Origin of the sequence: Enterobacter cloacae complex sp. 2024EL-00227 (assembly GCF_043945315.1) — a bacterium.
Lineage (GTDB): Bacteria > Pseudomonadota > Gammaproteobacteria > Enterobacterales > Enterobacteriaceae > Enterobacter > Enterobacter roggenkampii.
This window is the reverse complement of record NZ_JBIMQP010000002.1, coordinates 224393-339735: the sequence shown is the minus strand read 5'-3', so window position 1 is coordinate 339735 and position 115343 is coordinate 224393. Positions and strand designations below refer to the sequence as shown.

103 protein-coding genes, 1 pseudogene and 3 CRISPR repeat arrays (1 of these 107 cut by a window edge) are annotated in these 115343 nt (G+C 56.3%); of the genes and pseudogenes, 61 read left to right on the top strand and 43 right to left on the bottom strand.

Annotation, left to right across the window (positions count from 1 at the left end; all coding sequences use genetic code 11):
* On the top strand, positions 1-835 hold the 3' portion of the coding sequence (gene gsiD, locus ACHH0Z_RS04590; RefSeq protein ID WP_021240948.1) for a glutathione ABC transporter permease GsiD. Its footprint begins 77 nt before the window's first position; only the last 835 of its 912 coding nucleotides appear in the window; its start codon lies beyond the left edge, outside the window; its stop codon occupies positions 833-835.
* A gap of 64 nt (positions 836-899) precedes the next feature.
* Here gsiD and rimO read toward each other — a convergent pair whose 3' ends face one another.
* Positions 900-2225, bottom strand: a complete 1326-nt coding sequence (gene rimO / locus ACHH0Z_RS04585; RefSeq protein WP_008501203.1) for a 30S ribosomal protein S12 methylthiotransferase RimO — start codon at positions 2223-2225, stop codon at positions 900-902.
* A 216-nt stretch (positions 2226-2441) separates the two neighbouring features.
* On the opposite strand from rimO, the gene bssR reads away from it, so the two are divergent.
* Together bssR and ACHH0Z_RS04575 are read left to right on the top strand one after the other, a co-directional pair.
* Positions 2442-2825, top strand: a complete 384-nt coding sequence (gene bssR, locus ACHH0Z_RS04580; protein ID WP_021240947.1) for a biofilm formation regulator BssR — start codon at positions 2442-2444, stop codon at positions 2823-2825.
* Between the two features lie 106 nt (positions 2826-2931).
* Positions 2932-4050 carry a PQQ-dependent sugar dehydrogenase gene (locus ACHH0Z_RS04575; protein WP_045405965.1) on the top strand — a complete coding sequence of 373 codons (1119 nt, stop codon included), beginning with the start codon at positions 2932-2934 and terminating at the stop codon, positions 4048-4050.
* On the opposite strand, the gene ACHH0Z_RS04570 is transcribed toward ACHH0Z_RS04575, so the two are convergent.
* Positions 4051-4677 carry a glutathione S-transferase family protein gene (locus tag ACHH0Z_RS04570; protein ID WP_023326978.1) on the bottom strand — a complete coding sequence of 209 codons (627 nt, stop codon included), beginning with the start codon at positions 4675-4677 and terminating at the stop codon, positions 4051-4053.
* Between the two features lie 241 nt (positions 4678-4918).
* On the opposite strand from ACHH0Z_RS04570, the gene dacC reads away from it, so the two are divergent.
* A complete protein-coding gene (gene dacC, locus ACHH0Z_RS04565) occupies positions 4919-6124 on the top strand; it encodes a serine-type D-Ala-D-Ala carboxypeptidase (RefSeq protein WP_008501207.1) in 1206 nt (401 codons plus the stop codon).
* Between the two features lie 86 nt (positions 6125-6210).
* On the opposite strand, the gene deoR is transcribed toward dacC, so the two are convergent.
* The 3 genes from deoR to ACHH0Z_RS04550 form a co-directional block, all read right to left on the bottom strand.
* Positions 6211-6969 (bottom strand): DNA-binding transcriptional repressor DeoR, encoded by a 759-nt coding sequence (deoR, locus tag ACHH0Z_RS04560; RefSeq protein ID WP_023292922.1) that lies wholly within the window; start codon positions 6967-6969, stop codon positions 6211-6213.
* A gap of 67 nt (positions 6970-7036) precedes the next feature.
* Positions 7037-7645 (bottom strand): undecaprenyl-diphosphate phosphatase, encoded by a 609-nt coding sequence (ybjG, locus tag ACHH0Z_RS04555; RefSeq protein WP_021240944.1) that lies wholly within the window; start codon positions 7643-7645, stop codon positions 7037-7039.
* A gap of 7 nt (positions 7646-7652) precedes the next feature.
* On the bottom strand, positions 7653-8381 hold the full coding sequence (locus ACHH0Z_RS04550) for a phosphatase PAP2 family protein (RefSeq protein ID WP_023326979.1): 729 nt from the start codon (positions 8379-8381) through the stop codon (positions 7653-7655).
* Positions 8382-8549: 168 nt separating this feature from the next.
* Here ACHH0Z_RS04550 and ACHH0Z_RS04545 point away from each other — a divergent pair, with 168 nt between their 5' ends.
* Positions 8550-9782, top strand: coding sequence for an MFS transporter (locus ACHH0Z_RS04545; protein WP_021240942.1), 1233 nt, complete (start codon positions 8550-8552; stop codon positions 9780-9782).
* Between the two features lie 58 nt (positions 9783-9840).
* Here the strand turns inward: ACHH0Z_RS04545 and ACHH0Z_RS04540 are convergent, their stop codons facing one another.
* Positions 9841-10653 carry a Cof-type HAD-IIB family hydrolase gene (locus ACHH0Z_RS04540; RefSeq protein ID WP_021240941.1) on the bottom strand — a complete coding sequence of 271 codons (813 nt, stop codon included), beginning with the start codon at positions 10651-10653 and terminating at the stop codon, positions 9841-9843.
* Entirely contained in the window at positions 10643-11857 is a 1215-nt protein-coding gene (locus tag ACHH0Z_RS04535; protein ID WP_023292921.1) for an MFS transporter, read from the bottom strand. Before ACHH0Z_RS04535 ends, ACHH0Z_RS04540 begins: the two co-directional genes overlap by 11 nt.
* A gap of 81 nt (positions 11858-11938) precedes the next feature.
* Between ACHH0Z_RS04535 and ACHH0Z_RS04530 the strand changes: the two genes are divergently transcribed.
* Together ACHH0Z_RS04530 and ACHH0Z_RS04525 are read left to right on the top strand one after the other, a co-directional pair.
* Positions 11939-12502 (top strand): TetR/AcrR family transcriptional regulator, encoded by a 564-nt coding sequence (locus ACHH0Z_RS04530; protein ID WP_021240939.1) that lies wholly within the window; start codon positions 11939-11941, stop codon positions 12500-12502.
* A gap of 107 nt (positions 12503-12609) precedes the next feature.
* A complete protein-coding gene (locus tag ACHH0Z_RS04525; RefSeq protein WP_021240938.1) occupies positions 12610-14124 on the top strand; it encodes a GGDEF domain-containing protein in 1515 nt (504 codons plus the stop codon).
* Positions 14125-14193: 69 nt separating this feature from the next.
* Here the strand turns inward: ACHH0Z_RS04525 and arsC are convergent, their stop codons facing one another.
* The 6 genes from arsC to ACHH0Z_RS04495 all read right to left on the bottom strand — a co-directional run bounded on the left by arsC (position 14194) and on the right by ACHH0Z_RS04495 (position 20211).
* A complete protein-coding gene (gene arsC, locus ACHH0Z_RS04520; RefSeq protein ID WP_021240937.1) occupies positions 14194-14625 on the bottom strand; it encodes a glutaredoxin-dependent arsenate reductase in 432 nt (143 codons plus the stop codon).
* A gap of 12 nt (positions 14626-14637) precedes the next feature.
* A complete protein-coding gene (locus tag ACHH0Z_RS04515) occupies positions 14638-15927 on the bottom strand; it encodes an arsenic transporter (RefSeq protein ID WP_045405967.1) in 1290 nt (429 codons plus the stop codon).
* Positions 15928-15967: 40 nt separating this feature from the next.
* Positions 15968-16288, bottom strand: coding sequence for a metalloregulator ArsR/SmtB family transcription factor (locus tag ACHH0Z_RS04510; protein ID WP_025912898.1), 321 nt, complete (start codon positions 16286-16288; stop codon positions 15968-15970).
* Positions 16289-16512: 224 nt separating this feature from the next.
* Entirely contained in the window at positions 16513-16992 is a 480-nt protein-coding gene (locus ACHH0Z_RS04505) for an Hcp family type VI secretion system effector (protein WP_395149497.1), read from the bottom strand.
* Between the two features lie 221 nt (positions 16993-17213).
* Positions 17214-17921, bottom strand: a complete 708-nt coding sequence (locus ACHH0Z_RS04500) for a hypothetical protein (RefSeq protein ID WP_021240933.1) — start codon at positions 17919-17921, stop codon at positions 17214-17216.
* A gap of 604 nt (positions 17922-18525) precedes the next feature.
* Positions 18526-20211: an aspartate:alanine antiporter gene (locus ACHH0Z_RS04495; protein WP_008503440.1), complete on the bottom strand. Its 1686-nt coding sequence runs from the start codon at positions 20209-20211 to the stop codon at positions 18526-18528.
* A 279-nt stretch (positions 20212-20490) separates the two neighbouring features.
* Here ACHH0Z_RS04495 and ACHH0Z_RS04490 point away from each other — a divergent pair, with 279 nt between their 5' ends.
* Complete coding sequence (locus ACHH0Z_RS04490; protein ID WP_023326986.1) at positions 20491-20859, top strand: inner membrane protein YbjM; 369 nt, start codon at positions 20491-20493, stop codon at positions 20857-20859.
* Between the two features lie 35 nt (positions 20860-20894).
* On the opposite strand, the gene ACHH0Z_RS04485 is transcribed toward ACHH0Z_RS04490, so the two are convergent.
* The gene (locus tag ACHH0Z_RS04485; protein WP_006809455.1) at positions 20895-21164 is read right to left on the bottom strand and encodes a GrxA family glutaredoxin; all 270 of its coding nucleotides are present in this window, start codon (positions 21162-21164) and stop codon (positions 20895-20897) included.
* Positions 21165-21349: 185 nt separating this feature from the next.
* Between ACHH0Z_RS04485 and nfsA the strand changes: the two genes are divergently transcribed.
* From nfsA to ACHH0Z_RS04430, 11 genes are all read left to right on the top strand, one after another.
* Positions 21350-22072 (top strand): nitroreductase NfsA, encoded by a 723-nt coding sequence (gene nfsA / locus ACHH0Z_RS04480; protein ID WP_008503442.1) that lies wholly within the window; start codon positions 21350-21352, stop codon positions 22070-22072.
* 69 nt (positions 22073-22141) lie between these two features.
* Positions 22142-23044 carry a 30S ribosomal protein S6--L-glutamate ligase gene (rimK, locus tag ACHH0Z_RS04475; protein ID WP_021240931.1) on the top strand — a complete coding sequence of 301 codons (903 nt, stop codon included), beginning with the start codon at positions 22142-22144 and terminating at the stop codon, positions 23042-23044.
* A gap of 63 nt (positions 23045-23107) precedes the next feature.
* Positions 23108-23584, top strand: coding sequence for a YbjN domain-containing protein (locus ACHH0Z_RS04470; RefSeq protein ID WP_003858385.1), 477 nt, complete (start codon positions 23108-23110; stop codon positions 23582-23584).
* Between the two features lie 351 nt (positions 23585-23935).
* Positions 23936-25048 (top strand): spermidine/putrescine ABC transporter substrate-binding protein PotF, encoded by a 1113-nt coding sequence (gene potF, locus ACHH0Z_RS04465; RefSeq protein WP_008503444.1) that lies wholly within the window; start codon positions 23936-23938, stop codon positions 25046-25048.
* 98 nt (positions 25049-25146) lie between these two features.
* Positions 25147-26280 (top strand): putrescine ABC transporter ATP-binding subunit PotG, encoded by a 1134-nt coding sequence (potG, locus tag ACHH0Z_RS04460; RefSeq protein WP_021240929.1) that lies wholly within the window; start codon positions 25147-25149, stop codon positions 26278-26280.
* Between the two features lie 10 nt (positions 26281-26290).
* The gene (gene potH, locus ACHH0Z_RS04455) at positions 26291-27244 is read left to right on the top strand and encodes a putrescine ABC transporter permease PotH (protein WP_021240928.1); all 954 of its coding nucleotides are present in this window, start codon (positions 26291-26293) and stop codon (positions 27242-27244) included.
* Positions 27241-28086, top strand: a complete 846-nt coding sequence (gene potI, locus ACHH0Z_RS04450) for a putrescine ABC transporter permease PotI (RefSeq protein WP_008503447.1) — start codon at positions 27241-27243, stop codon at positions 28084-28086. The genes potH and potI overlap by 4 nt, the downstream gene beginning before the upstream one ends.
* Positions 28087-28151: 65 nt before the next feature.
* Positions 28152-28625 (top strand): YbjO family protein, encoded by a 474-nt coding sequence (locus tag ACHH0Z_RS04445; protein ID WP_021240927.1) that lies wholly within the window; start codon positions 28152-28154, stop codon positions 28623-28625.
* 40 nt (positions 28626-28665) lie between these two features.
* Positions 28666-29805, top strand: coding sequence for a 23S rRNA (uracil(747)-C(5))-methyltransferase RlmC (rlmC, locus tag ACHH0Z_RS04440; protein ID WP_023343656.1), 1140 nt, complete (start codon positions 28666-28668; stop codon positions 29803-29805).
* Positions 29806-29910: 105 nt separating this feature from the next.
* Entirely contained in the window at positions 29911-30618 is a 708-nt protein-coding gene (locus tag ACHH0Z_RS04435; protein WP_025912904.1) for a response regulator transcription factor, read from the top strand.
* Positions 30602-32071, top strand: coding sequence for an ATP-binding protein (locus tag ACHH0Z_RS04430; RefSeq protein WP_045405969.1), 1470 nt, complete (start codon positions 30602-30604; stop codon positions 32069-32071). Before ACHH0Z_RS04435 ends, ACHH0Z_RS04430 begins: the two co-directional genes overlap by 17 nt.
* Positions 32072-32150: 79 nt before the next feature.
* On the opposite strand, the gene artJ is transcribed toward ACHH0Z_RS04430, so the two are convergent.
* The 6 genes from artJ to ACHH0Z_RS04400 form a co-directional block, all read right to left on the bottom strand.
* Entirely contained in the window at positions 32151-32882 is a 732-nt protein-coding gene (gene artJ / locus ACHH0Z_RS04425) for an arginine ABC transporter substrate-binding protein ArtJ (RefSeq protein ID WP_021240923.1), read from the bottom strand.
* A 174-nt stretch (positions 32883-33056) separates the two neighbouring features.
* Complete coding sequence (gene artM, locus ACHH0Z_RS04420; protein WP_008500034.1) at positions 33057-33725, bottom strand: arginine ABC transporter permease ArtM; 669 nt, start codon at positions 33723-33725, stop codon at positions 33057-33059.
* On the bottom strand, positions 33725-34441 hold the full coding sequence (gene artQ, locus ACHH0Z_RS04415) for an arginine ABC transporter permease ArtQ (RefSeq protein WP_025912907.1): 717 nt from the start codon (positions 34439-34441) through the stop codon (positions 33725-33727). Before artQ ends, artM begins: the two co-directional genes overlap by 1 nt.
* A 6-nt stretch (positions 34442-34447) precedes the next feature.
* Complete coding sequence (gene artI, locus ACHH0Z_RS04410; protein WP_008500032.1) at positions 34448-35179, bottom strand: arginine ABC transporter substrate-binding protein ArtI; 732 nt, start codon at positions 35177-35179, stop codon at positions 34448-34450.
* 19 nt (positions 35180-35198) lie between these two features.
* Entirely contained in the window at positions 35199-35927 is a 729-nt protein-coding gene (artP, locus tag ACHH0Z_RS04405; protein WP_008500030.1) for an arginine ABC transporter ATP-binding protein ArtP, read from the bottom strand.
* Positions 35928-36153: 226 nt separating this feature from the next.
* Entirely contained in the window at positions 36154-36672 is a 519-nt protein-coding gene (locus ACHH0Z_RS04400; RefSeq protein ID WP_045405973.1) for a lipoprotein, read from the bottom strand.
* A gap of 97 nt (positions 36673-36769) precedes the next feature.
* On the opposite strand from ACHH0Z_RS04400, the gene ACHH0Z_RS04395 reads away from it, so the two are divergent.
* From ACHH0Z_RS04395 to ACHH0Z_RS04385, 3 genes are all read left to right on the top strand, one after another.
* A complete protein-coding gene (locus ACHH0Z_RS04395; protein WP_008500028.1) occupies positions 36770-37093 on the top strand; it encodes a heavy metal-binding domain-containing protein in 324 nt (107 codons plus the stop codon).
* Positions 37090-37920: an N-acetylmuramoyl-L-alanine amidase gene (locus ACHH0Z_RS04390; RefSeq protein WP_044596920.1), complete on the top strand. Its 831-nt coding sequence runs from the start codon at positions 37090-37092 to the stop codon at positions 37918-37920. Before ACHH0Z_RS04395 ends, ACHH0Z_RS04390 begins: the two co-directional genes overlap by 4 nt.
* 275 nt (positions 37921-38195) lie before the next feature.
* Positions 38196-38819, top strand: coding sequence for a helix-turn-helix domain-containing protein (locus tag ACHH0Z_RS04385; protein ID WP_023292914.1), 624 nt, complete (start codon positions 38196-38198; stop codon positions 38817-38819).
* On the opposite strand, the gene ACHH0Z_RS04380 is transcribed toward ACHH0Z_RS04385, so the two are convergent.
* Together ACHH0Z_RS04380 and ACHH0Z_RS04375 are read right to left on the bottom strand one after the other, a co-directional pair.
* Positions 38820-39452 (bottom strand): hypothetical protein, encoded by a 633-nt coding sequence (locus tag ACHH0Z_RS04380; RefSeq protein ID WP_045405975.1) that lies wholly within the window; start codon positions 39450-39452, stop codon positions 38820-38822.
* Positions 39452-41017: an ExeA family protein gene (locus tag ACHH0Z_RS04375; RefSeq protein WP_045405977.1), complete on the bottom strand. Its 1566-nt coding sequence runs from the start codon at positions 41015-41017 to the stop codon at positions 39452-39454. Before ACHH0Z_RS04375 ends, ACHH0Z_RS04380 begins: the two co-directional genes overlap by 1 nt.
* Here ACHH0Z_RS04375 and ACHH0Z_RS04370 point away from each other — a divergent pair.
* From ACHH0Z_RS04370 to ACHH0Z_RS04295, 16 genes are all read left to right on the top strand, one after another.
* Positions 41003-41368 (top strand): hypothetical protein, encoded by a 366-nt coding sequence (locus ACHH0Z_RS04370; RefSeq protein WP_126287221.1) that lies wholly within the window; start codon positions 41003-41005, stop codon positions 41366-41368. The two genes, ACHH0Z_RS04375 and ACHH0Z_RS04370, sit on opposite strands and share 15 nt — an antisense overlap.
* Complete coding sequence (gene gspC, locus ACHH0Z_RS04365) at positions 41319-42050, top strand: type II secretion system protein GspC (RefSeq protein ID WP_025912911.1); 732 nt, start codon at positions 41319-41321, stop codon at positions 42048-42050. Before ACHH0Z_RS04370 ends, gspC begins: the two co-directional genes overlap by 50 nt.
* Positions 42051-42063: 13 nt before the next feature.
* Positions 42064-43986 (top strand): type II secretion system secretin GspD, encoded by a 1923-nt coding sequence (gene gspD, locus ACHH0Z_RS04360; RefSeq protein ID WP_023343662.1) that lies wholly within the window; start codon positions 42064-42066, stop codon positions 43984-43986.
* A 14-nt stretch (positions 43987-44000) separates the two neighbouring features.
* Positions 44001-45479 carry a type II secretion system ATPase GspE gene (gene gspE / locus ACHH0Z_RS04355; RefSeq protein WP_045405979.1) on the top strand — a complete coding sequence of 493 codons (1479 nt, stop codon included), beginning with the start codon at positions 44001-44003 and terminating at the stop codon, positions 45477-45479.
* Complete coding sequence (gene gspF / locus ACHH0Z_RS04350) at positions 45479-46687, top strand: type II secretion system inner membrane protein GspF (RefSeq protein ID WP_023343664.1); 1209 nt, start codon at positions 45479-45481, stop codon at positions 46685-46687. Before gspE ends, gspF begins: the two co-directional genes overlap by 1 nt.
* Positions 46688-46690: 3 nt before the next feature.
* Positions 46691-47140, top strand: coding sequence for a type II secretion system major pseudopilin GspG (gspG, locus tag ACHH0Z_RS04345; RefSeq protein WP_008500018.1), 450 nt, complete (start codon positions 46691-46693; stop codon positions 47138-47140).
* A complete protein-coding gene (gspH, locus tag ACHH0Z_RS04340) occupies positions 47140-47625 on the top strand; it encodes a type II secretion system minor pseudopilin GspH (protein WP_008500017.1) in 486 nt (161 codons plus the stop codon). The genes gspG and gspH overlap by 1 nt, the downstream gene beginning before the upstream one ends.
* Positions 47618-48001, top strand: a complete 384-nt coding sequence (gspI, locus tag ACHH0Z_RS04335; RefSeq protein ID WP_023292909.1) for a type II secretion system minor pseudopilin GspI — start codon at positions 47618-47620, stop codon at positions 47999-48001. Before gspH ends, gspI begins: the two co-directional genes overlap by 8 nt.
* Entirely contained in the window at positions 47998-48627 is a 630-nt protein-coding gene (gene gspJ, locus ACHH0Z_RS04330; protein WP_045405980.1) for a type II secretion system minor pseudopilin GspJ, read from the top strand. The genes gspI and gspJ overlap by 4 nt, the downstream gene beginning before the upstream one ends.
* A complete protein-coding gene (gene gspK, locus ACHH0Z_RS04325; RefSeq protein WP_045405982.1) occupies positions 48624-49634 on the top strand; it encodes a type II secretion system minor pseudopilin GspK in 1011 nt (336 codons plus the stop codon). Before gspJ ends, gspK begins: the two co-directional genes overlap by 4 nt.
* A 15-nt stretch (positions 49635-49649) precedes the next feature.
* A complete protein-coding gene (gene gspL, locus ACHH0Z_RS04320) occupies positions 49650-50792 on the top strand; it encodes a type II secretion system protein GspL (protein WP_045405984.1) in 1143 nt (380 codons plus the stop codon).
* On the top strand, positions 50789-51274 hold the full coding sequence (gspM, locus tag ACHH0Z_RS04315) for a type II secretion system protein GspM (protein WP_021240906.1): 486 nt from the start codon (positions 50789-50791) through the stop codon (positions 51272-51274). The genes gspL and gspM overlap by 4 nt, the downstream gene beginning before the upstream one ends.
* Positions 51271-52068, top strand: a complete 798-nt coding sequence (locus ACHH0Z_RS04310; protein WP_044596909.1) for an A24 family peptidase — start codon at positions 51271-51273, stop codon at positions 52066-52068. The genes gspM and ACHH0Z_RS04310 overlap by 4 nt, the downstream gene beginning before the upstream one ends.
* A 257-nt stretch (positions 52069-52325) precedes the next feature.
* Entirely contained in the window at positions 52326-55058 is a 2733-nt protein-coding gene (locus tag ACHH0Z_RS04305) for a glycosyl hydrolase family 18 protein (RefSeq protein WP_008500009.1), read from the top strand.
* 136 nt (positions 55059-55194) lie between these two features.
* Positions 55195-55629: a type III secretion system invasion protein IagB gene (gene iagB / locus ACHH0Z_RS04300; RefSeq protein WP_008500008.1), complete on the top strand. Its 435-nt coding sequence runs from the start codon at positions 55195-55197 to the stop codon at positions 55627-55629.
* 150 nt (positions 55630-55779) lie between these two features.
* On the top strand, positions 55780-57591 hold the full coding sequence (locus ACHH0Z_RS04295; protein WP_045405986.1) for a chitinase: 1812 nt from the start codon (positions 55780-55782) through the stop codon (positions 57589-57591).
* A 160-nt stretch (positions 57592-57751) separates the two neighbouring features.
* On the opposite strand, the gene ACHH0Z_RS04290 is transcribed toward ACHH0Z_RS04295, so the two are convergent.
* From ACHH0Z_RS04290 to poxB, 4 genes are all read right to left on the bottom strand, one after another.
* A complete protein-coding gene (locus ACHH0Z_RS04290; RefSeq protein ID WP_045405988.1) occupies positions 57752-58765 on the bottom strand; it encodes an NAD(P)-dependent oxidoreductase in 1014 nt (337 codons plus the stop codon).
* A 92-nt stretch (positions 58766-58857) separates the two neighbouring features.
* Positions 58858-60294 (bottom strand): SDR family oxidoreductase, encoded by a 1437-nt coding sequence (locus tag ACHH0Z_RS04285; protein ID WP_045405990.1) that lies wholly within the window; start codon positions 60292-60294, stop codon positions 58858-58860.
* Between the two features lie 10 nt (positions 60295-60304).
* Entirely contained in the window at positions 60305-61306 is a 1002-nt protein-coding gene (gene ltaE, locus ACHH0Z_RS04280) for a low-specificity L-threonine aldolase (RefSeq protein WP_045405992.1), read from the bottom strand.
* A 38-nt stretch (positions 61307-61344) separates the two neighbouring features.
* Positions 61345-63063 (bottom strand): ubiquinone-dependent pyruvate dehydrogenase, encoded by a 1719-nt coding sequence (gene poxB, locus ACHH0Z_RS04275; RefSeq protein WP_023343670.1) that lies wholly within the window; start codon positions 63061-63063, stop codon positions 61345-61347.
* A 151-nt stretch (positions 63064-63214) separates the two neighbouring features.
* Between poxB and ACHH0Z_RS04270 the strand changes: the two genes are divergently transcribed.
* A complete protein-coding gene (locus ACHH0Z_RS04270; protein WP_039266063.1) occupies positions 63215-63649 on the top strand; it encodes a DoxX family protein in 435 nt (144 codons plus the stop codon).
* 165 nt (positions 63650-63814) lie between these two features.
* Positions 63815-64743: direct repeats of the CRISPR family, unit length 28 nt; unit sequence GTTCACTGCCGTACAGGCAGCTTAGAAA.
* A gap of 146 nt (positions 64744-64889) precedes the next feature.
* On the opposite strand, the gene hcr is transcribed toward ACHH0Z_RS04270, so the two are convergent.
* The 4 genes from hcr to aqpZ all read right to left on the bottom strand — a co-directional run bounded on the left by hcr (position 64890) and on the right by aqpZ (position 69431).
* Entirely contained in the window at positions 64890-65858 is a 969-nt protein-coding gene (gene hcr / locus ACHH0Z_RS04265) for an NADH oxidoreductase (RefSeq protein ID WP_045405994.1), read from the bottom strand.
* Between the two features lie 10 nt (positions 65859-65868).
* A complete protein-coding gene (gene hcp, locus ACHH0Z_RS04260) occupies positions 65869-67521 on the bottom strand; it encodes a hydroxylamine reductase (RefSeq protein ID WP_395149496.1) in 1653 nt (550 codons plus the stop codon).
* 144 nt (positions 67522-67665) lie between these two features.
* The gene (locus ACHH0Z_RS04255; RefSeq protein WP_045405999.1) at positions 67666-68565 is read right to left on the bottom strand and encodes a lysine exporter LysO family protein; all 900 of its coding nucleotides are present in this window, start codon (positions 68563-68565) and stop codon (positions 67666-67668) included.
* 170 nt (positions 68566-68735) lie between these two features.
* Positions 68736-69431: an aquaporin Z gene (gene aqpZ / locus ACHH0Z_RS04250; protein WP_008499998.1), complete on the bottom strand. Its 696-nt coding sequence runs from the start codon at positions 69429-69431 to the stop codon at positions 68736-68738.
* A gap of 290 nt (positions 69432-69721) precedes the next feature.
* Here aqpZ and ACHH0Z_RS04245 point away from each other — a divergent pair, with 290 nt between their 5' ends.
* A complete protein-coding gene (locus tag ACHH0Z_RS04245) occupies positions 69722-71380 on the top strand; it encodes an ATP-dependent endonuclease (RefSeq protein WP_008499997.1) in 1659 nt (552 codons plus the stop codon).
* Here ACHH0Z_RS04245 and ACHH0Z_RS04240 read toward each other — a convergent pair.
* Entirely contained in the window at positions 71377-72333 is a 957-nt protein-coding gene (locus tag ACHH0Z_RS04240) for a VirK/YbjX family protein (RefSeq protein ID WP_023292896.1), read from the bottom strand. The two genes, ACHH0Z_RS04245 and ACHH0Z_RS04240, sit on opposite strands and share 4 nt — an antisense overlap.
* 159 nt (positions 72334-72492) lie before the next feature.
* Between ACHH0Z_RS04240 and macA the strand changes: the two genes are divergently transcribed.
* Together macA and macB are read left to right on the top strand one after the other, a co-directional pair.
* Positions 72493-73608 (top strand): macrolide transporter subunit MacA, encoded by a 1116-nt coding sequence (gene macA, locus ACHH0Z_RS04235; RefSeq protein ID WP_045406001.1) that lies wholly within the window; start codon positions 72493-72495, stop codon positions 73606-73608.
* Positions 73605-75545 (top strand): macrolide ABC transporter ATP-binding protein/permease MacB, encoded by a 1941-nt coding sequence (macB, locus tag ACHH0Z_RS04230; RefSeq protein ID WP_045406003.1) that lies wholly within the window; start codon positions 73605-73607, stop codon positions 75543-75545. Before macA ends, macB begins: the two co-directional genes overlap by 4 nt.
* A gap of 70 nt (positions 75546-75615) precedes the next feature.
* On the opposite strand, the gene cspD is transcribed toward macB, so the two are convergent.
* A complete protein-coding gene (cspD, locus tag ACHH0Z_RS04225; RefSeq protein ID WP_008499993.1) occupies positions 75616-75837 on the bottom strand; it encodes a cold shock-like protein CspD in 222 nt (73 codons plus the stop codon).
* A 267-nt stretch (positions 75838-76104) separates the two neighbouring features.
* On the opposite strand from cspD, the gene clpS reads away from it, so the two are divergent.
* From clpS to cas6f, 9 genes are all read left to right on the top strand, one after another.
* Positions 76105-76425, top strand: coding sequence for an ATP-dependent Clp protease adapter ClpS (gene clpS, locus ACHH0Z_RS04220; RefSeq protein WP_006174393.1), 321 nt, complete (start codon positions 76105-76107; stop codon positions 76423-76425).
* A gap of 27 nt (positions 76426-76452) precedes the next feature.
* The gene (gene clpA, locus ACHH0Z_RS04215) at positions 76453-78732 is read left to right on the top strand and encodes an ATP-dependent Clp protease ATP-binding subunit ClpA (RefSeq protein WP_014831269.1); all 2280 of its coding nucleotides are present in this window, start codon (positions 76453-76455) and stop codon (positions 78730-78732) included.
* Between the two features lie 260 nt (positions 78733-78992).
* Positions 78993-79433, top strand: a complete 441-nt coding sequence (locus ACHH0Z_RS04210; protein ID WP_045406796.1) for a hypothetical protein — start codon at positions 78993-78995, stop codon at positions 79431-79433.
* A gap of 176 nt (positions 79434-79609) precedes the next feature.
* Positions 79610-80300: direct repeats of the CRISPR family, unit length 28 nt; unit sequence GTTCACTGCCGTACAGGCAGCTTAGAAA.
* 273 nt (positions 80301-80573) lie between these two features.
* Positions 80574-81557: a type I-F CRISPR-associated endonuclease Cas1f gene (cas1f, locus tag ACHH0Z_RS04205; RefSeq protein ID WP_045406794.1), complete on the top strand. Its 984-nt coding sequence runs from the start codon at positions 80574-80576 to the stop codon at positions 81555-81557.
* The gene (cas3f, locus tag ACHH0Z_RS04200) at positions 81554-84787 is read left to right on the top strand and encodes a type I-F CRISPR-associated helicase Cas3f (protein ID WP_045406792.1); all 3234 of its coding nucleotides are present in this window, start codon (positions 81554-81556) and stop codon (positions 84785-84787) included. Before cas1f ends, cas3f begins: the two co-directional genes overlap by 4 nt.
* A gap of 16 nt (positions 84788-84803) precedes the next feature.
* Positions 84804-86114: a type I-F CRISPR-associated protein Csy1 gene (gene csy1 / locus ACHH0Z_RS04195; protein WP_045406789.1), complete on the top strand. Its 1311-nt coding sequence runs from the start codon at positions 84804-84806 to the stop codon at positions 86112-86114.
* Positions 86111-87046 carry a type I-F CRISPR-associated protein Csy2 gene (csy2, locus tag ACHH0Z_RS04190; protein ID WP_045406787.1) on the top strand — a complete coding sequence of 312 codons (936 nt, stop codon included), beginning with the start codon at positions 86111-86113 and terminating at the stop codon, positions 87044-87046. Before csy1 ends, csy2 begins: the two co-directional genes overlap by 4 nt.
* A gap of 13 nt (positions 87047-87059) precedes the next feature.
* Positions 87060-88058 (top strand): type I-F CRISPR-associated protein Csy3, encoded by a 999-nt coding sequence (gene csy3, locus ACHH0Z_RS04185; RefSeq protein ID WP_023327014.1) that lies wholly within the window; start codon positions 87060-87062, stop codon positions 88056-88058.
* Between the two features lie 9 nt (positions 88059-88067).
* Positions 88068-88622 carry a type I-F CRISPR-associated endoribonuclease Cas6/Csy4 gene (gene cas6f / locus ACHH0Z_RS04180; protein WP_023327015.1) on the top strand — a complete coding sequence of 185 codons (555 nt, stop codon included), beginning with the start codon at positions 88068-88070 and terminating at the stop codon, positions 88620-88622.
* 21 nt (positions 88623-88643) lie between these two features.
* Here cas6f and ACHH0Z_RS04175 read toward each other — a convergent pair whose 3' ends face one another.
* From ACHH0Z_RS04175 to trxB, 8 genes and pseudogenes are all read right to left on the bottom strand, one after another.
* On the bottom strand, positions 88644-89117 hold the full coding sequence (locus ACHH0Z_RS04175; RefSeq protein WP_045334129.1) for an RES family NAD+ phosphorylase: 474 nt from the start codon (positions 89115-89117) through the stop codon (positions 88644-88646).
* Complete coding sequence (locus tag ACHH0Z_RS04170) at positions 89114-89557, bottom strand: antitoxin Xre/MbcA/ParS toxin-binding domain-containing protein (RefSeq protein WP_023327017.1); 444 nt, start codon at positions 89555-89557, stop codon at positions 89114-89116. The genes ACHH0Z_RS04175 and ACHH0Z_RS04170 overlap by 4 nt, the downstream gene beginning before the upstream one ends.
* Positions 89558-89795: 238 nt before the next feature.
* Positions 89796-90365: direct repeats of the CRISPR family, unit length 28 nt; unit sequence GTGCTCTGCCGTACAGGCAGCTTAGAAA.
* Between the two features lie 171 nt (positions 90366-90536).
* The gene (infA, locus tag ACHH0Z_RS04165; RefSeq protein ID WP_002211347.1) at positions 90537-90755 is read right to left on the bottom strand and encodes a translation initiation factor IF-1; all 219 of its coding nucleotides are present in this window, start codon (positions 90753-90755) and stop codon (positions 90537-90539) included.
* Positions 90683-90856 (bottom strand): annotated as a pseudogene (locus ACHH0Z_RS04160) (hypothetical protein); the annotation flags it as partial. The pseudogene ACHH0Z_RS04160 and the gene infA, both read right to left, overlap by 73 nt.
* 183 nt (positions 90857-91039) lie before the next feature.
* Positions 91040-91744 carry a leucyl/phenylalanyl-tRNA--protein transferase gene (aat, locus tag ACHH0Z_RS04155; protein WP_008499991.1) on the bottom strand — a complete coding sequence of 235 codons (705 nt, stop codon included), beginning with the start codon at positions 91742-91744 and terminating at the stop codon, positions 91040-91042.
* A 45-nt stretch (positions 91745-91789) separates the two neighbouring features.
* A complete protein-coding gene (gene cydC, locus ACHH0Z_RS04150) occupies positions 91790-93511 on the bottom strand; it encodes a cysteine/glutathione ABC transporter ATP-binding protein/permease CydC (RefSeq protein ID WP_045406785.1) in 1722 nt (573 codons plus the stop codon).
* Positions 93511-95277 (bottom strand): cysteine/glutathione ABC transporter permease/ATP-binding protein CydD, encoded by a 1767-nt coding sequence (gene cydD, locus ACHH0Z_RS04145; protein WP_045406782.1) that lies wholly within the window; start codon positions 95275-95277, stop codon positions 93511-93513. Before cydD ends, cydC begins: the two co-directional genes overlap by 1 nt.
* A 114-nt stretch (positions 95278-95391) precedes the next feature.
* Positions 95392-96360: a thioredoxin-disulfide reductase gene (gene trxB / locus ACHH0Z_RS04140; RefSeq protein WP_021240886.1), complete on the bottom strand. Its 969-nt coding sequence runs from the start codon at positions 96358-96360 to the stop codon at positions 95392-95394.
* Positions 96361-96904: 544 nt separating this feature from the next.
* Between trxB and lrp the strand changes: the two genes are divergently transcribed.
* From lrp to ACHH0Z_RS04090, 10 genes are all read left to right on the top strand, one after another.
* The gene (gene lrp / locus ACHH0Z_RS04135) at positions 96905-97399 is read left to right on the top strand and encodes a leucine-responsive transcriptional regulator Lrp (RefSeq protein WP_000228469.1); all 495 of its coding nucleotides are present in this window, start codon (positions 96905-96907) and stop codon (positions 97397-97399) included.
* A 135-nt stretch (positions 97400-97534) separates the two neighbouring features.
* Positions 97535-101209: a DNA translocase FtsK 4TM domain-containing protein gene (locus ACHH0Z_RS04130; RefSeq protein ID WP_045406779.1), complete on the top strand. Its 3675-nt coding sequence runs from the start codon at positions 97535-97537 to the stop codon at positions 101207-101209.
* A 128-nt stretch (positions 101210-101337) separates the two neighbouring features.
* A complete protein-coding gene (lolA, locus tag ACHH0Z_RS04125) occupies positions 101338-101952 on the top strand; it encodes an outer membrane lipoprotein chaperone LolA (RefSeq protein WP_021240884.1) in 615 nt (204 codons plus the stop codon).
* A 9-nt stretch (positions 101953-101961) separates the two neighbouring features.
* On the top strand, positions 101962-103305 hold the full coding sequence (rarA, locus tag ACHH0Z_RS04120; protein WP_008499984.1) for a replication-associated recombination protein RarA: 1344 nt from the start codon (positions 101962-101964) through the stop codon (positions 103303-103305).
* Between the two features lie 92 nt (positions 103306-103397).
* Complete coding sequence (gene serS, locus ACHH0Z_RS04115) at positions 103398-104690, top strand: serine--tRNA ligase (protein ID WP_008499983.1); 1293 nt, start codon at positions 103398-103400, stop codon at positions 104688-104690.
* A gap of 211 nt (positions 104691-104901) precedes the next feature.
* Positions 104902-107346, top strand: a complete 2445-nt coding sequence (gene dmsA, locus ACHH0Z_RS04110; protein ID WP_025912931.1) for a dimethylsulfoxide reductase subunit A — start codon at positions 104902-104904, stop codon at positions 107344-107346.
* A gap of 10 nt (positions 107347-107356) precedes the next feature.
* Positions 107357-107974, top strand: coding sequence for a DMSO/selenate family reductase complex B subunit (locus tag ACHH0Z_RS04105; RefSeq protein ID WP_021240882.1), 618 nt, complete (start codon positions 107357-107359; stop codon positions 107972-107974).
* A gap of 1 nt (position 107975) precedes the next feature.
* Positions 107976-108839: a dimethyl sulfoxide reductase anchor subunit family protein gene (locus tag ACHH0Z_RS04100; protein WP_021240881.1), complete on the top strand. Its 864-nt coding sequence runs from the start codon at positions 107976-107978 to the stop codon at positions 108837-108839.
* 275 nt (positions 108840-109114) lie between these two features.
* Entirely contained in the window at positions 109115-110263 is a 1149-nt protein-coding gene (locus ACHH0Z_RS04095) for an MFS transporter (protein ID WP_045406776.1), read from the top strand.
* 123 nt (positions 110264-110386) lie between these two features.
* Positions 110387-110917: an anti-virulence regulator CigR family protein gene (locus ACHH0Z_RS04090; protein ID WP_023292887.1), complete on the top strand. Its 531-nt coding sequence runs from the start codon at positions 110387-110389 to the stop codon at positions 110915-110917.
* 35 nt (positions 110918-110952) lie between these two features.
* On the opposite strand, the gene pflA is transcribed toward ACHH0Z_RS04090, so the two are convergent.
* The 3 genes from pflA to focA form a co-directional block, all read right to left on the bottom strand.
* On the bottom strand, positions 110953-111693 hold the full coding sequence (gene pflA, locus ACHH0Z_RS04085; protein ID WP_008499976.1) for a pyruvate formate lyase 1-activating protein: 741 nt from the start codon (positions 111691-111693) through the stop codon (positions 110953-110955).
* A 203-nt stretch (positions 111694-111896) separates the two neighbouring features.
* Positions 111897-114179 carry a formate C-acetyltransferase gene (pflB, locus tag ACHH0Z_RS04080; RefSeq protein ID WP_008499975.1) on the bottom strand — a complete coding sequence of 761 codons (2283 nt, stop codon included), beginning with the start codon at positions 114177-114179 and terminating at the stop codon, positions 111897-111899.
* 51 nt (positions 114180-114230) lie between these two features.
* Complete coding sequence (gene focA, locus ACHH0Z_RS04075) at positions 114231-115088, bottom strand: formate transporter FocA (RefSeq protein ID WP_008499974.1); 858 nt, start codon at positions 115086-115088, stop codon at positions 114231-114233.
* Positions 115089-115343: the final 255 nt, after the last annotated feature.

Genomic DNA, 115343 nt, shown 5'->3' with positions numbered 1-115343 from the left:
GTGGTCTGAATTCTGGCGGCGTTTCCGCCGCCAGCCGGTCGCGATGACGGCGGGGCTGTTCGTGCTGCTGCTGATCGTGGTGGCGATCGTGGCGCCGTGGGTGGCGCCGTTTGATGCGGAAAACTATTTTGACTACGACCGCCTGAACGACGGGCCCTCAATGCTCCACTGGTTCGGCGTGGACTCTCTCGGGCGGGATATCTTTAGCCGGGTGCTGGTGGGGGCGCAGATCTCGCTCGCCGCCGGGGTGTTTGCGGTACTGATCGGCGCGGCTATCGGGATCGTGCTGGGGCTGGTCGCCGGCTATTACGAAGGCTGGTGGGACCGCATCATCATGCGCATCTGCGACGTGCTGTTTGCCTTCCCCGGCATTCTGCTGGCGATTGCCGTGGTGGCGATCATGGGCAGCGGCATGGCCAACGTCATCATTGCGGTCGCGGTCTTTTCGATTCCGGCCTTTGCCCGCCTGGTGCGCGGCAACACGCTGGTGCTGAAACAGCAGACCTTCATCGAGTCGGCCCGCAGTATGGGGGCCAGCGATGCGACCATCCTCTTCAGCCATATTCTGCCGGGGACGGTGTCGTCCATCGTGGTCTACTTCACCATGCGTATCGGCGTGTCGATAATCTCGGCGGCCAGCCTGTCGTTTCTGGGGCTAGGGGCACAGCCTCCGACGCCGGAGTGGGGCGCGATGCTGAACGAGGCGAGGGCCGATATGGTGATTGCGCCACACGTGGCGATCTTCCCGAGTCTGGCGATTTTCCTGACCGTGCTGGCGTTTAACCTGCTGGGGGATGGGCTGCGCGACGCGCTGGATCCGAGGATAAAGGGGTAGTGCAGTGAAATGTGCCGGGTGGCGGCTACGCCTTACCCGGCCTACAAAAGCGGAGTGGGGGGAATTAAACCCGGCTACCCCACAGGTCATACTCATCCGCGTTTTCAACCTTCACGCGAATAATATCACCCGGCTTAACGTTGGTTTCGCCATTCAGGTACACCGCACCGTCGATTTCAGGGGCGTCCGCCATGCTGCGGCCAATCGCGCCTTCTTCGTCCACTTCGTCGATGATAACCATGATCTCGCGGCCCACTTTCTCCTGCAGACGTTCGGCAGAAATCTGCTGCTGAAGCTGCATGAAGCGGTTCCAGCGCTCCTCTTTCACCTCTTCCGGCACCTGGTCCGCCAGCTCGTTGGCGGTTGCGCCTTCTACCGGGCTGTACTTGAAGCAGCCGACGCGGTCCAGGCGCGCTTCCTTCAGGAAGTCGAGCAGCATCTGGAAGTCTTCTTCGGTTTCACCCGGGAAGCCGACGATGAAGGTCGAGCGCAGGGTAAGGTCCGGGCAGATCTCACGCCACTGTTTGATGCGCGCCAGCTGACGGTCAACGGAGCCAGGACGTTTCATCAGCTTCAGGATACGCGGGCTCGCGTGCTGCAGCGGGATGTCCAGGTACGGCAGAATCTTGCCTTCCGCCATCAGTGGGATGACGTCGTCAACGTGCGGGTAAGGGTAAACGTAGTGCAGACGCGTCCAGATACCGAGTTTGGACAGCTGCTCGCACAGGCCGACCATGCTGGTTTTCACCGGCTCGCCGTTGTGGAAACCGGAGCGGTGCTTAACGTCCACGCCGTAAGCTGAGGTGTCCTGGGAGATGACCAGCAGTTCCTTCACGCCCGCATCGGCCAGACGTTTGGCTTCAGCCAGCACTTCGCCAATGGGACGGCTCACCAGATCGCCACGCATGGACGGGATGATGCAGAAGGTGCAGCGATGGTTACAGCCTTCGGAAATCTTCAGGTACGCGTAGTGGCGCGGCGTCAGCTTCACGCCCTGTTCCGGCACCAGGCTCAGGAACGGGTTGTGCTTGGGTTTTGGCACGTAGTGATGAACATGTTGCAGCACCTGCTCGTAGCTGTGCGGGCCGGTAATCTCCAGCACCTTCGGGTGCACTTCGCGGATCTGGTCTTCTTTCGCGCCCAGACAGCCGGTCACGATCACTTTGCCGTTTTCGGTCAGCGCTTCACCGATGGCTTCCAGTGACTCCTGGACCGCGCTGTCGATAAACCCGCAGGTGTTAACGATCACCATATCGGCGTTGTCGTAGCTTGGCACCACGTCATAGCCCTCGGTGCGCAGTTCGGTCAGGATGCGTTCTGAATCCACCAGGTTTTTCGGGCAGCCCAGGGAGACGAAGCCGATTTTCGGCTGGTGCGTAACATTGCTCATAGGTTAAAAATTCATCAATTATGGAGTTATCAGGGCGGGATTTTACAGCGTATCGCGGGGGATTTATACACTCTTTGCAAGGCGGATGCGCCGGGCAGAGGTTGTAACATTGTAAATAATGTTAATCAGTTAATAAAAATTGATCCCAGGCATTAAACTGTACAAAAAATGTACTTATCCTGACTATGCACCATGGCTGACAGAGGAGGAAAGAGCATGACCGTTGACAGACTAAAACGCGATCTGCTGAACAAGCTGATCAACGCCCGAATCGACCTGGCCGCGTACCTGCAGTTGAGGAAGGCAAAAGGGTATATGTCAGTCAGCGAAAGCGAACATCTGCGTGATAACCTGTTTGAACTTTGCAATTTCATGCGTGAAAAAGCACCGGCCCTGCAGGCGAACTACGGCGAAAGTGAAGAAGTCGCGCTGCGCCGTGCCGCCGAGGTGCTCTCCATTGCAGGGGTGTGTCTGATGAACGGACGCCACGACTGCCCGAATTTTATCGCCGTAAACGCGGAGAAGCTTGAAAACTGCCTGACAACGCTCTCTCTATGCATCATGTGCCTGAACGAGCACAAACAGCTTGAACAGCACTGATCCCGGGGGAGGCAACTCCCCCTTCTGCTTAAGCTTTTGTAAAAGTGGTAACGCGCCCGGACGCAGTGGCTAATCTTTAAGCCATATGCCGATAAAGGAGCGCGTTATGCCTCGATCCTCGCTGATTTCCCTGCCTGCGTTATTTATTCCGTTTTCACTTCTAGCTGCGCCAGAGGCGGTGAAGGTCGAGGTGCTGCAAAATAGACTCGATCACCCCTGGTCCCTGGCGTTCCTGCCGGATAATAACGGGCTGCTGGTGACCCTGAAGGGCGGCCAGCTTAAACACTGGCAGGCCGGGAAAGGGCTTTCCGATCCGATCGTCGGTGTACCAAAGGTTTGGGCAAACGGGCAGGGCGGATTGCTGGATGTGGTGCTGGCGCCGGATTTTGAAACGTCGCGCCGCGTCTGGCTGAGCTACGCCGAGGCCGGGCATGACGGCAAAGCCGGAACGGCGGTGGGCTTTGGCCGCCTGAGCGACGACTATTCCCGCATCGAGGGATTCCAGGTGGCGTTCCGCCAGATGCCGAAACTCTCAACCGGTAACCATTTCGGCGGACGGCTGGTGTTCGACGGCAAAGGCTCCCTCTTTATCGGACTCGGCGAGAATAACCAGCGTCCCACGGCGCAGGATCTGGATAAATTGCAGGGCAAAGTGGTGCGCCTCACCGAAGACGGAAAAGTCCCGCCGGATAACCCCTTTGTGAATACCCCCGGTGCGCGACCTGAAATCTGGTCTTACGGCATCCGCAACCCGCAGGGGATGGCGATGAACCCCTGGAGCGACACGCTGTGGCTGAACGAGCACGGCCCGCGCGGCGGGGATGAGATCAATATCCCGGAGAAGGGTAAGAACTACGGCTGGCCGCTGGCAACGCACGGCATTAACTACAGCGGTCTGAAAATCCCGGAAGCCAAAGGCGAGCACGTTGAGGGCACCGAGAAGCCGCTGTTCGTCTGGAAAGTCTCACCCGCGGTAAGCGGCATGGCGTTCTACAACAGCGACGTCTTCCCGCAGTGGAAAAACAAGCTGTTTATCGGCGCGCTGAAGGAGAAGGACGTGATCGTGCTGAGCGTGGAGGGTAACAAGGTGACAGAGGACGGGCGCATTCTGGGCGACCGGGATCAGCGTATTCGCGATGTGCGGGTGGGGCCGGATGGGTATCTGTATGTCCTGACCGACGAGACGGACGGGCAGCTGTTGAAAGTCAGCCCGTCCGGCGCGTAATCAGGTAACCGGGATCATCACGACGTTACGGTACGCCGGGCGATCGCTCAGCTGTTTAAGCCAGCGCTCCAGGTGCGGGCGCGGCGTCCACTTCAGGCCCATGTTGGTCAGGTTCCAGACGAATGGCGCCACGGCGATATCGCCGGTGCCGAACGCCTCGCCGGAGAACCAGGCGTGCTTCGCCAGCTCATCATCCATCATCGCAAACAGATTTTCGCAGGCATCCTGCGCGGCGTGAATCGCGGGATAATCGCGTTCCGCTTCCGGCGTGCGGATAAGCCCCATCAGGATCACGCGGTGGGTCGGGGACAGCGTCTGGTTCGCCCAGTCCATCCACTTTTCGCCCTGGGCGCGGCGGGCCGGGTTTTCTACCCACAGGCGGCCCTGACCGTACTGCGCGGCGAGGTAACGCACAATCGTATTGGACTCCCAAAGCGTCGCGTCCGTTTCATCATCGCGCAGCAGCGGCACCAGGCCATTCGGGTTCATGGCCAGATAGTCGGCCTCCTTGTTCACGCCGAACGCCATGCCTGCCATGATTTGATTGAACGGTAAATCCAGCTCTTCCAGCGTCCAGAGCACTTTCTTAACGTTGGTCGAATTATTCCTGCCCCACAGCGTAATCATATTTACTCCCGATGAGATGTGAATCCGAATCAGCTTTTCGCCATGGTGAGATAAACCTAACAATTACGCAACAGAAGACAAAAAAATCGCCTTAATCAAAGCGTATCTGAATGTTATTGCATAAACTTTAATAACTTTACCCTCGTTGGGTTTCTTTAACGGTTTTAGTGCGCTATTACTCATCGCTTCTTGCGACACGGTGATGTGACGTAATTTTTGAATGGACACTCGGGTGGCATTTATGACGCGTAAAATGACTTCTCTGCGCAGCCTGGCGGCAGGCTCTGCGCTTCTTTTCCTGTTTGCACCAACGCTCTACGCAGCTGAACAGGCTGCGCCCGAAGCGCCGCCTGTGGATGCGCGCGCCTGGATCCTGATGGACTACGCCAGCGGTAAAGTGCTGGCGGAAGGGAATGCGGATGAGAAACTCGATCCGGCAAGCCTGACCAAAATCATGACCAGCTATGTGGTAGGCCAGGCGCTGAAAGCGGGCAAGATCAAGCTGGACGATATGGTGACCATCGGGAAAGACGCCTGGGCGACCGGCAACCCGGCCCTGCGCGGATCTTCCGTGATGTTCCTGAAGCCAGGGGATCAGGTCTCCGTTTCCGATCTGAATAAAGGGGTGATTATTCAGTCGGGAAATGATGCGTGCATCGCGCTGGCCGACTACGTTGCCGGCAGCCAGGATTCTTTCATTGGCTTGATGAATGGTTACGCGCAGAAGCTGGGCTTAACCAACACCACGTTCAAAACGGTTCACGGCCTGGATGCGCCGGGCCAGTTCAGCACCGCGCGCGACATGGCGCTGCTGGGGAAAGCGCTGATCCACGACGTGCCGGATGAATACGCCATCCACAAAGAGAAAGAGTTTACCTTCAACAAAATTCGCCAGCCGAACCGCAACCGCCTGCTGTGGAGCAGCAACGTCAACGTGGACGGGATGAAAACCGGCACCACGGCGGGTGCAGGCTATAACCTGGTGGCCTCCGCGACCCAGGGCGACATGCGCCTGATTTCGGTAGTGCTGGGCACCAAAACCGACCGCATTCGCTTTAACGAATCAGAAAAACTGCTGACCTGGGGCTTTCGCTTTTATGAAACCGTGACGCCGATTAAACCGGATGCCACGTTCGTCAGCCAGCGCGTCTGGTTTGGTGACAAGAGCGAGGTAAACCTGGGCGCGGGTGAGGCGGGCTCGGTAACCATTCCGCGCGGCCAGCTGAAAAACCTGAAGGCCAGCTACACTCTGACCGACCCGCAGCTCACCGCCCCGCTGAAAAAAGGCCAGGTGGTTGGGACGATTGATTTCCAGCTTAACGGTAAGTCGATTGAACAGCGTCCGCTGATTGTGATGGAAGCGGTGGAAGAGGGCGGCTTCTTCAGCCGGATGTGGGATTTCGTGATGATGAAATTCCACGGGTGGTTCGGCAGCTGGTTTAGCTAAGTTTTTGCCGGGTGGCGCTGCGCTTACCCGGCCTACGTTCGAGCCGTTGTAGGCCGGGTAAGGCGAAGCCGCCACCCGGCATAACCTCAATACATCAACTTCACCTGCTGCGCTTTCGCGTGGGCCACAATCTCGTCGTCCGGGCGGCAATCGCTGACGATGGCATCGAACTGCGCCAGCTCGCCCATTCTTGCCGGACGCACCTTACCAAACTTACTGTGATCGACCACCAGCACATGGTACTGCGCGGCGCTTAACGCCCAGTGCTTGACCGGTAATTCTTCCAGGTTAAAGCAGGTTGCCCCCTGACGCACATTGACGCCTGCGGCGGAATAAAACGCGATGTCCGGGCAGAGATTGCTGAGCGTGTCCTGCAGGTTGAGCGGCTTAAAGATCGCGTTGCTGGCGTGAAACTCACCGCCACAGAGGATCACCCGGCACTCGGGTTTCTCCTGAAGCGCCAGAAAGGTGTTCAGGGAATAACAGACGGCGGTAAACGGAATGCTGCTGTCGATGGCTTCGATAATCCACGGCGTGGTGGTACCGCAGTCAAAAAACAGCGTCTGGTGCGGCTGTACCAGGGAAGCCGCAAGCCGCGCGGCTTTGCGTTTCTCTTCCACCAGGCGCGTCTTCTGGTCGCTGATCAGATAATGGCTGGCGCTACGCGGCTCAAGCACAATGTATCCGCCCAGCAGCACGACGGGCGCGCTCTCGCTGTTCAGATCCCGACGAATGGTCATCTCCGAGACGCCGAGGAGGTTGGCGGCTTCCTTAAGATGCAGCTTATCGCTGCGCTTCAGCGCCTGTAGCAGCTGAGCAATGCGGTCATCGCGACGTGTTTCCATAGTTCCTCGGCATAAAAAAATGAACCCCCGCAGGGCGGGGGTTCAAGTGTAACCTGTCAGGTCGGGGTTAGTCACGTATCCAGCCTTTGCGGATCGGGATGGCGAAAATGGCGCGATAGAGTGAAGAAAGCGCACGGTAGAGCGCTTCCCCAATGAGGCTCCACAGGATAGCCGCGCTCACGCAGCCAATCAGCCCCACCAGGAAGCCGCCAACCATATCCAGCGGCCAGTGGACGCCCAGATACACGCGAGACCAGGCGATGGCCACAGCGACCACCATCAGCACCGCACCCGACCACAGGCGATGCCAGAACAGGAAGGCCAGTGCGAAGGTGAAGATCACCGTACCGTGATCGCTCGGGAAAGAGTCATCCGGCGCATGGTGCAGGAAGGTATAGCCGACGTGATCGACAAACGGACGATCGTGCGGGAACGCATGGCCCAGAATGTAACTTGCCAGGACGCTTACGCCGAGAGCCATCGCCACTTTGATTACAAGCTTGCGCTGCGCTTTCACCTGGCTACGCGGTCCCCACAGCCAGAGGATGGCTGCCAGCGCGGGCACGATACTGATCAGATCTTTTGCCAGAAAGGTGGCGAAGTCGATCATCCACTCGGGCGAGGCCGGGGTGGCGTTGATCAGATAAAACAGCTGATAATTCAGATTCTCTAGCATAGCGTTATCACTCTTTAGCAAACCGGGTGGAAACCAGCCCGTAGACTGCCACCTGGGAAAACCAGACCCACCACCCGGCCCACAGGTTGTGAGAGAAAAAATGCGCCCCGCGCATGACCTGACCGAAGCCCATCGCCAGACCCAGCAAAATGCCGAGAACGACAAAGCTCCAGGCCAGACGCGGCCGCTCGCGCCAGAAGGCAAAAAACAGTCCCATCACCATAAAGCCGCTGGAAGAATGGCCGCCGGGGAAGCAGCGCCCCGGGCCGCTGTCCGCCGGGACGGCGCTGAACAGGGGATAGGACATCGCCTTACCGCCATATTCCACCAGGTCCCACGGGCAGCTGTGATGGCTCATGCTTTTCAGCACGCCCACGACCAGCGCGCCAAGCCCCATCAGCAGCGCCGCCGTAACCAGCCTCGCGTTACGCTTGTACGCGCCGTAAAACAGCGCCACGGCGCCTAAAGCGATGGCAATGTACTTCGCCAGACGATGGTTGAGCAGATCCAGCAGGTGGTCTTTCTGCAGCGGGAAGCTCTGCGTCGCCGCGTCATACCAGAAGCCGGTGATCCATCTGTCGAGCGCTTCATTGCGCGATAGCCACGTAAACACCACGGCAAGGACTATCAGTATGAAAAGCTGATAACCATAAAAGCGGGCCGGCAAGCGGTAAAGGCGTTTTGTCTTATTTGTCTGTAACTTAGACAATTCTGAACGGCTGGAGGTGAGTGACATAATTTGGGGTCGTTGACGAGTAATGGGGCTATCATAAATCTGTCAAATTAAGGAAACCTTAAACGAAGACGATATGTGCTTTATTTCTGTTTATCCTCGATAAATCACTATCTCGGGCTGCGGCATTTCATTACACTCGTCGCGATTTTGTCATTATAAAGAGATTGCATGTTAAACCGTTCTTCTTCAGGTTCACGTCTGGGTCGTCAGGCGTTGCTTTTCCCCCTGTGTCTGGTGCTCTACGAATTTTCTACCTATATCGGCAACGATATGATTCAGCCCGGTATGCTGGCCGTGGTGGCGCAGTACAACGCCGGAATTGAGTGGGTACCGACCTCCATGACCGCCTATCTGGCCGGCGGCATGTTTTTACAGTGGCTGTTAGGCCCGCTGTCGGATCGTATTGGCCGTCGTCCGGTGATGCTGACGGGCGTGGTGTGGTTCATCGTGACCTGTCTTGCCACGCTGCTGGCGCAAAATATTGAACAATTTACTCTGCTGCGTTTCCTGCAGGGGGTGAGCCTGTGCTTTATCGGCGCCGTGGGGTATGCCGCCATTCAGGAGTCGTTTGAAGAGGCGGTGTGTATCAAAATCACCGCGCTGATGGCGAACGTGGCGCTGATCGCTCCCTTGCTCGGGCCGCTGGTGGGCGCCGCATGGGTGCATATGGCCCCCTGGGAAGGGATGTTTGTGCTGTTTGCCGTTCTCGCCGCCATCGCGTTCTTTGGCCTGCACCGTGCGATGCCGGAAACCGCCACCCGCATCGGCGAGAAACTCTCGCTGAAAGAGCTGGGTCGGGATTACAAAGAGGTGCTGAAAAACGGCCGCTTTGTAGCGGGCGCGCTGGCGACCGGGTTTGTTAGCCTGCCGCTGCTGGCGTGGATCGCCCAGTCGCCGGTTATTATCATCAGCGGTGAAAAGCTCAGCAGCTACGAGTACGGCCTGCTGCAGGTGCCGATCTTTGGCGCGCTGATTATCGGTAACCTGGTGCTGGCGCGTCTGACGTCACGCCGCACCGTGCGCTCGCTGATTATCATGGGCGGCTGGCCGATTGCGGCAGGGCTGATTCTGGCGGCGGTGGCAACCGTCGCGTCATCTCACGCTTATTTGTGGATGACGGCGGGGCTGAGTATCTACGCCTTCGGGATTGGCGTGGCGAACGCCGGGCTGGTGCGCCTGACGCTGTTTGCCAGCGAGATGAGTAAGGGCACGGTCTCCGCGGCGATGGGGATGCTACAGATGCTGATTTTTACCGTCGGTATCGAGGTGAGCAAGCATGCCTACGCGATGGGCGGTAACGGGCTGTTCAGCCTGTTTAACCTCGCCAATGGCGTGCTGTGGGTTGGCCTGATGGTGGTATTCCTGAAAGACAAGCGCGTCGGAAACGCTCTGCAACCTTAATTCTTATGCCCTCTCCCTGTGGGAGAGGGCTAGGGTGAGGGCACCAGACCGCACGCGGTCAATTAAACGGTGCCTCCCCGTTCAACACCTTCTCAATCACATCCAGCACGCCTTCCTCGTTATTGTGCGGCGCTTCAAAGCGCGCTGCCGCTTTGATATGCGGTCTGGCATTCGCCATCGCAAAGCTGAACCCGGACTGGCGCAGCATCTCCACGTCGTTGCCGCTGTCGCCGAAGGCCACCACGTCGCTGTTCTCTATGCCCCAGCGCTGTTGCAGGATCCGCAGGCCGTTGGCCTTATGCACGCCGGGGATAATGAGGTCGATACTGCCGTGACCGGTGGTGACGGGCACCATGATGTCGCTGAGCTTTTCATGCAGCAGCGCCTGGATACGCGGAATTTCATCATCGGACACGTTGAGTCCGAACTTGAAGAAAATATCGTTCAGGTTGTCGAAATCGCTGACCATTTCCAGACGGTGATAGTACTTCGCCGCGATGGCCTTAAAGCCCTCGTCATAGCACTTGAGAGTGTAGGCGCTGCTCTTCCCGCAGGCGATAATCTCAATGCCCGGCACGTCGTTTAAGACGCTCGCGACGGTCTCGAAATGGGCTTTCGACAGTTCACCGTTAAAGACGTCTTCACCCTCACTCACGACCCAGCCGCCGTTTTCGGCGACGAATGAAATTTCATGCGCAATCTCCGGGAAAAAGGAGATGAGCTGGTAGTACTGGTTGCCGCTGGCGACCACGAAACGAATGCCTTGCGCCTTCATGCGCGCGTACTGCGCCAGAAAGCGCGGACGATTGTAGGTCTTGGCATCGCTCAGGAATGTGCCATCCATGTCGACGGCGATCAGTTTAACGCTCATATCCCTTCTCCAGTGTCGTTTGATTCGTTTCCGGCTTTGCCACCGCGCGCGCCACCAGCGCCGCGATGATGACCAACCCTAACACCACCAGCATGGCGCTGCGCAGCCCGTAGTGCTCCCCGAGGAAGCCGAGCAGCGGCGGCCCGACCAGGAAGGCGAGATAGCCCGTGGTTGCCACCACGCTGACGCGCGTCGGGGCATCCGGGCCGGTATCGCTGGCGGCAGAGATGGTCAGCGGGAAGCCGAGGGACGCGCCCAGCCCCCAGAGGATCACCGAGACGCCGGCAATCCAGTCCACATCCACAAAGATGATCATCGCGATACCCAGCCCGCCGAGCAGGGCGCTGGCGCGCACTACCGCCACGCGGCTGTAGCGGTCGATAAACCAGCCGCCGGTGAAGCGCCCGACGGTCATCCCCAGCGTAAACCCGGCGTAAATCAGCGAGCCGGAGGTCGGGCTAAAGCCGTGACCGTCCACCATCAGCAGCGGCAGCCAGTCGTTGGCGGACCCCTCCGCGAACGCCATCGCCAGCACCACCACGCCGATCAGCATCAGCTGGAAATCGCGGTAGAAGGGCAGCCCTTTTTCGGCTGAGTGCTGTTCGTCAGCGGAGTTTTTACCGGTGCCGTCCGGGATGGCCCGGATGCCGGTCAGAATGGGAATGATGCACACCAGCGCCGCCAGCAGAATATGCAGATTCGCGCTCACGCCAGTGGCCGTCAGCGCCATCCCCACGCCCGCACCGGCCAGCGTGCCGAGGCTATAGAAGCCGTGCATCATTGGCAGCACGGTTTTGTTCATCTCGCGTTCGACCGCTGCCCCTTCCACATTTATCGCCACTTCCGCCGAACCAAAGCTGCCGCCAAATACCGTCAGCCCGAGGGCAAACAGCACCGGTGAGGCAAACCACAGCGCCGCGCTCAGCACGATCATCCCGAACACCGCGAAGCACATGGTGGTGCGGATCACCGCTCGCGTACCGAAGCGCTTTACCAGCCACGCGGAGCAGAGAATGCCGCTCATGGAGCCTATCGACAGGCCGAACAGCACGATGCCCATTTCCGCGGTAGAGACGGACAAAATATCGCGAATGGCGGGGGTGCGCGTGGCCCAGGAGGCCATCAGCAGGCCGGGAATGAAGAAGAACATAAACAGCGCCCACAGGCGGAGCTGCAGGGCTTTGCGGGGAGAGGTCAGCGTCATCGGGATAGCACCAGAAGTACAACAATAGCGACAACACTAGCAAGTTTGTGTACATTTGTACACAAACCAGGTGAGGAATTGATGAGCAGACCACCCAACGATCCGCATCGCCGGGAGAAGATCCTGCAGGCGACGCTCGACACCATTGCTGAACACGGTATTCACGCCGTCACGCACCGTAAAATCGCCACCTGCGCGGGCGTGCCGCTGGGGTCGATGACCTACTATTTCGACGGCATGGAGCCGCTGCTGGAGGAGGCCTTCACGTGGTTTACCCGCCAGATGTCGCAGCAGTACCGGGATTTCTTCGCGGGCGTCACCGGGCCGGAAATGGCGTGCGAATCTATCACCACGCTGATCCACAGCTCGCAGGTGACCACGCCGCACAACATGGCGCTGATGTATCAGCTTTACGCCTTTATGCACCGCAGCGCGGCGCTGAAAACGGTGATGCAGGACTGGATGAAGATGAGCCAGACCACGCTGGAGCAGTGGTTCGACCCGGTCACCACCCGCGCGCTGGACGCGTTTATCGAAGGGATGACGCTGCACTATGTCACCGACCGGGCGCCGTTAAGCCGGGAGGAGATTCGGGCGATGGTGGGGAGGATTGCGGGCATTACACCGTTAAATAAAGAAAATTAGTTCATATTTTTCAATGTATTACGATTTTTCTCCATATTGACAATTCGGACCTAACACGTGACTATCCACCGCGGTGGTTATTTACTGTTCAGTGGTTGAGGTTGGCGTTGGGTGAAAAAGTAAGTACCTGGTTCGTGCAGGTCAGTCTGGCAAAAAAGAGAGCGTTGTTAGTACTGTTGATTTTGGTTCAGGCGAGTCTGCTGATTGGGCATCTGCTCTACCAGCGCGGCTATGTGGAGGATAACGCTGCACGTATCCTTCGCAATACGGCCATACTCCAGTCCCAGCAGTTTGAAACCAGCCTTAACGCGATGCGCTACCAGATGCGCTTTATCGGGAATGCCTTTCTGCTCAACCATACGGTCACGCCTGAAAACGCGCAGCCATTCCTGCAAGGGGAGCTCAAGCGCGCCTGGCTGGATGGCGTTGTCGTCTTTGATGAAGACGGTGATTTTCTCAGCAGCCGCGCGCTATTTCCTTTTGAGCGCGCTCTGGACGCCTCTACGCTTGCGCAGGCCAGCTTTCGGCAGCACCCTCTGTTTACTGATTTTCGCCGGGATGAAGTTACCGAAAGTTTGTTTTACTGGCAGAGCAACGGCACGGATAAAAACATGTTGGGCTTCGTGATGTTCCGTGCAGTGCGCGACGCACATGGTCGCTTTCTTGGTGGTGCGTTGGGTTTCTTCAATGGTAACACCATGAACGATATGTTTCGCAAAATGGAAGCGCAGGGCTTCGATTTAGGTCAGGGTGGGGCGATGGCGGTCCTTGATCGTGACAATGCGGTGCAGCTTGCCCGTATGGGGGCGAATGACGGTTCGCAATTGAACACCTCCGACCCGCGCCTCGCGAAGCTGCTGGAATACGCAAGCGATACCGCACAGGTCCAACGATATACCTCTCCGATTGATGGCGTTGAACGTATGGGTGTATTTCTTAACCTCAACGAACGCAAATGGGTGCTGGCCGTCGGGCTGGCCAGAAAAGACGTGCTGCACGGCTGGTATTATCAGGCTCTGTGGACGGCACTGGCGATTCTGGTTATCTCCATTACGCAGTGGTTTCTGATGCATTACATCCACGTCAACGCCCTGCAGCGGGCGCGTTTCCAGCAGGAGGCGCGGCTCGATCCGCTCACCGGGCTGGCAAACCGTCGCCAGTTTGATGAGTGGTCTTTGCGGGCCTGCAATCTTGCCCGTCGGCATCAGCAACCCCTGTGCCTGATGAGCATGGATCTGGATTTCTTCAAGCGTATTAACGACACCTGGGGCCATGACGGCGGCGATGCGGTGCTGAAGCATATTGGCAACGCGCTTCCGGCACTGGTGAGAGGCAGCGACATTGTCGCCCGCTTCGGCGGGGAAGAGTTTGTCGTGGCAATGCCGCAGACCTCTCTGGAGACGGCCGCTGAGATCGCCGAGCGCGTACGGATGAGTCTTGCCAGCCAGAACGTCGACTTCAACGGGCAGACGATCCGCTTCACCGCCAGCATGGGGCTCGTATGCATGACGCCGGATGAACTGGAGATTGAACATGGCGTGCAGTCAGCCCTGGCGCGAGCCGATCGTGAGCTTTATCGTGCAAAACGTGAGGGGCGCAACCGGGTCTGCGTGGCGAGCTAGCGGGCGGTTGTTTTCTCCTGGCGTTCAGGGCCCGCCGGGCGCTGGCCCTGTCGTCCACCTGAGGAAGGATTATTTTTTCAGGATATTCTTCCCGCTGGCGTCCACCACCGCTTCGCCATCTTCTTTCGTAAACGCCCCTTTCTGCGCGTCCGGCAGGATGTCGAGGACGACTTCAGACGGGCGGCACAGGCGGGTGCCCAGCGGCGTCACCACGATCGGACGGTTAATCAGGATCGGGTGTTGCAGCATAAAATCGATAAGCTGGTCGTCGGTGAACTTATCGTCGGCAAGGCCGAGCTGTTCATAGGGCTCCACGTTTTTACGCAGCAAATCGCGCACCGAAATGCCCATATCGGCAATCAGGGCGGTCAGCGTATCGCGCGACGGTGGAGTTTCCAGATAGAGAATAATCTCTGGCTCCGCGCCGCTGTTGCGGATCATCTCCAGCGTGTTGCGCGAGGTGCCGCAGGCGGGGTTGTGGTAAATGGTGATGTGGCTCATATCAGTGGCTCATTACAGTGTGAAGGAGAGACGTAGCGCCAGGGCGGCGAGCGTCACAAACAGGACCGGCAGCGTCATGATGATGCCCGTCCGGAAATAGCCGCCCCAGGTAATCGTCATGTTTTTCTGCGCCAGCACGTGAAGCCAGAGCAGGGTGGCGAGACTACCAATAGGCGTGATTTTTGGCCCCAGATCGCAGCCAATCACGTTGGCGTAAATCATCGCGTCCTTTATCAATCCTGTTGCCGTGCTGCCGTCAATGGAGAGCGCGCCAATCAGCACCGTGGGCATATTGTTCATTATGGATGACAGGAACGCGGTGATGAACCCGGTTCCCAGCGTGGTGGCCCACAGCCCGTGTCCGGCCAGGCTATTCAGTACGCCTGTGAGAGAGTCCGTCAGCCCGGCATTACGCAGGCCATACACCACCAGATACATCCCCAGCGAGAAGATGACGATCTGCCACGGCGCGCCGCGCAGCACTTTTCCGGTATTTATCGCATGTCCGCGTTTTGCGACAGTGAATAAAATCAGCGCGCCGACGGTCGCAATGGCGCTGACCGGAATGCCGAGAGATTCAAGTACGAAGAAACCGACGAGCAGAAGAAGGAGGACGATCCAGCCCGTTCTGAACGTCGGGAGGTCGTGAATGGCCCGCGCAGGCTCCTGGAGTTTCGCCAGGTCATATTCTGGAGGAATTTCCTTGCGAAAGAACAGGTGCAGCATCACCAGCGTTGCGGCAATCGCGGCGATATCCACCGGGATCATCACCGAAGCGTACTCGCTGAACCCCAGCGCGAAGAAGTCTGCCGAGACGATGTTGACCAGGTTGGAGACAATCAGCGGCAGGCTGGCGGTATCGGCGATAAAACCTGCCGCCATCACAAACGCCAGCGTGGCCTGTTTGCTGAACCCCAACGCCAGCAGCATGGCGATGACGATAGGCGTGAGGATCAGCGCCGCGCCGTCATTAGCAAACAGCGCTGCGACGGCTGCGCCCAGCAGGATAATCCAGGTAAACAGCAATCGCCCCCGACCTTTCCCCCAGCGAGCGACGTGCAGCGCTGCCCACTCGAAAAAGCCGGACTCATCCAGCAGCAGACTGATAATGATAACGGCGATAAACGTTGCCGTGGCGTTCCAGACGATATTCCAGACTACCGGAATATCGTTAATGTGAATCACGCCGCTGGCCAGCGCCAGCACGGCGCCGATGGTCGCGCTCCAACCGATACTCAGTCCTTTGGGCTGCCAGATGACCAGCACCAGCGTAAACAGAAAAATTGCCCCTGCCAGAAACATCGCTTACTCCGTTATATTTGTTTTTGTGAATATGTTTTGATTAGCACGAACCCGGAAGCCGGTTTTTCAGCTTCATACGCGTCTCTTCCCGCAGGCAGTTCCCGCTGGTGTCGATAACGGCTGCCGCCCATGCAGGCATGTTGGGAGAGAGACGGTAATGGACCCACTTACCCTCGCGACGGTCGATCACCAGCCCGGACTCGCGCAGCAGTGCCATATGGCGGGAGACTTTCGGCTGAGATTCGGCGGTGGCGGCGCAGAGATCGCAGACGCACAGCTCGCCCGCTTCGCGGAGCAGCATGACGATGGCGAGCCGCGTTTCGTCGGAGAGGGTTTTGAAGAGGTGGAGTGGGTGGAGCATTCGGTCATCCTGAATGTCTTTAATCATATGCATTAAATCATATGTGTTTATGGCTGGCGAGAGAAGAGGGAAAAGCAGGAAGGATAGAAAAACTCAGGGAGGGCTTGTTGAAGGTCAAAATAGTCTTTTATGGCTTGCCCGGACCAATCCTGACAGTCATGGGAAAGAAACCGTCCCCTGGAACGGTTTCATTTTATCTGCTCACTTTCAACACTCTTCTGTGCTCAGGCGCAACAGCGATCGTTCCAGGTGTCACGGTAAATGATATTCCCCTCCGTGTACTTCCATGAGATAGCTTCATAACGCAATTCGAGTGTTTCAAGATGGGTGCTGCTCATCCCGTTAGGGGTCAGGAAGGGTGCCACTGTCGTGAACTTAACGTTTTCCATCACGATATTGAAATATTCGGCCTCGATACCGGACTCCAGAATACGGTACATCTTAATAATCCCCTTCTTCATCACTCGCCCTTCGCACACGGCTCGGTAAAGAAGTGGGGTAGTCTGATCAAATTCTTTGATTATCGTAATAGGGCGATGGACGCGCGTGCCGGTGAGCTTGCCCCAACTTGGGTCAACCGGAATGGTTACGTCATGGGAGAACGATTTCAGTTCTATGGAACCATGACGGGTGGGCATCATACAGCTACCAACAATTGGCGAGCCGTTCTCGTCCTCAAGCCAGAGATGTGCGGGTGTAGACATGTCATTTCCTTATTAGCAAACGTGAAGCTTTTATGGTCCTCAATGCCATATCCAGTAAGCCAGCCCCAGTGTGACCAGGTAAAACAGGAGGATGAATCCCTGGCTAACCTCAGGGAAGTAAACGTCAAGGACATAGCCAAAAATGAACGCGAGGATGATGGGTAGATAAGTCCAGAAGAAAAACTGGGCCTGAGATTTGAGCCAGCGTCTTAGAAAGCCCATTAGTGCCTGCCCATGAGCTTCAGGATAGTGTCAGCAGCATCATAAGGGCTTTGACTGTCGGTCCATTGATGGGTTAGCACGCCCGCGCGCATAAAAGCAGGTTCCACCAGGAAATACATCATTTCCAGTTCTCGCAGGTACAACGCTTGATAGTAGGCGGGATGCATCACTTGCAAGCGATGAGCGCTGTCAGCGGCCTGTTGCACAATCCCATATATCCCCAGCCCGCCAATAGCCGCGCCCGTTAATCCTGAAACGACCTTTAACCCTGAAGGTGGAAGGGTTATATAAAGGCAAACAGTCGATGTGACCCCTGCAGAGAATGAATAAGAGGTTAGCGTGCTGGTGGATATATAAACGTTAGCGCGCATTAGAGCATGCTGTATCCCTGATAATTCTGCCGGGGAATAATCCTTAACCAGCTCCTCAACGTACGTGTTGATTAGGTCAAAGACGATGTTCCAGCGAGAAACGAGATGGAATATGCCCTTTCGGAAGCGAGCGTCCTCCAGGTTTTGTCGGGTGCATACATCGTAATATTCATCAGTAAAGCAGGAAGTGTAGTACAGCAGGCGTTGGGCACCGGCACCTATATTACTCAGCTGGCTCTTTACTTCTTCACCTACCGCGCGTACCGCCTGGTCCAGCTTCATGGCCAGTATTTTTTGGCTCTGAAGCTGGCGGATGATCTCTTCAGAATGGTACATGCTTACTGACCTCGCACTTCAGCTCACTTGAGCGATCTTTTGCTGCATTCCCTAAGACCGGAATTGCCATTACTGAGCTTGAAAACTGCATTCCTGTCCCCTCCATAGTGTTTCTATCCGCTCCAGCGTATGCCCGTAACTAATATGGAAGTTCAAAGCAGATCATGTTTATGAAAAACAGGGGATTTTTAGGAGAATGACCTGATATTTTTTAATCTAAATACGATTTATCGGGAGGTTTTAGGGCGAATAGATGAGTTCAATACTGAGTGGCGCGTTCCAAAGCCCAAATGGATTGCAGGAACAGTTAGCTGACTAATATAGACCCGCCGCTGGCTGGTTTTTTATTACCTGTTATAGCTATATAAGTTCTGCCGCGACGATGTCACTATGCAGGGGAACGTGGCGGCATAAAGCATTAATTTACAGAGTGGTAATTTTCAGGCAACAAAAAACCCATCAACCTTGAACCAAAACGGCGGGGTTGATGGGCTCCACAAATTGGGGACATCAAAGAAAAGCAGTGGCACTAGTTATGACTGCCCCCTGATAAAAAAGTTCTGCGCGTAACGAAAATATTTTCCGCCACGCGCATTCTTAGGAGTTATCCGAGCCCCGGCCAGATGATGATGATCAGCGTACCCGCCAGCGTGAGCAGTACGTTAGCGATAGCATAGGTGCCCGCATAGCCCAGCGCCGGAATGTTGCTGCGCGCGGTGTCGCTGATGATTTCCATAGCAGGCGCACAGGTACGCGCCCCCATCATTGCCCCGAAGAGCAGGGCGCGGTTCATGCGCAGCACGTAGGCGCCGAACAGGAAGCAGATCACCACCGGCACCAGGCTGACGATAAGTCCGGAAACCAACATCTGCCAGCCGACGGCGCCGAGGCTGTGACCAATCCCGCTGCCCGCGCTTAAGCCCACGCCCGCCATAAAGACCATCAGACCGAACTCTTTCACCATGTTCAGCGCGCCCTGCGGAATGTAGCCGAAGGTCGGGTGGTTCGCTCGCAGGAAGCCCAGCATGATCCCGGCGAACAGCAGCCCGGCGGCGTTACCGATGCCGAAGCTAAAGTTGCTGAACTGGAAGGTGATCATCCCGATCATCAGGCCAACGATAAAGAAGGCGCAGAAGGCCAGCAGGTCGGTGACCTGGCTGTGAATAGAGATAAAGCCGATGCGGTCGGCCACGGTTTTTACGCGTCGCGCGTCGCCGCTGACCTGCAGCACGTCACCTTTGTTGAGCACCACGTTGTCGTCGATCGGCATCTCAATCTGGCTGCGGATCACGCGGTTGAGGAAGCAGCCGTGGTCGGTCAGCTTCAGCTGCGCCAGGCGGCGGCCCACGGCGTTATGGTTTTTCACCACGATCTCTTCGGTGACGATGCGCATGTCGAGCAGGTCGCGGTCGAACACCTCTTTGCCGTTACGGAAGCTCGGGTCGAGACGGGCGTGGGCGTCCGGGTAACCCACCAGCGCGATGTCGTCGCCCATCTGCAGCACCGCGTCGCCGTCCGGGTTCGCCAGAATGCCGTTACGGCGGATACGTTCGATGTAGCAGCCCGTCTGGCGGTAAATCCCCAGTTCGCGCAGGTTTTTGCCGTCCGCCCAGGCCACCAGCTCCGGCCCGACGCGGTAGGCGCGGATCACCGGGAGATAAACTTTACGTTTGGAGTCGGTATCCAGACCGCGCTCGCGGGCGATTTGCTGGGCGCTGGTCTGCAGATCCTGATGCTGCAGTTTTGGCAGGTAGCGTGCGCCAACGATCAGGCTTACCAGACCAATCAGATAGGTCAGGGCATAGCCCAGGCTCAGGTGGTCGAGGGCGGTGGAGAGCTGTTCCCCGGCCATCCCGGAGTGGCGCAGGGTATCACCGGCACCCACCAGCACCGGGGTGGAGGTCATCGAGCCTGCCAGCATACCGGCCGTTAGCCCGATATCCCAGCCAAACAGTTTACCCAGCCCTAACGCGATCAGCAGCGCGCTGCCGACCATCACCAGCGCCAGCATCAGATAATTTTTGCCGTCGCGGAAGAAAATGGAAAAAAAGTTCGGCCCCGCTTCCACGCCAACACAAAAAATAAACAGCATAAAACCTAAGTTGAGCGCGTCCGTGTTAATGCTGAAGTGCTGCTGCCCTAATAATAAGGAGACGACTAAAACGCCAATGGAATTACCGAGTTGAACCGAACCCAGGCGCAATTTACCCAGGCAAAGGCCCAGCGCCAGTACCACAAATAATAACAGGATGTAATTCCCATTTAACAAGTCTGCGACGTTTATATTCACGGAGGCTAACTTCTTGTTTACCAGTAAGTTGTTGAATGAAAGGACTTTTTGGGCTACTGTTTTTTGGGTCAGGGAAAAGCGTTAACGCTCCCTGTTTCCTGCTTTATTCCCTAAAACATTAGCTGGCGTGTAGTTTAATCGCATTAGCTACTGACAGCTACTGATTATCGCATCACCCTGTGCGTACTTTGGCAAGGATTGCCGCATTGCTTTATCTGACTGGGCGTCTACCCGACGAAAGTGTATTTGATAGAGATAAGTCAGGAGGATAGGTTGAATATGAAACGAAACTGGGCGGGGGTGATCAGCTGCTTTTTGCTGTTCACGGTCGTATGCATGTCGCTTGCTTTTAACGTGAAAGGGGCATTCAGGGCGTCGGGTCATCCGGAGCTCGGGTTGCTCTTTTTTACCCTGCCGGGGGCAGCTGCCAGTTTTCTCTCCCGTAAAGGGGAGGTGGTGAAGCCACTGCTGGGCGCCATGCTGGCCGCGCCGCTCTGTTTGCTGATGATGCGCTTGCTGTATATCTCTACGCGGAGTTTCTGGCAGGAGCTGGCGTGGTTGATGAGCGCTGTTTTCTGGTGCGCCCTTGGCGCGCTCTGCTACTTATTTGTGCGCAGTCTGTTTCATAACCGACGACACCACAAATAAAAACGCCCTCTCGGTGAGGGCGTCCTTTCATTTTATTACTGGGCAGCAAACAGGCCCAGGTGCTCTTTGGCGTAAGCTTCAAAGTCGGTGCAGCCGCCAATGTGTTTCTGATCGAGGAAGATCTGCGGTACAGTTTCAACCGGCTTACCGACAGTTTTTTCCAGATCGGCTTTGGTGATGCCTTCCGCGTGGATGTCCACATAGCGGAAGTTGAAGTCATCGCGCTCTTCGGTCAGTTTCTCAGCCAGCTCTTTCGCGCGCACACAGTAAGGGCACCCTGGACGACCAAAAATAACTGCAAACATTTCTCTCTCCTCAAAAAAACAAGCCTGACGGCGAATGACACGTATAGTGCCCCATAACCTGTCGTCATTAAAGAAGGTTTCGCCTGTCGTTATAATACCTAAGAGCTATGTTTCGCCAATTACACCGCGCATATCATTGCCTATACTGGCTGCCATACGGTTTAAGCAAGACAAAGAGAGACAAGATGACGCCAACCATAGACCTGCTCCTTTCCCATCGTTCCATTCGTCACTTCACCGATGAGCCGATTACCGATGCGCAGCGCGAAGCGATTATTAACAGCGCAAGGGCGACCTCCAGCTCCAGCTTCCTGCAGTGCAGCTCCATTATCCGCATTACCGACCCGGCGATGCGTGAACAGCTGGTGACGCTGACCGGCGGGCAGAAGCATGTGGCTCAGGCAGCCGAGTTCTGGGTATTCTGCGCCGACTTTAACCGCCACCTGCAGATCTGCCCTGAGGCCGAGCTGGGGCTGGCCGAACAGCTGCTGCTGGGCGTGGTGGATACCGCGCTGATGGCGCAAAACGCCTTTACGGCGGCGGAGTCGCTGGGGTTAGGCGGCGTCTACATTGGCGGCCTGCGTAACAACATTCAAAGTGTGACCGACCTGCTGAAGCTGCCAAAACACGTGCTGCCGCTGTTTGGCCTGTGCCTTGGCTGGCCGGCGGATAACCCGGATCTGAAGCCGCGCATTCCTGCGGCGATGCTGGTGCATGAAAACCACTACCAGCCGGTCGATCAGGACGTCCTGAATCACTACGATGAAGAGCTGGCCAACTACTACATGACGCGCGGCAGCAATAACCGCCGCGACACCTGGACTGACCATATTCGCCGCACCATCATTAAAGAAAATCGCCCGTTTATTCTTGATTACCTGCACAAACAGGGCTGGGCGACGCGATAGTCCATTTATCCTGCGCCTGCCTGCGTATATGATACGCAGGCTTTTTCCATGTCTTCAGAGAGGTGCAGGGTGAAAATTGCCATATTGTCCCGGGATGGAACGCTCTATTCATGTAAGCGCCTGCGAGAAGCGGCGGCGAAACGCGGGCATCAGGTTGAAATCCTCGACCCGATGTCCTGCTATATGAACATCGATCCGGCCGCCTCGTCGATTCACTACAAAGGCCGCAAGCTGCCGCACTTTGATGCGGTGATCCCCCGCATCGGCTCCCAGATTACCTATTACGGCACCGCCGCGCTGCGCCAGTTCGAGATGCTGGGCAGCTACCCGCTCAACGAATCCGTCGCCATTTCCCGCGCCCGCGACAAGCTGCGCTCGCTGCAGCTTCTTGCCCGTCAGGGGATCGATCTTCCCGTCACCGGGATTGCCCATTCCCCGGACGACACCAGCGATCTGATCGACATGGTGGGCGGCGCGCCTTTGGTGATCAAGCTGGTGGAAGGCACGCAGGGCATTGGCGTGGTGCTGGCGGAGACCCGTCAGGCGGCGGAGAGCGTGATTGATGCCTTCCGGGGCCTCAATGCCCACATTCTGGTGCAGGAGTATATCGAAGAGGCGAAAGGGCGCGATATTCGCTGTTTTGTGGTGGGTAACGAGGTCGTAGCGGCTATCGAGCGGCAGGCCAAAGAGGGCGATTTCCGCTCTAATCTTCACCGCGGCGGCATTGCCAGAATCGCCGATATCAGCGATCGCGAACGGGAAATTGCCGTGAAAGCGGCGCAAACCCTGGGGCTGGACGTGGCGGGTGTAGATCTTCTGCGCGCGACGCGTGGGCCGCTGGTCATGGAGGTGAACGCCTCGCCGGGGCTGGAAGGTGTGGAAAAAACCACAGGGGTCGATATTGCGGGTAAAATGATCTTATGGATCGAGCGTCATGCGACGCCGGGCTACTGTCTGAAAACGGGTGGTTAAATGGATTACCGCGCGCTTTTTAAGTACCCTATGCGAAGTTTTTATTAAAGAGGCTGCATCGCGATGGATTTACAGGTCGTACCTACACTGGATACGTTACGTCAATGGCTTGATGATGCCGGAATTACGTTCTTCGAATGTGATTCCTGCCAGGCGCTGCATCTGCCTCATATGCAGAATTTCGACGGCATTTTCGATGCCAAAATCGATCTGATTAACGACGTGATCCTTTTCTCCGCGCTGGCCGAAGTGAAGCCCTCCGCGCTGCTGGCGCTGGCTTCCGACCTGTCGGCAATCAATGCCAGTTCTTTGACGGTGAAGGCATTTCTCGACATACAGGATGATAATCTGCCAAAACTGGTCGTTTGCCAGTCTTTATTCTCCGGGGCAGGGCTGTCGTTCAAGCAGTTCGCCTGGTTTATGCGCTTGAGCGAAGAGCAAATTTCCATGGTTATGATGGAAGCCAATGCACACCATCTGCTGTACAGCGCGGAAGATGATGCAGAGAATAATGATGCATCTCCCAATTTTCTTCACTAAGCCTGTCTGACTTTTGCGCAGTCGCTGCCATAGCGGCTGCAGAAGGCCATTTTTTCTGCTGCTTTTAACCTTTCTTTAAAGAATTATTCACCTCCCTGAAGGCCGTTTCGGCTTATCACGTAGACTTAACCTGCATAAAAAATTGATAAAAGGCGTTTTTTCGTCTGGGCTATAGCCGGGGACACGGGCTACAGTTATTCTTGCGATGCTTAAAAAAGCGAGCGGAAGCTGCCGGGTAAAGAGGTTTCTTTTTATTTTGAGCAGAGCGACAAACTATGCATGATTTTTGCATATATCCTGATTGCACAGTTTTAGTTCGTTTGTTAACGAGCTTTCAGAAGGAATAACACTATGATCGCCTTGAATAAAAAATGGTTATCGGGTCTGGTTGCGGGTGCTCTGATGGCCGTCTCTGCCGGCACGCTCGCTGCGGAACAAAAAACGCTGCACGTTTATAACTGGTCTGACTATATTGCGCCGGACACGGTGGCAAATTTTGAAAAAGAGACCGGCATTAAAGTCGTCTACGACGTGTTCGATTCCAACGAAGTGCTGGAAGGAAAGCTGATGGCGGGCAGCACCGGGTTTGACCTCGTGGTGCCTTCCGCAAGCTTCCTGGAGCGCCAGCTGACGGCAGGCGTCTTCCAGCCGCTGGATAAGAGCAAATTACCGAACTGGAAAAATCTCGATCCGGAAGTGCTGAAGCTGGTGGCTAAGCACGACCCGGACAACAAATACGCGATGCCGTATCTCTGGGCGACCACCGGTATCGGCTACAACGTGGATAAAGTCAAAGCCGCGCTGGGCCCGGACGTGAAGCTGGACAGCTGGGACGTGGTGCTGAAGCCGGAAAACCTCGAGAAGCTGAAAAGCTGCGGCGTCTCCTTCCTCGATGCGCCGGAAGAGATTTTCGCGACCGTGCTGAACTACCTGGGCAAAGATCCGAACAGCAATAAGGCCGATGATTACACCGGCCCGGCGACCGATCTGCTGCTGAAGCTGCGTCCAAACATTCGTTACTTCCACTCGTCCCAGTACATTAACGACCTGGCGAACGGCGACATCTGCGTCGCGATCGGCTGGGCAGGGGACGTATGGCAGGCGGCAAACCGCGCGAAAGAGGCGAAAAACGGCGTGAACGTCTCCTACTTCATTCCGAAAGAGGGGGCGCTGGCCTTCTTCGACGTCTTCGCGATGCCGGCTGACGCCAAAAACAAAGACGAAGCGTATCAGTTCCTCAACTACCTGATGCGTCCTGAGGTTATCGCCCACATCAGCGACCACGTTTACTACGCGAACGGTAACAAGGCCTCCGTGCCGCTGGTGAGCGAAGAAATCCGTAATAACCCGGCTATCTATCCGCCAGCGGATGTGTTCGCCAAGCTCTTCACCCTGAAAGTCCAGGATCCAAAAATTGACCGCGTGCGTACCCGCGCGTGGACTAAGGTGAAAAGCGGTAAATAACCCTTTGTCACAGGCCGGGCAAGCGAAGCGCCCCCGGCAACAGGCGCACCGTTCTGGTGCGCCTGCACCATGATTTGATCTCTACCGGAGAACACCCCGTGAATGACGCGATCCCCCGCCCGCAGGCGAAAGTCCGTAAAGCGCTGACCCCGCTGCTTGAAATTCGTAACCTCACCAAATCTTTCGATGGCCAGCATGCCGTGGACGACGTCAGCCTGACGATCTATAAAGGCGAAATTTTTGCCCTTCTGGGGGCCTCTGGCTGTGGTAAATCGACCCTGCTGCGTATGCTGGCCGGTTTTGAACAGCCCACCGCCGGGCAGATCGTGCTCGACGGCGTGGATCTCTCCAGCGTGCCGCCGTATCAGCGCCCGATCAACATGATGTTCCAGTCCTACGCGCTGTTCCCGCATATGACGGTGGAGCAGAACATCGCCTTTGGCCTGAAGCAGGATAAGCTGCCGAAGGCTGAAATTACCGCGCGCGTGGCCGAGATGCTGAGCCTGGTGCACATGCAGGAGTTCGCCAAGCGTAAGCCGCATCAGCTCTCCGGCGGCCAGCGCCAGCGCGTGGCCCTGGCCCGCAGCCTGGCAAAACGCCCGAAACTGCTGCTGCTTGATGAGCCGATGGGCGCGCTGGATAAAAAGCTGCGCGACCGTATGCAGCTTGAAGTAGTCGATATCCTCGAGCGCGTGGGCGTGACCTGCGTGATGGTCACCCACGACCAGGAAGAGGCCATGACCATGGCCGGACGTATCGCCATCATGAACCGCGGGAAGTTCGTGCAGATTGGCGAGCCGGAAGAGATTTATGAGCATCCGACCACCCGCTACAGCGCGGAGTTCATCGGCTCGGTTAACGTCTTCGAGGGGCTGCTGAAAGATCGTCAGGAAGACGGTCTGGTCATCGAATCGCCGGGGCTGCAGCATCCGCTTAAGGTCGATCCGGATAACTCGGTGGTGGATAACGTGCCGGTCTACGTCGCGCTGCGTCCGGAGAAGATCATGCTCTGTGAGGATCCGCCTGCTGATGGCTATAACTTTGCCGTGGGCGAAGTGGTGCACATTGCCTATCTGGGCGATCTCTCCATCTACCACGTGCGCCTGAAAAGCGGGCAGATGCTCAGCGCGCAGTTACAGAACGAACATCGCTACCGCAAGGGGCAGCCGACCTGGGGCGACGAAGTGCGCCTGTGTTGGGATGCAGACAGTTGCGTTGTGCTGACGGTATAAGGAGCGGCCAATGAGTACACTTGAACCTCCAGCCCGCGTCGAAAAGCCGGGCGGCTTTGCCCACTGGCTGACGCGCATGCAGATGAAGCACGGCCGCAAGCTGGTGATCGCCATGCCATATGTGTGGCTGATCCTGCTGTTCCTGCTGCCGTTCCTGATTGTTTTCAAGATAAGCCTGGCGGAAATGGCGCGGGCGATCCCGCCTTACACCAACCTGTTGGACTGGGCCGACGGGCAGCTGACGCTGACCTTAAACCTGGGTAACTTCCTGCAGCTCACCGACGATCCGCTCTATTTCGAAGCCTATCTGCAGTCGCTGCAGGTGGCGGCGATCTCGACGCTCTGCTGTCTGGTGATGGGCTATCCGCTGGCGTGGGCGGTGGCGCACAGCAAGCCGTCGACGCGAAACATCCTGCTGCTGCTGGTGATCCTGCCGTCGTGGACCTCGTTCCTGATCCGCGTTTACGCGTGGATGGGCATCCTGAAAAACAACGGCGTGCTGAACAATTTCCTGATGTGGTTAGGCGTTATCGATCAGCCACTGACGATCCTGCACACCAACCTCGCGGTCTATATTGGCATTGTGTACGCCTATCTGCCGTTTATGGTGCTGCCGATCTACACGGCGCTGACGCGTATCGACTACTCGTTGGTGGAAGCGTCGCTCGATCTCGGTGCCCGTCCGTTAAAAACCTTCTTCAGCGTCATTGTCCCGCTGACCAAAGGCGGCATTATCGCCGGGTCGATGCTGGTCTTTATCCCGGCGGTGGGGGAGTTTGTGATCCCGGAACTGCTCGGCGGGCCAGACAGCATCATGATTGGCCGCGTGCTGTGGCAGGAGTTCTTCAATAACCGCGACTGGCCGGTGGCGTCGGCGGTGGCGATTGTCATGCTGCTGCTGCTGATCGTGCCGATCATGTGGTTCCACAAGCATCAGCAGAAACAGATGGGAGATCGCGGATGAACAACTTACCGGTAGTGCGCTCCCCGTGGCGAATTGCGATCCTGGTCATCGGCTTTACCTTCCTGTATGCGCCGATGCTGATGCTGGTGATCTACTCGTTTAACAGCTCCAAACTGGTGACGGTCTGGGCAGGCTGGTCGACGCGCTGGTACAGCGAGCTGTTCCACGATGATGCGATGATGAGCGCGGTGGGGCTGAGCCTGACCATTGCGGCGCTGGCGGCGACCATGGCGTCGGTGCTGGGCACGATCGCCGCGCTGGTGATGGTGCGCTTCGGGCGTTTTCGCGGTTCGAACGGCTTCGCCTTTATGATCACCGCCCCGCTGGTTATGCCGGACGTGATCACCGGTCTCGCGCTGCTGCTGCTGTTCGTGGCCCTGGCGCACGCCATCGGCTGGCCGGCGGATCGCGGGATGCTCACCATCTGGCTGGCGCACGTCACCTTCTGTACCGCCTATGTCGCGGTGGTGATCGCCTCGCGCCTGCGCGAGCTGGATCGCTCCATTGAAGAGGCGGCGATGGATCTCGGCGCGACGCCGCTGAAGGTCTTTTTCATCATCACGCTGCCGATGATTATGCCGGCGGTGATCTCTGGCTGGCTGCTGGCGTTTACCCTGTCGCTCGACGATTTGGTGATCGCCAGCTTTGTTTCCGGCCCGGGGGCGACGACGCTGCCGATGCTGGTCTTCTCCAGCGTGCGCATGGGGGTCAACCCGGAGATCAACGCCCTGGCCTCTATCATCCTCGGCGTGGTCGGAATTGTCGGATTTATCGCCTGGTATTTGATGGCGCGCGCGGAAAAACAGCGCGTGCGCGATATCCAGCGTGCAAGACGCGGCTGAAGGATTTAAAATTTCCAGTGATGTGCCGCGCATGACGCGGCACTGTTTTTCAGGGAAGTAAAACATTGGGATTATTAAAAAAATCACGTATTACGCACGCGCGTCCTAACGTACCTGCACTGGTTCAGGTGGCGGCGCTCGCCATTATTATGATCCGCTGCCTGGACGTGCTGATGATTTTAAACACCCTGGGCGTGCGCGGCATCGGTGAATTCATTCACCGCAGCGTGCAGACGTGGAATCTGACGCTGGTCTTTTTGAGCAGCCTGGTGCTGGTGTTTATCGAGATTTACTGCGCGTTTTCGCTGGTCAAAGGGCGCAACTGGGCGCGCTGGGTCTATCTGCTAACGCAGATTACCGCGGCGAGCTATCTGTGGGCCGCCTCGCTGGGGTATGGCTACCCGGAGCTGTTCAGCATTGCCGGTGAATCCAAACGTGAGATCCTGCGCGCGCTGTTTATGCAAAAGCTGCCGGATATGCTGGTGCTCTGTCTCCTCTTCGTTCCGGCCTCCAGTCGGCGGTTCTTCCGCCTGCAATAATGTGTATAATCGCAGCCCTCGTGATTCTTAAGGTTTTGATATGCAGTGCGCACTCTATGACGCCGGACGCTGCCGCTCCTGTCAGTGGTTAGAACAGCCGGTCTCTCAACAACTCACCGCCAAAATGGCCGACCTGCAACAGCTGCTGGCAGCACACGCGGTGGGCGAGTGGTGCGCACCCGTCAGCGGCCCGGAACAGGGTTTTCGCAACAAAGCCAAAATGGTGGTCAGCGGCAGCGTAGAAAAACCGCTGCTGGGAATGCTGCACCGCGACGGCACGCCGGAAGACTTAACCGACTGCCCGCTGTATCCCGACTCCTTTGCACCGGTCTTTGCCGCGCTTAAGCCGTTTATTGCCCGGGCGGGGTTAACGCCCTATAACGTGGCCCGCAAGCGCGGCGAGCTGAAATACCTTCTGCTGACCGAAAGCCAGATCGACGGCGGCATGATGCTGCGCTTCGTGCTGCGCTCTGAAACTAAGCTTGAGCAGCTGCGCGCGGCCCTGCCGTGGCTGCAGGCGCAGCTTCCGCAGCTGAAGGTCATTACGGCGAACATTCAGCCGGTGCATATGGCGATCATGGAAGGGGAGAAAGAGATTTTCTTCACCGACCAGCACGCGCTGGCGGAGCGCTTCAACGGCGTGCCGCTGTGGATCCGCCCGCAAAGCTTCTTCCAGACCAACCCGACCGTGGCAAGCAGCCTGTACGCCACCGCCCGCGACTGGGTGCGTGCGTTGAACGTTCACCATATGTGGGATCTGTTCTGCGGCGTGGGCGGGTTTGGCCTGCACTGCGCCACGCCGGAGATGCAGCTCACCGGGATTGAGATCTCTGCCGAAGCGATTGCCTGCGCGAAGCAGTCTGCCTCTGAGCTGGGGTTAACGAATCTGCGCTTCCAGGCGCTCGACTCCACGCAGTTCGCCACCGGCCAGGGCAACGTGCCGGAACTGGTGCTGGTTAACCCGCCGCGCCGCGGCATTGGGAATGCGCTGTGCGACTACCTGAGCCAGATGGCGCCGGAATACATCATCTATTCCAGCTGCAACGCGCAGACCATGGCGAAAGACATCGCTCAACTGCCGGGCTATCGCGTTGAACGCGTTCAGCTTTTCGATATGTTCCCGCACACCGCGCATTATGAAGTGTTGACGTTGTTAACCCGTAGGCCGGGCAAGGCGTAGCCGCCACCCGGCATGACCCCCGCACAATGTTCAACAAAATGTGAACTCTTCATCCCGGCGAAATCAGGTAAGCTTACGTCATAAGACATGAATATAGGCTTACCCATGAAGCAGATCCTGCTGGTAGAAGACGACCACGATATCGCGGCGCTTCTGCGACTCAATTTAGAAGACGAAGGCTACGCCATCACCCACGAGCCCGACGGGGGCAACGCCTTACAGCGTCTTGAAGCCCAGACGTGGGATGCGGTGATCCTCGACCTGATGCTGCCCAACGTTGACGGTCTGGAGATTTGCCGCCGCATCCGTCAGATGACGCGCTACCTGCCGGTGATCATCATCAGCGCCCGCAGCAGCGAAACCGACCGCATTACCGGGCTGGAAACCGGCGCCGATGACTATCTGGCAAAACCGTTCTCCGTGCAGGAGCTGATTGCGCGGATCAAAGCGCTGTTTCGTCGCCAGCAGGCGATGGGGCAGGCGCAAACCGACGGACACATTCAGGCGCACGGGCTGACCATCGATCCGCTGGCGCGCAGCGTGCTGCTTCACGGCCAGGTGGTGGATCTCACCCCGCGCGAGTTCGAGCTGCTCTACTTCTTTGCCCGTCATCCCGGCGAGGTGTTCTCCCGTCTGGCGCTGCTGGAGCAGGTCTGGGGCTACCAGCACGAAGGCTACGAGCATACCGTCAACACCCATATCAACCGCCTGCGCATCAAGATAGAGAAGGACGCCGCCGAGCCGGAGATCATTCGCACCGTCTGGGGCAAGGGCTACAAATTTGCGGAGCCGCAGCATGATGCGTCGCTTTAGCCTGAGCCAGCGCCTGACGCTGCTCTTCATCCTGCTGATGATGCTCTGCGCCGCCGTCGCCTGCGCGGTACAGCTCTACAGCAGCATGCAGTACGGTAATGCGATGGTGCAGCGGTTATCGGGCGGGCTGGCGCAGCAGATCGTTCAGCGCGAACCGATTCTGGACGCGCAGGGCAGGGTCGACCGCAGCGCGCTGAAACCGCTGTTTGGCCGGCTGATGACCTTTAATCCGAGCGTTGAGCTCTACGTTGTCTCCCCGGACGGCGATATTCTCGCCGACGCTGCCCCGCCGGGCCATATTCAGCGGCAAAAAATCGACCTGGCGCCAGTGCAGAGCTTCCTGAGCGGCACCGCCATGCCGGTACTGGGCGACGATCCGCGCAGTCAAAATCAAAAAGTCTTTAGCGCCACGCCGCTGCGGCAGGACGGCGAGCTAAAAGGCTATCTGTACATTATTTTGCAGGGCGAGGAGTCAAACGCTCTGGCGGAAATGGCCTGGCACAAGGCGCTGTGGAGTACCGTCCTGTGGTCGCTGCTGTGGGTCGCGCTGTTTGGGCTGCTGGCAGGGCTGCTGGTCTGGTACTGGGTCACGCGCCCGGTCAAACAGCTGACGGTGGAGGTCGCCGGGCTGGAGCAGGACAGCATAAGCGCCATCAGGCTGCTGGCGGCACAGACGCCGGATGCGGCGGCGAAAGATGAAGTGGCGATCCTGCGCAACAGCTTTATCGAGCTGGCGCGCAAAATCACCCAACAGTGGGATCGGCTGGCCGACAGCGATCGTCAGCGTCGTGAGTTTATCGCCAATATTTCGCACGATCTCCGCACGCCGCTCACCTCGCTGCTGGGCTATCTCGAAACCCTGTCGCTCAAATCCGCCACCCTGACGCCGCAGGAGCATCAGCAGTATCTCGCCACCGCGCTGCGTCAGGGGCAAAAAGTCCGGCATCTTTCGCAGCAGCTGTTTGAGCTGGCGCGCCTTGAACACGGCGGTATTAAACCCCAGCGCGAACGGTTTGCGATGGCAGAGCTGATTTCCGACGTGGCGCAGAAGTTTGAGCTCACGGCCCGCACGCGAGAGGTCAATCTGCATATTGACGTGCCGGGGCCGCTGCCGATGGTAAACGCCGATGTATCGATGATTGAACGCGTGGTGACCAACCTGCTGGATAACGCGATGCGCCATACGCCTGGCGGCGGAGAAATTCGCCTGGCGGTGTGGCAGGAAAATGAACAGCTGCAGGTCGAAGTGTCCGACAGCGGAACGGGCGTGGATGCCTCGCTGCGCGACGATCTGTTCCAGCGGCCGTCGGCGCTCAACACCCAGGCGTCGAGAGAGAATCGCGGCGGGTTAGGGCTGCTGATTGTGAAACGGATGCTGGAGCTGCACGGTGGCGGGATCAGGCTGATGGAGTCGGCGAGCGGGGCGCGGTTCAGGTTCTTTGTGCCGTTGTGAGAGAGTGCCGGGTGGCGGCTTCGCCTTACCCGGCCTACAGACTACCCCCCCGTAGGCCGGGCCACCCGGCAAAAAAATCTTACTGCGGGAACCACTGCTCGCTAATTTTCTGGTACGTACCGTCCGCTTTAATCGCCTTAAGCGCGCCGTTCAGTTTTTCCAGCAGGGCTTTGTTATCCGGACGTACCGCGATGCCGAGGCCCGTGCCGAAGTACTGCGGGTCGGTCACTTTTTCCGTTGCGGTGCCCAGCTGCGGGTTGGTTTTCAGCCATTCGTTCACCACGGCGGTATCGCCGAAGACGCCGTCGATACGGCCATTTTTCAGGTCGATAATCGCGTTCTGGTAGCTGTCATAGGCCACGGTTTTCACTTCCGGATGTTTGTCCTGCAGGTACTTCTGATGGGTGGTGCCGTTTTCCATCCCGATGCGTTTGCCTTTCAGCTGATCGAAAGAGGTATAAGCGCCTTTCTTCGCAATCACCACCGCCGAGTTGGCGTAGTACGGGTCGGTGAACGCGACCTGCTTGCTGCGCTCAGGCGTGATGTCCATCCCGGAGATCACCGCGTCGTATTTTTTGAACTTCAGCGACGGGATCAGGCTGTCAAAAGCATGGTTAGTAAAGGTGCAGTCGGCCTGCATCTGTTTGCACAGCGCTTTCGCCAGATCGATATCGAAACCGACGATCTGGTTGCTGGCATCCAGCGATTCAAACGGCGGATAGGTGGCGGAGACGCCGAAATTGATTTTATCCGCAGCGGATGCGCCAGCGGCGAAGGTGGCGAGTAATGCGGCCAGAACTAACTTTTTCATTGTAATGCTCCCGTCTGTCTTATTGATGCGCCGTGTCTGCGGCCTGGATGTACAATGCCAGTTAATGAATTTGTATGCAATAAAAATGATTAAGTATTGTGTTGAGCGCGAAAAAAAAGCGGATAACCCATCAGGTTACCCGCTCCATGAATACCGTTTTATGCACTTGCGTGGTTAATTCCTGCGCTCAAACGCCAGCGCTTTACGCTCAATAAGGCGCATCATCAGCGTCAGCAGGCCGTTCACCACCAGATAGACCACGCCCGCCGCACCGAACACCATCACGTCATAGGTGCGCCCGTACAGCAGCTGTCCGTGTCCCATCACTTCCATCAGGGTGATGGTATAGGCCAGCGAGGTACTCTTGAACACCAGCACCACTTCGTTGGAGTAGGAGGAGAGCGCGCGCTTAAAGGCGTACGGCAGCAGGATCGCCAGCGTGTCCTTCTTGCTCATGCCCAGCGCCCCGCAGGACTGCCACTGGCCTTCCGGAATGGCGCGGATCGCACCAAAGAACAGCTGGGTGGTATAGGCCGCGCTGTTCAGCGAAAGGGCAATCAGGGCACACAGCCATGGCTCAGAGAGCAGATGCCAGATAACCGGATATTCCTGCAGCGACGGGAACTGGCCCGGGCCGTAGTAAATCAGGAAGATCTGCACCAGCAGCGGCGTACCGGTAAACAGGGTGATGTAGCCACGCACAATCCACACCAGCACCGGCGTTTTCAGCGTCAGGATGATGGTGAAGATAAGGGCCAGGATCAGCGCCACGATAATGGACGCCACGGTCAGCGTCAGGCTGGTGTGCAGCCCTTTCATCAGCTCGGGGAAATATTCAAGCATCAGCCTGGTCTCCGTTCAAAGCGCGTCGCACGAAGGTCAATACGCTTGAGGATGTACTGACTGAGCAACGTGATCACCAGGTAGATAGCCGCCGCCACAATGTACCAGGTAAAAGGCTCCTGGGTACGGGTGGCGATGCTTTTGGTTTGCAGCATCAGATCGTTAACGCTGATCAGGCTCACCAGCGCGGTATCTTTCAGCAGCACCAGCCACTGGTTGCCGAGGCCCGGCAGGGCATGGCGCCACATCTGCGGCATGACCAGACGGAAGAAGATGGCTGACTTCGACAGGCCTAACGCCTGACCCGACTCCCACTGTCCCTGCGGCACGGCCTTCAGCGCACCGCGCAGGGTTTGCGACGCGTACGCGGAGTAGAGCAGGGAGAGCGCAATGACGCCGCACAGGAACGGGCTGACGTCGAAGTTGTCAATCTGCATCTGCACCGGGATCTGCGCAAAGCCGAGATTAATCGTGAAGCCGTCCGACAGCGTGAGCAGCAGCTGCGAGGAACCGAAATAGATGAACAGGACCACCAGAATTTCCGGTAGCCCACGCAGCACGGTGACCAGCGCGGAGCCTGCCCAGGCGACGGGGAACCATTTCGCGGATTCCCACACCGCAAAGAACATCGCCAGCACCAGGCCGATAATCAGTGCGCAAACGGCAAGGCCGACGGTCATCCCGGCGGCGCTTGCTAAAGGAAAAATTTCATTCATCAGGAATTACTTCTGGAACCATTTTTTATAGATGGTTTCGTAGGTGCCGTCTTTCTTCACTTTTTCCAGCGCAGCGTTGAATTTCTGCTGCAGCTCAGTGTTGCCCTGACGAACGGCAATCCCCAGACCGGTACCGAAGTAATCCTTATCGGTCACTTTGTCGCCCACTGGCGCCAGCTTGTCGTTGGCTTTCAGCCACTCGGTCACGACAGCGGTATCGCCAAATACGCCGTCGATACGGCCATTCTGCAGATCCAGCTTCGCGTTCTGGTAGCTGTCATATGGCACGGTGGTGATTTCCGGATGCTTATCCATGATGAATTTCTGGTGCGTGGTACCGTTCTGCACGCCCACTTTTTTGCCTTTCAGCTGATCGACAGAGGTGAATTTGCCTTTCTGACCAATGAACAGGGCAGAGTTATCGTAGTAAGGGGTGGTGAACAGCACCTGCTTTTCACGCTCCGGGGTGATGTCCATACCGGCCATTACGGCGTCGATACGGCGGAACTTCAGGCTTGGGATCAGGCTGTCGAACGCCTGGTTGCTGAAGGTGCAGGTTGCATCGATCTCTTTACACAGGGCGTTTGCCAGGTCCACGTCAAAGCCAACAATTTTGTTGTTCGCATCGATGGATTCAAACGGAGGGTAGGAGGCTTCCGTGGCGAAACGAATGGTCTGAGCTGCGGTAGCGGAAAGGGTAACGCCAGCAAGCAGCACGGCAAGTAATACTTTTTTCATTATATTTCCCCTGACACAATCAATGAGATAAATAGTTTTTGAAGGCATCGGTTTGCGGGTTAGCGAAGCAGCTCGCATCACCTTGCTCAACGATATACCCGTTTTCCATGTACACCACACGGCTGGCGGTTTTACGCGCCACTTCCACTTCGTGGGTAACGATAACCTGCGTAATGTTGGTTTCCGCCAGCTCGCGAATAATGCTGACGATCTGAGCGGTGATTTCCGGGTCCAGCGCGGCGGTGGGTTCATCAAACAGCAGTACCGCAGGCTCCATCATCAGCGCACGGGCAATGGCCACGCGCTGCTGCTGACCACCGGACAGGTGCAGCGGGTAGCGGTCGCTGTAGGGCTTGAGGCGCAGACGCTCCAGCAGCTTTTCGGCACGCGCGATGGCCTGATCTTTGCTTAACCCCAGCACGCGGCACGGGGCTTCAATCAGGTTTTGCAGCACCGTCAGGTGCGGCCAGAGATTGTATTGCTGGAAGACCATGCCGACGTTTTGACGCAGCTCGCGAATCGCTTTATCAGACGGCGTCTTTGCGAAATCAAAATGGTTACCGGCAATTGCCAGCGTACCTGAACGAGGCATTTCAAGCAGATTAAGGACGCGCAGAAGGGAACTTTTGCCTGCACCGCTTGGGCCAAGCAAAACCAGCGTTTCGCCTTCCGGGCAGTTCAGCGTGATGTCAAACAGCGCCTGGTGTGCGCCGTAGAAGCAGTTAATGCCGTTTAGTTTAATACTCATCGGGGCAGTCTTTACTCATCCAGGCAATCTATAGCAATTGAGGCCGCAGATAGTACCGTTGACAGAATAGTTATGCAATATTTCTGCGTTAAAAGTTAAATATAACCCGTATTTCCTCTTAAACATAGCACAAAATAGCGAAGGGCAAAGGCGGCGAGTATAAATGTCGGCATTCCGCGAGAAATGCCGGACATTTTACGGGGGTAACATTTTTATCACTGATGAATCAGCGGTTCTCAATCGACTGGCGCAGCGTGCCGGCCGGGGCATGCACGCTGCCGCCCACGTAGCGTACGTCGTCCACCGCCCAGCATTGGCCTTCACGGATCATCAGCACTTCGTCCTGCCAGGTTTGGCTGCCCTGCGTCAGCTTCACGCGCAGCGGAATATTGCGGGCATCCGTGTTCGGGATGGTGGACGCGCTGGTCACTTCTGCGCTGTCCGGCAGCGTGGTGCGGCTGGAGAACGGGTCGGATTTCAGCAGCGCGTTGTGCTGCGGATCGCGGGTGGCATCGTTAAGCAGTTTTGCCAGACCATCGCTCAGATACGGGCGCAGGCCGGTGAGGTCGTTGCTGCGGTGCTGAATGCGGTAATCATAGAACTGCTGCGCCACGGTGTCCGGGCCGCCCTCAATGCAGGGGCCGCTGCGGGTACCGATATCCTTAAAGGCTGGCGTGACCGTGGTGGTACAGGCGCTGAGCACCAGCGCGCAGGGCACTAAAAGTGTTAAAGCTGAATAGCGCATGTTGATTTCCTTATTTATTAACTATCCTTTCAATCATAGCGTAACGAACCGATAATGCTGTGCCTAAGGCATTGAACGCTAAAGAAGGAGAGAAACCATGCAGTTTTCAACAACGCCAACCCTGGAAGGACAGACAATAACCGAGTACTGCGGCGTGGTCACCGGCGAAGCGATTCTCGGCGCCAATATCTTCCGTGACTTTTTTGCCGGTATCCGCGATATCGTGGGTGGCCGCTCTGGCGCATACGAAAAAGAGCTGCGCAAAGCACGCGAAATCGCCTTTAAAGAGCTCGGCGAGCAGGCGGAAGCCCTCGGCGCGGATGCGGTCGTGGGAATCGATATTGACTACGAAACGGTCGGGAAAGACGGCAGCATGCTGATGGTGAGCGTAAGCGGTACGGCGGTGAAAACCCTGCGATGAGGCGTGCGTTTGCCACGCTCCTGCTGGCGCTGCTGCTGGCAGGGTGCGTTACGGAAAAGGGGATTATCGATAAAGGTGCCTACGAGCTGGATACACGTCATCAGGCGCAGGCGGCTTACCCGCGCATCAAGGTGCTGGTGATCCACTACACCGCGGATGATTTTGACAGCTCGCTGGCCACGCTGACGGATAAAAACGTTAGCTCTCACTATTTGATCCCTGCCAACCCCCCGGCGCCGGACGGCAAGCCGCGCATCTGGCAACTGGTTCCCGAGAGCGAGCTGGCCTGGCATGCGGGCATTAGCTTCTGGCGCGGCACCAACCGGATTAATGATACGTCCGTGGGGATTGAGCTCGAGAACCGCGGCTGGCAAACGCGTGACGGCGTGAAAACCTTTACCCCGTTTGCGCCTGCGCAGATTGCAGCGCTGATCCCGCTTGCCAGGGACATTATTGCCCGCTATGACATTCAGCCGCAGAACGTGGTTGCCCATGCCGACATTGCCCCGCAGCGTAAAGACGATCCCGGCCCGCTGTTTCCGTGGCAGCAGCTGGCGCAGCAGGGGATAGGTGCCTGGCCCGATCCCGCGCGCGTGGCGTTCTATCTTAACGGGCGGCCGCGCTATCAGGAGGTCGAGCGCGGTGCGCTGCTTGATGTGCTGAAACGCTATGGCTACGAGGTGCCGGACAACGCCACGGAACAGCAGCAGAAGAGGGTGATCAGCGCGTTTCAGATGCACTTCCGCCCCGCGCTGTGGAACGGCGTGGCTGACGTAGAAACCCTGGCCATCGCCGAGGCGCTTTTAGAGAAGTACGGGCAAGGGTAGTCCTCAGGGCTGCCCCTGACCAGGCCGTATTACCTTAGTTTTCTTGAGATTAATCTTAAGTACATTCTCAATTCATTTTTAGTTAATTGACTTAAAAGTACCCTCATTTAAGATAGACGTATAGCTTGCTAAGTATTTATAAAAAATAACACCTGCATAGTGATTTTTATTATCACTTCTCCTTGAAGTTTTTTATCAGGTTTATACGAATAGTTTCGGTGGTTCCACCGTGGCCATTTTTTATCTAAAATTTACATCTTAATTCGGGTATAACAATGTTAAGCATTTACGGCAGAAAATTACGTCCTCATCATGAAATAGAAAAAATCATTTCCGCAACGGAAGGATTTGAAGAAAAATCGTTAAAGAAATGGCAAAAAATTTCCACCGTCGATAATGAATTTATTCATATTATCGTCAGCGGTGAAGTGGAATTCCGCCGCGAATCCGACGAGCTCTGCTTGTTCACCCTGCAGGGGCAGTGCATTTTTGGACTCTCTTCCATTTTTTATCATTCGTCCCATATGTATGGCCTGGTCCGCTCGAATACCGTTGTGCGCTCGATTCCGAAAAGCGTTTTCTCTCAACTGATGACCGAGAAAGGCTTGTGGCCTGAACTCACCAAGGTGCTGGCCTGGTATATCTGTCTCCTGAGCAAGCGCGATGACGTGCTGGTTGCCCGCAGCGCCTATTCTGTCGTGCGCGAATTTTTGCTGGAAATTAATGAACTGATTGTACATCATCAACGCGATATTAATGTTTATGATTATATTCAGGAATACACCAGCCTGGCGCGCAGTACGATTATAAAAATCCTCTCCGATCTGAAAAAAGGTCAATACATTGTGGTGGAAAAGGGTCGGCTCCTTAATATCACCAACCTGCCTGAAAAATATTAACTATTCCAGCCGGTCTCCCTTTTTACTTAATGGAGACCGGGAACTTTCTTTATGTAATGTGCCCGCCTGAGTATTATCCTGCGTTTCGTCAATCGGCGGTGCGGGTATTTTCCCTTGCGAATAATCCTTCTCTTGTTCATTTAACGCCTGCTTAAACAGTTCGGTTAATGATGCGTCGTCACCCTCCGTGCGGGGGGAGACGGCATCGTCGTGCGCTTCCGTTCCGGGGAGGGTATCCCGCGAGGTATCGTGCGGCACCGTGCCGTCAGGCATCTGCTGCCAGTCGGCGTCGTCGCTGTTAATCGGCAGATCCTGCATGGCAGGAACGTCGGCCTGCACCGGGACGGGTTTCGGGTGCGGATGCGGGAACGGCTTGCTCACGTACACGTAGTGCATATCGGAAAGCTGCGTCTCGGGCTTCGCCACGTTCACTTTTTTTACCGGCTCCGGCGCAGGGTGGCGCAGTTGCCAGTATACGTGGGCGTACAGCCCCGCCATCAGCATGACGCAGAGGCTTACTATTCCTAAAAAGGCGTTAGAAGCGATTTTTCTCAGACGGGGAATGCGGTACGAAAACCAGACCGCCTCCCCGGAAACGTAGCTGCGCTGAGCCGCAAGACAGATGGTAGACATTAGGAATGCTTCTCCTGCGTTTTCGCGTCCGGTGCGGCATGGGGGGTCTGAAGCAGCACGCTCGGCGTGGTGTTAGTGTCGCGCATCAACTGCATCAGCGTCTCTTCACCCGGGATACCGTCGACGCGCAGATGCATTTTTTGCTGGAACTCGCGGGTACGTTTCATCATCTCCGTCGTCCAGGTTTGAGCGTGGGTTTCCGGCTCGGCAAGGGCCTGGCTCAGCTGCTGATCCAGCCACCCCATGTCCTTCGCATCGCTGGCGGCGCTGATGGCGTCTTTGCCTTCCGGCGTCAGGCGGTGGAGCTGGGTATAATTGCCGGTGGCATGCTGGTTAAACCAGTGACGGCTTACCTGCCAGGTGCGGTTATTCATCAGCAGGTCGAGTGAGTTATCCCCGACGCGGGCGACCACGGCATAGTTAAGGTGGTTGCCGGTTTTCAGTTCACTCACCCACGGATATCCTTCCTGTGCCAGCGCGTCCGGTGAGGCATTTCCCTGCTTACACATCAGGTTCACCTTCGCGGCGTTCTGGCACAGGGCATCGTCCGCCGAGGCGTCATACCCCCACATCAGATAGAGCTGATGCATCGCATCCGGCTGATTAACCACCTCGTTGTCGATAGCCGGCACCACCGGCGCCTGCTCGATGGGCGTCTGCTGTTTCCAGCTCGCGGGCACCGGCAGTTGAATCGGAAGTCTTGCTCCGATCGAGGAGGTCAAATACCAGCCGCAGGCAGCGAACAGCACGGAGGCGAACAGCCCCACGGTAGCCAGGCGCATACCGTGTTTTTTCGCAGGCAGGATCTCACCGGCCGCCAGGCGCAGATGACGCGGGCTAACCTGTTCTGCACGTTCGGTCCAGGCGGCGAGCATCGACAGGTGCGCCAGCTCGTTCAGCTTGCTGATTTTCCCTTTGGTCAGCGCATGCATTTTACGCACGCGCGCCGGGGTCAACGGCGAGTGCTCACACCCGTGCGCTTCACACTGCGCCTGAACGTAGCTGAGAAACTCCCGGCAGGTAAGGGGGCGCAGGGTGTGGCAGGTATGCGCATATTCACGCAGTTCAGACTGCTGCATCAGAACGGCTTCCCGATCCGCTGCACCCATCAGTACGACGGACAGACGAAACTCCAGCTCTTGCGCGCGCGTCAGCAGCAGAGCCAGCACCTCCCGACAGGTCTCTTTCATGGCATCGGTATGGCTAATCACCAGCACTTTCGTCCTGCTTTTTCCCCCCTGCCACTGGTGCAGGATGGCATCCACCGCCTGAAGCCGGTTTTTGCTCTCTTTCGTTCCCGGGTTGAGTTTATACAGCAGGCTACTGGCACTCAGTTTTGGAAACGCGTTGATGGCAATAACGTCAGGGGTTGCGGATTTCAGGGCGTCGCTGAACTGGCCCAGCAGCGGGGCATCATCAGCAAAGAGCCCAATAATCCCCGCCTGTTGGGTTTTCTCTTTCAGCAGGTTGAAAATATCCTGGTGATACGGCACGAAGAAATCGCCCGAGGCGCGGGTGATTTTTCGAAAAGGCGGGTGATTAAATTTAAAATGACTCTGATACATAACGACTTACCGTCTCTGGGCATGAATAGCAATGGCCCAGAAAAGTACGGCAAGGGTGCGTCATGGTCAATTTACGGGCAGGGTAAAAATAACCTGTCGGCTACCTCTAACACTGGTTTTTTTGACGGTCAATCTTTTTCTTTATCAAAGTTAACGGCGAAGCAGGTGGTCGATTGTCAGGCCGCTAATTACTATTTATGTCACATATTGGCGCAGCATGACGCTGCTTATTTCCGCTTTGCTAAAGGCCAGATGAATAATGAGGCTCTCACTTTTTTCACGGTGGATAACGCCCTGTATTATGTTTGTATTGCTGATTTTTTGCGGTCAGCAAGGCTACGTCATTTTTAAAGATTATAAAAAAGTGACGAATAAACTCGCGAACGCAGCGGCGAAACCGCAAAAAAAACGTCAGGAAGAAAAGACATTTTCACTTTTCACCGCCGCCGTGCGTCAGGACAACCTGCCAGCGGCCGGAAAAGCCCCGCTCGCTGCCGAAATTGAGGGGATCGTCCGCAGCGACGATGCCTGGTTGTCCTTCGCCGTGATCAAAACGCCGGGTGGTCAAAAGAGCTATCGCGAAGGCGAAGCGCTGACCGGTTTTAACGATGCCTTTATTCAGGAAATAAACAAAGACAATGTGGTGGTTAATTACGAAGGTGCTACGCAGGTACTGGCGTTAAATAAACCTGACTATTTTAAGGGCGGCGTTGACAGCGGCCCGGTAACCCAATCGACGAAAGATGCTGGTGCTGAAAGCGTGCATCTGGATGATTATCTGGTGTTAAAGCCACTTATCGAAAAGGGCCAACTGGAAGGCTACAACATTAATCCAAGGAATGCCTCTGACTTCTACAGTCATGCCGGTCTGGAAAAAGGTGATGTGGCGGTAAAAGTCAATTCTGTCGATATGACCGATGCAAAAAAGGCAAAAGATATTATTGCCAACTGGTCGAAAATGAAAGAAGCGGAGGTCGTCGTCAGACGTCACGCTCACCTTGAAAATATTCGGGTCAATGTTCTAAACAATTAACAAGTGTACAGACATGAAGAAATTTCCTTGGGCGTGCGTGGCGCTGACCGCATTGTCGTTATATTCCAGTTCGCTGCTCGCAGCTAACTTTAGCGCCAGCTTTAAAAACACCGATATCCGCGAATTTATTGATACGGTAGGCCGCAATCTGAACAAAACCATTCTGGTCGACCCGTCCGTGCAGGGCACGGTGTCGGTCAGAACCTATAACGTGTTGACGGAAGACGAATATTACCAGTTTTTCCTGAGCGTGCTGGACCTGTACGGCCTGTCGGTGATCCCGATGGATAACGGCATGGTTAAAGTGGTGCGCTCGAGCATTGCCCGCACCGCCGGTGCGCCGCTGGCCGACGGTAAAAATCCGGGCAAAGGCGACGAGATCATCACCCGCGTCGTGCGCATGGAAAACGTGCCTGTTCGCGAGCTGGCGCCGCTGCTGCGTCAGCTCAACGATGCCACCGGCATCGGTAACGTGGTCCACTTTGAGCCGTCCAACGTCCTGCTGCTAACCGGTAAAGCCTCGGTGGTGAACCGCCTGGTGGATCTGGTTCAGCGCGTGGACAAAGACGGTATTCAGCGTCGTGAAATCGTGCCGCTGCGCTTTGCGTCCGCCAAAGAGCTCTCGGAGATGTTGAATAACCTCAACAACGAAGAGCAGAAAGGGCAGAACGCGCCGCAGCTGGCGACCAAAGTGGTGGCCGATGACGAAACCAACAGCCTGGTGATCAGCGGTTCGGAAGATGCGCGCGCGCGGACCCGCTCCCTGATCCATCAGCTGGATCGCGAGCAGAACAACGAGGGGAATACCCGCGTCTTCTATCTCAAGTATGCCAGCGCCACCAAGGTGGTGCCGGTACTCACCGGCATCGGCGAGCAGCTGAAGGACAAGGCCGGCGCGCCGAAGTCGAAAACCGCGCCAGCGTCCAGCGATCTGAACATTACCGCCGACGAAGCAACCAACTCGCTGGTGATTACCGCCCAGCCTAACGTGATGAACTCCCTTGAGAAGGTGATCGACAAGCTCGACATCCGTCGTCCGCAGGTGCTGGTGGAAGCCATCATCGCGGAAGTGCAGGACGGGAACGGCCTGGATCTCGGCGTGCAGTGGACCAGCAAGCACGGCGGCGTGCAGTTCGGCTCCACCGGCCTGCCAATCAGCCAGATTAAAAATGGCACCATGAAAGGGGCGAGCTTCACTGGCCTGGCGACCGGCTTCTTTAACGGTGATTTTGGTGCGCTGGTGACTGCGCTTTCCACCGACGGCAAAAATGACATCCTCTCCACGCCAAGCGTGGTCACGCTGGATAACAAAGAAGCGTCGTTCAACGTGGGCCAGGATGTGCCGGTACTTTCCGGTTCGCAAACCACCAGCGGCGATAACGTCTTTAACTCCGTTGAGCGTAAGACGGTCGGTACCAAGCTGAAAATTGTGCCGCAGATTAACGATGGCGACATGATCCATCTGAAGATTGAGCAGGAAGTCTCCAGCGTCGACAACAGCGCGACGGAAGACTCCAGCCTCGGCCCGACCTTCAATACGCGCACGATCAATAACGAAGTGATGGTCCACAGTGGCCAGACGGTGGTGCTTGGCGGTCTGATGGAAAATGTGACCAAACAGTCCGTGTCCAAAGTGCCGCTGCTCGGCGATATCCCGCTGGTCGGTCAGCTGTTCCGCTACACCTCCCAGGATACCTCCAAGCGCAACCTGATGGTGTTCATTCATACCACCGTCCTGCGTGACGACGACAACTACAGCGCGGCCTCGAAAGAGAAATATGACCAGATCCGGGTGCGCCAGATGCAGCGCGTGGAAGAGAAAAAGCTCGGTATTGTTGAGCCGAGCGACAATGCCGTCCTGCCCGCGTTTCCTTCAGCAAGCCCTCACGCCGCACCGGTGAAAACCCGCGCGACACGCAATCCGTTTAAAGAGTAAGGCGGAGGGGCAACGTGGACGAACTGAGTAAAACACTGTGTAGCAGCAGCTACGCAAAAGATAACGGCGTTCTGCTTTACAACAATGACGTCTATATCCGTGAGGACACCCCGGCGTTAGCACTGCTGGAAGTGCGCCGGGTGTTGGGCCGCGCGTTCGTCCCGGTTACTGTGACGCCGGAAGCGTTTGACGAGATGCTGGCCAAAATCTGGCAGCAGAGCAGCGGCGTTTCACAGCAGCTGGTGGACGACATGGATGCGGATATCGACCTGATGGCGTTAACCGAGGAGATCCCGGATAACGAAGATCTGCTTGATAACGACGAAAACTCGCCGGTGATCCGCCTGATCAACGCCATTCTCGGCGAGGCGGTTAAGGACGGCGCGTCGGATATCCATATCGAAACCTTCGAGCGCACGCTGAGCATTCGCTTCCGCGTTGACGGCGTGCTGCGCCCGGTGCTGCAGCCGGCACGTAAGCTCGCCCCGCTGCTGGTGTCGCGTATCAAGGTGATGTCGAAACTCGACATTGCCGAAAAACGTCTGCCGCAGGATGGCCGTATCTCACTGCGCATTGGCCGCAAGGCGATCGACGTGCGCGTCTCGACCATTCCGTCCCAGTACGGCGAGCGCGTGGTCATGCGCCTGCTCGATAAAAGCAATCTCAAGCCCGACATCAACAAGCTGGGCCTGATCGATGAAGAGCTGGAGAAGTTAAAAGGGCTGATTGAGCGCCCGCACGGCATTATCCTGGTCACCGGGCCGACAGGCTCCGGTAAAAGTACCACCCTGTACGCCATTCTTTCGGCGCTGAACGGTCACGAACGCAACATCCTGACCGTGGAAGACCCGATCGAATATGAGCTGGAAGGGGTGGGGCAGACGCAGGTTAACCCGCGCGTGGACATGACCTTTGCCCGCGGGCTGCGCGCTATTCTGCGTCAGGACCCGGACGTGGTGATGATCGGGGAAATTCGTGACGGTGAAACCGCGCAAATTGCGGTACAGGCGTCGCTCACCGGTCACCTGGTCATGTCTACGCTGCACACCAACAGCGCCGCCGGGGCGATTACGCGTCTGCGGGACATGGGGCTGGAGTCCTTTTTAATCGGTTCATCGTTGCTCGGTGTCATTGCCCAGCGTCTGGTGCGTCGGCTGTGTACGCACTGCCGGACCACCAGTCCGCTGGATGCCAATGAAAAAGCGCTGTTCAGCTTTATGGAGGCGCCGCCAAAAGCCATTTATCGCGCGGTGGGCTGTGAACACTGCCGCCAGAGCGGCTATCAGGGCCGTGCCGGTATTCACGAGTTCCTGGTGGTGGACAGCGCCATGCGCCGCGCCATTCATGAAGATAAAGACGAAATGTCCATTGAGACGCAGCTCTTTAAGCAGGCTTACAGCCTGCGCGAAAACGGGCTGCTGAAGGTGATTAGCGGCGTCACCTCGCTGGAAGAGGTGATGCGTGTGACCGCCGAGCGCGGGGGGGATGCGTAATGGCCTTCTACGCCTGGACGGCGACGGATGTCGCAGGCAAAACCCAGCGCGGCACGCTGCAGGCCGAGGGGCAAAAGCAGGTTCGCCAGATGTTGCGCGAGCAAAAGCTGATGCCCGTCAGCATCAGCGAAACCCGTGAAGCGGCGTCTGCCGGAAAAGCAAAAACCGGAGCCAGGCTCTCCACGCCGGTGCTGTCGATGTTTACCCGTCAGCTCTCCACGCTGGTCAACGCCGCACTGCCGCTCGAGAGCGCGCTGAAGGCGATCTCGAAGCAAACGGAAGACAAAAAGCTGGCGGCAATGGTGGTGGAGATCCGCGAGAAGGTGGTGGAAGGTCACACCCTGTTCGACGCCTTCAGCCAGTTCCCGCGCACCTTTGACAAGCTCTACTGCACGCTGGTGATGGCCGGTGAAAAAACCGGCCACCTGGGCGACGTGCTGGAGAAGCTGGCGGAGTACAACGAGCAGCGCCAGAAGATGAAGAGCAAGCTGACGCAGGCGATGGTCTACCCGATTACCCTCACCGTGGTCGCCATCGCGGTCATCAGCATTCTGCTGGTGGCGGTGGTGCCGCAGGTGATCGAGCAGTTCACCCACATGAAGCAGCAGCTGCCGATCACCACCCGCACGCTGATTGCGGTGAGCGATTTCCTGCAGGCGTACGGGATCTACATCGTGGGGATCCTCGGCGGCGGGTTTGTTGGTTTTAAGACCTGGCTCAGAAACGCCAAAAACCGTTTTCGCTGGCACAGCTGGCTGGTGAACGGCTCGCCGATTAAAAAGCTGGTGTGCGCGATCAACAGCGCTCGCTATATCCGCACGCTCAGCATCCTGCAGGCGAGCAGCGTGCCGCTGCTTGAAGGGATGTATATCGCGATGGACGGTATCGAAAACCTCTACGCCCGGCAGGTGCTGGAGCAGGCGGCGGATACCGTGCGTCAGGGGGCCTCGCTCTATGCCGCGCTGGAGCAGGCGAAATTATTCCCGCCCACCATGCTGTACATGATTGCCTCCGGCGAAGAGAGCGGCGAGTTAGGCAACTTAATGGACCGCGCGGCGGAAAACCAGGAGTCGGCGCTACAGCATCGTATTACGTTAACGCTCTCGGTATTTGAACCGGCGCTGGTGGTCTCCATGGCGACGATTGTTTTATTCATCGTGCTGTCAATATTACAGCCGCTTCTGCAACTTAATAATATGGTAGGTTAAATCATGGCTATAAAAACAAAACGTCTGGCTCGCCAGGCGGGGTTCACCTTGCTCGAATTAATGGTGGTGATCGTTATTCTCGGCGTTTTAGCGAGTATGGTGGTGCCCAATTTAATGGGTAATAAAGAAAAAGCGGACGCGCAAAAGGCGACCAGCGATATTGTTGCGCTCGAAGGCTCGCTGGATATGTATAAGCTCGATAACCACCGCTACCCAACGACCGAGCAGGGGCTGCAGGCGCTGGTGACCAAGCCTGAGATCGCGCCTATTCCCAACGGCTACCGCGCCGACGGCTATATTCGCCGCCTGCCGCAGGATCCGTGGGGCAACGATTATCTGCTCGTCAGCCCGGGTGAACACGGCGCCGTAGACGTCTTCTCTGCCGGTCCTGATGGCGAAGCCAACACCGCAGACGATATTACGAACTGGTCTCTGGATAAGAAAGAGAAATAATGAAGAATCAACGCGGCTTTACGTTGCTGGAAATTATTCTGGCGCTGGTGATATTTGCCAGTTGCGCCATGATGGTTGTCTCAACAATACCCTCACGCAGCGGTGCGGATATATTTGGTCAGCAATTAAAAGCCCTCGTTGATTATGGTTCAGACCGCGCGGTCATGGACGGAAATATTGTCGGGCTGGTGATCGCTACCGATAAATATCAGCTGGTCACGCTCGACGATAAAAACGGCGAACGTCACTGGGTGCCGTTATCCGCCGGCCGTATTACCACGAAGGGCGATTTCCCGGAAGAGATGCACGTGTCGCTCTCGCCTCAGCGTCTGGCGGCTAACGTCGAGGCCGACCCCCAGATCCTCTTTCTGCCGGACGGTGAGATTGGCCGTTTTACGCTGACGCTGCAAAGTTACGACAAACAGCATCACTTCCGCGTGGTGTCGCAGGGCGCGGCCCCGGTTTCGGTAGAGAACGATGACTAAAGGCAAGGTTAAGCAGAACGGGATGACGCTCCTGGAGGTGATGGTGGCGCTGGTCATTTTCTCCACCGCCGCGCTGGCGCTGATGAATTCTGTCTCCCTGAACGTGCGCTTCACCCACGGGCTGGCCGAAACGCTGCAGGCCAGCTGGGTTGCAGAAAATCAGCTGGCTGAAGCCCAGCTTAGCAAAACCGATTTTCCCGATGCCGAGGAGCAGGGAACGGAAATCATGGGGGGGCGCAGCTGGTACTGGCATAAGCAGCGGGTGAAAACCGCCAATAGCGGTTGGGCCAATGCCATCCGCGTTTACGCCGAAGGCGATAAAAGCCAGCCGGTCATTTCGCTTCAGATCATTGGGCCGGGAGAAGAGAGCAAGTGAAGACGAGCCGACGCCAGCGCGGTTTTACCCTGCTGGAGATCATGATTGCGCTGACCATTTTTGCGGTCATCAGCACCCTGGCCTGGCAAATTCTCGACGGCGCGATGCGCACCAGTTCGGCAACCGATACCCGCGCGGCGAAGCTTAATCAGCTTCAGCGTGCCTGGAGCCTGATGGAGCGCGATTTTTTCCAGCTGCAGGCGCGGGCGCCGCGCAACGCGCCGGATCTGTTTTTACAGGATGGCGATGCCGTGGAATTTACCACGCTGAACGGCGTGAGTGGCACGGTCCAGCTGGAGCGCGTGCGCTGGCGGCTGGAAGAAGGGCGTCTGTATCGCGACGTCTGGTCGGTGATTGACAGCCCGGCGGACGTCAAACCCGATGAAGTGCCTATCGTCAGCGAGGTGAAAGCGATGCAATGGCGGTTTTATCACCAGGGCTGGCAAAAAAGCTGGGGTGACTCTGCCCATCTGCCAGACGGCGTGGAGCTTACGCTGACCATGGAAAATGGCGACACCTGGCGCTGGGTGTTTACCACGCCGGGAGAGATACCAGAAGCGGTGGCACCGGCGGCAGAAAACGCGCCTGCCCCGCAAAATGCGCCTGCGCCGGACGTGAAGCCATGAGCCGGGTCCATCAGCAACGCGGTGTTGCCCTGCTGGTTGTGCTGATCCTGCTGGTCATGATGTCGGCCCTGGCGGCCAAAATCAGCCAGCAGTTCTGCCGTAATTTGCAGAAAACCCACTATCAGGTGAGCCAGCAGCAGCTGCGCTGGGCAATGCAGGCGCAGGAAAAAGTGGTGAAAGACCGGTTGCAGAACGACGCCAGCGGCGAGAGCAAACCGCTCGACCCGGAGGGCGACTGGCACCTGCCGCTGGAGACGCAGGGTGAAGACTATACGGTGGTCAGCCAGGTCGACGACGCGCAGGACTGCTTCAACGTCAATAACCTGCTGGCCGCAGACAAAGTGGCTCAGGATCAAAATGCGTCAACCGTGCCGGAAAAACCGCGAAAAGAGAAGATTGTCGAGCAGATCCTGACGGACGGCGGCATCAGCCAGACGGCGGCGGAAGAAATTTATCAGCAGCTGGTGGATTATCTCGACGGCGACGCCACGACGGTGAAAGAGGGCGCGGAGATGGACGCCTGGTCTGGCGTAGTGCCGGCGCGTCAGCCTGCGAATCAGATGATGCGCACCCTTGCCGAGATCAAGCTGCTGCCGGCGTTTCCTGCTGCAGCGTACCCGAAAGTGAGCAAGCTCTTATGCGCGCTGCCGGACTCGGCCAGCAAGGTGGATGTCAATACTCTGACGCCGGAGCAGGCGCCCTTACTGGCAGCCCTGTTCCCGGGAAAACTCACCGCGGACGATGCCGTACGCCTGATTGAGTCGCGGCCGGAAACCGGCTGGGAAAGTATGGACGTCTTCAGCAAAGCGCTGGAACAGGCCTTCCCGCAGTTGAAGGAAGAGTTGCCGCAGGTGGCCGGGCTGCTCTCCATCAACAGCCGGTATTTTCGCGTCAACTACACCGGCAATACCGATGAGTTAACGCTTCGCGTGGTGAGCCAGCTTCAGGTGAATAACGAAGCCGGTGAAATTGTGACGTGGCAACGTCGTTACCGAATGATTGAATAAGAAAAGTAGAACGCTATGAAACAGGTCCTTTTTGTTCGTCCCGACAGCCGTGAGGACGGGAAAATCATGTGGTGTGAGTCGGGAAGCGAACAGGTTACAACCCTGGACACTCCGCAGGCGCTGCATACCCTTGCCGACCATCCTCTTGCTGCGCGCGTGTGTCTGCTGCTGCCCGCCAGTGAGATGATCTTCCGCCACTTTACGCTGCCGAAGAAAATGGCGTCGCAGGCGACCGCCTTCTCGTGGATGGCGGAGGAGACTCTGATTGGTGAGGTGGACGATCTCCACTGGACGGTGCTGAACAAAAAAGGCGCCGAGGTGGACGCCGTGGCGATAGATTCCGCCCGCCTGCAGCAGTGGCTGACCCGCTTTCACGAGGCGGGCCTGAAGGTCATTCAGGTTCTGCCTGACGCCTGGCTGCTGCCGGTCACGGCGGGTGGAAGCACGCTGGTTGCGCGGGAAGAGAACTACTGGTTGCGCTTGTCGCCGCATATCGCCTGTAACGTTGAGGTTGGCCTGTTGCCGCTGCTGATGCAAAAAGCCGGAGAGGGCGAGGTCCGCTGCTACGGGGACATCCCGCCGGGCATTGAGGTTGACGAACAGCTGGCGGCAGAACATCCGCTGGTGCTGATCCAGCCGCAGTGGCGGGCGTGCCGCGTCAACGTGCTGCACGGTGCGTTCAGCGCGAAAGCGACCAGCGCGAGGGCGGCGAAAGGGATGAAGGCCGCCATCGCGGTGATGGGGCTTCTCTCTCTGGGCCTGCTGCTCGGCCCCCGCATCACCCTGGCGTGGATGCTGGCAGATCGGGAAAATCAGGTGCAGCAGGAGATGGTCGAGCTTTATCAACACCATTTTCCGAGTATGCGCCACCAGACCAACCTTAAGTACCATTTTGGACAGAACATCAAGAAGCAGCCTAAAGGCATTTTTTTGCAGATGGACGAACTGGAAAAGATCCGTCAGTCCGTTCCGTCGATGGAAATTACGCTGTTTGAATATGACGACTCGCAGGGAGCCCTGACATTAAGCGTGAGTGCGCAAAACGAGCAGGCATTACAGGAATTCATTCATCAGGCCAGCACGAATTTTGATTTTACGTTACAGCCTATTTCAAAGGACGCGCCGTATACGGCCATGATTACAGGGAAATATAAATGAAAGCGCGAATTGCACAGTTTACATCTCGTTATCAACAATACAGCACCAGAGAAAAATTCATTTTAAAAATAGCGGCGGGAGCTTTATGCAGCGCCGTCATCTATTACGCAGGGATAATTCCCCTGGATAACATGATAAAAAATAGCCAGGCGACGCTGGCGCGACAAATTGAAACGGTAAACTGGATGAAAACAGAAATTGATAAAAATCATCTGCCGGTGCTACAGGTGAAAACCGATAATCCACGCAGCGTGGTGGAGAATAGCGCGCATGAAATCAACCTGACGCTGACCGATATTCGTCAGGATGGTCAGACTCTGGCCTTTGTCGTGAACCGGGTCAACGTGTATGAATTAAAAAACTGGCTGCGGGAGATGAACCTCGCGTCAGGCGTCAGGCTGGAGAAAATGAACCTCACGCCCGTGGATCACCTGAGCGACGTGAAGGCCGAAATCCAGCTGACCTGGAAAAAAGTGGCATGAACGGGCTGATACTCGTCCGGGAGAGTTATCCCGTCGGGTTTGCCGCGATGAGCGGCGTGTTCGGCGCGATCCTGGGGAGCTTTCTCGGCGTTGTGGTGGATCGCGTGCCGGGGATGGTGCTAGAGGAGGAGAGCCGCAGCAACCTGCTTTTCCCGGCGTCCCACTGTCCCGTCTGCCAGCATGCTCTGCGCGCATGGGAGAACATCCCGCTGCTGAGCTGGCTGGCGCTGCGGGGACGCTGTCGTTGCTGCAAGTCGCCGATTCCGCTGCGGTTATTTTTACTCGAGCTGTTGACGGCGGTGTTCTTTGGCCTCACCGCCCGGTGGATACCGGACTTAGCATCCCTTTTCTCGCTGTGGGTGCTGGCGGCCTTTCTGCTGCCGCTGGCGATGATTGACGGACAGCACCAGCTGCTGCCCGACTGCCTGACGCAGCCGCTGCTCTGGGCCGGGCTGCTGTTCCACGCCTTCAGCCACGGGCTGCTCCTGCGTGATGCGCTGCTCGGCGCGGTGGCAGGCTATCTTTCGCTCTGGCTGGTGTACTGGGCGTTTCGTCTGCTTACCCGTCGGGAAGGGCTGGGCTACGGCGATTTCAAGCTGCTGGCGGCGCTGGGCGCCTGGTGCGGCTGGCAGTCACTGCCTGCGATTGAATTAATTGCCGCATTAAGTGGCATAGTGGGCTATTTGCTATTAAATAAATCGAATAAAAATAACCAAACCATCGCTTTCGGACCTTATCTGGCTTTTGCTGGAATAGCGCTCTATACCTGCCAGCTATTTGTGAATACCTATTAAATAACCGGGTCAAGTTTTTTTATCAATATTTTCGACGAGGAAAGAGAAGGACGACCTTTTATCCTCAGTGTATCGTAAAAGGCATAAGCTACACGGATTTTTAGCTTGTATCTTTTAATGGAGGAATACAACGCGTCTTTAAGGTTTGGATAACGGCTGTCTGCGTATTTAAAAACGCACTATGTGAATATCATTCCATGTTCTAAAGGAAGACATGGATCAATTTCGTTTACGAATAAATTTATCAGGAAAGAAAAATGAAATTTATTAAGCCTAAATATCTGGCGCTCTTTATTGCAGCGGCAACCGGTTCTGCATTCGCTGCTGCGCCAGGTGCACCGACCATCGGCTCCGGCAATGACAAATTTGCGCTGGTCGAGGTGGATCAGGCCGCGCAGGATTACAACAGCCTCGTCAAGGTACATAACGACGGCGTGGATGTGAAAGTCGAGTGGAACGTGTGGAGCGGCGACGCGCCAACGTCTGCAAAAGTGCTGCTGGATGGTAAAACCGTGTGGACCGGCGCAGCTGGTGCAAGCGGCTCAGCCACCTTTAAAGTGAAAAAGGGCGGACGTTATCAGGAGCAGGTGGAAGTCTGTAATGCCAGCGGCTGCACCAAAAGCGCCAGCAAGCTGATCATCGTGGCGGACACCGACGGCAGCCATCTGCTGCCGCTGAACGCGCCGCTGCAGGAGAACAACAAAACGTTCGCCAAACATACTGATAAAGTGGTTGCGGCGTATTTCCCTGAATGGGGCGTTTACGATCGTAACTTCCCGGTTGATAAAATCCCGGCAGCGAACCTTAACCACATCCTCTATGGCTTCATTCCAATCTGTGGCGGCGACGGCATCAACGATGGCCTGAAAACCGTTGAAGGCGGTAACAGCTTCTCCGTACTGCAGCGCGACTGCGCGGGTCGTCCGGACTATACCGTCGCCATTCACGATCCGTGGGCTGCGCTGCAAAAACCGCAGTCTGGCGTCTCCAACTGGGACGACCCGTACAAAGGTAACTTTGGCCAGCTGATGGCGCTGAAAAAAGCGCATCCGGACCTGAAAGTGCTGCCATCCATCGGTGGCTGGACGCTGTCCGATCCGTTCTTCCACATGGGCGACCCGGCAATCCGTGCCCGCTTCGTCTCCTCTGTGAAAGATTTCCTGCAGACCTGGAAGTTCTTTGACGGTGTGGATATCGACTGGGAATTCCCTGGCGGCGGCGGCGTGAGCGAACACCTGGGTAACCCGCAGCAGGATAAAGCGACGTATACCGCCCTGATGCATGACCTGCGCACCATGCTGAACGAGCTGTCTGCACAGACTGGCCGTACCTATGAACTGACCAGCGCCATCGGTGCGGGCCGCGATAAGATCGAAGACGTGGATTACACCGCTGCTCAGCAGTACCTCGACCACATCTTCCTGATGAGCTATGACTTCTACGGCGGCTGGAGCAACACCGAGCTGGGCCACCAGGCCGCACTGCGCGCGCCGTCATGGCGTCCGGACACAAACTACACCACCGAGAACGGCGTGGACGCGCTGCTTGCTCAGGGCGTACAGCCAGGCAAGATCGTGGTGGGTGCGGGCATGTATGGCCGCGGCTGGACTGGCGTGCATGGCTACACCGGTGACAATCCATTCACGGGTACCGCAACCGGTATGGTGAAAGGTACCTGGGAACCTGGCGTGGTCGACTACCGTCAGATCGTTAACGAGTACAAAGGCAAGCCTGGCTGGGAATATGGTTACGACGCGAATGCTGAAGCGCCATATGTCTTCAATAAGTCTACCGGCGACCTGATCACCTATGAAGATGCACGCTCTACCGCCGCTAAAGGCAAGTATGTGCTGTCGAAAAACCTGGGTGGACTCTTTGCCTGGTCTATTGACTCTGATACCGGCGACATCCTGAACGCGATGAACGAAAGTCTGCTGGGCGGTTCTACCCCGGTCGATCCGGTCGTCACCAACCATGCGCCAATCGCGTCTTCTGCGGATCAGAACGTCTCTGGCCCGGCAACCGTCACGCTTGATGGTTCTGCTTCCAGCGATCCAGACGGCGATGCGATTACCTACAAATGGACCCAGGTTTCTGGCCCATCTGTAACTCTCTCCAACAGCACCAAAGCGAAAGCCACCTTCAACGTTGCGGCAGCGACCAGCGACCAGACCATGGTGTTCCGCCTGACGGTTACGGATGCTAAAGGCCTGAGCAACGCCATTGATGTGCAGGTTGTGAACAAAGCGCCAAAAGCTAACCAGGCGCCAGTCGTGAACGCAATGGAGGCAGTGACGCTGCAGGCAGGAGAAACCTATGCTCTGCACGCGCAGGCTGTGGATCCAGACGGTGATGCGATGACCTTCTCCTGGAGCGTGCCAGCGGATATGCATGCAACCGGTACCGATACCGCGAACGTGACGATTACTGCACCAGACGTTGCCACCACGTCTACCTATACGCTGAGCGTAGTTGTAGGCGACGGCAAAACCAGCGTGCAGTCTAACGTGCAGGTAACCGTGAATCCGAAACCGGCTGACGTTACACCACCGTCTGATGAGGTTACACCTCCGTCTGATGACGTAACGCCACCCTCTGATGAAGTTACGCCTCCGTCTGATGACGTGACCCCGCCATCTGACGAAGGGTCTGCAACCGGTAGCTGCGATGCGCCTGTCGATGCTAACGCCAGCAAATATGCCGCGTGGGATGCCAGCAAAATCTACAACAGTGGCGATACCGTGAGCTTCGACCATCTGGTGTGGAAAGCGAAGTACTGGACGCAAGGCAACCAGCCTGGCTTCGGTGTGGATGCCTGGGAGCTGGTCAGCAACGTGAAGATGAACTGGCGTTCTGACCTGGTTTATAACGGCGGCGAAACCACAACCTACCAGGGCAACGTTTACCGTGCCAAATGGTGGACCCGCGGTGACAACCCGGCTAACAGCGATGTATGGGTGAAAGAAGGTCCTTCAACAGACTGCAAATAACCTTCTGAACCGTGGATTGCGGGAATGATATCAACCCGCAATAGTTGGTCACACCCCACTTCGGGTGTGACCAACACTTCAGCATTATCGCTAATGATGAGCGGAAAGAGGTTCAGTATTTAAAAAGCAGGTGCTCATGAAACGCGTGATTATATTTTTACTGCTGTTTAGTCAAAGCGTATTCGCGAACTGTTGGGATAACGCCGGACATTATTATCATGTCGATCCGTGGTTATTGTATGCAATTGCCAAAGTCGAATCCGGAATGAATCCCCACGCGGTAGGCTGGAACCACGACGGCACGCGTGACGTCGGGTTGATGCAGATTAACAGCTCACACTTCAGTGAGTTAGAACGTCAGGGTATTGATGAAAATCAGCTTATTAATGAGCCCTGTACCTCCATTATGGTCGGCGCCTCCATCCTGTCCGGGATGATAAACGTGTATGGCTATAACTGGGAAGCGGTGGGAGCGTATAACGCCGGATTGAAAAAAGAAAATTATCCGCAGCGCATGCGTTATGCCCATAAAGTGTGGGCGAAGTATCAGCAAATAAAATCGGGTAAATAACCGTAGCATTATTTTTATTTTTTGAAGAATTCCTTTCGGTGTTCTTCAGAAAATGAAAAAGAACCACACTCTCGGGCTTATTTATTAAGGGAGTAATACATAAGCCGGGAATGTACTCACCCTAGTTGCTTAAATACAGGATTATTTGAAATGACGAAAAGGACATTACTGAGCGTTCTCGTGGCGGGGGCATGTATTGCACCCTTTATGGCCCAGGCTGCATCACTGCAGGCGGCCAGCAGTGAGCCGTACACCATGAAAGCCAACGATCTGGCGAAAAAGGAAAAAGAGCTGACCAATTTCCCGCTGATGGTTTCGGTGAAGGATACCATTGCGACCCTGGACAATAGCCTCGTTGAGCAGATTGAGCCAGGTCGTGCCTCGAACCCTGACAACGTCAAGCGCGTTGAAGGGATCGTGAAGGCCAGCGACTGGGAATATCTCTTCCCGCTGCGCGCTCAGTCTTATACCTACAGTAACTTCCTGAAGGCTGTTGGTAAATTCCCGGCACTGTGTAAGACCTATAACGATGGTCGCGACAGTGACGCCATCTGCCGCAAAGAGCTGGCGACCATGTTCGCCCACTTTGCGCAGGAAACCGGCGGCCATGAGAGCTGGCGTCCGGAAGCCGAGTGGCGTCAGGCCCTGGTTCACGTTCGTGAAATGGGGTGGACCGAAGGCCAGAAAGGCGGCTATAACGGCGAATGTAACCCAGACATCTGGCAGGGGCAGACCTGGCCATGCGGTAAAGACAAAGACGGTGACTTCGTAAGCTACTTTGGCCGCGGCGCGAAGCAGCTGTCTTACAACTACAACTACGGTCCGTTCTCTGAAGCGATGTTTGGCACCGTCCGCACCCTGCTCGACAAGCCTGAGCTGGTGGCGGATACCTGGCTGAACCTGGCGAGTGCGATCTTCTTCTTCGCCTATCCGCAGCCGCCAAAACCAAGCATGCTGCAGGTTATCGACGGCACCTGGCAGCCAAACGATCACGATAAAGCCAACGGTCTGGTTCCGGGCTTCGGCGTGACCACCCAGATCATCAACGGTGGCGTAGAGTGCGGCGGCCCAACCGAGATTGCCCAGTCTGAAAACCGCATCAAGTACTACAAAGAGTTCGCGAACTACCTGAAAGTGCCTGTTCCGGCGAATGAAGTGCTGGGCTGCGCCAACATGAAGCAGTTCGATGAAGGCGGCGCCGGCGCGCTGAAGATCTACTGGGAGCAGGACTGGGGGTGGAGCCCGGATACGCCGGACGGTAAGACCTACTCCTGCCAGCTGGTGGGGTACCAGACGCCGTTCAGCGCGTTCAAAGAGGGTGACTACACCAACTGCGTTAAGAAGTTCTATAACGTGAACATCATTAACGACGACGGCTCAGCTGTGACCCCAGGAGAAGACAAAACCCCGGCAGACACCACGCCGCCAGCGGATACGACGCCAGCGGAAGATACCACCCCTGTTGAACCGGCTACCGTGAATCACGCCCCTGTGGCGCAGATTGCGGGCCCAATCGGGGCAGTTGAAGCGGGTGCGCAGGTTTCCCTGAGCGCGGAAGGCTCCACAGACGCCGACGGTAACAAGCTGACCTACACCTGGCGTTCCCAGGATGGCCAGACCGTGACCGGTCAGGACAAAGCGGTGGTGACCTTCAAGGCACCAGAGTCTGCAACGGCTCAGCAGTACGAAATCGGCCTTACCGTCAGCGATGGCGAACTGACCAGCACCACGTCCTACCTGCTGAATGTGAAAGCGAAAGCCGAGTCTAAGGACGAAGGCACTTCCGGCTCTTACGCCGCGTGGAGCGCGAACAGCAAGTACAACGCAGGTGATATCGTGAACAACCACGGTAAACTGTTCCAGTGCAAACCGTTCCCGTACAGCGGCTGGTGTAACAATGCCCCGGCATACTACGAACCCGGCGCTGGCCTGGCGTGGGCTGATGCCTGGACGGCTCTGTAAAAGCAAACGGCAACCTTCGGGTTGCCGTTTTCGTATTTGCACCCTCTGTCTTTTACCGGGTGGCGCTGCGCTTACCCGGCCTACATGAGGCTAAGGGGCGAGGGGTCAGTACGGAGCCGTTGTAGGCCCGGTAAGGCGAAGCCGCCACCGGGCAAAAAGGCTAGCGATGCAGCTTCCCGTGATCCCGCAGCCACGCCGCCGTGCGCATAATCCCTTCATCCAGCGTCACAACCGGTTTATACCCCAGCTCATTCTCCGCCCGCGAAATATCCAGCGTGAAGTCAAAGTTGAGTTTAGAGACGCCGTAATGCGTCAGCGCAGGCTCTTTGGCTGTTTTACTGCCAAAGCGCTCCATGCTGCGGGCGATCATGTCCAGCATTGGGTAGGGCACGGAACGGATACGGCAGTTGATCTGCAGCTCGTCGATCAGCCGCTGCACAATGCTGCGCAGCGTGCAGGGTTCGCCGTTAGTGATGTTGTAGGCGCGACCGGAGATCAGCTTATCGCAGTCCGGCTGGCTGGCCAGCCACATGGCGTGAACGGCGTTTTCGTAGTAGGTCATATCCACAAGGGCATCGCCGCCGCGCGGCAGCAGCACGCTGCCGTAATGGTGCATCATCTGCGCCAGACGCGGAATAAATACCTTATCGTGCGGCCCGAACAGGCTCTGCGGACGCAGGACCGTAAAGCGGGTGTGCGGGTTTGACTGTGCCAGCAGGTCGATGACCTCTTCGCTGGCCGCCTTGCTGCGGGCAAACTCGCAGGCAAAGCGAGCAGGGCGGAAATCTTCCTGCACGTCATGATGGTGGTGATAGTCGAAATAGAGTGACGGGGAGGAGATATGAATAAAGTTACGCACGCCCCAGGCAACGGCCCATTCCCCCAGACGGCGGGTGGCCCGCACGTTGGCGAGATCGAAGGCTTCCTGGGTCCCCCACGGGGAGGTAAAACTGGAGCAGTGCCATAGCGTGTCGATACCGGCGAGCATCACCTTCGCCTGCGAGGAGACCAGCTCCGTCAGGTCGGCATGGACGAACTCTGCGCCCATTTTTTGCAGCAGTTTACCCATCGCTTCGTTGCGACCGGTAGCCCTGACGCTAATGCCCTTGTTGCGCAGAAATTCGACCGCATTTCGGCCTAAGCCGCTGGTCGCCCCGGTAACCAGTACCTTCATAGCTATCCACTGTGTTGAAAAGAATTTCGTGCGCATTCTTTCGTGAATTACGGCGCTATGCAATGGGAAAGGTGAAAGAAAGAGAGTTTTATTTAGATCTTTTCCGTCTTTTGTTCTGCCCGTTGCGCAATGCGTTTCGCCATTCCCCGGAAGATAAACAGGTGGGCAGGGATCATCAACAGCCAGTAGAACAGACCCGGCATTCCGTGCGGGTGCCACCAGGCGCGCACGTCCAGTTCACGATGATCGCCTTTGTCTTTCAGGGTAAAGCTGAGTCGACCCAGCCCCGGGGCTTTCATGCCGAACAACAGCGCCAGCTGTTTTTCCGGTTCGACGATGATCACCTTCCAGCTGTCGACCGCGTCGCCCACCTCAAGATACGGGCGTGCCGGGCGACCTTTCGCCAGCCGGTGGCCCACCAGCAGGTCCATCGCCCCGCGCGTTTGCCAGAGGAGATTACCGAAGAAATACCGTTCTTTGCCGCCAATCTGGTTCACCACCTCCCAGAGCGCGGCCAGGCTCGCGGAGGTTTTCACCGTGCAGCCCGCCTGTTTCGGGTAATAGCCATACTCGGGCCGCCAGCGGGCAAAGGCCTGCGCGTCGTAGCCCCAGTCGCTGGAGTTCACCAGTTGCTCTTCCTCTTTCAGCGTATTGCGCACGGCATCGTCAAAGCGGATCAAATCCTGGGGAATGAGCGCCCGCAGCGCGCGATCGTCCGCCAGCAGATCGTGTTTCAGCCCCTGGATCAGCGCTTTGGCGGTCGTCGGCGGCACGGAGGTGATCACATTCAAAAACCACACCGAAATCCAGCGGGTCGGGAAGGGGATGGGGATCAGCCAGCGGCGGCGGCCGCTGACGCGCATGAAATGTTCGAACTGCTCCTGATAGCTCAGCACTTCAGGACCAGCGGCTTCCAGCACGCGGTGTTGCTCCGCCGGGTGATCCAGCAGGGCCACCAGATAATGCAGGAGGTTCTCCAGCGCAATCGGCGTGGTGCGCGAACGGACCCAGCGCGGCGGCGTGAGCACCGGCAGGTTGTAGACCATATCGCGCATCACTTCGAAGGCGGCAGAACCGGCGCCGACGATGATCCCGGCGCGCAGTTCGGTGACGGGGATATTGGCCCCCCGCAGGATGTCCGCCGTCAGCTGGCGGGCGCGCAGGTGATCGGACTGCTCGCGTTCAGGTGCCTGAAGTGAACTGAGAAAAATCACCTGCTTCACCGGGGTTTGCAGCAGGGCATCGCGGACGTTCATCGCTACCTGGCGCTCGTGGGCGATAAAATCTCCGCCTTCACCCATGCTGTGCACCAGGTAGTAAAGCGTGTCGACCCCTTCCAGCAGCGCGGGAAGCGCCTTTGGCCAGTTGAGGTCAACGTTGTGACAGGTAACGCCCGGCAAACCGAGTTTTTGCAGGCGTTCGGTATTGCGTGCCGCAGCCAGCACCTGGTGCCCCTGCTGGCTTAACGCCGCGGTGAGATGCTGACCGATATACCCGCTGGCGCCGAGCACCAGAATGCGTTGCGGCACGTGATGCTCCTTATCGCTGTAAAAACGCCTGCCAGTGTTTTACCACGTCGGCCAGCTGCTCGCGGTTGACGTCGAGATGCATGACCAGACGCACCACAGGTGAGGCGTTGACCAGCACGCCACGTGCTTTCATGAACTCGCCAAGCGCAGCGGCGTGGTCATCGCCCACGCGGACGAACAGCATGTTGGTGTCGTGGCGCATCACGTCGGCGCCAATTTCACGCAGCTGCGCCGCCATCCACGCGGCGTTGTCGTGATCGTCCTTCAGGCGCGCCACGTTGTTTTTCAGGGCATACAGCCCGGCTGCCGCCAGAATACCCGCCTGACGCATGCCGCCGCCGGTCATTTTGCGCCAGCGGTTGGCACGCTTGATGTAGTCCGCGTTGCCGACAAGCAGGGAACCCACTGGGGTGCCCAGCCCTTTAGAGAGGCAGATGGTGAACGAGTCGCAATATTGCGTAATCTCTTTCAGCTCGCAGCCGTACGCCACCACGGCGTTGAAGATGCGCGCGCCATCCACGTGTAGGCCGAGCCCGCGCTCGCGGGTAAACTCCCACGCCGCCTTCAGGTATTCGCGCGGCAGGACCTTGCCGTTGTGGGTGTTTTCGAGGCTGAGCAGCCGGGTGCGGGCAAAATGAATATCATCGGCTTTGATTTTCGCTGCGACTTTATCAAGGGGCAGGGTGCCGTCCGGCGCAGCGTCAATCGGCTGCGGCTGAATGCTGCCGAGCACCGCGGCACCGCCCGCTTCGTAGAGATAGTTATGCGCGCCCTGGCCGACGATATACTCTTCACCGCGCTCGCAGTGGCTGAGCAGCGCCACCAGGTTGGCCTGCGTGCCGGTGGGCAGGAACAGGGCGGCCTCTTTTCCGCTCAGCTCTGCGGCATAGCGCTGCAGCTCGTTGACCGTCGGGTCATCGCCGTAGACGTCGTCCCCGACCGGGGCGGCCATCATCTCTTCGAGCATGGCGCGACTCGGGCGGGTAACGGTATCACTGCGTAAATCAATCATGGCATGTCCTTATATTTAAAAAGGCGATGCCAGATGTTTTACCTGAGCCAGTTGGTTTTTGCCAGTTCGATCACCTCGTCACCGCGCCCGCTGATGATCGCGCGCAGCATGTACAGGCTAAAGCCCTTGGCCTGCTCCAGCTTGATCTGTGGCGGGATGGCCAGCTCCTCTTTGGCGACGACCACATCCACCAGCACCGGACCGTCGATGGAGAAGGCGCGCTGCAGGGCTTCATCCACCTCGGAGGCTTTCTCCACGCGGATGCCGGTGATTCCGCAGGCCTCGGCGATGCGGGCAAAGTTGGTGTCGTGCAGCTCGGTGCCGTCCGTCAGATAGCCGCCTGCCTTCATCTCCATCGCCACGAAGCCCAGCACGCTGTTGTTGAAGACCACGATTTTCAGCGGAAGCTTCATCTGCACCACCGACAGGAAATCACCCATCAGCATGCTGAACCCGCCGTCGCCGCACATCGCCACCACCTGACGCTCCGGCGCTGTCGCTTTTGCGCCCAGCGCCTGCGGCATGGCGTTAGCCATCGAGCCGTGGTTGAACGAGCCGAGCAGTCGGCGTTTGCCGTTCATTTTCAGGTAGCGTGCCGCCCAGACGGTTGGCGTGCCTACGTCGCAGGTAAAAATGGCGTCGTCGTCCGCGAAATGGCTGATCTGCTGCGCCAGATACTGCGGGTGAATGGCTTTGTCGCTCGGTTTGGCCAGGTCGTCCAGACCCTTGCGGGCATCGCGATAGTCGCTCAATGCTTTATCGAGGAATTTGCGGTCCGTTTTCTCTTCCAGCAGCGGCAGCAGGGCGGCAAGGGTGGATTTGATGTCGCCCACCAGCGCCATATCGACCTTGCTGTGCGCGCCGATGCTGGCCGGGTTGATATCAATCTGAATGATTTTGGCATCCGTCGGGTAAAACGCGCGGTACGGGAACTGGGTGCCGAGCAGGATCAGCGTGTCGGCGTTCATCATGGTGTGGAAGCCACTGGAAAAACCGATCAGACCGGTCATCCCCACATCGTAAGGGTTGTCGTATTCGACGTGCTCTTTGCCGCGCAGGGCGTGGACGATCGGGGCTTTCAGCTTTCCGGCAAATTCCAGCAGCTCTTTATGCGCGCCCGCACAGCCGCTGCCGCACATCAGGGCGATATTGCTGGCGTAACGCAGCAGCTGCGCCAGCTTTTTCAGCTCCTCCTCGGCAGGCGTCACCACCGGCTGCGGCGCGTGATACCAGTGGGTGCTGGCTCCTTCCGGCGCGGCCTTGAGCGCCACGTCGCCCGGGATAACGACCACGGACACGCCGCGATTCAGCACGGCCTTGCGCATGGCGATCGCCAGAACCTGCGGGATCTGCTCCGGGGATGAAACCAGTTCGCAATAGTGGCTGCATTCACGGAACAGCTCCTGCGGATGCGTCTCCTGAAAATAGCCGCTGCCGATTTCGGAAGAGGGGATGTGGGCGGCAATCGCCAGCACCGGAACGTGATTGCGGTGGCAGTCGAAGAGGCCGTTGATCAGGTGCAGGTTACCCGGCCCGCAGGATCCGGCGCAGACGGCCAGCTCACCCGTAAGCTGTGCTTCAGCGCCTGCGGCAAACGCGGCAACCTCTTCATGGCGGGTCGGCATCCATTCAATGGTCTTCATCTTGTTGAGGCTGTCGCTGAGTCCGTTCAGGGAATCGCCGGTGACGCCCCAGATACGTTTTACGCCAGCCTGTTCGAGCGTTTTCGCTATATATGCAGCCACGGTTTGTTTCATGGTTGTCCGTCTCCTTTTTGTGATAACGCTTACAAGCTTAGAAGAAAGTCTCCGTATTGCCCGTCAGATCCCCCCAATTAAAAGGTGCTTTTCACGCGCAACGCTTCGGCATAATCTGGTGATACCTCAGTGAAAACAGGAATCATTTCAAATGGTTAAATCATTGTTAATTGCTGTTAATGAAAAGCTATCGTGCGACGATCTTGGCAAACTCTTGTTACGACTTGCCGTCGGCGGGCTGATGCTCTTTCACGGTTTGCATAAGCTGTTTGGCGGCGTGGGCTTTATCAGCGGTATGCTGGTGGAGAAAGGGCTGCCGGGGTTTATCGCCTACGGCGTATTGATTGGCGAAGTGGTGGCGCCGATCCTGATTATTGTCGGGCTCTTTACGCGCCCGGCCGCGCTGGTGCTGGCGTTTACGATGATCGTGGCATGGCTGATGGTGGGATTGGATGAGACATTCGCGCTCGACAAGGTCGGCGCATGGGCGATTGAAAGCCTGGTGTACTTCTTTATCGGCTCGCTGGCGGTGGCGTTTTTAGGGGCAGGGCGGTTTGCGCTGGGGAAAACACCTGCGTGGCGGTAGGGGTTGGAATCTGTTCCGAGGGAAGGGGTCTACGGACCCTTTTTTATTGGTGAGTTTTAAGTTGTTGATTTCACAACGGTGAATTGTTGGTGGGGAAAAAAGGGTTTACGGAGAATTTTAGGGGGATTTCTTTATATCACAAGAAGATAGGTGTAGATTGTTCCAGTTCACTGCCGTACAGGCAGCTTAGAAATTGCGGGGATTTAGAATCGGTCGATGAAGTTTGTTCACTGCCGTACAGGCAGCTTAGAAATTCTTACTGGAGGTTATTATGAGTATTGCGGCGTTCACTGCCGTACAGGCAGCTTAGAAAATTGGCGTTGAGCTGGAAGAGGAACGTTTTGATGTTCACTGCCGTACAGGCAGCTTAGAAAAGTATTTGCTTCTTGATACTTGCTGCGGTGTCGTTCACTGCCGTACAGGCAGCTTAGAAAGAAGTGACTACGAATAATTTCAGTATAACGAGGTTCACTGCCGTACAGGCAGCTTAGAAAGAAGATGATGCTATTTCGCAGCGTGAGGATTTGTTCACTGCCGTACAGGCAGCTTAGAAATGACTCTCGTGTACAGCGCCCAGAATATCTCGGTTCACTGCCGTACAGGCAGCTTAGAAAATCAGTATCGGGCTCATATCGTGCAGTAATAGGTTCACTGCCGTACAGGCAGCTTAGAAATGCCGTTAGCCCTGATACTTGCGGTACTGTGAGTTCACTGCCGTACAGGCAGCTTAGAAATTCTGCATCGAGCCAGCGTACTGCGCCGAATCGTTCACTGCCGTACAGGCAGCTTAGAAACACGCATCCTTAATGGTGCTCCAGTTCGTCACGTTCACTGCCGTACAGGCAGCTTAGAAACAGGACAGCGTTGAATTTAAGAAGCTGGTCAAGGTTCACTGCCGTACAGGCAGCTTAGAAAGTAAAAGCCTGGTCAGGAATCATTGTTGAGTCGTTCACTGCCGTACAGGCAGCTTAGAAAGTGTTCACGCGCGTAGACATCCACCAGCAGGGGTTCACTGCCGTACGGCAGCTTAGAAAGCTTCGAGCGATGCCAGCGCAATACGCGCCAAGTTCACTGTCGTACAGGCAGCTTAGAAAGCACTTCAGCCGGGTAAGCGTCGGTGGTTAGGGTCGAATGCCGAACAGGCAGTAGGCACAACGTAGGCCGGGTAAACGCAGTGCCACCCGGCAAAAAAGCCCGGTGGCGCTGACGCTTACCGGGCCTACGAACGAGCGTTTATTGTTTATGCGAGGACCAGATCGCCCTGCGGATGGCACGAGCATGCCAGCACGTAACCCTCGGCAATTTCCGCGTCGGACAGCGTCATGGTGCTGGTGACGGTGTACTCCCCGGAAACCACCTTTGTTTTACAGCAGCCGCACACCCCGGCACGGCAGGCCGCCGCCACCGGCACGTTGTTGCTTTCCAGCGCCTCCAGCAGCGTCGTGCCCACGCGGCCAAAGAAGGTCTGCGCAGGCTGCAGTTTGGTGAACTGAATCCCGCTGGTTGCCGCTTCCGCCACCGGCGTGAAGAACTGCTCTTTGAAGAAACGGGTCACGCCGAGCGCTTTCACGTCTTCTTCCACGATAGCCATGTACGGCGCCGGGCCGCAGGTCATCACGGTGCGGTTCGCGATATCCGGCACGCTTTGCAGCAGCTCGCGGCTCAGGCGACCGGGCACAAAACCGTGCGTCGCGTTGTGCTCAGCCACCAGCGTCACCGGATAATCACGCCACTCCTCGGCAAAAATGACATCGTCCGGAGAGCGCACGCTGAAGATCACCTGCACGTCGGCCTGCGGGCGGTTTTTTGCCAGCCAGCGGCGCATTGACATAATCGGCGTCACGCCACAGCCTGCCGCCAGCAGCAGGAATTTCTCTTCCGCTTTGTCGTCACAGGTGAAATCCCCCTGGGCGTCGGAGAGCCAGATGTAATCTCCGCGCTTCACGTCACGGGTCAGCCACTGAGAGCCGGCACCGTCATCAATGCGGCGGACGGTGAGCGTGATATATTCGCTGACGCCCGGCGTGGAGGAGAGGGTGTAGGCGCGCAGGGTGTCCGCCGAATGGCGGACGCTGACCAGCGCATACTGGCCTGCACGGTACGGATAGTAGTCGTGACAGAGCAGCGAAAGCGTCCACACATCCGGCGTCTCCTGATGGATGTGATGCACCTGCATCCGCCACGGGCATTGTGAGGTTGGCATGGTCATAAATTCCTCCTTACGCGCTCAACAGCTGCTTCATATCGTCTTCAACGTTGGTCACGGAACGCAGGCCGAATTTCTCGTTCAGCACGGCCAGCAGGTCCGGCGTCAGGAAGCCTGGCGCTGTCGGGCCGGTCACGATGTTGGTCACGCCCAGAGATAGCAGGGTCAGCAGGATGACAATCGCTTTCTGCTCAAACCAGGAGAGCACCAGCGAGAGCGGCAGATCGTTGACGCCGCAGCCCAGTTTTTCCGCCAGGGTAACGGCAAGAATGATGGCCGAGTAAGCATCGTTACACTGGCCCGCATCGATCAGGCGCGGCAGGCCTTCGATGTCGCCGAAGTCCAGCTTGTTGAAACGGTATTTACCGCACGCCAGGGTCAGGATCAGGCAGTCTTCCGGCACGCGGGTGGCGAAATCGGTAAAGTAGTTACGCTCGCCGCGCGCGCCGTCGCAGCCGCCGACGAGGAAGATGTGGCGCAGCTTTTCGCGGCTGACGAGGTCAATCAGCGAATCGGCGGCGCCGAGCAGGGTTTCGCGACCGAAGCCGACGGTGATCAGATGCGGGATCTCGCTGTACGGGAAGCCTGCCATCTGCTGCGCTTGCGCTATCACCGGTCCGAAATCGTCACCTTCAAGATGGCTCACGCCCGGCCAGCCGACGATGCTGCGGGTCCAGATGCGGTCGTCATACGCGCCCACGGTCGGGTCGATGATGCAGTTAGAGGTCATCACGATAGGACCGGGGAAGCGGGCAAATTCCACCTGCTGGTTCTGCCAGCCGCTGCCGTAGTTACCGATCAGGTGCTTGAATTTACGCAGCTCCGGATAGCCGTGCGCTGGCAGCATTTCACCGTGGGTATAGACATTAACGCCGGTGCCTTCGGTTTGCTTCAGCAGGTTGTAGAGATCTTTCAGGTCATGACCGGAGATCAGGATGCATTTGCCCTCGGTCGCTTTGACGTTGACCTGCGTCGGCGTCGGGTGGCCGTAAGTGCCGGTTTCACCCGCATCCAGAATGCTCATCACGCGGAAGTTCATCTGGCCGATTTCCATTGAGCATTCCAGCAGCGCGTTCATATCGGCAGGCCAGGTGCCCAGCCACGCCATGATTTTATGGTACTGGGCGTAGATGTCGTTGTCGTACTGACCGAGCACGTGCGCGTGTTCCATATAGGCCGCAGCGCCTTTCAGGCCGTACAGGCACAGCAGGCGCAGGCCGAGAATGTTCTCGCCAATCGCTGCTTTGTCTTTGTTTGGGGTGAATTCTGCCGCCTGACGCTGCAGATCGCCGAGATCGTCGCTCACCAGCTGGAGTTCAGACATCGGGTTTTCCACGCGGGCGTTAGCATCCGCCTTCAGGCACTGCGCTTTTAGCGCTTCACGCAGGGCAATGGCTTCGCGGGCATACCCGACAATGCGCGGAGAGTCGAAGTTAACGTTGGTTAGCGTGGAGAAGAAGGCGCGCGGGGCGAAGCTGTCGACGTAGTGGTCGATGATGCCATATTCGCGGGTTTTAAACGCCCATGCGGAAAGGCCTTGCAGGGCCGCAATCAGCAGGTCCTGCAGGTCAGATGTTTCTGCGGTTTTGCCGCACATACCCTGTGCGTAAGAGCAGCCATTGCCTGCCGGAGTACGGATGGTTTGTTCACATTGCACACAAAACATAATCACACCTGTTAAAGTTATATTTGATATACATGTTTAAGGTTATGCCTGTGCCAGAACGGAGAAAAGGGCTTTCTGCTACAAAATAGAGGGAGATTGATTTAGCGCAATTTTGGCGGCAGGCACCCTACCGCCAAAGAGGTATCAGGCCGAGAAGACGGCCATCAGAACCGGAACCAGCAGGCTTAAAATAAAGCCGTGAACGATGGCGGCGGGCACCATCTCCAGTCCACCAGAGCGTTGCAATACTGGCAGGGTAAAGTCCATCGACGTCGCGCCGCACAGGCCCAGCGCGGTAGAGCGGCTGCGGCGAACCAGCCCCGGGATCAGCATAATGGCGAGCAGCTCGCGCGCCAGATCGTTAAAGAAGGCGGCACTACCGATGACCGGGCCAAAGGATTCGGTCAGCAGGATACCGGAGAGGGAATACCAGCCAAAGCCTGACGCCATCGCCAGACCGGTTTTCAGCGGCAGGTCGAGAATAAAAGCGTTAATCACGCCCGCCACCATGGAACTGGCGACCACAATGACCGCAACCATCATTCCCCGACGGTTTAAAACAATTTGCTTCAGCGTCATGCCATTATTTCGCAGCTGGATACCGATCAGGAACAGCAGGAAAATTAGCGTATATTCACTGGCCTCTGTCGCGTGCTGTAAAAATGCCCAGCCGGTCAACCCAAGAAGAAAACCGATCACCACGACGCCGCACAGTTTTAATGATTCCAGCGCCATCGCAATTCGGGAAGGGAGTTTTTCCTGATGATGATGGTTTTTCCACGGAACGGTGCGCTCAAGCCAGAATAATGCGGCGATATTACACAGCAAAATAACCACCACGGTGACCACAGAATAATGCAGGATGGAAAGCAGATTCGTCGCCAGATTATCCAGGAAGGCCAGGCTGATCCCCATAAAGAAAAGAATGACGTAAACAATCCAGCTGAGAAAACGGTTGATAAGCCGTAATGCGGATTCTCTGTGCAGCGGGATGAGATAGCCCACAATCAGGGGCAGCAGAATAATGAGGAGTCCTGAAAACATGAACAGCCGGTCCTTTTGAGTATCTGTTGAGCGCCAGAGACACTACCCAATAAAGACTGTTCAGTAAAGCGGCAATAAAAAAGCCGGGTGGCGGCTGCGCCTTACCCGGCCTACAAGTGCACACTCACGTGGGTCGGGTAAGCGTTAGCGCCACCCGACACCGCGCGCAATTAATCGCGTTTTTCCAGCAGGGTGCGGTACAGCACGCCACCCAGGATACCGCCGATAATCGGCATCACCCAGAACAGCCAGAGCTGCTCAAGCGCCCAGCCGCCCTGGAAGATGGCGACGGCGGTGCTGCGTGCCGGGTTAACGGAGGTGTTGGTAACCGGAATGGAGATCAGGTGGATAAGCGTCAGTGCCAGACCAATGGCAATCGGCGCGAAACCGGCTGGCGCGTGTTTGTCGGTTGCGCCGTGGATCACCAGCAGGAAACCTGCGGTCAGCACAATTTCAATCACGATGGCAGACAGCATGGAATAACCGCCCGGAGAATGCTCGCCGAAGCCGTTAGAGGCGAAGCCGCTGGCCGCCGCGTCGAAGCCAGCTTTACCGCTGGCAATGACGTACAGAACGCCCGCTGCGATAATACCGCCAACCACCTGAGCGACAATATATCCAATCACCTCTTTCGCCGGAAAACGACCGCCGGCCCATAAACCTAATGTCACTGCCGGGTTAAAATGACCGCCGGAAATATGCCCCACGGCAAAGGCCATGGTTAATACGGTTAAACCAAATGCCAGCGCGACGCCGACAAAACCGATACCTAATTCCGGGAATGCTGCTGCCAGAACGGCGCTACCGCAGCCACCAAATACCAGCCAGAATGTACCAAAGCATTCTGCTGCCAATTTTCTAAACATAACCACCTCAAATAATTTTCCGCACGCTTTCCCGCGCGCGGGATATATCGCCATAAAGGGATGACGACTCAAAGAGTCCGTATTTTAGAAACCAATAACACCCCTTCGCCACTTAAATAAATTCGATTAATTTGATTTAAGGCAATGTGATGTCAATCCTTGTTCAAATCAGCGGTAAATAGAGCATAGACCAATTCTCGTCAGGGTGAATGTTGTGCTGTCGTGACAGTCCGCCTCCCGCTATACTGCTGATAACTTAAAGGAAAAAGTGAACATTGCGCGGGGGATTTATGCTTCTCGAACGTGTGGAAATTGTCGGGTTTCGCGGTATTAACCGCCTGTCGCTGCAGCTGGAACAGAACAACGTCCTGATCGGCGAGAACGCGTGGGGTAAGTCCAGCCTGCTGGATGCGCTGACGTTACTGCTTTCGCCCGAAGACGATCTGTATCACTTCGTTCGCGACGATTTCTGGTTCCCGCCCGGCGACGTGACGGGGCGTGAGAAGCACCTGCATATCATCCTGACGTTCCGCGAATCCGAACCCGGACGCCATCGCGTGCGTCGCTTCCGCCCGCTGTCACCCTGCTGGGTGCCCTGCGATGACGGTTTCCACCGGATATTCTACCGGCTGGAAGGGGAGATGGCGGAAAACGAGGGCGTGCTGACCCTGCGTGATTTTCTTGATGAGAAGGCCAGCCCGATCCCGCTGGACAATATCGACGATCTGGCCCGCCATCTGATCCGCCTGACGCCGGTGCTGCGCCTGCGCGACGCGCGTTTTATGCGGCGCATTCGTAACGGTACCGTACCGAATATGCCGGAAGTGGAAGTCACCGCCCGCGAGCTGGATTTTCTGGCGAGAGAGCTGGTGTCGCGTCCGCAGAATCTGACCGACGGTCAAATTCGTCAGGGGTTGTCCGCAATGGTACAGCTGCTGGAGCACTATTTTTCCGAGCAGGGAACGTCGGAGTCGCGCCATCGCCTGATGCGCCGCCGCTCTCATGACGAACAGCGCAGCTGGCGCTACCTCGATATCATTAACCGGATGATCGACCGGCCCGGCGGTCGTACCCATCGGGTGATTTTGCTGGGGCTGTTTTCAACGCTTCTGCAGGCGAAGGGCACCGTGCGTCTTGACCGGGACGCACGGCCGCTGCTGCTGGTGGAAGACCCGGAAACGCGCCTGCATCCCATCATGCTCTCCGTGGCATGGCATCTGCTGAACCTGCTGCCGCTCCAGCGCGTTACGACCACCAATTCCGGCGAATTATTATCGCTGACGCCGGTCGAGCACGTCTGTCGTCTGGTGCGTGAATCTTCCCGCGTCTCCGCCTACCGGTTAGGTCCGGGTGGATTGAACGCGGAAGACGGGCGGCGCATCGCGTTTCATATTCGCTTTAACCGCGCGTCGTCGCTCTTTGCCCGCTGTTGGCTGCTGGTGGAAGGAGAGACGGAAACCTGGGTCATCAACGAACTGGCGCGCCAGTGCGGCCACCATTTTGATGCGGAAGGTATTAAGGTGATTGAATTCGCCCAGTCGGGACTCAAGCCGCTGATAAAATTTGCCCGCCGGATGGGGATCGAGTGGCACGTTCTGGTCGACGGTGATGAGGCGGGCAAAAAATATGCCTCGACCGTACGCAGCCTGCTGAATAACGAGCGCGAGGAAGAGCGCGACCATTTAACCATGCTGCCCGCGATGGACATGGAACACTTTATGTATCGTCAGGGGTTCGACGACGTATTCCACCGAATTGCCATGGTGCCGGTCGATGTCCCGATGAACATGCGGCGCGTGATCGCCAAAGCTATTCATCGTTCTTCAAAACCGGATTTAGCCATTGAAGTGGCGACGGAAGCGGGGAGACGGGGCGTGGAGGCGGTGCCGACCCTGCTGCGGAAGATGTTTTCCCGCGTGCTGTGGCTGGCACGCGGGAGAGCGGATTAACGTTGAGTCGCCTGGTTCACCTGCTGAATCAGGCTGTCCAGCAGCGCGTAGCGGCGGCGATATTCGGAGCGTTTTTTGCTCGCAATCTCTTCCATCGGTTTACGCGGCATGACGAGTGGCAGCATGAAGTTGCCGCTATCCTGCTTTTCACCGCCGATGGAGATCCAGAAACTGTCGTAATCGGCCAACAGTTTCCCCTCTTTTTTCTTGCGGTAGCGCCAGCTGCGATAAATATGGGTGTCGTTACTGACGGCGACAATCTGTTCTACCGGGAAGGCGGTGCCGAGAGTCATGGCGGCTTCGACCAGCAGACGTTTTGGGAACAGACCATGGCAGGCCTTCGTCGCACCCTGGATCAGCTCATGGGGAACGTGGGCTTTTGCGCCCTGCAGGCCGCCGATAAACAGCGTCGATTTTCCCTCAAGCTGGCACAGGGTGAAGGTCATCTCGGCCAGCACCGTATTCTGGTGGTCGCAGAAGGCGAGGGTGGCTTCCCCTTCTTTATCCAGAAACGCATCGGCGCACAGGCGGACGGTAAATTGCTCTTCATCTTTACCGGTTAAGGTGAGCAGCGTGAAGCCCTTTTTCGACAGATAACCCGAGAGCAGCGATGCCGGCATATGGCGGCTCATCGTTTGATAGTGCCAGTTAAGGGACTCAAGGGCCTGCTGGCGATCCATATTCACCGTCAGCCAGGGGCGATGCAGACGGCACGGCAGTCCTGGCTGCACCTGCAGCATTTGCATCAGGCTCGGCTGTTTTGCAAGGCTCGTCAACAGGCGAGCGGTACTTACAGGCGTCGCCAGCGAACGTAGCATGAATTTACGTCGATAGGCGGGGTTTTGCCACGCCAGCCCTGGCGTGAGCTTACCGGAAGCCAGATGACTGAAGAGCTGCCAACCCGATGCAGGCTGTGGCAGGTTTGAAAAAGGTGTATCGACGATGGAAGACATGTTAGATCCTGCTTCTTGATGAAGATCTCCATTTCAGCAGGCGGACTTTCAACGTCTCGTAAACAAATTGTGACGATTTCGGAGAACAGGGGTTTCGTTGAGGAGTCGTTTAGATAGAATCAGCATTTATCATTGCCAGAACATTTATTTGGAATATTTATGAACCTCAAGGGAAAACGCAGAACGCTGTTTCTGCTGCTGGCGGTCGTGGTGTTAGCCGGTGGGTACTGGCTATGGCAGGTGCTGAATGCGCCGGTGCCGCAGTATCAGACGCTGATTGTTCGTCCGGGCGAACTGCAACAAAACGTCCTCGCGACGGGCAAACTTGATGCCCTGCGCAAGGTTGACGTTGGCGCACAGGTCAGCGGTCAGCTGAAAACGCTGTCGGTTGAGATTGGCGATAAGGTAAAAAAAGGCCAGCTGCTCGGCGTGATCGATCCTGAACAGGCCGAGAACCAGATCCGCGAGGTGGAAGCCACGCTGATGGAGCTGCGCGCGCAGCGTTCGCAGGCGCAGGCAGAGCGTAACCTGGCGCAGGTAACGCTGACCCGCCAGCAGGCCCTGGCGAAAACCCAGGCTATTTCAAAGCAGGATTTAGACACCGCCGCGACTGAACTGGCGGTGAAACAGGCGCAGATTGGTACGATTGACGCGCAAATCAAGCGTAATCAGGCCTCGCTGGATACGGCGAAAACCAACCTTGATTACACAAAGATCGTCGCGCCGATGGCCGGGGAAGTGACGCAAATTACCACGCTGCAGGGCCAGACGGTAATTGCCGCCCAGCAGGCGCCAAACATTCTGACGCTGGCGGACATGAGCACCATGCTGGTGAAGGCCCAGGTCTCCGAGGCGGATGTGATCCATCTTAAGCCGGGGCAGAACGCCTGGTTTACCGTACTCGGCGACCCGCAAACCCGCTACGAAGGCGTGCTGAAAGATATCCTGCCGACGCCGGAAAAGGTTAACGACGCCATTTTCTATTATGCGCGTTTCGAGGTCCCGAACCCGAAGGGCGTGCTGCGTCTGGACATGACCGCCCAGGTGCATATCCAGCTGACCGGCGTGAAGAACGTGCTGACCGTTCCGCTCTCCGCGCTGGGTGAATCCGCCGGGGACAATCGCTATAAGGTGAAAGTGCTGCGCAACGGCGAGACGCGCGAGCGCGAGGTGGTGATTGGCGCGCGCAACGACACCGACGTGGTGGTGGTAAAAGGGTTGGAAGAGGGCGAGGAGGTTGTTGTCAGCGAAAGCCTGCCCGGAGCCGCTAAATGACCGCGCTGCTTGAACTGAATGACATTCGTCGCAGCTATCCGTCGGGCGACGGCCCGGTGGAGGTGCTGAAGGGCATCTCCCTGCGGGTGGAGGCGGGCGAGATGGTGGCGATCGTAGGCGCGTCGGGTTCCGGTAAATCGACGCTGATGAACATTCTCGGCTGCCTGGATAAGCCCACCAGCGGTACCTACCGCGTGGCCGGGACGGACGTCTCAACGCTGGACGGCGACGCCCTGGCGAAGCTGCGCCGGGAACACTTTGGCTTTATCTTCCAGCGTTACCATCTGCTCTCTCACCTTAGCGCGGCGCAAAACGTAGAGGTGCCCGCGGTGTATGCGGGCGTTGAGCGGAAGAAACGCCTTGAGCGCGCGAAGGCGCTGTTAACGCGTCTGGGGCTGGCGGAGCGGGTGGATTACCAGCCGTCGCAGCTGTCCGGCGGCCAGCAGCAGCGCGTAAGTATTGCCCGTGCGCTGATGAACGGCGGGCAGGTGATCCTCGCGGATGAACCGACCGGAGCGCTCGACAGCCATTCCGGCGAAGAGGTGATGGCGATCCTGCATCAGTTGCGCGATCAGGGCCACACGGTGATTATCGTTACCCACGATCCGCAGGTGGCGGCCCAGGCTGAACGCATTATCGAGATCCGCGACGGTGAGCTGGTGAGCAACCCGCCGCCGCGCGAGGCCAGAACGGCGGCACCGAAGGAAGCGCTGCCTGCTTCGACCGGCTGGGGACAGTTCTCCAGCGGCTTTCGTGAAGCGCTGACCATGGCCTGGCTGGCGATGGCGGCCAATAAAATGCGCACTCTGCTGACCATGCTCGGCATCATCATCGGTATTGCCTCGGTGGTGTCGATAGTGGTGGTGGGCGACGCGGCCAAGCAGCTGGTGCTGGCGGATATTCGCGCTATCGGCACCAACACCATCGACGTTTATCCCGGCAAAGACTTTGGCGACGACGAGCCGCAGTATCAGCAGGCGCTGAAGTATGACGATCTGGCGGCCATCCAGAAGCAGCCGTGGGTGAACTCCGCCACGCCTGCGGTCTCGCAAAACCTGCGTCTGCGCTACGGCAATATCGACGTGGCGGCCAGCGCTAACGGCGTGAGCGGCGATTACTTTAACGTCTACGGCATGACCTTCAGCGAAGGGGCCACCTTTAACGCCGAACAGCTGGCGGGAAGGGCGCAGGTGGTGGTGCTGGACGCAAACTCGCGCAGGCAGCTTTTCCCCAATAAAGCTAACGTGGTGGGCGAAGTGATCCTGGTCGGCAACATGCCTGCCACGGTCATCGGCGTGGCGGAAGAGAAGCAGTCGATGTTTGGCAGCAGCAAGATCCTGCGCGTCTGGCTTCCCTATACCACCATCTCCGGGCGGATTATGGGGCAATCCTGGCTCAACTCCATCACCGTGCGCGTGAAGGAGGGCTACGACAGCGCGCTGGCCGAACAGCAGCTTGAGCGGCTGCTCACCCTGCGCCACGGGAAGAAAGATTTCTTCACCTGGAATATGGACGGCCTCTTGAAAACGGCAGAAAAGACCACACGTACTCTTCAGCTGTTCCTCACGCTGGTGGCGGTGATTTCGCTGGTCGTCGGCGGTATCGGGGTGATGAACATCATGCTGGTGTCGGTAACCGAGCGTACCCGGGAGATTGGCATCCGCATGGCGGTCGGGGCCAGAGCCAGCGACGTGCTGCAGCAGTTTTTGATTGAAGCCGTGCTGGTGTGTCTGGTCGGCGGTGCGATGGGGATTGCGCTCTCGATGATGATCGCCTTCGCGCTCCAGCTCTTTTTACCCGGCTGGGAGATTGGCTTCTCGCCGGTGGCCATTATTACCGCATTCTTGTGTTCAACCTTTACCGGCATTTTGTTTGGCTGGTTGCCCGCCCGCAACGCGGCGCGACTGGATCCGGTGGATGCGCTGGCTCGGGAATAACCCGAAAATAAAAATGCCAGCCGATCGGGCTGGCATTTTGACTGCGGGATGTACACAATAAAACAGAGAGCTATGCAACCGTCTCTGCTTCAATGGGGACGATAAGGCTTGCATGATTGCCTTTTGGTCCCTGGTGGACATCGAACCGGACGGACTGCCCGGCTTTGAGCGTTCTGTAACCATCCATCTGAATGGTGGAATAGTGAGCGAAGATATCCTCGCCGCCGCCTTCGGGGCAGATGAAGCCAAACCCTTTGGCGTTGTTGAACCACTTAACAGTACCCATTTCCATGCTTCGACATCCTTCGTAAATCTTATAAGTTAAGATGGAATGAACCGGTGGTGGAGTGGGGGCTGTTCAAAACCTCGCCATCTCACGCTTGTACAATTTAGAGAAACGAAAGACGTCGTCAAGCGTTTGGCGCTGGAGATGGGACAATAATCAACCAAAGTTTGAAGCAGTTAACGCTATTGCAACAGTTTGTGACAGACATCGCGGATGACAGTAATAGATGATTGTTATCTAACATCTGAGGTAGATTCAAAGTGGTTATGCAAAATGGGTAAGACCAACGACTGGCTGGATTTTGACCAGCTGGCGGAAGACAAAGTGCGTGACGCGCTAAAACCGCCATCTATGTATAAAGTTATGTTAATGAACGATGATTACACGCCGATGGAATTTGTTATTGACGTGCTACAAAAGTTCTTTTCTTATGATGTAGAACGTGCAACGCAACTGATGCTTACCGTTCATTATCGTGGCAAAGCTATCTGCGGCATCTTCACAGCCGAAGTGGCGGAAACCAAAGTGGCGATGGTGAACGACTATGCGAGGGAGAACGAGCATCCGTTGCTGTGTACGCTGGAAAAGGCCTGATAAGGCATAAAATTGGGGGAGGTGCCTATGCTCAATCAAGAACTGGAACTCAGTTTAAACATGGCTTTCGCCAGAGCGCGTGAGCACCGACATGAGTTTATGACCGTCGAGCATTTACTGCTCGCACTGCTTAGCAACCCATCTGCCCGCGAAGCGCTGGAAGCCTGCTCCGTGGATCTGGTGGCGCTACGTCAGGAACTCGAAGCCTTCATCGAACAAACCACACCGGTGCTGCCTGCCAGTGAAGAAGAGCGCGACACGCAGCCGACGCTCAGCTTCCAGCGCGTGCTGCAGCGCGCGGTATTCCACGTCCAGTCTTCTGGACGTAGTGAAGTGACTGGCGCAAACGTCTTAGTCGCCATCTTCAGCGAGCAGGAGTCACAGGCTGCCTATCTGCTGCGCAAACACGAAGTCAGCCGCCTCGATGTGGTTAACTTTATCTCTCACGGAACGCGCAAAGACGAGCCTAACCAGGCATCGGATTCCAGCAATCAGGTCAATAACAATGAAGAGCAAGCAGGCGGGGAGGATCGTATGGAAAACTTCACCACCAACCTTAACCAGCTTGCTCGCGTCGGCGGTATCGACCCGCTGATTGGTCGCGATAAAGAGCTGGAGCGCGCGATCCAGGTGCTGTGCCGTCGCCGCAAGAACAACCCGCTGCTGGTGGGGGAATCTGGCGTGGGTAAAACCGCGATTGCCGAAGGCCTTGCCTGGCGCATTGTGCAGGGCGACGTGCCGGAAGTGATTGCCGACTGCACCATCTACTCGCTGGACATCGGCTCGCTGCTGGCGGGCACCAAATACCGCGGTGATTTTGAAAAACGCTTCAAGGCGCTGTTAAAACAGCTGGAGCAGGACACCAACAGCATCCTGTTTATCGATGAAATCCACACCATCATCGGCGCGGGTGCGGCCTCTGGTGGCCAGGTGGATGCGGCTAACCTGATCAAACCGCTGCTCTCCAGCGGCAAGATCCGCGTGATTGGCTCCACCACCTACCAGGAGTTCAGCAACATCTTTGAGAAAGATCGCGCGCTGGCGCGCCGCTTCCAGAAGATCGACGTGACCGAACCGTCCGTCGAGGAAACGGTGCAGATCATCAACGGCCTGAAGCCGAAGTACGAAGCGCACCACGACGTGCGTTACACCGCGAAAGCGGTGCGTGCGGCGGTGGAGCTGGCGGTGAAATACATCAACGATCGTCATCTGCCGGATAAGGCGATTGACGTGATTGATGAGGCAGGGGCGCGTGCGCGCCTGATGCCGGCCAGCAAGCGTAAGAAAACCGTTAACGTGGCGGATATTGAGTCTGTGGTGGCCCGCATCGCGCGTATCCCTGAGAAGAGCGTCTCTCAGAGCGACCGCGACACGCTGCGTACCCTTGGCAATCGCCTGAAAATGCTGGTCTTTGGTCAGGATAAAGCCATTGAGGCCTTAACCGAAGCGATCAAGATGGCCCGCGCAGGACTGGGGCATGAGCACAAGCCTGTCGGTTCCTTCCTGTTTGCCGGCCCGACCGGCGTGGGGAAAACTGAGGTAACGGTTCAGCTCTCTAAAGCACTGGGCATTGAGCTGCTGCGCTTTGATATGTCCGAGTATATGGAGCGTCACACCGTCAGCCGTTTGATTGGTGCGCCTCCGGGCTACGTGGGCTTTGACCAGGGCGGCCTGCTCACCGACGCGGTGATCAAGCATCCGCACGCGGTACTGCTGCTCGATGAAATCGAGAAAGCGCACCCGGACGTGTTCAACATCCTGCTGCAGGTGATGGACAACGGGACGCTGACCGACAACAACGGGCGCAAAGCGGACTTCCGTAACGTGGTGCTGGTGATGACCACCAACGCCGGGGTGCGTGAAACCGAGCGTAAATCTATCGGCCTGATCCACCAGGACAACAGCACCGATGCGATGGAGGAGATCAAGAAGATCTTCACGCCGGAGTTCCGTAACCGTCTGGACAACATTATCTGGTTCGATCACCTCTCTACCGAGGTGATCCATCAGGTGGTGGATAAGTTCATCGTCGAGCTGCAGGTTCAGCTGGATCAGAAAGGCGTGTCGCTGGAAGTGAGCCAGGAGGCCCGCAACTGGCTGGCCGAGAAAGGCTACGACCGTGCGATGGGCGCCCGTCCGATGGCGCGTGTGATTCAGGACAACCTGAAGAAACCGCTGGCGAACGAGCTGCTGTTTGGCTCGCTGGTGGACGGCGGCCAGGTGACCGTGGCGCTGGACCAGGCGAAGAACGAACTGACGTACGATTTCCAGAGTGCGGCGAAGCACAAGCCGGAAGCGGCTCACTGAGTGAATTGAACGTTAATGTTAAAAACCGGGCGAATGCCCGGTTTTTTTATGCCTGCTTTTCTCCCTCTCCCTGTGGGAGAGGGGGGGGGTGAGGGCAACAGACCGCAGAGGAATTTTGCGAAGCGCTTTCCAGTTTCGTACTACGTTGGTTGCTGGATAAATCAACAGTAATAAAATGACGGCGCACCTGCAAAATCAGGTGCCGGGATTGGCGTCCTGAAAGTGTGCACAAACAATCTTACGTGCATAAAGGATTACATATGACTGATATTAATAATTTCGCCCAACTTTACAGCGAACTCTCCCTCAACCCCGATCTCCCCACCCTGGCCGAACGCTGCAAACTGCTCACCGAAATCCTTCTCGATTGCAAATCACTCCCGCAAACGCAGCCCGTTTGCCGCTGTCTCGGAGCCTGGCTGGAAGAGGTGAAATCCGGCCTCACAGAATCAATGCGTGATTTTCAAGTGTTGGAATTTGAGAACGAAGCGGAAAAACCGCGACAAAAAGAGTGGTTGCTGGAAGATACAGAAACGAAATGCGACTACTGCCGGGCGTTAAACCATGTGCTGCTGGTGTCGCATTTTGACTGCGATATGTTGCCGCACCTGACGGGGTTGCTGCATGACATTACGCATTCAATGGCCGCGGATGTCGTTGCACCTCAAAGTGCAGAAACGGTAATTCATATTATTTCCTGAGTGCTATCTGAGGCGTCGGAGGTGTTCCTCTGACGCCATTGGTTTAAACCCTTTTTTCTGATGCTTACGTAACTTATTAATTTATATGGTTCTAATTTACGTCCCAGAAAAAGGGTTTTATGCGAAAAAGTTGATTATTTTGTTTGCTAACAATAGGATGGCGTTGTTTCCTTTCAGTTCACTGCCGTACAGGCAGCTTAGAAATTGGTCTGGTACAACCTCCCTTTGATTAATAAGTTCACTGCCGTACAGGCAGCTTAGAAAGGTTATGGACTTTCGTTTCGTGGGCGGGAATGGTTCACTGCCGTACAGGCAGCTTAGAAATTTTGCTGTATCGGTTTATGCAGATGCAGCGATGTTCACTGCCGTACAGGCAGCTTAGAAACAGGCTTGATAAAGCCGCCATCGTCGATCAGTGTTCACTGCCGTACAGGCAGCTTAGAAAATACATACACCCCGAAAAGAGCACCAGCAAAAGTTCACTGCCGTACAGGCAGCTTAGAAAAGTCAGGGGAGCCGCGGAAACGGGCGCGGCAGGTTCACTGCCGTACAGGCAGCTTAGAAAGCCCGCGCGGTAGCGCATATTGCGGACCTTGATGTTCACTGCCGTACAGGCAGCTTAGAAATGTGATGATCGTCGCTGTAGGGCTCGTCAGAACGTTCACTGCCGTACAGGCAGCTTAGAAAAGACTGCAGTCGCCGATCCGCTGCCGCGCGCCGTTCACTGCCGTACAGGCAGCTTAGAAAAAAGCGATGCATAAAGTTGCAGCGCTGGCACAGTTCACTGCCGTACAGGCAGCTTAGAAAGCGCAGATTGCCGCCCGTCTCGGACGAACAGTGTTCACTGCCGCACAGGCAGCACAACTAAAAAAACTCTCTAAAACATTCAGCTTACCTATTTAAAACTTAATACGATCAAACCCACATTCTTTATTTTTCGCAATGAATAAAAAATTCATTCACATACCAATTATATTCCAATGAATATATTGTTCGTAAAAATAATGCATTAAATGGAAAAGTGATTTTTCACTTTATTATCGCGGTAATTACTCTTCATTTGATACCCGTCACATTTGTTTTCATATTATCTTCGATAACATACCGCGCATTCAACACCTTGAAATAAAAGCCCTTGCTATGTCCGTAAACAGCATCACTCCAACAGACTTAAAAACCATCCTGCATTCAAAGCGCGCCAATATTTATTACCTGGAAAAATGTCGCATCCAGGTGAATGGCGGGCGCGTTGAATATGTCACCCAGGAAGGCAAGGAGTCGTTTTACTGGAATATTCCCATCGCGAATACCACGGCAGTGATGCTGGGAATGGGAACATCCGTGACACAAATGGCAATGCGGGAGTTTGCCCGGGCGGGCGTGATGGTCGGTTTCTGTGGAACGGATGGTACGCCGCTTTATTCAGCGAACGAGGTGGATATTGACGTCTCATGGCTCAGCCCGCAAAGCGAATACCGCCCGACCGTATATTTACAAAACTGGGTCTCATTCTGGTTTGATGAAGAAAAACGTCTGCAGGCGGCAAAGCATTTTCAGTTTGTCCGTTTACAGCAAATTGAAAAACAGTGGGAGAGGCTGCGGATGCATCGGGAAACGCCTTTTCAGCCTGATAAGGTCGCGCTGAAGACTATTCTGGATCGGGCCAGAACGGGCATGGAAAACGCACAGGACCACACCTCGCTGATGCTCCAGGAAGCGCAGCTCACGAAATCGCTCTACAAACTGACCAGTCAAACGGTGGGCTATGGCAGCTTTACCCGCGCCAAACGCGGTGGTGGGGCGGATATGGCGAACCGTTTCCTCGATCAGGGCAACTATCTGGCCTACGGGCTGGCGGCTGTCGCGGCCTGGGTAACGGGCATTCCTCACGGTCTGGCGGTTATGCACGGTAAAACCCGACGCGGCGGGCTGGTTTTTGATATTGCCGATCTAATCAAAGACGCCCTCGTTATGCCGCAGGCGTTTGTTGCGGCTATGGAGGGTGAGGATAGTCAACAGTTTCGTCAGCGCTGCATCAACGCATTTCAACAGTCTGATGCGCTGGATGTGATGATCACCACGTTGCAGGACACCTCTCAATCGCTGGCGGGAGTGGCACAATGAATGTGCTGATTATCTCTCGGTGTACCAAACGTGCGCGCGAGCAAAGCTGCCAGATTATCGATCAGTTTGCTGAACGTACGGGTGATGCCGCGTGGCAGACGACGATAACGATGGAAGGCGTTAACGCGCTGCGCAAGCTGCTGCGTAAAACGGCACGCCGTAATACCGCCGTGGCCTGCCACTGGCTGAAAAAAAACGGTCAAAGCGAGCTGTTATGGATAGTCGGGAATTTGCGTCGCTTTAATGCGCAAGGGCGCGTGCCAACGAATCGCACGACGCTGCAAATTATCCGGAACGATGGTGAACACCGCTGGCAAAGTGCGGAAAGCATCGCCTTGCTGGCGGCGATTGCCGGGCTGTTTCATGATTTTGGTAAAGCGGGGATGTGCTTCCAGCAGACGCTTAAGGGGGAGAGTCAGCACGTTTGCCAGCCGTATCGCCATGAGTGGATCTCGGTTCGTCTGTTCGAGGCGTTTGTAGGAGAGCGTAGTGATGAACAGTGGCTGGCATCGTTAACGCAGCTTAAGGCCGCTGACGAAAAAGCCATGCTGAAAGCGCTGAAGATGGACAGGGTAGAGTGGAGCAATAGCCCGCTCGAAAAATTGCCCCCGGTGGCGAGGGTGGTGGCGTGGCTAATGCTATCGCACCACCGTTTACCTCAACCGCATCCGGCAAAGACCTCATTACTGTACAGCGAAGGCTGGATTGAGAAACAGCTGAACGCAGACTGGAACGCGCTTAATCATAAATCCAATGAAAAACATCAGTGGAAAGCGCGTGATTTTAAAAATGTCTGGACATTCCCGCACGGCACGCCGCTAAAAAGTCAAACCTGGCGCGAGAAGGCCCGACAGATTGGTAAACGCATCCGGAACCTGCCTGCGCTACTTCAGGCGGGATCGCTGGATAATCTTTTCACCCTCCATCTCGCCCGCCTGTCGCTGATGCTGGCCGATCACGTTTACTCCTCACAACCTGCATATTTAGCCTGGCAGGATGATGCCGTCCCGTGCTGGGCCAACAGCGACCGCCAGTCCGGACAGCTTAAGCAAAAACTGGATGAGCACAATGTCGGTGTCGCACATCAGGCGCTGTTGATGGGACGTTCTCTTCCGGCGCTGCGTCGTTCATTGCCCGCCATCGCCCGGCATAAAACGTTCCGGGAAAGGGCGAAAGAATCGCGTTTTCACTGGCAAAACAAGGCGTGGGACGTAGCGTCTTCTCTGCGCGAGAAGAGTGCCGGGCAGGGCTTCTTCGGCATCAATATGGCCTCGACCGGATGCGGGAAAACCTTTGCTAATGCCCGGATTATGTATGCTCTTTCGGATGAGCAGGAGGGGTGCCGCTTCAGCGTGGCGCTGGGGTTACGCACGCTGACGCTGCAAACGGGGCAGGCTCTGCAGTCGCGCCTGGGGCTGGATGACGACACGCTGGCCGTCGTTACCGGTGCTGCGGCAGTGAAGGAACTGTATCAGGGCAACGATGCTGAAGACACCAGCAGCGCCAGCGACGAAACGTTTTTCGCCAGCCACCATTACGTGCATTACGAAGGGGCGACCAGTAGCGGCATCGCGCAGCAGTGGCTGGCGAAAGAACCGGCGCTCAATCGCCTGGTCAGTGCCCCGGTGCTGGTGACAACTATCGATCACCTGATGCCTGCAACGGAAGGCGTACGCGGCGGCAGGCAGATCCCCGCCATGCTGCGCCTGATGACCAGCGATCTGGTGCTTGATGAACCTGACGATTTTGACGTTGATGATTTGCACGCCCTGTGTCGGCTGGTGAACTGGGCGGGAATGCGCGGTTCTCGCGTGCTACTTTCCTCTGCAACGCTCCCCCCCGCGTTAACGGAAGCGCTGTTTGAAGCCTATCGGGAAGGGCGCAGAGCCTGGCAGGCCGCGTGCGGTCAGTCGGACAGACCGATGAGTATCTGCTGCGCCTGGTTTGATGAGTATGGCGCGCAGTCGCAGGATGTGGCCGACGATGCTCAATTTCGTCAGGCGCATGGCGATTTTGTCACGCGGCGTATTAAACGTCTGCCAGACCAGCCCCGGCTTCGCCTGGGTAAACTGGCCGCCGTGGAGCCGCATTCGTCCTGTAATGCTGATGTTGTCTTTGCGCTGGCGCAGACGCTGCACCAGCAAATGTTCGCACTGCACGGTCATCACCGTAGCACCCATAAAAGCGGCAAAACCGTGTCGTTTGGTCTGGTGCGGATGGCGAATATCAACCCGCTGGTTGCCGTCGCGCAGGCGCTGATGGCATTGCCTTCTCCGGACAATTACCGCATTCATTATTGCGTGTACCACAGCCAGCACCCGCTGGCTGTGCGTGCGGCGATTGAAAAACGGCTCGACGCCGCGTTCACGCGGCACGAACCGGAGCGGGTCTGGCAGTTGCCTGACGTTAAGCAGGCGCTGATGTTACCGGAACAGCATCATCTCTTTGTCGTGCTTGGCACATCCGTTCTCGAAGTCGGGCGCGATTTTGATGCCGACTGGGGGATTATCGAGCCGAGCTCGATGCGTTCACTTATTCAGTTTGCGGGCCGTATTCAGCGCCATCGTCAGATCGTGCCTGAGAGCGAAAACCTGGTGATTCTGGAACGCAACGTGCGTGCGCTTCGCGGAGAAAAGATCGCCTACTGCCGACCCGGTTTTGAAACCGAGCATCATCTGCTGCCTCACCACGATCTCCATGAACTGCTCAGCGAAGAGGGCTATCGCACGCTGAATGCGATCCCGCGCATCGTGGAAAACCTGCCCGGCAATGCGCTGGCGGCGCTGGAGCATGCCCGTTTGCGCGCCGCGCTGTTGGACGGCGGCGATAAATCAGATGCTGTAGCCGCGTCGTGGTGGCGACTGCCGCTGACGTGGAACGGTGAGTTGCAGCGGCGAACGCCGTTTCGCCGCTCGTCGCCGCAGGACGCTTTCTTTTTGAGTATGGAAGAGGAAGGCGATGAACCTGAGTTTTGCCTGATGCAGGAGAACGGGGTGTTAAAACCTGCGGGACGGTTTTGCGAGAAGTCCTTATCGATGGCCGAGGGTGTAGAGCCGTGGATGGCGATTGATTATGGCGAGGTATTACAGGCGCTGGCCGAGACTAAGCAGATGGAGCTGGGCGCGGTATCGCGACGGTATGGCGAAATCACATTGAGAATCAGCAGGGAGGAGGAGACAGAGCAATGGCTGTATCACCCAGTGTTGGGTGTGTTCAGGGAATATCGATAAGGAGCCAGGAGCGAGTATGTCAGTTGAAGCACTAAGCGCTTTCATCGCTGAGTACATTGCCGGACGACGGCAAACAAAGCTGGAAGCATTTGATAAAGAGGCCGCAAAACGCAGCGCTGAAGAGAGCGCGACGCTTGCGGCAGAACGTCGGGAACTGGAGCTTCGCTATGAACCGAAAGCCTGGCTGACGGATGCCGCGAAGCGAGCCGGACAAATTAACCTCGTGACCCATGCGGCGAAATTTACCCACGGGGATTCAAAAAGTAGCAGTATTTACAGCGAGGCAGTGGCGCAGGAAGGGTATCTCAGCACCGCTGCGTTGTCAGGTCTGGAACCGGATGCTGTGGGAAACGCCGCGGCGCTGGACGTCGCGAAATTGCTGCAAACACGGGTTGACGGTGGTGATTCTCTACTGGCAAGCCTGAAACGCGGAGATCGCGCTGCGCTGGCCGCTTTTACCGATGACGCAAACCAACTGGATGAATGGATTGCGGGATTTTCCCGTGCGTTAACGTCCGGAGAACCCGCTTCGCACAAATTGGCTAAGCAGGGCTATTTCCCGGTAGGTGAAAATTACCATCTGCTGAGCCCGTTATTTGCCACCTCGCTTGTTCACGCCATGCATCAGAAAATGATTGCCTTCCGTTTTGGCGACGATGTTAAAGCTATCTGGAAAGCACGCCGGGAAAAAACCTGGCATCCCACTCCGCTGACGCTTTTCCCGGATTCAGCGGAAATACACTTTGGTGGCACCAAACCGCAAAACATTTCCTATCTCAACAGCGTCCGCGGCGGGCGTAGCTGGCTTCTATCCTGTCAGCCGCCGCAGTGGAAAAAAGCAGACAAGCCGCCGACGACGTTACGTTCTATTTTCACTTTAGGTGGTCAGTTTGATCGACGTGCAAACAGCACTGTTCAACTGCTTGTGTCTTTATTGGCCAGAACCGGTGATTACACCAATGTCCGTATTCGCGAAGCGCGTGATGAATACATTGATGCGCTTATCGACCTGCTGTTTGTGGTTGCGTCGGAACTACAGCGTGATACATGGCAAAACTGGACGCTCTCGTGCGAACGATTAGTCACTCATCAACAACTCTGGCTCGATCCCTGGCGCACCAAAACCGATGAGGCTTTTCGTCTCGAGCGGGATAAAGACGACTGGCAGGTAAGCGTCGCAACAGATTTTGCCCTGTGGCTTAACGCGCGCCTGAGCAAGGCATTAAAGGATGTGGGGTATGTGGAACAGCGTGAATGGCAAACCCGTGAGCGTTTACGCAGCAACCTGCGTGAGATGGAAAAAATTATCCGGGAGGCGCTGAAATGAGCTCACTGATCCTGCTTCGCCGTGTGAGAGTTGAAAACGCCAACGCGATTGCTGGTATGACTTACGGTTTTCCCGCCATTACCCATTTCCTGGGATTTTCCCATGCGCTGTCTCGCCGTCTGGCCGAAACGCACGAGCTGCGCATTGATGGCTGTGCCGTGATCAGCCACGAGCACCAGATCCACGCGCACACCTCTGGCCGCGATTATCAGTTTGCCCTGACCCGCAATCCGCTTACACGGGACGCGAAAACGGCCTCCTTTAACGAAGAGGGGCGCATGCACATGATGGTTTCGCTGCTGCTGGAGTGTCACGGGGAAATTCCAAATGGCGAATACGGTCAGCGCGATCTTGCCGAGCATCTCAGGCAGGTGTGTCCGACGCTCCGACTTGCGGGAGGAATCATCGTCGATATCCAGGACATTTCGGTTATGGCGATGCCTGCCAGCGCTCAGGAGATGGGGCGATTAACGTGGCAACTGATGCCGGGCTTTGCCTTGCGGGATCGCAGCAGCTGGCTGGGCGAGCATCATACGACTCTGCTTGAACATAACCCGGATGCAACGCTTCTCGACGCCTGGCTGGATTTTGCCGCGCTAAAAATACAGGCAGAAACGCCAGAGGATAGCGATATCCAGGAAGGCGATCCGGCCAACTGGCACGTTGTTCCGAAACCCAACCCCGGTTATCTGGTGCCGTTGATGACGGGTTATCAGCGCATCTCTGAACTCTACGCACCGGGCGTCGTGGCAAACGCGCGTGATGCAGAAACGCCCTTTGCGTTTACCGAAGCGGTGTATGGCGTGGGCGAGTGGTGCGGTCTGCACCGGATTCGGTCACTGGACGAGATTTTCTGGCGTTATCGGACAACGGAAACAGGCTACTACTGTCAGGGCGCGGGCGCGCCGGTGACATCAGAACTTATTAATTAAAAAGGACTTAGCTATGGCAAAGGCTCCAACGGCCGTTAAAACGGCATCTGTACTGGCATTTGAACGTAAGCTGGCAACCTCGGATGCAGTGATGTATTCCGGAAGCTGGCAGGGCAATCAGTGGCAACCGATCCGCATCCAGGAAAAAGCGGTGCGTGGCACCATCTCTAACCGTCTGAAAAATGCGCTCACCAACGATCCGGCTAAACTGGATGCCGAGATCCAGAAAGCGAACCTGCAGCGTGTGGATGTGGCGTCGCTACCTGCCGATGCAGACACCCTGAAGGTGAAATTTACCCTGCGCGTGCTGGGAAACCTGTCGACGCCTTCCGTGTGTAACGATCGCGCGTATCAGGATGAACTTCAGCAGGTTATCGATGGCTATATCACTGAACACGGTTTTGCCGAACTGGCGCGCCGCTACGCAACTAACCTGGCGAACGGGCGTTTTTTATGGCGCAACCGCGTCGGTGCTGAAAAAATCATCGTGAACGTGACGGGCAGTAAGTCGTGGACGTTTGATGCATACAATTATGCGCTGCGAGATTTTACAGCCAGCGACGAGAGCCTAAACGCACTGGCGCAGGAAATCGAAAAAGGGCTCAGCGGTGGAGGGTTTGTTCTCCTGAACGTCGAAGCGCAGGTGCTCCTCGGTGCCGGACAGGAGATTTTCCCGTCGCAGGAGCTGGTCCTGGACAGCAACAGCAGCAAGAGTCGCCTGTTGTATCAGGTAGACAGCGTTGCGGGCATGCACTCGCAGAAAATCGGGAATGCCATTCGAACTATCGATACCTGGCACCCTCAGGTAGATGCGCTGGGCGCTATCGCCGTTGAGCCGTACGGCTCAGTCACCAGTCGCGGCGTGGCCTGTCGTCAGCCGAAGGAAAAAATGGACTTCTACACCTTGCTGGATAACTGGGTGACGAAAGGACTGAAACCCGAGGTTGAGCAGCAGCATTACGTCATGGCTGTGCTGATCCGCGGTGGCGTTTTCGGTGAGAAGGGCGACTAAGGAGTGGCTATGGATCACTATCTTGAGATCCGCGTTCTGCCCGATCCGGAGTTCAGCGAGGAGATGCTGATGGCTGCGCTGGTGGCTAAACTGCATCGTGCGTTGGGCCAGCGGGGGCAGGGGGATATTGGGATCAGCTTCCCGGCATATGGCCTTAAGCCTGGCCCCGTATTACGCGTGCACGGTCATCATCAGGCACTAAGCGAACTTGAAGCATTGTCCTGGCGGAAAGGGTTGAGTGACTACTGCATGTCCTCAGACATCCAGCCCGTGCCTGTCGTCAACCAGTGGCGCTGCGTGAGCCGCGTCCAGGTGAAAAGCAGTGCGCAGAGGCTCATGCGACGCTCGGTGAAAAAAGGATGGTTAACAGAGGAGGAGGCGCAACAACGTCTTCTGACGATGCAGGAAGCGAGGACGGATTTACCCTGGCTTAACCTGCGCAGTCTCTCTACCGGCCAGTCTTTTAAGCTCTTCATTCGCCATGGTGATTTGCTCTCTACGCCTGTCTCCGGGATGTTTACGACCTACGGACTCAGCGCGACGGCGACGGTTCCCTGGTTCTGATACGCATAACCGCATCCGCGTTCAGGGTGCGGTTTTTTCAGCCAGGCGGGTATCAAAAATAAAGGGGAGTTGCTGAACTGAATTGAGCGCCGAGTGGAACGCCGGATGTAAGGGGTTAAGGATGGCATTGTTTTCATAAGGAATGATACAGGAAGGTAAGATAAGCGCGAGGGCACTGTTAGCCTGCAACCAACCGGTTCCCAGATCCATTGTCGATACCGGCGCCGGATTTTCCTGCCAGTCCTCAGGGAGCCACGCTTTATCCAGGTAATCTATCTGGTCATCCGGGATATCAATGCTGAAAAGCTGGTACTGATTCAGCACGGTATCTTTTCGAACGTGCACCAAAATCTCCAGTGAGGCCAGCGAGATGGAGGTGGAGACATACACAGCTGGATGGCCTTTATGATTCCACCGTCCGCCATACTGATTTGCACCACTCCCACTCCACGCCTCGCTGGCATAGCGTCCTGTCACCAGACGATAAAAAATCATGCGAACACTCCGTGTTCCAGGCGGCCAATTAAATCGGTGACTTCCAGCGCACCGGTTTCCGTCGCTATTAAGTCGACGGGCGCCACGTTCCCCAGTCCGCGCACCGGTGCCTGCAGCCAGGTCCATGCTTCTTCTTTACTGCCAAAATAGTCAACGGCAGCATCCAGCACCCGAACGAAACGGGCCACGCGTTCGCTCTCGTCGGGCGTTAACGTCCGTCCCGCGCTTTTGCGGCGGGCCACGTTACGTTCGTTGATACCCGTGACACGCAAAATGTCCGCTTTCGACATGGACGTCCACTCGTGGATGTTGTCGAGCACACTGACGGGTAATCCCTGATTGAGAAATTCAATCAACCGCATACCTCGGTTGGCGGGTAAACCGGCGTAACGCCAAAGTGCGTTATCAGCAGGTTTCTGTGCGGGGATCCATGTTCTCATGTCACCTCCTGAGTAATGTCATTTGTCATGGGTAAGTATAGCCATTTGTCAGGGTGGGTGGAATCGGTGTTTTTGTGAGGGGGATTGATGCGAAGAAAGGTGTTTTGACCCTAATTTTTAGCGTTTGTGTAATTTATTGATTTTAAATGAGTATTCTTGGTGGGTAAAAAAGAGGGTCAGAGAAGATTTTTTAGCTTTTTTTGTATGCAAATCAGAAGGGTGTGGAGATATTATTTCAGTGCTCTGCCGTACAGGCAGCTTAGAAAGCGAGCCAGCATCTTTCCATCACACTGTGTACGTGCTCTGCCGTACAGGCAGCTTAGAAATGGCCGCCGCGAACATCCTCCCGGATGAAACTGTGCTCTGCCGTACAGGCAGCTTAGAAACGAGTGGGCACGAAAACAGGATATGTACGTATGTGCTCTGCCGTACAGGCAGCTTAGAAACATGCTTATAAAGCCTCTTGTCGTCAAAATCCAGTGCTCTGCCGTACAGGCAGCTTAGAAATCCAAAAACGGTATCCGCTATCCGTTCATTAAGTGCTCTGCCGTACAGGCAGCTTAGAAAACGCAGCGCGAGCCAATTCCTCCTGTTTCCTTGTGCTCTGCCGTACAGGCAGCTTAGAAAAAGCGCCTGGCGGGCGCAGAATTCATCACTGCGTGCTCTGCCGTACAGGCAGCTTAGAAAATTCTGTATCAGCCGGATAAGTATCACCTGGAAGTGCTCTGCCGTACAGGCAGCTTAGAAAGCTGGAATCAAAGTGATGGAGTGAGTATAAGGATGCACTGCCGCACACGCAGCTCAGCAAAATAGAAAATAAGGCCTAACAGTTCTCGCACCGTGCACTGTCGAACAGACAGCCCTGAAGCTGGAACGAACGGCTAAATAATTGTTCAAATAATCAACTGCGACACAAAAAAATAAGGCCGGGATTAACCCGACCTTTTAAATATTCATCTGCCATTACAGGCGAAAACAATTAGCGACTACGGAAGACAATGCGGCCTTTGCTCAGGTCGTACGGGGTCAGTTCAACAGTCACTTTGTCGCCCGTCAAAATGCGGATGTAGTTTTTGCGCATTTTACCGGAGATGTGCGCAGTTACCACGTGACCGTTTTCCAGCTCTACGCGAAACATGGTATTAGGTAACGTATCAAGTACGGTACCCTGCATTTCAATATTGTCTTCTTTGGCCATCTAATCCTCTGGGGTATCACTACCAAGTTTTGAACCGGCAAGATAATGCCGAAATTCATCAATTAAGTAAAGAATTGCGCGTTTGAAACGCAGCAAAACAGTTTCGGCGCATTGCCCAAGCGTCACGGTACAACCGAACGGAAAGCGCATTCGTAAAGGGGATACAACAGGATAAACGTCAGGACGTTATCTGAAGCGAAGGTCCCAAACGGCGGCGGGGCAACAGGCAGAAGCTACTCTGCGGCGTAATTATAACACCCTCACAAAAAATATGCGGAAAACATTTAGGCATTGGGCATAAAGAGCGTTCTCGGTATCCAGAAGTCGCGCGGGAGCTTTTCCTGACGGCTGGCATCCAGATGCTCGATGTACTGGCGTCGCGGTATCTCAACGGCGCCGAGGGAAGCCGTGTGCTCATTGAGCACCTGACAATCGATCAGGCGTCCGCCGCGCTGGGCAAACGCCTGGCAGAAGACCAGCAGCGCCGTTTTCGAGGCGTTAACCGCGCGGGAGAACATCGACTCACCACAAAACAGCGTCCCCTGCGCCACGCCATACATGCCGCCGACGAGTGCTCCGCCGTCCCACACCTCAATGGAGTGCGCGTAGCCAAGCTCGTGAAGCTGGTGGTAAGCGGTAATGATATCGCGGGTTATCCATGTTCCCTCAAACCGGTCTTCGGCACAGCCTTCAATGACCTGACCAAAGGCGTGGTTCAGGGTGACGCGGTACGGTGATTTTGCATGGAAACGCTTCATGCTGCGGCTCAGGTGAAACTGCTCTGGCCACAGCACGGCACGCGGATCGGGAGACCACCATAAAATCGGGTCGCCGGGAGAAAACCAGGGGAAGATGCCGCGCTGGTACGCCATCAACAGCCGCGCAGGGCTGAGGTCACCACCAAGGGCCAGCAGCCCATTGGGTTCACGCAGCGCCCCTTCTGGAGAAGGGAACGCGATGTTATGACGAGAAAGCTGGACCAGGCGCATGACAGCAAAACTCCAGTACGCGAGTGAGGACGCTACAAATATAGTCTACAGACGCTGTTTAAACTGGAAGTAGCGACCCTGTTTCGCCAACAGCTCTGCGTGACTACCTTGCTCAATAATGTGTCCGTTGTCCATCACAATTATCCGATCAAAACTCGCCAGTCCGCGCAGGCGGTGCGTAACCATCAGGACGGTTTTACCGGTCATGACATTGGCCAGCAAATCAAGGATTTGGCTCTCGGTCGTGGCATCCAGCCCTTCGGTGGGTTCGTCAAGCAGCATCAGCGGCGCATCGTGCAGCAGCGCGCGCGCAATCGCCAGACGGCGCAGCTCTCCGCCGGAAAGCTGACGACCGCCTTCACCGAGCCAGCTGTTCAGTCCATCGTCCTCAAGCAGCTTATGCAGACCGACCTGTTCCAGCACGGCGCGAAGCGCATCATCAGAGGCCTCTGGCGCAGCCAGCAGCAGGTTATTACGCAGGGTGGCGCTAAACAGATGCACGCGCTGCGGAACGACGCTGACGGTTTTGCGCAGGGCCTGCTCGCTGAAATCGGTCAGTAACGTATTATTAAAACGAATCTGACCGCGCTGCGGGTCCCAGGCGCGGGTCAACAGCTGCAGTAGCGTCGATTTACCGCAGCCGGTACGGCCGAGGATCGCAATCCGCTGACCGGCATTCACAGAAAGGGTGATACCGTCCAGCGCGTTCTGCGCCTGTTTGTCATAGCTGAAGGTAACATCTTCAAGCGTCAGCGCAACCTGCTCAGGGACAGCGGTCTGCCCGGCACTGAACGTGACTTCAGGCTCCTGCTCGGCAATCTGGGTGATGCGCAGGGCAGAGGCGATGACCTGTCCCAGATGCTGGAAGGCGCCCGTCACCGGAGCCAGCGCTTCAAACGCGGCCAGCGCACAGAAAACGAAAAGGGCAATAAGCGGACCCGGCTGTGTGTTTCCCCCGATATCGCCGGAAGCCAGCCACAGCATGGCAATCACCGCCACGCCGCCGATCAGCATCATCAGCGCCTGAGAGAAGGCCGTCAGCTCCGACTGACGGCGCTGGGCCTCATGCCAGTTCAGCTCCGTACTTTCCATCCGCGCGCGGTAGCGCTTGCTGGCACCAAAAATGGTCAGCTCTGCCTGCCCCTGAAGCCAGGCGGTCAGCTGCTGGCGGTAGTCCCCGCGCAGGCGCGTCAGGTTTTCCCCGGTGGATTTCCCGGCGCGGTAAAACAGCGGCGGCAGAACGATAAGCGTCAGCAGCATGATCCCGCCCAGCGTCAGCGCAACGGGAACATCCAGAACAGACAGCCCCAGCGTGACCACCACAATCACCACAAACGCGCCCACGATAGGGGAAATCACGCGTAGGTAAAGGTGATCCAGCGTGTCAACGTCCGCCACCACGCGATTAAGCAACTCGCCCTGACGAAAACGCGCCAGCCCGGCAGGGGAGAGGGGTAGCAGTTTGCTGAAGGTATAGATACGCAGGTGCTGCAGTACGCGGAAAGTGGCGTCGTGGCTGACCAGGCGTTCGAAATAGCGCCCGGCAGTACGGGTGATAGCGGTACCGCGAACCCCGGCGGCCGGAAGCATATAGTTGAAGCTGTATAATCCGGCGAACCCCGCGACGGCCGAGGCCGACAGGAACCAGCCGGAAAGCGTGAGCAGGCCGATGCTGGCGAGCAGCGTGACAATCGCCAGCACAATCCCCAGCGTCAGCATCCATTTGTGGCGTTTATAGAGCGCAAGATAAGGCAGCAGAGCGCGCATCAGATATCCTCCTGACGGTTTGCCAGCAGGGTCGCAAATGGCCCCTGGGCGGCAACGAGAGAGGCGTAGTCGCCTTGCTCAACAATACGGCCGTTTTCCATGACCCAGATCTGGTCCCAGTCGGCAATCCCTTCCAACTGGTGGGTGACCATCAGGGTGGTTTGCTGCAGGGAGGCGGCGTTAAGCGCTTCCATTACGCGCTGCTCGCTGTGTGCGTCAAGGCTGGCTGCGGGCTCGTCCAGGAGCATGAGCTGGCATGGGTTGAGCAGCGCGCGGGCAACGGCCACACGCTGCGCCTGCCCGACCGACAGCCCGGCGGACTGGTCGCCGACTATGGTATCCACCCCTTGCGGCAGCAGCGGCAGAAATTCGCTGACCCAGGCGCGGTCGAGAACCGATTGCAGCTCATCTTCACGCGCGTCCGGGCGCGCCAGAAGCACGTTTTCGCGCAGCGTCGCGGCGGGAAGCTGCGGGTTTTGGCCTACCCAGCTGAGCTGTTTACGCCAGGCGTCAGGATCGAGGTTGCGCAGTTCGGTTTTGTTGATCCGCAGTGAACCCGTGTAGGCCATAAAACCGGACAACGCGTTCAGCAGAGAACTTTTCCCGGAACCGCTGATGCCGACAAGCACCACGCGTTGTCCGGCAGGTAAGGTAAAGTTCAGCGGACCGGCGAGCACTTTGCCTTCGGGCGACAGAATGGAAAAGTCCTGCGCTTCAATGGTCACGGAGTCTTTAGCATTCAGCGTTACATCACCGCGCTCCGGGTGGGCCAGCGGCGTTTCCAGGAACGTTTTCAGGCTATCGGCGGCGCCAACCGCCTGGGCTTTGGCGTGATAGAAGGTCCCCAGATCGCGAAGCGGCTGGAAAAACTCCGGCGCCAGGATCAGCGCCAGGAACCCGGCGGAAAGGGTCACCGCCGTGCCGTAATGGCCGAAATCCAGCGCGCCGAGGTAGGAGAAGCCGAAGTAGACCGCCACGAGGGCAATCGACAGCGAGGTGAAGAATTCCAGTACGCCGGAGGACAGGAAGGCGAGGCGTAACACTTCCATGGTGCGCTGACGAAAGTCCTGCGACGCCAGGCGAATGTTTTCGGTTTCTGCTTCACCGCGGCCAAAAATGCGTAACGTCTCCATGCCGCGCAGGCGATCGAGAAAATGACCGCTCAAGCGACCCAGTGCCAGGAAGTTTCGGCGGTTGGCATCCGCGGCCCCCATCCCGACCAGCGCCATAAAAAGCGGGATCAGCGGGGCGGTGCCCAGCAGAATTAGCGCTGCCATCCAGTTCACCGGGAAAATGGCGATCACGATCAGCAGCGGAACGAAGACGGCAAGGGCCATCTGCGGCAGATAGCGCGCGTAGTAGTCATGCATATCGTCAATCTGCTCAAGGATCAGCGTCGCCCAGCTACCGGCCGGTTTACCCTGGATCCACGCGGGCCCGGCTTCCTGAAGCCTGTCGAGCACCTGACGGCGGATCTCGTAGCGGATATGCTGCCCGGCGTGAAAGCCGACGCGCTCACGCAGCCACACCACCCAGGCGCGCAGGATAAAAATCAGGATCAGGACAATAAAGGGCAGCAGGAGCGCTTCGCGGGGAATGTTCTCCATGATCATGTGATTAAGAATGCGGGCCAGCAGCCATGCCTGGGCAACAATCAACAGACCGCTGATGAAACCCAAAATACGGGAAATCGTAAGCCAGCGGCGGGAAAGAACGCTTTGCTGTTTCAGCCAGCGAGTTAACTCTTGTTGACGGGTTTTTTCCATTGCGTACTTTGCAGGTGACGTTATTAGAAGTTGGGCAGCGCAATGTTACAACGGGGAGACAATAAAGGCGACTTATCGCCGCCTTTATTTACGTTTGTTACTGACTTGTAAAGATTATTTACCTTGTTCAGCCAGTCCATCGAGGTAGCGTTCAGCGTCCAGCGCGGCCATACAGCCGGTGCCCGCAGAGGTGATCGCCTGACGGTAAATATGGTCCATCACGTCACCGGCCGCGAATACGCCCGGGATGCTGGTTTGAGTCGCATTACCGTGAATGCCGGACTGCACTTTGATGTAGCCGTTTTCCAGCTCCAGCTGGCCTTCGAAGATCGCGGTGTTCGGGCTGTGGCCGATAGCCACGAACAGACCCGCCACTTCCAGCGTTTCGACGTTATCGGTGTTCTGGGTATCACGGATACGCAGACCGGCAACGCCCATCTGGTCGCCCGTCACCTCTTCCAGGGTGCGGTTGGTGTGCAGCACGATGTTGCCGCTTGCCACTTTATCCATCAGACGTTTGATCAGGATCTTCTCCGCGCGGAAGGTCTCGCGACGGTGGATCAGGTGCACTTCAGAGGCAATGTTGGCCAGATAAAGCGCTTCTTCCACCGCGGTGTTACCGCCGCCGATAACCGCGACTTTCTGGTTGCGATAGAAGAAACCGTCGCAGGTGGCGCAGGCAGAAACCCCGCGGCCTTTAAACGCTTCTTCGGATGGCAGACCGAGATAACGGGCAGAGGCGCCGGTAGCGATGATCAGCGCGTCACAGGTGTATTCACCGCTGTCACCCGTCAGGCGGAACGGACGGTTCTGCAGGTCGACCTTGTTGATGTGATCGAACAGAATTTCGGTTTCGAATTTAGCGGCATGCTCGTGCATGCGCTCCATCAGCAGCGGCCCGGTCAGGTCGTTCGGGTCCCCTGGCCAGTTTTCCACTTCGGTGGTGGTGGTCAGCTGACCGCCTTTTTCCATACCGGTGATGAGTACCGGGTGCAGGTTAGCGCGTGCAGCATAGACCGCTGCGGTATATCCCGCAGGTCCAGAACCAAGGATTAGCAGCTTACTGTGTTTGGCCGTGCCCATGAGATCCCCATTGTTGTTGGCAGACATTTGGCTGGATTGTAGGGAATTTGTTGCCGTAAAAAAAGAGCGCAGCAATTTTGATATCAATCTGTGTAATAGCCGTGGACGATGAATCGCGCGCGATAACATCACGCTTTCTTAAGAAAACCGGTCGTTTATAAGGCAATAAAATGAGGATTAATACCCTGTCGTGTTGAATATCCGGCATGTTGTACTAAAAAACGATGTTTTGCTTTGACAATCCCCTGCGCTTTTGCGAAAACATTCAAGGAAGAAAAAAAACCGCGTTAACCGTATGCCGCATAGGCATGCACGTAAATGCCATTTTTACCGGGTCAGTGAAATCTACGCATGGCGTGGACAGACGCCATACGTGATGTCGGTGACAGCCTTCGGGCAACGGTCTTCTTACCAACAGAACCCGAATCCGCATCGCGTCTAATACAAAACCAGGCGATGTGATGACTAACGGGTACAGGCTCTGAACAGTGATGTGCACAGGGTCCAGGCAGGAGTAGGGAAGGAATACAGAGAGACAATAATAATGGTAGATAGCAAGAAGCGCCCTGGCAAAGATCTCGACCGTATCGATCGTAACATTCTGAATGAATTGCAAAAGGATGGGCGTATTTCCAACGTCGAGCTTTCAAAACGTGTGGGACTTTCCCCGACGCCGTGCCTTGAGCGTGTGCGCCGACTGGAAAGACAGGGTTTTATTCAGGGCTATACGGCTCTGCTGAACCCGCATTATCTGGATGCCTCACTTCTGGTATTTGTTGAGATTACTCTGAATCGTGGTGCGCCGGATGTGTTTGAGCAATTTAACGCCGCTGTACAAAAACTTGAAGAAATTCAAGAGTGTCATCTGGTGTCCGGTGATTTCGACTACCTGTTGAAAACCCGTGTGCCTGATATGTCCGCCTACCGTAAGCTGCTGGGGGAAACCCTGTTGCGTCTGCCGGGCGTGAACGACACCCGTACTTATGTGGTAATGGAAGAGGTCAAACAGAGCAATCGTCTGGTTATTAAGACGCGCTAACACGGAACAGGTGCAAAATCAGCGTAGTTTGATTACACTCCTGTTAATCCATACAGCAACAGTGCCGGGGAGTCCCGGCGCTGTTGTCCGTTTTAGCAAACAGGCAGGATATGCCTGATACCTGGAGAGCCTTTCTTGAGCCAGGAATACACTGAAGACAAAGAAGTCACACTATCGAAGCTAAGCAGCGGACGTCGTCTCCTCGAGGCTTTGCTGATTGTTATTGCCCTTTTTGCCGTCTGGCTGATGGCAGCCTTACTCAGTTTCAACCCCTCTGATCCCAGCTGGTCACAAACTGCATGGCATGAGCCTATCCATAATTTAGGCGGTGTCCCCGGTGCCTGGCTTGCGGACACGCTGTTTTTCATTTTCGGTGTGATGGCCTACACCCTTCCCGTCATTATCATTGGCGGATGCTGGTTTGCGTGGCGTCATCGTCAGAACGATGATTACATCGACTATTTCGCCGTCTCGCTGCGCCTCATTGGCGCGCTGGCGCTGATCCTTACCTCCTGCGGGCTGGCAGCGATCAATGCGGATGATATCTGGTACTTCGCCTCTGGCGGGGTAATCGGCAGCTTATTAAGTTCCGCGCTTCAGCCGATGCTGCACAGCAGCGGCGGCACGCTGGCACTGCTGTGCATCTGGGCCGCCGGGCTGACGCTGTTTACCGGCTGGTCCTGGGTGAGCATTGCCGAGAAAATTGGCAGCTTTATCCTCACCATTCTGACCTTCGCCAGTAACCGTACCCGTCGTGACGATACGTGGGTGGATGAAGACGAATACGAAGATGAAGAGGAAGACGACGCGCCTGTGCAGCGTCGCGAGTCTCGTCGTGCCCGAATTCTGCGCGGTGCGCTGGCGCGTCGCCAGCGTGTTGCTGAGAAATTTGCCAACCCGCTGGGCCGTAAAACCGATGCGGCGCTCTTCTCCGGTAAACGCATGGATGAAGACGAGCAGGTTGAGTATCGTGCAGCAGGTACCGCCGTCGATCCTGATGATGTGCTTTTTTCCGGTAGCCGTGCCACGCCGGGTGACTTCGACGAATACGATCCACTGTTGAACGGCCACTCGGTTACCGAGCCGGTTGCGGCTGCCGCCGCCGCGACGACCGCTGCGCAGGCGTATGCCGCGCCTGTCGACGCCGTGATGCCATCCGCGCCGGTCCCGCCGCCGGAATCCGTTATTCAGCAACCTCAGGTTGACTGGCAGAATGCGCCGGGTGTTCATACGCCGGAGCCCGTTATTGCGCCTGAACCTGAAAGCTACATCCCCGTGCAGCAGGAACAGTGGCAGCAGCCTTATCAGCCGCCGCAGCCTGAGTATGCACCGCAGCAATATCAGCAGCCAGTGTCCCAGCCTTATCAGGAGTACGTGCCTGAACCCGTTGAACCTGTGCAGCCTTACGTTGCACCGCAGCCTGAACCTGAGCCTGAAATCGTGGAAGAGGTGAAGCCTGCGCGTCCGCCTCTGTACTATTTCGAAGAAGTCGAAGAGCGTCGTGCGCGTGAACGAGAACAGCTGGCCGCCTGGTATCAGCCTGTGCCTGAACCGGTGCAGGAGCCGGTTACGAAGGCGCCTTCTGTTTCTGTTCCGCCGGTCGACCCGACGCCTGCTGTAGCACCCGTAACGGAAGGCGTTAAGCAGGCTACTGCGGCCGCAGCAGCGGCGGCACCGGTCTTTAGCCTGGCAACAGGGGGCGCACCGCGTCCTCAGGTGAAAGAGGGGATTGGTCCGCAACTGCCTCGTCCTAACCGCGTCCGCGTGCCAACCCGCCGCGAGCTTGCGTCTTATGGCATCAAGCTGCCTTCCCAGCGCATGGCTGAAGAAAAAGCGCGCGAGTCTGAGTACGACGATGATGCTGATGAAATGCAGCAGGACGAGCTGGCCCGCCAGTTCGCTGCGCAGCAAAATCAGCGCTACGGTCAAGACTATCAGCACGACGAACCTGCGCTGGAAGACGAAGATGATGCGGCAGAAGCCGAATTAGCGCGCCAGTTTGCGGCAACGCTGCAGCAGCGTTACTCCGGTGAACAGCCGGCAGGGGCAAATCCGTTCTCGCTGTCGGACTTTGAATTCTCGCCGATGAAAGATCTGGTGGATGATGGCCCAAGCGAGCCTTTATTTACCCCGAGCGTGATGCCGGAAGCTGAGCCTGTGCGCCAGCAGACACCATCGACCTACGCACAGCAACCTGTTCAACAGCCGTATGTGCAACCACAGCAGCCGCAGCAACAGCAGTTCCAGCAGCCTGCGCCACAGCCGCAGGAGAGCCTGATTCACCCGCTGCTGATGCGTAACGGTGACAGCCGTCCGCTGCAGCGTCCAAGCACGCCGCTGCCGTCGCTGGACCTGCTGACGCCGCCGCCAGCTGAAGTCGAGCCGGTTGATACATTTGCGCTGGAGCAGATGGCCCGTCTGGTTGAAGCCCGTCTGGCTGACTTCCGTATCAAGGCGGACGTGGTGAACTACTCGCCGGGTCCTGTGATCACCCGTTTTGAACTGAACCTGGCGCCGGGCGTAAAAGCCGCGCGTATTTCCAACCTGTCCCGCGACCTGGCGCGTTCGCTGTCGACCGTGGCGGTGCGCGTGGTGGAAGTGATTCCGGGCAAACCGTACGTTGGCCTTGAGCTGCCGAACAAGAAACGTCAGACCGTCTACCTGCGTGAAGTGCTGGATAACACCAAGTTCCGTGATAACCCATCTCCACTGACCGTGGTGCTGGGTAAAGATATCGCTGGCGATCCGGTTGTGGCAGACCTCGCAAAAATGCCTCACCTGCTGGTCGCGGGTACCACCGGTTCCGGTAAGTCCGTCGGTGTGAACGCCATGATCCTCAGCATGCTCTATAAAGCGCAGCCGGAAGATGTGCGTTTCATCATGATCGACCCGAAAATGCTCGAACTGTCGGTCTATGAAGGTATTCCACATCTGCTGACTGAAGTGGTCACCGACATGAAGGACGCCGCCAACGCCCTGCGCTGGAGCGTGAATGAGATGGAACGCCGCTACAAGCTGATGTCTGCGCTGGGCGTGCGTAACCTGGCCGGCTATAACGAGAAAATCGCCGAAGCGGCGCGCATGGGCCGTCCGATTCCGGATCCGTACTGGAAGCCGGGTGACAGCATGGATGCCCAGCATCCGGTGCTGGAAAAACTGCCTTATATCGTGGTGCTGGTCGACGAATTCGCTGACCTGATGATGACCGTCGGTAAGAAAGTGGAAGAGCTGATTGCCCGTCTGGCGCAGAAAGCGCGTGCGGCCGGTATTCACCTTGTGCTGGCGACCCAGCGTCCTTCCGTGGACGTTATCACCGGTCTGATTAAAGCGAACATTCCGACGCGTATCGCCTTCACCGTATCAAGTAAAATTGACTCCCGTACCATTCTTGACCAGGGCGGCGCAGAGTCGCTGCTGGGGATGGGTGACATGCTCTATTCCGGGCCGAACTCCACCTCTCCGGTGCGTGTTCACGGCGCGTTCGTGCGCGACCAGGAAGTGCACGCGGTCGTGCAGGACTGGAAAGCGCGCGGTCGTCCGCAATACGTCGATGGCATCACCAGCGATACGGAAAGTGAAGGCGGCGGCGGTGGCTTTGACGGCGGTGAAGAGCTGGATCCATTATTCGATCAGGCGGTAAATTTCGTTACCGAAAAACGTAAAGCGTCTATCTCTGGCGTACAGCGTCAGTTCCGCATCGGCTATAACCGCGCTGCGCGCATCATCGAGCAGATGGAAGCGCAGGGCATTGTGAGCGAGCAGGGGCATAACGGTAACCGCGAGGTGCTGGCTCCGCCACCGTTTGATTAACCTTCCGCGATTGCAAAGAAGGGTAAATCAGCCAAAATTAAGCATTTTCTTCTGTCGCCTGCCTCCGGGCAGGTCCAGAATAGAAGTCGGAAACCCCATTTCGGGAAGACGTATTTTAAGGAATAACAATGAAAAAAATCGCCATCGCCTGTGCATTACTCACCAGTTTTGTCGCCAGCAGCGTCTGGGCTGATGCAGCCAGCGACCTTAAAAGCCGACTGGATAAAGTAAGCAGCTTCCACGCCAGCTTCACGCAGAAAGTGACGGACGGCAGCGGCAACGCGGTGCAGGAAGGTCAGGGGGACTTGTGGGTAAAACGCCCAAATCTGTTTAACTGGCACATGACCCAGCCGGATGAAAGCATCCTGGTGTCTGACGGTAAAACCTTATGGTTCTACAACCCGTTCGTTGAGCAGGCTACTGCGACCTGGCTGAAAGATGCCACCAGCAATACGCCATTTATGCTGATTGCCCGTAACCAGGCCAGCGACTGGCAGCAGTACAATATTAAACAGACAGGTGACGAGTTTGTCCTGACGCCGAAAGGCAGCAACGGCAACCTGAAGCAGTTCACCATCAATGTCAGCACCAACGGTACCATTAATCAGTTCGGCGCGGTTGAGCAGGACGATCAGCGCAGCAGCTATCAGCTCAAATCTCAGCAGAACGGCGCCGTTGATGCATCGAAGTTCACCTTTACCCCGCCGAAGGGCGTAACGGTGGACGACCAACGCAATAAGTAAGAGGCGTGAGTGGGCAATCTGTCGCTCGATTTTTCAGATAACGCGTTTCAACCTCTGGCCGCCCGTATGCGGCCAGAAAATTTAGCGCAGTACATCGGTCAGCAGCACCTGCTGGCTGCCGGTAAGCCCTTGCCGCGCGCCATTGAGGCGGGGCATTTGCACTCCATGATCCTCTGGGGCCCCCCAGGCACCGGCAAGACTACGCTTGCAGAAGTGATTGCCCGTTATGCCAACGCGGACGTTGAGCGTATCTCAGCGGTGACGTCCGGCGTGAAGGAGATCCGTGAGGCTATCGAGCGTGCGCGTCAGAACCGCAACGCCGGACGCCGCACCATTCTTTTTGTCGACGAAGTCCATCGCTTCAACAAGAGCCAGCAGGATGCCTTCCTGCCGCATATTGAAGACGGCACGATCTTCTTCATTGGGGCGACCACCGAAAACCCGTCGTTTGAGCTGAACTCGGCGCTGCTTTCCCGTGCGCGCGTTTACCTGCTCAAATCGCTGACGACCGAGGATATCGAAAAGGTTCTCACTCAGGCGATGGACGACAAATCGCGCGGCTACGGCGGACAGGATATCGTTCTGCCTGACGAGACGCGTCGTGCGATTGCCGAGCTGGTTAACGGCGATGCGCGTCGGGCGCTGAACACGCTGGAAATGATGGCCGACATGGCCGAGGTCGACGATGCCGGCAAGCGGGTGCTAAAACCGGAACTGCTCACCGAAATTGCCGGGGAACGCAGCGCGCGTTTCGATAATAAAGGTGACCGTTTTTACGATTTGATTTCGGCGCTGCATAAGTCCGTGCGCGGTAGCGCGCCGGATGCGGCGCTGTACTGGTATGCGCGCATTATTACTGCGGGTGGCGATCCGCTATACGTCGCGCGCCGCTGTCTGGCGATTGCCTCAGAAGATGTCGGCAATGCCGATCCTCGCGCCATGCAGGTCGCACTGTCGGCCTGGGACTGTTTCACCCGGGTTGGACCCGCAGAAGGTGAGCGCGCCATTGCGCAGGCGATTGTCTATCTGGCCTGTGCGCCGAAAAGCAATGCGGTTTATACCGCCTTCAAGGCAGCGATGTCTGATGCGCGTGAGCGTCCGGACTACGATGTGCCGGTTCACCTGCGTAACGCGCCGACCAAACTGATGAAAGAGATGGGGTATGGGCAGGAATACCGCTACGCTCATGATGAACCCAATGCCTACGCTGCCGGGGAGGAATATTTCCCGCAGGAGATGGCACAAACGCGCTATTATCACCCCACAAACAGAGGTCTTGAAGGCAAGATTGGTGAAAAGCTCACCTGGCTCGCCGGACAGGATCAAAATAGCCCTATAAAACGCTACCGTTAGTTCAATCGTTGCGGTAATGTTGGCAATTGTATCCTTGTGACCGCAGGCTGTGGTCACATTTCCTATTTTAATTCGATAAGCACAGGATAAGCATGCTCGATCCCAATCTGCTGCGTAATGAGCCAGACGCAGTCGCTGAAAAACTGGCACGCCGGGGCTTTAAGCTGGATGTAGATAAGCTGCGCGCTCTTGAAGAGCGTCGTAAAGTACTGCAGGTACAAACTGAAAATCTGCAGGCAGAGCGTAACTCTCGATCGAAATCCATCGGCCAGGCGAAAGCGCGCGGGGAAGATATTGAGCCATTACGCCTGGAAGTGAACAAGCTGGGTGAAGAACTGGATCAGGCGAAAGCTGAACTGGATGTTCTTCAGGCCGAAATTCGTGATATTGCCCTGGCTATCCCGAATATTCCTGACGACAGCGTGCCTGTCGGCAAAGATGAAAACGACAACGTTGAAGTGAAACGCTGGGGTACGCCTCGTGAGTTTGACTTCGAGGTGCGCGACCACGTGACGCTGGGCGAAATGCACGCGGGCCTGGATTTTGCGGCTGCTGTTAAGCTGACCGGCTCTCGCTTCGTGGTAATGAAAGGCCAGATTGCCCATCTGCACCGTGCGCTGGCGCAGTTCATGCTGGATCTGCACACCGAGCAGCATGGCTACAGCGAAACCTATGTGCCATATCTGGTCAACCACGATACGCTGTACGGTACGGGCCAGCTGCCGAAATTTGCCGGCGACCTGTTCCATACCCGTCCGCTGGACGAGGAAGCAGACAGCAGCAACTACGCGCTGATCCCAACCGCGGAAGTGCCGCTGACTAACCTCGTGCGTGATGAGATCATCGACGAAGACGACCTGCCAATCAAACTGACGGCGCACTCTCCGTGCTTCCGTTCTGAAGCAGGATCTTACGGTCGCGACACGCGCGGTCTGATCCGTATGCACCAGTTCGACAAAGTTGAGATGGTGCAGATCGTCCGTCCTGAAGAATCCATGGACGCGCTGGAAGAGATGACCGGCCACGCTGAAAAAGTGCTGGAGCTGCTGGGTCTGCCATACCGTCGTATGGCGCTGTGCACCGGTGATATGGGCTTTGGTGCCTGCAAAACCTTCGATCTGGAAGTGTGGGTACCTGCGCAGAACACCTACCGTGAGATCTCCTCCTGCTCTAACGTCTGGGATTTCCAGGCGCGCCGCATGCAGGCACGTTGCCGCAGCAAATCTGATAAGAAAACCCGTCTGGTGCATACCCTGAACGGTTCTGGCCTGGCTGTGGGCCGTACCCTGGTTGCCGTGCTGGAAAACTATCAGCAGGCAGACGGTCGTATCGAGATCCCTGAAGTGCTGCGTCCATACATGAAAGGCCAGCAGTACATCGGCTAATAATTTGTCTTAAAACAAAAAAGCGCCTCAGGGCGCTTTTTTTATGCCTTTGGTTTGATGCGACGCAATAACCTCTCCCTCTAAAGTAGTAATACTCCTTCGAATGAAAGTCAGCATAAAAAGCTGATAACGATAATATTCGTTATATATAAAACTACATAGCGGTTTGCGCCGCCTCTCTTTTCTTTGTGAGCAACCAAAGTGAGTCTCTATGAAAATCAACGCGCCTGAAGCATTAATGGCTGCCGAGGTCACTCGCCGTGGGTTGATGAAAACCACGGCAATAGGCGGCCTGGCTGTAGCCAGTAGTGCCTTCACGCTCCCTTTTACCCGACTGGCGTCGGCGGCAGATGCTCTGTCTCCGGCCACTTCGCCGGAAAAAGTGGTGTGGAGTGCCTGTACCGTTAACTGCGGTAGCCGTTGTCCGCTGCGTATGCATGTGGTGGATGGCGAAATTAAATATGTCGAAACCGACAATACCGGGGACGATAACTACGAAGGGTTACATCAGGTGCGTGCGTGTTTGCGTGGTCGCTCCATGCGTCGCCGCGTCTATAATCCGGACCGCCTGAAATATCCGATGAAGCGTGTCGGTAAGCGTGGGGAAGGGAAGTTCGAGCGGATTAGCTGGGATGAAGCCTACGATATCATCGCCACCAATATGCAGCGTCTTATTAAAGAGTACGGCAACGAATCCATCTACCTGAACTACGGTACCGGGACGCTCGGCGGCACGCTGACCCGTTCCTGGCCGCCGGGAAAAACGCTGGTGGCGCGCCTGATGAACTGCTGCGGCGGTTATCTCAATCACTATGGTGACTACTCCTCGGCGCAGATCGCGGCTGGCCTGAACTACACCTACGGCGGCTGGGCGGACGGCAACAGTCCGTCCGATATCGAAAACAGCAAGCTGGTCGTGCTGTTTGGTAACAACCCGGGGGAAACCCGCATGAGCGGTGGCGGGGTAACCTACTACCTCGAACAGGCGCGCGCCAAATCCAATGCCCGCATGATCATCATCGATCCGCGCTATACCGACACCGGTGCCGGACGTGAAGACGAGTGGATCCCAATACGTCCGGGTACCGATGCGGCCCTGGTCTCCGCGCTGGCGTGGGTGATGATCACCGAGAACCTCGTCGATCAGCCTTTCCTGGATAAATACTGCGTCGGCTATGACGAGAAAACCCTGCCCGCCAGCGCACCTGCTAACGGTCATTACAAGGCGTACATTCTCGGTCAGGGTAGCGATGGCGTGGCAAAAACGCCGGAGTGGGCGTCCACCATCACCGGCATCCCGGCAGAGCGTATCGTTCAGCTGGCGCGTGAGATTGGCTCAGCCAAACCAGCCTACATCAGCCAGGGCTGGGGCCCGCAGCGTCATGCGAACGGTGAAATTGCGACCCGTGCCATTTCCATGCTCTCCATTCTGACCGGCAACGTCGGTATTCACGGCGGTAACACCGGCGCGCGTGAAGGCTCATATGAAGTGCCGTTTGAACGTATGCCAACGCTGGATAACCCGGTTCAGACCAGCATCTCCATGTTTATGTGGACCGATGCGATTGAACGTGGCCCGGAAATGACCGCCCTGCGCGACGGCGTGCGCGGTAAGGACAAGCTGGACGTGCCGATCAAGATGATCTGGAACTACGCCGGCAACTGTCTCATCAACCAGCACTCTGAAATCAACCGCACCCATGAAATCCTGCAGGACGACAAGAAGTGCGAGATGATTGTGGTGATCGACTGCCACATGACCTCCTCGGCAAAATATGCCGATATCCTGCTGCCGGACTGCACCGCCTCTGAGCAGATGGATTTCGCGCTGGACGCCTCCTGCGGCAACATGTCCTACGTGATCTTTACCGACCAGGCGATTAAACCGCGCTTCGAGTGCAAAACCATTTATGAAATGACCTCTGAGCTGGCGAAACGTCTTGGCGTTGAGCAGCAGTTCACCGAGGGGCGTACTCAGGAAGGGTGGATGCGCCATCTGCATGAACTCTCCCGTAAGGCGATTCCTGACCTCCCTGACTTTGATACCTTCCGCAAGCAGGGAATGTACAAACAGCGCGATCCGGAAGGACACCACGTGGCGTACAAAGCGTTCCGTGAAGATCCGCAGGCGAACCCGCTGACCACGCCGTCGGGCAAAATCGAAATCTATTCCGAAGCGCTGGCAAAAATCGCCTCCACCTGGGAGCTGCCGGAAGGGGATGTTATCGATCCGCTGCCGATCTACACGCCGGGCTTTGAAAACTATAACGATCCGCTGACGGCGAAATTCCCGCTGCAGCTGACCGGCTTCCACTATAAAGCGCGTGTTCACTCTACCTACGGTAACGTCGACGTGCTGAAGGCCGCCTGCCGCCAGGAGATGTGGATTAACCCGATGGACGCGAAAGCGCGCGGCATCAGCAATGGCGATCGCGTGCGCATCTTCAACGGTCGCGGCGAGGTGCATATTGAAGCCAAAGTCACCCCGCGCATGATGCCCGGCGTGGTGGCGTTAGGGGAAGGGGCCTGGTACAGCCCGGATGCCAACCGCATCGACCAGGCAGGCAGTATTAACGTACTGACCACACAGCGTCCGTCGCCGCTGGCGAAGGGTAACCCATCCCACACTAACCTTGTCCAGGTTGAAAAGGTTTAAGGAGTAACCGATGACAACTCAGTATGGATTTTTTATTGATTCCAGCCGTTGTACCGGGTGCAAAACCTGCGAGCTGGCCTGCAAAGATTACAAAGACCTGACGCCGGACGTGAGCTTCCGTCGCATCTACGAATACGCTGGGGGCGACTGGCAGGAAGATAACGGCGTCTGGCATCAGAATGTCTTTGCGTATTACCTGTCAATTGCCTGTAACCACTGTGAAGATCCCGCTTGTACAAAAGTCTGCCCGAGCGGGGCGATGCACAAGCGCGAAGACGGTTTTGTGGTGGTGGATGAAGATGTCTGCATTGGCTGTCGTTACTGCCATATGGCCTGTCCGTACGGCGCGCCGCAGTACAACGCCGCTAAAGGCCACATGACCAAATGCGACGGCTGCCACACCCGCGTAGCGGATGGCAAAAAGCCGATTTGCGTCGAGTCCTGTCCGCTGCGCGCGCTGGACTTCGGCCCGATTGAAGAGCTGCGTCAAAAACACGGTCAGCTTGCCGCCGTGGCACCGCTGCCGTCTGCGCACTTCACGAAGCCGAGTATTGTGATTAAACCTAACGCCAACAGCCGTCCTACAGGTGACACCACCGGCTACCTGGCAAATCCGAAGGAGGTGTGAGATGGGAAGTGGATGGCATGAATGGCCGCTGATGATCTTCACGGTCTTTGGTCAGTGCGTAGCGGGCGGCTTCATTGTGCTCGCGCTGGCGTTATTGAAAGGTCGTCTCAATGCTGAACAGCAGCAGCGTTTAGTGTTGAGCATGTTTGGCCTGTGGGTGCTAATGGGGATCGGCTTTATCGCCTCAACGCTGCACCTGGGTTCGCCGATGCGCGCGTTTAACTCTCTGAACCGCGTGGGGGCCTCATCACTGAGTAACGAGATTGCCAGTGGCGCTATTTTCTTTGCCGTCGGTGGGCTGGGCTGGCTGCTGGCCGCTATGAAGAAGTTGCCTGCGGGTCTGCGCAGCCTGTGGCTGATTGTGACCATGGTGCTGGGCGTGGTGTTCGTGTGGATGATGATACGTGTCTATAACACCATCGATACCGTCCCCACCTGGTACAGCGTCTGGACGCCAATGAGCTTCTTCCTGACGATGTTTATCGGCGGGCCGCTGCTGGGCTACCTGCTGCTGCGCGTGGCGGGTGTCGACGGATGGGCAATGCGTCTGCTGCCCGCTGTTTCGCTGCTGGCGCTGGTAGTGAGTGCGATAGTCGCCCTGATGCAGGGTTCTGAACTGGCAACCATTCACAGCTCTATTCAGCAGGCCTCTGCCCTGGTGCCGGACTACGGTGCGCTGATGGCCTGGCGTATCGTTCTGCTGGTCGCCGCGCTGGTATTCTGGATTGCCCCTCAGCTCAAAGGTTATCAGCCGGCGCTGCCGCTGCTGTCACTGGCTTTTGTGCTGGTACTGGCGGGTGAACTGATTGGTCGCGGCGTGTTCTACGGGTTGCATATGACCGTTGGTATGGCTGTCGCCAGTTAACGGTGTATTGGGTTATATCAAGCCGGGCCAGAGTGCCCGGCTTTTTCTTTTTTCGATCATGAAATTTTTCGTCTGTCGTTTTGTTTTAATTTTGCCCATTAATAAATGAAAACAGAGACATAATTAATATCTATAGCAGGCGTGGCATTAGCAGGATAAGTTTTTTAAATCGACAGGGAACATATTGTGCGAGGCGGCTAAATCAGTGGATTGACTTTGTTTTTGCCAGTGGCATGATGCGCACGAAATCTGAACTTCCTCACGGTTTTTAATCCATGACCACCTATACCCGGCCAGTGCTGCTGTTGCTCTGTGGCCTGCTTTCGTTGACCCTGGCGATCGCAGTGTTAAATACGCTCGTCCCGCTGTGGCTCGCCCATGAAAACTTACCGACCTGGCAGGTGGGTATGGTCAGCTCATCCTTTTTTACCGGGAACCTGCTGGGTACGCTGGTGACCGGGAGCCTGATTAAGCGCTTTGGCTTTAACCGCAGCTATTATCTGGCCTCGCTGATTTTCGCCGCCGGATGTGCGGGGCTGGGCCTGATGGTCGGCTTCTGGAGCTGGATGGCATGGCGCTTTATCGCCGGTGTTGGCTGCGCGATGATTTGGGTGGTCGTTGAAAGTGCGCTGATGTGCAGCGGCACCTCCCGCAACCGCGGACGCCTGCTGGCTGCCTACATGATGGTTTACTATGTCGGCACCGTGCTGGGACAACTGATGGTGAGCAAGCTGCCAACCGACCTGATGAGCGTTCTGCCGTGGGTAACGGGCATGGTGCTGGCCGCAATCCTGCCGCTGCTCTTTACGCGCATTGTGAACCAGAACAGTGAACACCAGGAAGCAACCCACGTCTGGCCCATGCTGAGACTGCGTCAGGCGCGTCTGGGCGTTAACGGCTGCATTATCTCGGGGATTGTACTGGGCTCGCTCTATGGCCTGATGCCGCTTTATCTGAACCATCAGGGCGTCAGCGACTCCGGAATTGGCTTCTGGATGGCGGTGATGGTGAGTGCGGGTATTGTTGGACAATGGCCAATTGGCCGTCTGGCTGATCGCTTTGGCCGTCTGCTGGTGCTGCGCGTTCAGGTCTTCGTGGTGATCATGGGATGCCTCGCCATGCTCAGCAATGCCGCGATGGCACCTGCGCTGTTTATTCTTGGAGCGGCAGGTTTCACGCTTTATCCGGTCGCGATGGCGTGGGCATGTGAGAAAGTTGAACATCACCAGCTCGTGGCAATGAACCAGGCGCTGTTACTGAGCTATACCATCGGCAGCTTATTAGGGCCGACGTTTACCGCGATGCTGATGCAAAATTATTCCGACAATTTACTGTTTATCATGATCGCCAGCGTGTCGTTTATTTATCTCTTAATGCTGCTGCGTAAAGCGGGCGAACATCCAACGCCGGTGGCACACGCCTGATTAAATAAAAGCCTGTCATCGACAGGCTTTTTTGTCCCTGTCACATATAAGACTTTTACGTATTGTTTGTTTTTCCCGCCTGGCGATAATTCAAATGAGTTCTACCACTAAAAGGCAACAATCATGTCTATACGTCGTTTTTCCACTACCGCACTTGCCGTAGTGTTGTCTTTAACGTTTGCAACGGCTCCGGTCATGGCTAATCCTGGCAACGGGAACGGCGGTGGTCACGGAAACGGTGGCGGACAAGGTAATGGCGGCAATCATGGTAACGGGAATTCTGGTAACTCCGGTAACCATGGTAATAAGCAAAATAGCGGACAGGATAACCCTGGAAAATCGGATAAGAACTTCAAAAACAGCAAAGATGTCGGTAATGACGTTGATGCTCGCGTGAGCTTCGATCATGTCCGTCATCTGGCCGTGAATTACGGCTTAACGGGCTATAAGTCACTGCCCCCGGGGATCGCAAAAAACCTGGCGCGCGGTAAACCACTGCCTCCGGGTATTGCGAAGAAGGCCGTTCCGGCCTCAATGCTGGACCAGCTTCCTTCCTATCCCGGCTACGAATGGCGCGTAGTGGGTGACGACCTGGTCTTAATTGCGCTGAGTACTGCGATTGTGACTTCCGTTATTAACGGCGTCTTTAAATAGAATAAAAAAGGCCCGGTTCTCACCGGGCCTTTTCTTTAATACATCACTTTGTGACCGTACTGTTCAAGAATACCTTTGACGCGTTCCATCGTCTCTTTTTTCGGCGGCTTCACGCCATCAAGCTTGTACTCTTCACCCATGGCCACCCATTTATGTTTACCCAGCTCGTGATAGGGCAGAAGCTCGATTTTCTCGACGTTGCCCATGTCGCGGGTAAATTCTCCCAGGCGGTGCGCGGAGTCGTCGTCATCTGACCAGCCAGGAACAACCACGTAGCGGATCCAGGTTTTGATGCCCTTATCGGCAATGTATTTGGCAAACTCCAGCGTGCGGTGGTTGGAGACGCCCACCAGATTCTGGTGGATCTCATCATTCATCTGTTTGAGATCGAGCATCACCAGATCGGTCACTTCGAGCAGTTCATCAATCACCGGATCGTAGCGACGTACAAAGCCGTTGGTGTCGAGGCAGGTATGAATGCCTTCTTTATGGCAGGCGCGGAACCAGTCGCGGACAAACTCAGCCTGAAGAATGGCTTCACCGCCGGACGCGGTCACACCGCCGCCGGAAGCGTTCATAAAGTGGCGATAGGTCACCACCTCTTTCATCAGATCGTCGACGGTGACTTCTTTACCGCCGTGCGTGTCCCAGGTGTCGCGGTTATGGCAGTACAGGCAGCGCATCAGGCAGCCCTGGAAAAAGGTGATAAACCGGATACCCGGGCCATCGACGGTGCCACAGGATTCAAAGGAGTGAATACGACCAATAGTTGACATTGCGGTGATATCTCCATCATCGGCCCGTCCGGGGCCTGTGTATGCACAGCTCAAAGCCGGCTGTGTTAAGTCTGTTTTGGCTGTTATCCATTCAGTATAGATAGCGGACAAAAGAGACTGAGGTGGAGAGGGTGCTAAAAAGGCCCCACTGACGTGGAGCCTTTATTGTACGCTTGTTAACGCGTGATTTCAGTCAATTCCACTTACATGGACTGAGTGAAAGTACGGGTGATAACGTCCTGCTGCTGTTCTTTCGTCAGGGAGTTAAAACGTACTGCGTAGCCAGATACGCGGATGGTCAGCTGAGGATATTTCTCAGGATGTTCCATCGCGTCAAGCAGCATTTCACGGTTCATGACGTTCACGTTCAGGTGCTGACCACCTTCGATGGACGCTTCGTGGTGGAAGTAACCATCCATCAGACCCGCGAGGTTAGTTTTACGCACTTCGTCGTCTTTACCCAGCGCATTTGGCACGATAGAGAAGGTGTAAGAGATACCATCTTTCGCGTAAGCAAACGGCAGTTTAGCGACAGAAGTCAGAGAGGCAACCGCACCTTTCTGGTCACGACCGTGCATTGGGTTTGCACCTGGGCCGAATGGCGCGCCAGCACGACGACCGTCTGGGGTGTTACCGGTTTTCTTACCATACACAACGTTAGAGGTGATGGTCAGAACAGACTGAGTCGGGATAGCGTTACGGTAGGTAGTCAGTTTCTGAATTTTCTTCATGAAACGTTCTACCAGGTCAACCGCCATGTCATCAACGCGAGAATCGTTGTTACCAAACTGCGGATATTCGCCTTCGATTTCGAAGTCGATAGCCAGACCGTCTTCGTCACGAATTGGTTTAACTTTCGCATATTTGATTGCAGACAGGGAGTCAGCAGCAACGGACAGACCTGCGATACCACACGCCATGGTGCGGATAACGTCACGGTCGTGCAGCGCCATCAGAGAGGCTTCGTAGCTGTACTTGTCGTGCATGTAGTGGATAACGTTCAGCGCAGTGACGTACTGTTTCGCCAGCCAGTCCATGAAGTGGTCCATGCGCTCCATGACTTCGTCATAGTTCAGCACATCGCCTTTGATCGGCTCAGACTTAGGACCAACCTGCATTTTCAGTTTTTCATCAACGCCGCCGTTGATTGCGTACAGCATGGTTTTCGCCAGGTTTGCACGCGCACCGAAGAACTGCATTTGCTTACCAACAACCATTGGGCTTACGCAGCAAGCGATAGCGTAATCGTCGTTGTTGAAGTCCGGACGCATCAGGTCATCGTTCTCGTACTGCAGAGAAGAGGTGTCGATGGACACTTTAGCGGCGAATTTCTTGAAGTTCAGAGGCAGTTTTTCAGACCACAGAACGGTGATGTTCGGCTCCGGAGAAGGACCCATGGTGTACAGGGTGTTCAGGAAGCGGAAGCTGTTTTTGGTCACCAGAGTACGGCCGTCAACGCCCATACCGCCGATGGATTCAGTTGCCCAGATTGGGTCACCGGAGAACAGCTCATCGTATTCAGGGGTACGCAGGAAGCGAACCATACGCAGTTTCATGACCAGGTGGTCAATCATTTCCTGAGCGTCTTGCTCGGTGATTTTGCCTGCTTTCAGGTCACGTTCGATATAGGCATCCAGGAAGGTGGATACACGACCGAAGGACATTGCTGCGCCGTTCTGAGATTTAACTGCGGCCAGGTAGCCGAAGTAGGTCCACTGGATAGCTTCCTGAGCGTTGGTAGCAGGACCAGAGATATCGCAGCCGTATTTAGCAGCCATCTCTTTGATCTGACCCAGCGCGCGGTGCTGTTCAGCGATTTCTTCACGCAGACGGATAGTCGCTTCCAGGTTTACGCCGTTTTCCAGATCGGACTGCAGGGAAACAAACTGCGCGTACTTGTCTTTCATCAGGAAGTCGATACCGTACAGCGCAACGCGACGGTAGTCACCGATGATACGGCCACGGCCATATGCATCTGGCAGACCAGTCAGAACGCCAGATTTACGGCAGTTCAGAATGTCTTTGGTGTAAACATCGAATACGCCCTGGTTGTGGGTTTTGCGGTATTCGGTGAAGATTTTTTTCAGCATTGGGTCCAGCTCGCGGTTATACGCTTTGCAGGAACCTTCAACCATTTTAATACCACCGAACGGGATGATTGCGCGTTTCAGTGGTGCTTCAGTCTGCAGACCAACGATTTTCTCAAGGGCTTTGTTGATATAGCCAGCATCGTGAGAAGTGATGGTGGAAGCAACGGAGGTGTCAAAATCAACTGGCGCGTGAGTGCGGTTTTCCAGTTTAACGCCTTCCATTACGCTGTCCCACAGCTTGGTGGTCGCGTCAGTTGCGCCAGCCAGGAAGGATTCGTCACCTTCATACGGGGTATAGTTTTTCTGAATGAAGTCACGTACGTTTACTTCATTCTGCCAGTCACCTTTCGCAAAACCTTCCCAGGCTGTGGCTAACTTTTCATTAAGCTCGGACATGTAACACCTACCTTCTTAAGTGGATTTTTTATTTACTGCCTGAGAAAACCATCAATGATGATCGTCGCCACGCAGGTAAATGACCCAGTATGTCAACCCAACTAACAGACCCCCACCGATAATGTTCCCGATAGTGACAGGGATCAGGTTATCAGTAATGAAATTCATAATAGTCAGGTGAGAGAAACTTTCCGGGGATGAACCAACTGCGGTCCAGAACTCCGGGCTCGCAAAGTCGCGGATAACAATGCCCATTGGGATCATGAACATATTCGCGATACTGTGCTCAAAGCCGCTGGCAACGAACATCGCAACCGGCAGAACCATAATTAAGGCTTTGTCCATCAGGCTACGACCCGAGTAGCTCATCCATACAGCCAGGCAGACCATCAGGTTCGCGAGGATGCCGAGAGCAACGGCTTCGATAAATGTGTGGTGCATTTTGTGGTCGGCAGTTTGCAGGACGTTAAGGCCCCAGCCACCGTTGGCGGTCATGTACTCGCCAGAAAGCCACATCAACAAAACAAAGAGCAGACAGCCAACCAGGTTACCCACGTAAACATTAAGCCAGTTACGTGCCAGCTGACCCCAGGTAATTCTTCCGCTCGCCTTTGCCACGACAATCAGCACCGTTGAGGTGAAGAGGTCGGCGCCGCAAATAACGCAAAGAATCAGACCCAGTGAGAAACAAATGCCGCCAATCAGTTTGGCCATGCCGAAAGGCATTCCGGCAGTACCGGTAGTGGCGGTGATGTAGAAGACGAAAGCGATAGAGATGAACACACCAGCCGTGATCGCCAGATAGAACGTCTTCATCGGGTGTTTCGTTGCTTTATAGACACCTGCTTCTTCGGCAACTTTGGCCATCGCAGCAGGGAGTAAAAGATCAAAAGGGTTGTCAGCTTTCACACTAACTCTCTCTTTATTAAGTCGGCGACGAGATACTAACAAAGCATTATAGAAGAGAAATTGATATAGATCATATCTCGCCTGGCTTATAGGCCCGCAATGTGTATGGATTTACAGCAAATGCGGAGTAAGTATTTGATTATCCGTATAAAAATAAATTTTAAAAGTTATGAAAAGAGTTGAATTTTTTCGTTCGGCCACCTCTTTATCAGTTAATTAATATGGAGTATTAACCATAAAAAGTAACAGTAAAGC

Coding starts and splice junctions, on each gene's coding strand:
- rimO (WP_008501203.1), bottom strand. CDS start 2,225: ATGAGCAATGTTACGCACCAGCCGAAAATCGGCTTCGTCTCCCTGGGC.
- bssR (WP_021240947.1), top strand. CDS start 2,442: ATGACCGTTGACAGACTAAAACGCGATCTGCTGAACAAGCTGATCAAC.
- ACHH0Z_RS04575 (WP_045405965.1), top strand. CDS start 2,932: ATGCCTCGATCCTCGCTGATTTCCCTGCCTGCGTTATTTATTCCGTTT.
- ACHH0Z_RS04570 (WP_023326978.1), bottom strand. CDS start 4,677: ATGATTACGCTGTGGGGCAGGAATAATTCGACCAACGTTAAGAAAGTG.
- dacC (WP_008501207.1), top strand. CDS start 4,919: ATGACGCGTAAAATGACTTCTCTGCGCAGCCTGGCGGCAGGCTCTGCG.
- deoR (WP_023292922.1), bottom strand. CDS start 6,969: ATGGAAACACGTCGCGATGACCGCATTGCTCAGCTGCTACAGGCGCTG.
- ybjG (WP_021240944.1), bottom strand. CDS start 7,645: ATGCTAGAGAATCTGAATTATCAGCTGTTTTATCTGATCAACGCCACC.
- ACHH0Z_RS04550 (WP_023326979.1), bottom strand. CDS start 8,381: ATGTCACTCACCTCCAGCCGTTCAGAATTGTCTAAGTTACAGACAAAT.
- ACHH0Z_RS04545 (WP_021240942.1), top strand. CDS start 8,550: ATGTTAAACCGTTCTTCTTCAGGTTCACGTCTGGGTCGTCAGGCGTTG.
- ACHH0Z_RS04540 (WP_021240941.1), bottom strand. CDS start 10,653: ATGAGCGTTAAACTGATCGCCGTCGACATGGATGGCACATTCCTGAGC.
- ACHH0Z_RS04535 (WP_023292921.1), bottom strand. CDS start 11,857: ATGACGCTGACCTCTCCCCGCAAAGCCCTGCAGCTCCGCCTGTGGGCG.
- ACHH0Z_RS04530 (WP_021240939.1), top strand. CDS start 11,939: ATGAGCAGACCACCCAACGATCCGCATCGCCGGGAGAAGATCCTGCAG.
- arsC (WP_021240937.1), bottom strand. CDS start 14,625: ATGAGCCACATCACCATTTACCACAACCCCGCCTGCGGCACCTCGCGC.
- ACHH0Z_RS04515 (WP_045405967.1), bottom strand. CDS start 15,927: ATGTTTCTGGCAGGGGCAATTTTTCTGTTTACGCTGGTGCTGGTCATC.
- ACHH0Z_RS04510 (WP_025912898.1), bottom strand. CDS start 16,288: ATGCTCCACCCACTCCACCTCTTCAAAACCCTCTCCGACGAAACGCGG.
- ACHH0Z_RS04505 (WP_395149497.1), bottom strand. CDS start 16,992: ATGTCTACACCCGCACATCTCTGGCTTGAGGACGAGAACGGCTCGCCA.
- ACHH0Z_RS04500 (WP_021240933.1), bottom strand. CDS start 17,921: ATGTACCATTCTGAAGAGATCATCCGCCAGCTTCAGAGCCAAAAAATA.
- ACHH0Z_RS04490 (WP_023326986.1), top strand. CDS start 20,491: ATGAAACGAAACTGGGCGGGGGTGATCAGCTGCTTTTTGCTGTTCACG.
- ACHH0Z_RS04485 (WP_006809455.1), bottom strand. CDS start 21,164: ATGTTTGCAGTTATTTTTGGTCGTCCAGGGTGCCCTTACTGTGTGCGC.
- nfsA (WP_008503442.1), top strand. CDS start 21,350: ATGACGCCAACCATAGACCTGCTCCTTTCCCATCGTTCCATTCGTCAC.
- ACHH0Z_RS04470 (WP_003858385.1), top strand. CDS start 23,108: ATGGATTTACAGGTCGTACCTACACTGGATACGTTACGTCAATGGCTT.
- potF (WP_008503444.1), top strand. CDS start 23,936: ATGATCGCCTTGAATAAAAAATGGTTATCGGGTCTGGTTGCGGGTGCT.
- potH (WP_021240928.1), top strand. CDS start 26,291: ATGAGTACACTTGAACCTCCAGCCCGCGTCGAAAAGCCGGGCGGCTTT.
- potI (WP_008503447.1), top strand. CDS start 27,241: ATGAACAACTTACCGGTAGTGCGCTCCCCGTGGCGAATTGCGATCCTG.
- rlmC (WP_023343656.1), top strand. CDS start 28,666: ATGCAGTGCGCACTCTATGACGCCGGACGCTGCCGCTCCTGTCAGTGG.
- ACHH0Z_RS04435 (WP_025912904.1), top strand. CDS start 29,911: ATGAAGCAGATCCTGCTGGTAGAAGACGACCACGATATCGCGGCGCTT.
- ACHH0Z_RS04430 (WP_045405969.1), top strand. CDS start 30,602: ATGATGCGTCGCTTTAGCCTGAGCCAGCGCCTGACGCTGCTCTTCATC.
- artJ (WP_021240923.1), bottom strand. CDS start 32,882: ATGAAAAAGTTAGTTCTGGCCGCATTACTCGCCACCTTCGCCGCTGGC.
- artM (WP_008500034.1), bottom strand. CDS start 33,725: ATGCTTGAATATTTCCCCGAGCTGATGAAAGGGCTGCACACCAGCCTG.
- artQ (WP_025912907.1), bottom strand. CDS start 34,441: ATGAATGAAATTTTTCCTTTAGCAAGCGCCGCCGGGATGACCGTCGGC.
- artI (WP_008500032.1), bottom strand. CDS start 35,179: ATGAAAAAAGTATTACTTGCCGTGCTGCTTGCTGGCGTTACCCTTTCC.
- artP (WP_008500030.1), bottom strand. CDS start 35,927: ATGAGTATTAAACTAAACGGCATTAACTGCTTCTACGGCGCACACCAG.
- ACHH0Z_RS04400 (WP_045405973.1), bottom strand. CDS start 36,672: ATGCGCTATTCAGCTTTAACACTTTTAGTGCCCTGCGCGCTGGTGCTC.
- ACHH0Z_RS04395 (WP_008500028.1), top strand. CDS start 36,770: ATGCAGTTTTCAACAACGCCAACCCTGGAAGGACAGACAATAACCGAG.
- ACHH0Z_RS04390 (WP_044596920.1), top strand. CDS start 37,090: ATGAGGCGTGCGTTTGCCACGCTCCTGCTGGCGCTGCTGCTGGCAGGG.
- ACHH0Z_RS04385 (WP_023292914.1), top strand. CDS start 38,196: ATGTTAAGCATTTACGGCAGAAAATTACGTCCTCATCATGAAATAGAA.
- ACHH0Z_RS04380 (WP_045405975.1), bottom strand. CDS start 39,452: ATGTCTACCATCTGTCTTGCGGCTCAGCGCAGCTACGTTTCCGGGGAG.
- ACHH0Z_RS04370 (WP_126287221.1), top strand. CDS start 41,003: ATGACTCTGATACATAACGACTTACCGTCTCTGGGCATGAATAGCAAT.
- ACHH0Z_RS04375 (WP_045405977.1), bottom strand. CDS start 41,017: ATGTATCAGAGTCATTTTAAATTTAATCACCCGCCTTTTCGAAAAATC.
- gspC (WP_025912911.1), top strand. CDS start 41,319: ATGTTTGTATTGCTGATTTTTTGCGGTCAGCAAGGCTACGTCATTTTT.
- gspD (WP_023343662.1), top strand. CDS start 42,064: ATGAAGAAATTTCCTTGGGCGTGCGTGGCGCTGACCGCATTGTCGTTA.
- gspF (WP_023343664.1), top strand. CDS start 45,479: ATGGCCTTCTACGCCTGGACGGCGACGGATGTCGCAGGCAAAACCCAG.
- gspG (WP_008500018.1), top strand. CDS start 46,691: ATGGCTATAAAAACAAAACGTCTGGCTCGCCAGGCGGGGTTCACCTTG.
- gspH (WP_008500017.1), top strand. CDS start 47,140: ATGAAGAATCAACGCGGCTTTACGTTGCTGGAAATTATTCTGGCGCTG.
- gspI (WP_023292909.1), top strand. CDS start 47,618: ATGACTAAAGGCAAGGTTAAGCAGAACGGGATGACGCTCCTGGAGGTG.
- gspK (WP_045405982.1), top strand. CDS start 48,624: ATGAGCCGGGTCCATCAGCAACGCGGTGTTGCCCTGCTGGTTGTGCTG.
- gspL (WP_045405984.1), top strand. CDS start 49,650: ATGAAACAGGTCCTTTTTGTTCGTCCCGACAGCCGTGAGGACGGGAAA.
- gspM (WP_021240906.1), top strand. CDS start 50,789: ATGAAAGCGCGAATTGCACAGTTTACATCTCGTTATCAACAATACAGC.
- ACHH0Z_RS04310 (WP_044596909.1), top strand. CDS start 51,271: ATGAACGGGCTGATACTCGTCCGGGAGAGTTATCCCGTCGGGTTTGCC.
- ACHH0Z_RS04305 (WP_008500009.1), top strand. CDS start 52,326: ATGAAATTTATTAAGCCTAAATATCTGGCGCTCTTTATTGCAGCGGCA.
- iagB (WP_008500008.1), top strand. CDS start 55,195: ATGAAACGCGTGATTATATTTTTACTGCTGTTTAGTCAAAGCGTATTC.
- ACHH0Z_RS04295 (WP_045405986.1), top strand. CDS start 55,780: ATGACGAAAAGGACATTACTGAGCGTTCTCGTGGCGGGGGCATGTATT.
- ACHH0Z_RS04290 (WP_045405988.1), bottom strand. CDS start 58,765: ATGAAGGTACTGGTTACCGGGGCGACCAGCGGCTTAGGCCGAAATGCG.
- ltaE (WP_045405992.1), bottom strand. CDS start 61,306: ATGATTGATTTACGCAGTGATACCGTTACCCGCCCGAGTCGCGCCATG.
- poxB (WP_023343670.1), bottom strand. CDS start 63,063: ATGAAACAAACCGTGGCTGCATATATAGCGAAAACGCTCGAACAGGCT.
- ACHH0Z_RS04270 (WP_039266063.1), top strand. CDS start 63,215: ATGGTTAAATCATTGTTAATTGCTGTTAATGAAAAGCTATCGTGCGAC.
- hcr (WP_045405994.1), bottom strand. CDS start 65,858: ATGACCATGCCAACCTCACAATGCCCGTGGCGGATGCAGGTGCATCAC.
- hcp (WP_395149496.1), bottom strand. CDS start 67,521: ATGTTTTGTGTGCAATGTGAACAAACCATCCGTACTCCGGCAGGCAAT.
- ACHH0Z_RS04255 (WP_045405999.1), bottom strand. CDS start 68,565: ATGTTTTCAGGACTCCTCATTATTCTGCTGCCCCTGATTGTGGGCTAT.
- aqpZ (WP_008499998.1), bottom strand. CDS start 69,431: ATGTTTAGAAAATTGGCAGCAGAATGCTTTGGTACATTCTGGCTGGTA.
- ACHH0Z_RS04245 (WP_008499997.1), top strand. CDS start 69,722: ATGCTTCTCGAACGTGTGGAAATTGTCGGGTTTCGCGGTATTAACCGC.
- ACHH0Z_RS04240 (WP_023292896.1), bottom strand. CDS start 72,333: ATGTCTTCCATCGTCGATACACCTTTTTCAAACCTGCCACAGCCTGCA.
- macA (WP_045406001.1), top strand. CDS start 72,493: ATGAACCTCAAGGGAAAACGCAGAACGCTGTTTCTGCTGCTGGCGGTC.
- macB (WP_045406003.1), top strand. CDS start 73,605: ATGACCGCGCTGCTTGAACTGAATGACATTCGTCGCAGCTATCCGTCG.
- cspD (WP_008499993.1), bottom strand. CDS start 75,837: ATGGAAATGGGTACTGTTAAGTGGTTCAACAACGCCAAAGGGTTTGGC.
- clpS (WP_006174393.1), top strand. CDS start 76,105: ATGGGTAAGACCAACGACTGGCTGGATTTTGACCAGCTGGCGGAAGAC.
- clpA (WP_014831269.1), top strand. CDS start 76,453: ATGCTCAATCAAGAACTGGAACTCAGTTTAAACATGGCTTTCGCCAGA.
- ACHH0Z_RS04210 (WP_045406796.1), top strand. CDS start 78,993: ATGACTGATATTAATAATTTCGCCCAACTTTACAGCGAACTCTCCCTC.
- cas1f (WP_045406794.1), top strand. CDS start 80,574: ATGTCCGTAAACAGCATCACTCCAACAGACTTAAAAACCATCCTGCAT.
- cas3f (WP_045406792.1), top strand. CDS start 81,554: ATGAATGTGCTGATTATCTCTCGGTGTACCAAACGTGCGCGCGAGCAA.
- csy1 (WP_045406789.1), top strand. CDS start 84,804: ATGTCAGTTGAAGCACTAAGCGCTTTCATCGCTGAGTACATTGCCGGA.
- csy2 (WP_045406787.1), top strand. CDS start 86,111: ATGAGCTCACTGATCCTGCTTCGCCGTGTGAGAGTTGAAAACGCCAAC.
- csy3 (WP_023327014.1), top strand. CDS start 87,060: ATGGCAAAGGCTCCAACGGCCGTTAAAACGGCATCTGTACTGGCATTT.
- cas6f (WP_023327015.1), top strand. CDS start 88,068: ATGGATCACTATCTTGAGATCCGCGTTCTGCCCGATCCGGAGTTCAGC.
- ACHH0Z_RS04175 (WP_045334129.1), bottom strand. CDS start 89,117: ATGATTTTTTATCGTCTGGTGACAGGACGCTATGCCAGCGAGGCGTGG.
- ACHH0Z_RS04170 (WP_023327017.1), bottom strand. CDS start 89,557: ATGAGAACATGGATCCCCGCACAGAAACCTGCTGATAACGCACTTTGG.
- infA (WP_002211347.1), bottom strand. CDS start 90,755: ATGGCCAAAGAAGACAATATTGAAATGCAGGGTACCGTACTTGATACG.
- aat (WP_008499991.1), bottom strand. CDS start 91,744: ATGCGCCTGGTCCAGCTTTCTCGTCATAACATCGCGTTCCCTTCTCCA.
- cydC (WP_045406785.1), bottom strand. CDS start 93,511: ATGCGCGCTCTGCTGCCTTATCTTGCGCTCTATAAACGCCACAAATGG.
- cydD (WP_045406782.1), bottom strand. CDS start 95,277: ATGGAAAAAACCCGTCAACAAGAGTTAACTCGCTGGCTGAAACAGCAA.
- trxB (WP_021240886.1), bottom strand. CDS start 96,360: ATGGGCACGGCCAAACACAGTAAGCTGCTAATCCTTGGTTCTGGACCT.
- lrp (WP_000228469.1), top strand. CDS start 96,905: ATGGTAGATAGCAAGAAGCGCCCTGGCAAAGATCTCGACCGTATCGAT.
- lolA (WP_021240884.1), top strand. CDS start 101,338: ATGAAAAAAATCGCCATCGCCTGTGCATTACTCACCAGTTTTGTCGCC.
- serS (WP_008499983.1), top strand. CDS start 103,398: ATGCTCGATCCCAATCTGCTGCGTAATGAGCCAGACGCAGTCGCTGAA.
- dmsA (WP_025912931.1), top strand. CDS start 104,902: ATGAAAATCAACGCGCCTGAAGCATTAATGGCTGCCGAGGTCACTCGC.
- ACHH0Z_RS04105 (WP_021240882.1), top strand. CDS start 107,357: ATGACAACTCAGTATGGATTTTTTATTGATTCCAGCCGTTGTACCGGG.
- ACHH0Z_RS04100 (WP_021240881.1), top strand. CDS start 107,976: ATGGGAAGTGGATGGCATGAATGGCCGCTGATGATCTTCACGGTCTTT.
- ACHH0Z_RS04095 (WP_045406776.1), top strand. CDS start 109,115: ATGACCACCTATACCCGGCCAGTGCTGCTGTTGCTCTGTGGCCTGCTT.
- ACHH0Z_RS04090 (WP_023292887.1), top strand. CDS start 110,387: ATGTCTATACGTCGTTTTTCCACTACCGCACTTGCCGTAGTGTTGTCT.
- pflA (WP_008499976.1), bottom strand. CDS start 111,693: ATGTCAACTATTGGTCGTATTCACTCCTTTGAATCCTGTGGCACCGTC.
- pflB (WP_008499975.1), bottom strand. CDS start 114,179: ATGTCCGAGCTTAATGAAAAGTTAGCCACAGCCTGGGAAGGTTTTGCG.